Source organism: Microbacterium sp. H1-D42, assembly GCF_022637555.1.
GTDB lineage: Bacteria > Actinomycetota > Actinomycetes > Actinomycetales > Microbacteriaceae > Microbacterium.
In genome coordinates, this window is sequence record NZ_CP093342.1 from 2,151,152 (window position 1) to 2,266,104 (window position 114,953).

Below are 114,953 nucleotides of genomic sequence, written 5' to 3' on the forward strand. Positions count from 1 at the left end.
GCGCCGCGCGGAGTTCGCCGAGCGATACGGCGCCTGGGGCACGCTGGTCAGCGAGTTCATGCTGCAGCAGACGCCGGTGAACCGCGTGATCCCGCACCTGGAGGCGTGGCTCGATCGGTGGCCGACACCGGCGGCGATGGCCACAGCGACGCCTGCCGAGGTCGTGCATCAATGGGCGAACCTCGGCTATCCGCGCCGTGCGCTGTGGCTGCATCGTGCCGCCGTCGAGGTCGTCGCGAAGCACGGGGGCACCGTGCCGCGCGAGGTCGACTCGCTGCTCGCCCTCTCCGGAATCGGCGAGTACACCGCCAGGGCGGTGGCTGTGTTCCACTACGGCGACCGCCATCCGGTCGTCGACACCAACACCCGCAGGGTGATCGCCCGGCTCGTCGACGGGCGGGCGCAACCCGATCCGCCCGCGAAGCGGGATCTGGCACGCATGGCCGCCCTGCTGCCGGAAGAGGTCGAGGACTCCGCGCTGTTCAATGCCGCGATGATGGAACTCGGCGCGATGGTGTGCACCGCACGGGCGCCGAGATGCGGGCAGTGTCCACTGGCATCCTCCTGCGCCTGGCTTGCCGCCGGCAGTCCCGACACCGGCGACAGGCGCCGGCGCCAGACGCGGTACGAGGGATCGGATCGTCAGGCCCGCGGCGCGATGCTGCGGATGCTGCGCGAGGCACCACAGCATGCTCTGCCGGACGCGGATCTCACGGCCGCATGGGCGGATGCCGCGCAGCGCGACCGTGCGATCGACTCGCTCATCGCGGATGGCCTTGTCGAGGCCGCAGACGGGATGCTGCGACTGCCGGCGTGAGGTGTCATTCGGGATTGTTCCCGGTGTCATGGCCGAGCATGAAGGGCGTCGTCACGCCTTCGTACATCACGTGGGCGATCAGTCCTTCGGCGGCGTGCGGCAGGTTGTGGCAGTGGTCCATCCACACACCGGGATTGTCGGCGACGAACACCACCTCGTAGGTGTCGCCGTGTTCGACATTCAGGGAATCGACCCACCAGCTGCTGCCGGTGGCCTGCTCGCCATTGCGGGACAGCACCAGCATGTGGTGCCCGTGCAGGTGCATCGGATGCACCTCTCCACTGCCGTTGGTGATGGTCATGCGGACGACATCGCCCTCTTTCACCATGAACATCGGGATGTCGTCGCCGATCTTGCCGTTCACGGTCCACCAGAAGCCCGGCTTGCCGTCGATGAATCCCGGCATCCTGCCGATGTCGTAGCGATAGGACCGATCAGGCTGTTCGGGGTCGAAAGGCAGGTCCGTCGGCTCGCCGTATGAGAGCAGGTCGAGGATCTCGGTGGGCTGCGGCGCAGGGCCGGGGTCGGCTCCGAGCACGATCGAGGCGCCGGGCAGCTGCACGCTCACGCCGCCGGATGCCGGGATCTCGACCTCGACATCGACACGCGCACCCGCCGTCAGTGTGACCCGCTTCCCCTCGATGGGAGGAGGCTGGCTCAGTTCACCGCCATCGACTGCGCGCAGCACGAATGGAGCGCCCGACCAGACCGACAGCGGCACGTTGTCGGTGTTGGCCACCCGGACCCGCACCCGATCCCCCGGCTGCGCTGGGACGTGCATGACCCCTGGCTCGCCGCTCACCGTGCGGATCCCGTTCGGATAGGTGTGCACTGCGGCGACAACGTCGGTCACAGCCGTCTCTTCGGCCGGTGCGAGCACCAGCATCCCGAACAGTCCGCCGATGACCTGCTCGTGCGAGATCTGATGCGAGTGGTACCAGAAGGTGCCGGCCTGCTCGGCGACGAACCGGTAGACGAACGACTCGCCTGGTCCTACCGCGTCCTGTGTGACTCCTGCCACGCCGTCCATCGCCGCCGGCACGTCGACTCCGTGCCAGTGCAGCGTCACCCCGCCCGCGACGTCCTCATTGCGCAGCAGCACTTCGACGAGCTGGCCCTGCGTTGCGCGGATCGTCGGCCCTGGCGTGGCGCCGTTGAGGGTGTACCCCTCGAACGACGCACCGGATGCCAGCTGCACGGTCTCGTGCCGAGCGGTGAGTTCGACCTTCACGTCGGCTGCGCGATCAGCATCCGCCGTCAGATCGGCGACACTGACGCCCCCGCTCGCACCACCGTGGCCGGCGGCGTGTTCGGTGAGCGAGTACGCGCCAGGGCGCAGACTGCCCCACCACATCACCACCAGGAGCACCACGAGCGTCGCCGCGAGGCAGATCGCCAGGATCCGCACCGCGGCGACGAGCCGGGCGCGCGGCCCGGCCGTGGTCATATCAGCCCCGAACGCTTGCCGCGGTCGCCGTTCCGACGGCCGGCGCCGATGCGGCGCTGCGGCCGACCGTTCTGGCTGCGACCAGCGCCGTGCCGAACAGCAGCAGGGCGTTCAGCCCGTGCAGCAGTGCGAGGAAGGTCACGCTGTGCGACAGCATCCCCAATGTGATCTGCAGCGCCACCAGCACGACGACCGTGACGGCCAGCGGAACGGCCTTCGGCGTCTTGGCCAGGAACGCGACGACAAGCAGCGCGATCGCGACCAGCGGGATGACGTACATGCCGTTCATCCCGTGCACCATGATTCCGAGGAACTCCGGAATCGCCGGCGGTGCCGACAGGTCGATCGCCCCTCCGGCGAAGATGTATGCGCTCAGGCCGGCGGACGCCCACGCATGGGCGGCGGCCTGCACGGCGACGAGCGCGCAGATGATGTATGCGAGCACACGATAGGTAGTGATCATGACGACTCCCCAGTTCGATGATCGGCCGGTGTCCCCCCAGGCCGAATTCACTAGTGCCCCTCACTAGTGAACGGATCAAGTAAACTTCCATCGATGACTGCTGTCAAGAGCCAATCGCGTCGGAGCGCTCAGGCCGCCGGGTCGCGACGCAAGATCCTGCAGGCCGCCGCGTCGTCGTTCGTGGAGTTCGGCTACCACGGCGCGACGATGGGCGACATCGCCCGGAGGTCAGGATTCGCGGTGCAGACCGTGTCCTACTTCTTCGGCACGAAGCCCCGGCTGCTCGCCGAGCTGATCGAGACGACGGTCGTCCGCGAGCGAGACGTGGCCAACGCACACGTCCGCGAGCAGTGGGAGCACGCGATGGCGCACTCCGATGACGGACCGCTTCTGATCGATCGGTTCGTCGCACGCCGGCATCCGATCCGCGAAGCGGTCTCGCCCCTGCTCGAGGCAGCGCGCATCGGCGCGCTGACCGATGCGGAGGTGGACGAGGTGCACCGCAGCGTCGAGGAGCGACGCGCAAGCGAGTACGCGCATCTGAGCGCGAAGCTCGCCGAGCATGATGCTCTGCGAGAGGGCCTCACGCAGGACCGCGCGACCGACATCACGCTCTCGATCGCCGGACCTGAGCTCTACCTGGCGCTGGCCAACGGTCGGGCGTGGTCGGGCGAGGACATCAGGGAGTGGACTTCGAGCACGCTCAAGCAGCTGCTCGTGGCCTGACCTCAGTCCTGCTCGTCGGCTTCGTCGCGACGGTAAGGGTCAGCTTCGCCCGCGTGCGTGGCGGACGAGGCCAGTTTGGCCACCTCCGCGTCGCGCTCGCGTGCCTCGCGCAGCAGATCCGCGATGTGCCCGGCGTTCTCGGGAAGCGCATCCGGGATGAATTCCAGCGTCGGCACCAGTCGCACGTTCAGCTGGCTGCCGACCTCCTTGCGGAGCAGCCCGGTGGCCGAAGTGAGCGCGGCGCCGCTGGCAGCGCGCTCCTCGTCGGTGCCGAGGACTGTGTAGAACACCGAGGCATGCTGAAGATCGCCGGAGACGCGAACGTCGGTGATCGTCACGAAGCCCAGGCGCGGGTCACGCAGCCCCTTCTCCAGACGCTCGGCGAGGATGACGCGGATGCGATCCGCGAGTCGTGCCTGTCGTTCTCCAGCCATTTCCTTCTCCTCTGTGACAGATGAGGGGCGCCACGCGGGCGCCCCTCACCGTTCGATTCAGATCAGCCGCGAGGCTTCTCGACCATCTCTGTGGTCTCGATCTCATCACCGATCTGGATGTCGTTGTACTTGCCGAGGCCGATACCGGCCTCGAAGTCCGTGCGGACCTCGGTGACGTCATCCTTGAAGCGACGCAGCGACTCGATGGCCAGGCCATCGGCGAGCACGACGCCGTCGCGGATGACGCGCGCCTTGGCGTTGCGCGTGATCGTTCCCGATCGGACGATGACACCGGCGATGTTGCCGAACTTCGAGGAGCGGAACACCTCGCGGATCTCGGCGACACCCGACTGGACCTCTTCGAACTCCGGCTTGAGCATGCCCTTGAGGGAGTTCTCGATCTCGTCGATCGCCGAGTAGATCACGGAGTAGAACCGCACGTCGACACCCTCGCGGGCGGCAGCTTCACGGGCCTTCGTGTCAGGTCGCACGTTGAAGCCCACGATGATCGCGTTGTCGATCGTCGCCAGGTTCACGTCCGACTCGGTGATCGCACCGACGCCGCGGTGGATGATCCGCAGCTGCACGGTGTCGTCGACCTCGATCTTGAGCAGCGACTCCTCCAGCGCCTCGACGGCACCGGAGACGTCACCCTTGATGATGAGGTTGAGCGTCTCGACCTTGCCCTCTTCGAGAGCGCGGGTGAAGTCCTCGAGCGAGATGCGCTTGCGGGCCTTGGCCAGCAGAGCGTTGCGCTGGACGGCTTCACGCTTCTCGGCGATCTGGCGCGCCATGCGGTCCTCTTCGGTGACGATGAACACGTCGCCGGCACGGGGGACCGAGTTCAGACCCTGCACCTGCACCGGACGCGACGGTGCTGCCTCTTCGACAGCATCGCCGTTCTCGTCGAGCATGGCGCGGACGCGGCCGAAGGCCGTACCCGCCACGATCGAGTCGCCGACACGCAGCGTTCCCGACTGGATGAGAACCGTAGCGACCGAACCACGGCCCTTGTCGAGCTTCGCCTCGATGGCGACACCGCGAGCGGACTTGTTCGGGTTCGCCGTGAGGTCGAGGCCTGCATCGGCCGTCAGCAGGACTGCATCGAGCAGCTCCTGGATGCCGGTGCCGGCGCGAGCCGAGACGTCGATGAACATGACGTCTCCGCCGTACTCCTCGGCGACCAGACCGTACTCGGTGAGCTGCTGGCGCACCTTCGCCGGGTTCGCTTCGGGCTTGTCGACCTTGTTCACCGCGACCACGATCGGCACATCCGCGGCCTGGGCGTGGTTGAGCGCCTCGACCGTCTGCGGCATGATGCCGTCGTCGGCCGCGACCACCAGGATCGCCAGGTCGGTGACCTGCGCACCACGGGCACGCATGGCGGTGAACGCCTCGTGACCAGGGGTGTCGATGAACGTGATCGCCCGCTCGATCCCTTCGTGCTCGGTCCAGATCTGGTACGCACCGATGTGCTGGGTGATGCCGCCGGCCTCACCCTCGATGACATTGGTCTGGCGGATCGCGTCGAGCAGTCGGGTCTTACCGTGGTCGACGTGACCCATGACAGTGACGACGGGGGGACGGATCTCGAGGTCGTCCTCGCTCTCCGCCTCCAGCTCGGCCTCGAGGTCGAGACCGAAGCCCTCGAGGAGCTCCTTGTCCTCGTCCTCGGGCGAGACCATCTGGATCTTGTAGCCGAGCTCTTCACCGAGGACCTCGAAGGTCGCCTCGTCCAGCGACTCGGTGGCCGTGGCCATCTCGCCGAGGTTGAAGAGGATGGTGACGAGCGTGCCGGGCTGGACGGTGTAACCGTTCAGCGCCTCGAGCTTGTCAGCGAAGTCGGCGATGGATGCGCCGCGACGAAGGCGGATGATCTCGCCGTTGCCCTTGGAGACGTTGACTCCACCGACGATCGGCGCCGACCGCATCTCGAATTCCTGCCGCTTCGCCCGCCGCGACTTGCGCTGCTTGCTCTTGCCGCCGCCCTTGCCGAAGGCACCTGCGGTGCCACCGCCGGGTCCACGACCACGGCCGCCGCCACCGCCGGGGCGACCGGCGAAGCCGCCGCCACCACCGGGACGCGCGCCGGGACCGGCACCGGGAGCACCACCGGCGCCACCGGGACGACCGGGACCGCCTGGACGCTGCTGGAACGGAGCGCCGGGACGACCGCCCTGACCACCACGTGCACCTGCACCACCGGGACGACCCGGGCGCGGAGCGCCGACACGGGGCGAACCAGGACGCGGAGCCTGCGGACGCGGGATGTTGCCGGGCGTCGGGCGCTGGCCCATGCCCTGCTGGGACGCGAACGGGTTGTTACCTGGACGCGGACCGGCCGGGCGCTGGCCCATGCCCTGAGCAGAGCCGAACGGGTTGTTGCCGGGGCGCGGTGCGCCGGGCTTCGGTGCGCTTCCACCGGGCTTGGGCGCGTTGCCACCCGGCTTCGGGGCGTTGCCGCTGGGCGCAGGGGTGCTGTCAGCTGGCGTCTCGACGACCGGCGCCGGCGCAGCCTCTGCGACCGGTGCCGGAGCCTCGGGCTCGGTGGTCTTCTTGACCGGGCCGGGCTTGGGTCCGGGGGTCGGAGCCTTGGGAGCCGCAGCCTTGGCGCCGGGCTTGGCAGCCGGCTTGGCTTCGGTCTCCGTGGCGGGCTTGGCATCGGCCTTGTCCGCCGCCTTCGCCTGCGGGTCGGCCTCGATCGCCGCGCGCAGCTTGCGCGCGACGGGGGGCTCGACCGTCGAGGACGGGCTCTTCACGAACTCGCCGAGCTCCTTGAGCTTCGCGAGTGCGAACTTGCTGTCGACGCCGAGTTCAGCGGCGATCTCGTGCACACGTGGTTTGGCAGCCACAATTCTCCTGTCTGGGTCGGTCCACCCAGGCAGGGCAGACCACTAGTCGCGGACGGGTCTCATTTCGAGCCGTTCACTTTGTTTCCATAGCCGTTCAGCCTTTGTTTCGCGGACTGTGTCGTTCGATGATCTGCGCGTCATCCGCCTCGGGGAAACCGAGTGACGGGGAAACACGTAGTGCACGTGCGAATGCCCGGCGCCGCAGCGCGACCTCCAGACATTCGGATGTCGGATGCAGCCATGCGCCCCTCCCGGGCAGAACCGCTCGCTCGTCGAAGACGAGTTCACCATTCTGTACAGCCACCCTGATCAGGGCGGTTCGAGAGGCACGATCGCGGCAACCGACACACGTTCGTACAGGCTCCATCTTACACCTCACCCATGAACGCCCGAATCCGGCTCACCGGCATCCGAGCGGTCAGGCGTCGCCCATCACGCTGTCGGGCTGGATGTCGATCTTCGCTCCGGTGAGCTTCGCGGCGAGTCGGGCGTTCTGGCCTTCCTTGCCGATGGCCAGCGAGAGCTGATAGTCGGGCACCAGCGCGCGGACTGCCTTGGTGTTCGCATCCAGCACGAAGGCCGAGGTGACCTTGGCCGGCGAGAGCGCGTTGGCGACGAACGTCGCGAGATCCGGGTGGTGGTCGACGATATCGATCTTCTCCCCAGCCAGCTCCTCCGTGACGGCGCGGACGCGGCGTCCCATCTCGCCGATGCACGAGCCCTTCGCGTTGACCGAGGGGTCGTTCGCCTTGACCGCGATCTTCGTGCGATGGCCGGCTTCGCGCGCCAGCGAGACGATCTCGACGAGTCCGCCGGCGATCTCGGGCACCTCGAGTGCGAACAGCTTGCGGACCAGTCCTGGGTGGGTGCGCGAGACGGTGATCGCCGGTCCCTTCGCGCCCTTCGCGACGCCGGTGACGTACACGCGCAGACGACGGCCGTGGGTGTACTCCTCGCCGGGGACCTGCTCCTCAGGAGGGAGGATCGCCTCGACGCTGCCGAGGTCGACGTGGATCATCCGCGGGTTAGGGCCCTGCTGGATGATGCCGGCGACGATGTCGCCCTCCTTGCCGCGGAATTCGCCGAGCACCGCTTCGTCAGCGATGTCACGCAGCCGCTGGCCGATGACCTGCTTGGCAGCGTAGGCGGCGATGCGACCGAAGTCCTCTGGAGTGGTCTCCTCCTCGCCGATGATCGCGCCCTCTTCGTCGCGCACCGGCTGCAGGACGGCGACGTGGCCGTTCTTGCGGTCGAGCTCGACTCGTACGCCCTCGGGGATCGCGCCGTCTTCAGAGACGTGCTTGCCGTAGGCGGTCAGAATCGCCTGTTCGATGATCGACACGAGTTCATCGAAGGGGATCGCCTTCTCTTTCTCGATTCCGCGCAGCAGTGCGAGTTCGATGTCCATCAGCGGCCTCCCTATTAAGCTCTCCCCGCATGAGAACGCTCTGCGGGCATCAGAACAGGATAGCCGAAACGCGGCACTCCCTGGGCGCTGGACTGCCGTATGCCGCTGCCCGCATACTGGGCGACATGGAGGCTTTCGACACGATCGTCATCGGAGCAGGCATGGCCGGCATCACCTGCGCGCGCATGCTGGCGGATGCCGGGCGACGGGTTGTCGTGCTGGAAGCCCGCGATCGCGTCGGCGGACGGATGAGCACCGACCGCACACACGGGTTCCCTGTCGACCTCGGTGCCTCGTGGATCCACGGCGTCGAGAACTCTCCGCTGTGGGAGCTCGTGCAGGCACTGCGGATCCCGACGCTCGAGTACACGGTCGGCAGCTTTCAGGTCGGCGGCCGGCCCATGACGCACTTCGACGGCGACGGGCGGCGGATGGATGCTGCCGCGAGCGCACAGTGGATCGACGATGTCGAAGCCGTCGATCGGGCTCTGGTGGATGCCATCGCCGCGTCCTCCCCCGGTGAGACGTACCTCGACGTCACAGAGCGCGCACTGGACGCCTCCGGCCTGTCGCCCGAGCGCATCGACGAGATCCGGGAGTTCTTCCGTCACCGCGTCGAGGAGCAGTGCGGCGCGTGGATCGGCGACCTGGATGCACATGGACTCGATGAGGACGGCATCGAGGGCGATGAGGTGATCTTCCCGCACGGGTACGACGAGATCCCGGCAAGACTGGCAGCGGGTCTCGACATCCGCCTCGAGGCGGAGGTCACCGGGGTGTCCCGCGCTGCCGGCGGGGTGACCGTGTCGAGCACTCATGGTGCGTTCGCGGCAGCATCCGCCGTCATCACGGTGCCGCTCGGCGTGCTGAAGGCGGAGTCGATCACGTTCGAGCCGGCGCTGCCCGACGACGTCGCCGGTCCCATCGCACGGCTCGGCATGGGAGTGTTCAACAAGATCTTCCTGCAGTTCCCCGAGCGGTTCTGGCAGGACGACAGCTACGTGATCCGCGCACTCGGCGAGGCGGGCGAACGCTGGCACTCCTGGTACGACGTATCGGCGATCAGCGGCATCCCGACGCTGCTCACGTTCGCCGCAGGTCCGCTGGGGCGGCACCTGCAGGATCTGACCGATGACGAGATCGTGACGGACGTGCTGATGGCGCTTCGGGCGCTGTTCGGGGATGCTGTCGGCCAGCCGATCGCGCAGTGGGTGACCAGTTGGGGGCGGGATCCGTACTCCAACGGCTCGTACTCGCACCTGGCGACCGGTTCGTCGCATCACGATCACGATGCGCTGGCCGGCCCCGTCGACGGCGAGCTGCATTTTGCCGGCGAGGCGACGTGGGGTGACGAGCCCGCCACTGTCGGCGCCGCGTACTATTCGGGGCATCGGGCAGCCGAGCGCATCCTCGGCCACCCGGTCGATCTCACGGCGTTCGCCGCCGCCATCACCGCCCGCGAGCGCGCAGCGAAGAGCTGAGTCAGCTCAGCAGGTCGCGGATCCAGGTGCGGATCGTCTCGGCAGCTTCCGGATCGAGCACCGCGTCCGGCTCGTTGTAGCCAGAACCAGGTGCCGCAGCGCGTTCCTGCGGCGAGCGCAGATCCTGCTTGAGAACGTGGTTGGCGTTCGCCGGGAATGCGAAGGTCACCTCGGCCATTCCTGCGGCCGCAGCCTGCAGCGGGCCTCCGTCCAGATCCGCGTCGACCTGCGCGTCCTTGCGCCCGATCAGCACGAGGGCAGGGACCTGCACGTCCGGCAGCGCGACGGTGGCGTCCTCCGCCCAGAGCTCGCGCGCGAAAGGCAGGTTCGCCGGCGCCTCGAAACTGGACAGCACCATCCGCACCCCCTCCGGCAGGCGCGGGTCCGGTGACATCGCCTCTCCGGCGCTGTAGCGGGCGGCGGCCTGCTCCACGAGCGGGAAGAGCTCTGCGCCGTTCGGCACCAGGCCGAGCTGTGTGCGCAACTGCGTGAGCAGCACCGCGCCGATACTGCGGCCTGGAGGTGCGGCGAGCACGATGCCGGCGAACTCCGGCTTCTGCGCGCTCGTCGCGTAGTGCAGCACGTGCAGACACCCCTCACTGTTGCCGAGGCCGATGATGCGGGCGGCATCGACGTCCTGCCGCTCGGCGAGCACGTGCGTCGCGGTGACCAGCTCGTCGAGGTGGGACTGCATGCTCATCCTGCCGACCATCGCAGGCAGGTTCTCGGCGACGTGCGGACCCGAGGCGCGCTTGTCGTAGCGCAGCGAGGCGATGCCGTCGGCGGCGAACGCCTCGGCGAGCAGCGCGGCCGTGCCGTTGGCTCCTGGCAGCAGCGGGGAGGTCCAGTCGCGATCGGTCGGTCCGCTTCCGGCGACCATGACGACAGCGGGATGGGGACCTGCGCCCTCCGGACTGACGAACGTTCCGAACATGTCGATGCCGTCGACCTGCCAGCTCACCTCTGTGGAGTGCGTCACGCTCTCATGATGCCACCGGACGCCACGATGCGGCGGCCCGGGGGAACCAGTGAAGCCTTGGCGGGGCCTTCAGCGCGCCGAGGGCAATGTGTTGATCGCGCGGATCAGGCGGTGCAGCGCACCGACCTTGAACTGATTCAGCGCGAGTGACACGCGCGGCAGCTCGAGCCGGTCGTCATCGGCGCGCTCCGGGCTCAGTGGCTCAGTGCGCTCGATGGCTCCGCGAAGCAGCAGATCCCCGAATTGCTCGTTCAGCTCCGCGATCTCGGCATCCGTCGGCGCGTTCCGCAGCCGCAGGACGAGGCGGTCCCCCACCCAGCGCAGCGAGTCGTAGTTGTGCCAGAAACCGGTGATCTCGGCGACTGCCGCGTCGACCGAGTCGGTGATCAGCACGCGGTCCAGGTCGCCCGTCGAGATGAAGCCGCCTGCGGCCAGGTTCTCGTCGACGAAGCGCTCGAGCCCGCGCCAGAACGTTCCGCCCGGCTCATCGAGCAGCACGATCGGCACCGGCTCGGCCTTGCCCGTCTGCTGCAGGGTGAGCAGCTCGAACATCTCATCCATGGTGCCGAATCCACCTGGTAGGCAGATGAAGCCGAGCGACTCCTTGATCAGCATGAGCTTGCGCGTGAAGAAGTACTTCATCTGCACCAGGTGGGTGCCCTGGGCGATCACATCGCTCGGCTTCTCCTCGAAGGGCAGCCTGATCGACACGCCGATCGCCATCGCGCTTCCTGCCGCCTGCGCAGCCGCGCGCATGATGCCAGGCCCGGCACCGGTGACGACCATCCATCCGTCCGCGGCGAGCGCCGCTGATACGTCGCCTGCCTGCCCGTAGAGCGGATCGTCCTCCTGGGTGCGCGCCGAGCCGAAGACCGTCACCTTCGGAATCTGCGCGTAGGGACGGAACAGCCGGAACGCGTCACCCATCTCTGCGAGCGCCGCCGAGGCGATCTTCAGATCGAGTCGGTCGGTGTCCTCCTGACCGAGTCGGATGCTGCTCTGCAGCATCCGCTCCACCAGCGTCCGGTTCGAAACGATCCCGGCGTCATCGAGAATCGTCGCGATATCGGCAGCAAGATCGTCTGGGCGCGCATCGTCGGTCATGCATCCACCATGTCACGATTCTTCCGGCTCTCCGCCGTTGAGCTCGCCCGACCACGCATGCACCACTGTCCTCTCCAGCAGGTCGGCCGCAGCTGTCACGCCCCCGAGCGAGCGCAGCTGAGCCCCCACCCGCCCGGCAGCCTCCCTGATCGACGGGTCCGCGAGGACCCGATCGATCGCGGCCGCCACGCCCGCCGCCTTAGGAGTGCCGGTGCGCAGATTCACCCCGGCGCCGCTCCATGCCACCCTGGCCGCCACCTCCGGCTTGTCGAGATCGCCGCCGGCGACCACCAGCGGAATGCCCTGCCGCAGAGTTGCGACGGTGCTGCCCCATCCGCCGTTGGTCACGGCGAGGTCGACTCGAGGCAGCAGTTCGGCGAACGGCACGAAGCCGGCCACCCTCGCGTTCGAGGGCACGGGGAACGGCAGAGTGTCGCGTCCAGCGATGCCGGTCGTCGCGACGACCAGCACATCACGGTCCGCAAGTGCCTCGAGCGTCGGCCTGACGAGGTCCTCCGGGTCGATGTTCAGCGTGCCCTGCGTCACCAGCACGACGCGGCGCCCGTCGAGATCGGGCCACCAGTCCGGCAGGGGCATCGACGGAGGCACCGCCGACACCTCGCCGACGAACTGCAGGTGCGCTGGCCGATCGGCGCGGTCGTAGTCGAGCAACGGGGAGCCGCTCGCCATGACCAGCGTGGGTGAGAACACGATGCGCTCCATCGTGCGATGCGTCGCCTTCAGACCGACGTCCAGTTGAGCGGCGTCCAGCGCCTTCACCAGCGGTCGCGAGACGAGCGGTACGGCGCCGCGCAGCAGCGCGTCGCGGGCGCGCGTGATCGGGTTGGTGCCGGGGTGAAGTCCGAGTCCGCTCGGCGGTCCGCCAGGACCTGGAAGCATCAGCGGCAGCACGGCGAGGGTCGCCCATGGCATCCGCTTCGTCTGCGCGAAGAGCACGGCCCCGACGGATGTCTCGTCAGCGACAAGCAGGTCCCATGGCTCACGCTGCCATTCGGCGGCGAGGTCCAGAGTCTGCGCCGGAGCCGTCTGGATGAAGCAGTCGACCATGTTCACCAGCAGCTGCTGAGTGCCCTTCTTGCCGATCAGACGCGGAAACGTCGCAGCGAGATCGTTCTCGTCGAAGTCGGGCGCACGCTGCCACGACACCAGCTGCGCGCCGCTCGCCTCGACACGATCGCGGAAGCGGGAGCCGGTGTAGAACCGCACTTCGTGACCGCGGCGCACCAGCTCGCGCGCGACGGCGGCCATCGGGCCGACGTGCCCTGTGAAAGGCATCGCGGTGAGCAGGAATCGACTCATGCGCCGATTCTCCCGCCCGGATGCGCATCCGACCACCGTATAAACACCGAAGCGCAGGGATCGCCCGTGATGGACGAAACCAGCATGCGGCGGCTGCCGCGCGTGCCGGAAGATGACCACATCGCACCTCTGTGCGCATCGGGGAGGACAGCGGTCATGGTGCGAACACGGCGCAACCAGGGGAGCCGGCGCAAGGTGCGCGGCGAGCTCCTCAAGGGCTTCGGATATCTGGCCAACGCTCTTCTCGGGCCATCGAAGAGCAGATCTCGGGATGATTCAGACGCGTCCGACTCCTGGTCTGCTGACGACAGCGCAGTCGACGCATCGAGTCGGTCGAAGGCTGCGGCAGCCGGGGTGGCGGCAGGGGCGGCGTCCGGTGCGGTCACCGCCGGCATGTCGGTGCAGGACGAGCAGGACGCCGTGGATGCTGCCGGGACGGCGGAGGTTGCAGGCCTCTACACCCCAGCATCCGACACCCTGCCACCCAAGGCCACGGCTTCTGACATCTCGGCATCGGCGCGCACCGAACGTCCGCGCCAGCGACTGAGACGCCTGACCGCGCAGTCGACTGCGTCAGCGGGTCAGGCGCGCGACAGCATCCGACGCCGACATCGTCTCGCGGTCTCCGCTGGCACGGTCCCACAGCTCGACCTGCCCGTCGGCCGCACCGCGGCCGACGATGACGATCTTCGGCACGCCGACGAGTTCGGCGTCGCCGAACTTCACGCCGGGCGAGACCTTCACGCGGTCGTCGTAGAGCACGTCGAGGCGGGCGGCCTCGAGCTGGCTCGCGATGTCCTCTGCGACGTCGAACGCGACCTGGTCGCGTCCGGCTGCGACGACCTGCACGTCGAACGGTGCGACGGATGCCGGCCAGATGAGGCCCTTCTCGTCGTTGTTCAGCTCGGCGATGATCGCAAGGATGCGCGTGACGCCGATGCCGTACGAGCCCATCGTGACCGTGACGAGCTTGCCGTTCTGGTCGAGCACCTTCAGCCCCAGCGCCTCGGCGTACTTGCGGCCGAGCTGGAAGACGTGTCCGATCTCCATGCCCCGAGCGATCGTGACAGGACCCGAGCCGTCAGGAGCGGGGTCGCCGTCGCGCACGTTCGCGATCTCGATGATGCCGTCGCTGGCGAAGTCACGACCGGCGATGACGGTGTGGGCGTGCTTCTCATCGACGTTGGCGCCGGTGATCCAGCGGGTGCCATCGGCGACGCGAGGGTCGACGAGGTAGCGGATGCCAGTGGCCGACTCCTCGCCGAGCACGGCTCCGGTCGGCGACCAGGGTCCGATGTAGCCGCGCACCAGCAGGGGGTGCTTCTCGAAGTCCGCGTCTGTCGCGGGCTCGACCTCGGCGGGTGCGAAGGCGACCTCGGCGCGCTTCATGTCGACGTCGCGATCGCCGGGGATGCCGACGATGACGAGGTCGCGCGTGCCGTCCAGGTGGGTGAGCGCCAGCACGACGTTCTTCAGCGTGTCGGCGGCGGTGTACTCACCGTCGAGCACGGCGTTGGAGTGCGCGACGAGGGTGTCGATGGTGGGGGTATCCGGCGAGTCGAAGATCGTCGCCGCTGCGGCGTCGTCCCAGCCGACTGCGGCGGGTGCCGTGGTCGTGTAGGCCTCGACGTTGGCTGCGTAGCCGCCGTCGCTGCGCACGAAGGTGTCCTCGCCGACGGGAGTCGGGTGCAGGAACTCCTCGCTGCGCGAGCCGCCCATCGCACCGGCATCCGCCTGCACGATGACGTACTCCAGGCCGAGTCGCTGGAAGATGCGCTCGTAGGCATCGCGCTGCGCCATGTAGCTGGCGTCGAGCCCCTCGTCGGACGCGTCGAACGAGTACGCGTCCTTCATGGTGAACTCGCGGCCGCGCAGCAGGCCGGCGCGCGGACGCGCCTCATCGCGGTACTTGTCCTGGATCTGGTAGATCGTCAGCGGCAGGTCCTTGTACGACGAGTACAGGTCCTTCACCAGCAGCGTGAACGCCTCTTCGTGCGTGGGGGCGAGCAGGTAGTCGCCGCCCTTGCGGTCCTGCAGGCGGAACAGCAGGTCGCCGTATTCCTCCCAGCGACCGGTCGCCTCGTAGGCCTCGCGGGGCATCAGCGCGGGGAAGTGCACCTCCTGCGCACCAGCGGCGCCCATCTCCTCGCGCACGACCGTCTCGATCTTCGCCTTCACGCGCAGCCCGAGCGGCAGCCAGGCGAAGATGCCGGCGGCCTGCGGCCGGATGTACCCGGCGCGGATCAGCAGCTTGTGACTGGCGACCTCGGCACCTGCCGGGTCTTCGCGGAGCGTGCGGAGGAAGAAGTTCGTTAGACGAGTGACCACCCCTCGATTGTACTGATCGTGGCCACTCGCCTTCGTCGCGGTGTCAGTTCAGAGCGCGGGTGTCCTTCGGGATGGCGCCGTGCGCGTACAGGTCGGTCGCGAGATCCTGCACGCGGGTGAGTGCCACGCGCTGCACCATAGGCCCGTACGAGATGCGGCTGACGCCGAGCGCCTCGTATTCGGAGGCGGTCAGCGCACCGGGCAGCCCGATGACGCTCACCTTGTTCACGCCGATCCCATCGACCAGGGCGCGGGTGGCATCGGCGTCGAGGATGCCTGGGACGAAGACCGCGGTCGCGCCGGCGTCGAGATAGGCGCGGCCACGCGCAACAGCATCCGCAAGCTTGTCGGCGAGCGGCTTGTCTCCGCCGCGCACGATGGCATCCGTCCGCGCGTTCAGAGCGAACGCGACGCCCTCGGCCTCGCCGGCCTTCACGATCGCCTCCACCTGGGCGACGGACTCGGCGAACGGCTTCAGCCGGTCTTCGATGTTGGCGCCGACGATGCCGACGCCGATCGCGAGGCGCGTGGTCTCGCCGGCGTCGCCGTAGCCGTCGTCGAGGTCGGCGGAGACGGGCAGGTCGACGGATGCTGCGATGCGGCCGACCATGTCGAGCATGAGCTCGCGCGGGATCTGCCCGTCGGGGTAGCCGAACGTGGCGGCGATGGAGTGCCCTGCCGTCGCGAGCGCCTTCGTCTCGGGGAGGGCGGCGACGGCCTTGGCTGAGACGACGTCCCAGATATTGACGACCCGGAGGATCTCCGGCGCGTCGTACAGGGCGGTCAGCGTGCGTGCCTTCTCTGCATTCGTCATGCTGCCAACGCTACTGCGCCGGATACTGGCCGGGGCGGTCGTGCGTAATGTGGTGGCATGCCTCAGCGCCGATCGCACGTCGCCCCATCAGCCGCACAGAGTGAGCTGGCCGCAGCCCTCGCCGAGCTCCGTTCCGAGATCGAGGCGCCGACGGAGTTCTCCGCCGAGGCCCTGGCTGAGGCGAAGTCGGCCGTCGCCCCCGAACCGGACCTCGACCTGCGCGCCGTGCCATTCGTGACCCTCGACCCCGCGGGCTCGAAGGATCTGGATCAGGCGTTCCACCTCGAGCGCGCCGGCAGCGGGTTCCAGGTGCGGTACGCGATCGCCGATGTGCCGTCGTTCGTGGCCCCGGGTGGGGCGGTGGATGCCGAGGCTCGCCAGCGCGGACAGACGCTGTATCTGGCCGACGGCATGATTCCGCTGCATCCGAGGGTGCTTTCCGAAGATCGCGCTTCGCTGCTGGCCGACGTCGATCGCCCCGCGCTGGTGTGGACGTTCGCGCTGGATTCTGACGGCTCGGTCTCTGAGTTCCGTCTGGAGCGGGCGCTGATCCGCTCGCGTGCGCAGCTCGACTACGTGGCAGCGCAGGAGTCGTTGGAACGCGGTGACGAAGGCCCGCTCGCGCTGCTTCCCGAGGTGGGTGCTGCCCGTCAGGCACAGGAGATGCTGCGCGGTGGCGCCAGCCTGAACCTGCCGGACGAGGAGGTCGTGCAGCGGTCGGACGGCAGCTACGACATCGAGCGCCGCCAGCCTCTGCCGATCGAGGACTGGAATGCGCAGCTGTCGCTGATGACGGGCATGGCAGCGGCGCAGCTGATGCTCGACGCGAAGGTCGGCGTGCTGCGCACCATGCCGGCACCCGATGAGCAGGCGTTCGCGCGGTTCCGCCACCAGACTGAGGCGCTGGGGCGGCCGTGGCGCGAGGGGAAGTATGGGGAGTATCTGCGCGGCCTCGACCGCGCCGACCCACTGACACTTCCCGTGCTCGAGGCTTCGGCGTCGCTGTTCCGCGGCGCAGGGTACGTCGCCTTCGACGGGCAGGTGCCGTCCGTGACCGAGCAGGCCGCGATCGCGGCGCCGTATGCCCACGCCACCGCTCCCCTGCGCCGACTCGTCGACCGCTGGTCGCTGGCGATCTGCTTGGCGGCTTCGCGCGGCGAGCAGGCACCGGACTGGGCGCGCGCGTCGCTCTCAGAGCTGCCGGATCTCATGCAGGAGTCGGGTCAGCGGGCATCCCGACTGGACTCCGACACGATCAACCGCGTCGAGGCGGCGCTGCTGAGTCCGCTGGTGGGTCAGACGATCGAGGCGACCGTGATCGAGCTGCGCGGTGAGGAGCGGGCTGCGGTGCAGCTGGCGGAGCCGGCGGTGACGGCGACGGCTCGGGTTGCTGCCGGGACCAAGCCGGGAAGCACTGTCTCGCTGAAGCTCGTGCGCACTGACATCGCCAAGGGTGTGGTGGAGTTCGCGTGAGCGATTGGCACGGCGGACGTCTCTCTTCGTCGCAGGCGGCGTGGGTGCAGGCGCGGGTGCCAGGGGCGACCCTGGTGCGCGACATGTCGTGGGAGCTCATGGCGTCGACGGTGCTGCACGTGCACGGCGCCGAGAGCGACGTCGTGGTGAAGGCCGGGGATGCCGCGAATCATCACCTCGACCGTGAAATCGCCGCGCACGATGGGTGGACGAGCCCGCTGGTGCAGACCGGCCATGCCGCGCGACTGATCGATGCCGATGTGGCCGCGCGCGTGATGGTTCTCGAGTACCTGCCTGGCGTGCTGGTGCAGGGGACACCTGCGGAGGGGCATCCGAGCACTTACGCGCAAGCCGGCGCGCTGCTGCGGCGGCTGCACGCGCAGTCGTCGCGATCGGATGCCGACCACGAAGCCCGCGTGAACGCACGGGCGCTGCGCTGGCTCGACGGCGAACACCGGGTGGACGCTGACGTCGCGGCTCGTGCGCGGAGCATCCTCTCCACCGACCCGGCGCCCGCGGTGGATCTGGTGCCGACGCACGGCGACTGGCAGCCGCGCAACTGGCTGATCGATGCCGACGTCGTGCGCGTGATCGACTTCGGGCGCTTCGCCTTTCGCCCTGCTGCGACCGATGTGGTGCGCCTGGCTGCAGGGCAGTGGCGCAGCCGGCCCGATCTGGAGGCGGCGTTCTTCTCGGGGCACGGATCCGTCACGGGGTACGGCGCGGATCCACGCGATCCGGAACGGTGGCGGATGGATGCCCTGCGCGAAGCCGTTGGCACGGCTTGCTGGGCCTTCACGATCGGTGACGAGGCGTTCGAGGCGCAGGGACATCGGATGCTGACCGAGGCCCTCGGCGCGTTCTGAGGCGCTTCGCGCGTGAGCGTGTGCCTTGGGGCCCTCCGTCCGTGCCGGGGCTCGGGAGATCTGCACGATTTCGGCCGGAATGCTGGCCGTGCGGTCGGGAATGCTGGTGTTCTTCCAGCTCGATGCGGAGTACTGCCTGGTGGCGCCTTTCAGCTGAGCACGAAGAACTCCGGAAGCGCGGCGCGGAACTCCTCGAAATGGCTGTACCAGACGGAGTGCGCGGCACCGGGGATGTCACGGACATCCACACCGCGTGCGGCGAGACGTTCTGCCGTCTCGTCGGGGACGAAGCTGCTCGGTCGCGCTCTCACGAGGATGCTGCCAGGGGCAGGCTCATGCGCGACATCGTCGCCAGTTGAGATCGACGCGGCAGTCATCGGATCGAACCGCTCCGCTGCGCACGCCTCGTTCCTGGCATCCGTCTCGCTGTAGAACGGACGACTGGCCAGCAGCCATGCGGGGTCCGTGCGCTTGAGGCGGTCGGCTTCGTACCGCGCGGCGAGCGCTGCGTGGTCTTCGCCCCCTTCGAATGCGCAGGTCGTATCGACGAAGACCGCTCGTTCGATCGGCATCCGCTCGGCGACGGCGGCGAGCACCGTACCGCCGTAGGAATGCCCTATCGCCTGGATGCGCGCGCCAGGAGCGCGCGCGGCGAGCGTCTCGACGACGTCGTCGGCGACGGATGCCACGGTGCAGCGTTCATCGCGGGGCGACAACCCGTGCCCCGGCAGGTCGAGCGCGATCACGCGGAAGCCGTTGTCGGCCAGCAGCGGCGCGATGCGCCACCAGCTCTCTGCCGAGCCCATCATTCCGTGCAGCAGCAGGGCGACGCGATCGCCCGACCCGGTCTCGATCGCGTTCAGCAGCATCCAGTCAGTCAAGCAGATGCGTCGAAGGATGCCCCTGTGCCTCGGTCGTTATGCGAGCCGCAGGCGGGTCTCCCTCTCTCCCGGTCGTTGAGCGAGCCGCAGGCGAGTCGAAACGGGCTGAGTGAGCGCCAGCGAGCCGAAGTCCAAGAACCCCAAATCCCAGACATTACACCGACACTCACATGCTAATATCTCCATCAAAGCCTTGCCAGTGTCGTAACTCTGTTCTACACTGAAAGCATGTCCACCCCATACCTCGACCGCCTCTCACAGCAGAACGCGCTGCTGGATGAGTGGGTCGCGGTGCGGGAGGAGATCAACCGGGCAGAAGCCCGCGCCGCCGCGCTGTTGGCGCGGCGGGCTGTGCTGATGGAAGCGGACGCAGACGAGCAACCCGTGCATCGGGAGGCGATCTGGCGGTCGATGGTCGCGGAGTACTCCGCCGCAGGTCACATCGCCAAAGGCACCGCCGAACGCGCCTTCGGCGACGCGCAATGGCTGGCCACCGACCAGTTCGCTCTGCTGCGGGACTCGTTCGAAGCAGGCAGCATCACCGCCGCGCACGTGCGGGAGATCCTGCTCGCCGCCTCGCCCGTTCACGAGGCCATCGCCGCCGGCACCCTCACCCCCGACACCCTCGACCTCTACCAAACCGCGGCCGTCGTGTTCGCCGAGGTCGAGGCTCCCGCCCGGACGCGCGCGCACGCCCGCGAGGTCGCGGCGGCATTGGCCGGGCTGACGATTAACGAGAAGCACGAACGCGCAACCCACGAGCGCACCGTCACCGTGAAGTCCGTCGGCGACGGAATGGCCATCCTGCAGATCCTGCTCCCCGAACATCTCGCCGTGGCGATCCTGGACCGCCTCACCCAGATGGCCCGCCACCAGAAGCAGCACCCCGAAGACCGCGACCCCACCCTCCCCATCGACGAAGACGCCATCGACGAAATGCTCCACGGCAACCCCGAGTACCACGACCCCGACAACGAACCGGAAGCAGAACCGGCGCCGGCATCGGCGCCAGGGGCGAAGGTGATCTTCGGGACCAGCGACACCTTCACCCGCGACCCCTTCGACGAAGAAGAGGACGAGGTCTACTACAACGGCGAATACGTCCCACCAGACGAGAACCGCTTCCGAAACGACCCCAACGCGTACTGGGACTGGGTCGAACAGATGATCACCACCCCACCGGACATCATCCACATCCCCACCGACACCCGCACCATGGATCAGATCCGCGCCGACCTGCTCACCGACCTGCTCCTGTGCGCCGATCCCTCTCAGATCCACGGCACGGGTCTGGAGAACATCACCGCCACCATCCAAGTCACCATCGCCGCAACCACCCTCACCGACGCCGATGACCACCCCGCGCAGTTGGACGGACACGGGGAACTCCACCCCGACATCGCACGGCAACTCGCCGGCATGAACAACGGCTGGACTCGACTGTTCCTCGACCCCACCGGCATGGTCACCGAAACCGACACCTACACCCCCACCACCGGCATGAAACGCCACCTCCGCGCCCGCGACCAACACTGCCGCTTCCCCGGCTGCCGCATGCCCGTCCACCGCACCGAGATCGACCACACCCACGACCACGCCCTCGGCGGACCGACCTCCATCGACAACCTCGCCCACCTCTGCAAGACCCACCACGCCCTCAAGCACCCCGACATCTCAGACGAGCACCGCTGGACCGCAATGCAGTTGCCTAACTCCGACATCACCTGGACGGCCCCCAACGGACGCACCTACAGCGATGCTCCACCCCGACGCGTCATGTTCGTGCCATCCGGAGCCCCGACCCCTGCAGACCGCCACACCTGGCACACCCCGGCCACGGGACAACCACCGGAATCCGACGCACCCTTCTGAATGGTTGGATTGCGCAACCGACGCACCATTCTGAACGATCGGATACGCGGGGGCGCATCTGGTGAACGCGCGGTGCGGTCCGCGCAATCTCCCTAACTACGCCGGCCGCCGAGAGCGAGGGCGTCTTAGTCGAACGCGCCGCCGAGCAGAGGCCTCCCCGCTCAGGAAACCTGCATCGGCGATGTCTGCATGTCGACAGAGCCGAAGGGGAACGGATAGAAGAACGTTCCGGTGCCGTCCCAGTCGGTGAGAGGGATCAGCGCGAACCAGACCTGACTGATCACCACTGATGCGACGACGAGAATGACGATCGCGGCGGCAGCACGATCGACGATGCGGATCGCCGACGGAACATCGACCGCACGGCGCAGCACCCTCGTCAACGCCCAGAACACGATCACGGCGATCGCCGCGAGGATCAGCGGGCTCGGTCGCAGCGTGAGATTCACGCAGGTCGGCGCGACGTCAGTCGGATTGCCGGCGGCATCGATGAAACCGCCATCGCTGACACCACCAGGACAGAATCCCTTGCTCGCCGACATGAACGCTGCGTAGCCCAGCGCCGCGAGCACCCCGACGACCAGCAATCGACGGATGCGCGCCACGACCTCGAAACCCGGCAGCGCCGACGTCACCGTCGGCGCCCCCGTCGACGCGTCGACTTCAGCTGACTGCGACATGCTGACTCCCTGTCTGCGGACACCACGCGCCATGTATCACCGCGCGGACCGTCTCACCTTATCGGCAGAGCGTCAGTCGCGGCCGTAGCCCGTACACCCTCGCGGCCCCGGCGTCCCCAAGCTCTGCGAAATGGTCGCGGAAGTCGCAGGCCTCGCTCGTGCGTCCGCGAGCACCGGGGATCGTATTCCAGCCGGGTGGCAGCTCTGCCGCTGGGTCGCCAGTGAGCGGATAGACGTAGATGATGGTGCGCCCCGAGCCGAAGCGATACCGTGCTGCCATCGGTTGCCGGCAGGGTGAGCTCCGGCAGCGACTAGCCCGCGAGGTGGGCTGCGCCGCCGTCGTCGACCGGCACCGGCAGATCCACCGGCAAGTCAGTCAGCACGGGCAAGTCCGTCAGCACAGGCAAGTCCGTCAGCAAGTCCGGCCGCGCCGTTCCATGATCAGGCATCGGATGCCAGGGACGGGGCCGGCACGGCGGTCGTCGTCATCACCAGCAGCTGCGGATCGCTCAGGTCGAGCGACACGGTGATCGACGCGAACTCCCCGAGCGAGGTGACGTGCGTGCCGCCGCACAGGAACCCGACCCCACCCTCGGGCAGGTCGCACCGCCACGAACGGCGGTCGATGATCGACGGGCCTTCCGTGTCGATCCGGCTGGCAGCATCCGATGCCACCCACTCGGCCAGCTTCGCGTTGATCCGCGCTTCGCGGTCCGGGAGTGACGACGCGAAGCCCTCCGAGTCGAAGCCGGCCTTGCGCAGGCTCTTACCCAGCCGGTACTCGTCGACGCTGCCATCGGAGTGGATTCGGCTGGATTGGTTCGACCGGCCCTCGAAATCGGGATTGCCCAGTGGGTCCGTGCCGATCTCCTTGCGCCACAGGTCCGCGAGGGCGGCGTCCAGCGCGAGGGATGCCAGATGGCACGCCGTGTGGCCGCGACTCAGTGCGGCTCGGCGGTCAGCATCCACTTCCATCGCGACAACAGCACCAGCCGCGACCGAAGCGGGGATGTCGCCTGCGACGCGATGGCCGACCAGCCAGGTCCAGCCCTCGCCGCCACGCTTGACAGGGATGTCCGTGCCGACGGCGAGCGTGCCCTCGTCGCTGATCGCCGCCATCACCGCCTCGGCGATGTCGACCCGCGCATCCCCGACGCGCATGATCCCGGCATCCCCCGGCTGATCCGGCCAGGTGTGGTCCACCGGGTGGAAGGGTGTCGCATCGACGACGATCACCGACGCGTCGCGGTCGACGAGGAGCACCTCGCCCTCGCCGGTCGTGGATCCGTCGGGGAAGGAGACGTGCGTCGGCTGCATGACCAATACGCTACGCGACTGCGACGCAGTCGCAGCGCTCAGCCGGTGACGACCTGCGCGGTGCCGACGCTGGCGTCTGGCCCCATCTCGGCGGCGATGCGGTTCGCTTCTTCGATGAGCGTGGCGACGATGTCCTCCTCGGGCACGGTCTTGATGACCTCGCCCTTCACGAAGATCTGGCCCTTGCCGTTGCCGGAGGCCACACCGAGATCCGCCTCGCGCGCCTCACCAGGGCCGTTGACGACGCAGCCCATCACGGCCACGCGCAGCGGAACCGTCATGTCCTTCAGCCCCTCGGTGACAGCATCCGCCAGCGAGTAGACGTCGACCTGTGCGCGCCCGCACGACGGGCACGACACGATCTCGAGCTTGCGCTCGCGCAGGTTCAGCGACTGCAGGATCTGATGGCCGACCTTGACCTCCTCGGCCGGCGGCGCCGACAGCGAGACGCGGATGGTGTCGCCGATGCCCTCGCCGAGCAGGATGCCGAACGCCGTGGCGCTCTTGATCGTGCCCTGGAAGGCCGGCCCGGCCTCGGTCACGCCGAGGTGCAGGGGCCAGTCGCCACGTTCGGCGAGCTGCCGGTAGGCCTTCACCATGACGACGGGGTCGTTGTGCTTGACCGAGATCTTGAAGTCGTGGAAGTCGTGCTCCTCGAACAGCGACGCTTCCCAGACGGCGCTCTCCACGAGCGCCTCAGCCGTCGCCTTGCCGTACTTCTGCAGCAGGCGAGGATCGAGCGATCCGGCGTTCACACCGATGCGCAGCGACACACCCGCAGCCTTCGCCGCGGCGGCGATGGCGCCCACCTGGTCGTCGAACTTGCGGATGTTGCCCGGGTTGACGCGCACCGCACCGCAGCCGGCGTCGATGGCCTGGAAGACGTACTTCGGCTGGAAGTGGATGTCGGCGATCACCGGGATCTGGCTCTTCTGCGCGATGATGTGCAGCACATCCGCGTCATCCTGCGACGGCACGGCGACGCGCACGATCTCGCATCCGGATGCCGTGAGCTCGGCGATCTGCTGCAGCGTGCCGTTGATGTCGGTGGTCTTGGTCGTCGTCATCGACTGAACGCTCACCGGGGCGTTGCCACCGACGAGCACCTTGCCGACCCGGATCTGACGGGACTTGCGACGAGGGGCGAGGACTTCGGGGACGCGCGGCATCCCAAGATTCACTGCGGGCACTCCCCCACTTTACTTCGCAGGATGACCTGCAGGCTGGATGGGGCCCGTATCCCGCCGTCCTGCGGCGCGGTCACACGCCCGCGCACGGCGACGCGGATGTGATACTTTCAGCCCATGTCCGCGAACCTCACCTGGTGGCCCGCCTGTTAGGCGGTGCGTTCGCGAATCCAGAACCAGACCGCCTTCCGGGGCGGTCTTTCTTTTTCCCGCGCCGGATGCCCGAACTCAGGAGACACCGATGACCTCTGCTCTGCCCGAACGCATCCGGGGCCTCGCGTCCGATCCGAACGCGTCGTTCGTGCTGATCGCGCGCGACGGCGGCATCGAGCTGCTCGCGGGCGACGTCATCGACGTCGAGACGCTGGCGGAAATCCCTCTGGATGACCAGGGCGGGCTTCGCGAGGTGTTCGCGATGGTGCCGTACCGACAGGTGCGCGAGCGCGGATTCGTCGCGCAGGACGACGGCACTCCGCTGCGCTGTGTGCTCGTCGAAGAGCACGAGACGCTGGATGCTGCCGAACTGATGTCGGCGCTGCCGGCCGACCCGATCGCGCTGCGCGGCGGAGGGTTCGACATCTCCGATGAGGACTACGCCGAGATCGTCCAGCGTGTCATCGCCGAGGAGATCGGCCGCGGTGAGGGCGCGAACTTCGTCATCCGCCGCGACTACCGTGCGAGCTTCGAGTGCAACGACCGCATTGCGGCGCTCACCTGGTTCCGCGCGCTGCTCGAGCAGGAACGAGGGGCGTACTGGACGTTCGCTGTCATCACGCCCGGCGAGATCGCCGTCGGCGCCAGCCCTGAAGCGCACGTCGTCGCCCGAGAAGGCGTCGTCACTATGAACCCGATCTCAGGCACCTTCCGTCATCCGGCAGGCGGGGCGACCCGCGAGTCGCTGACCGAGTTCCTCTCCTCGACGAAGGAGACAGAGGAGCTGTTCATGGTCGTCGACGAAGAGCTGAAGATGATGAGCCAGGTGTGCTCGGACGGCGGGCGGATCACCGGCCCGCACCTGAAGGAGATGTCGCGCCTGACGCACACCGAGTACATGCTCCGAGGACGCAGCAGGCTCGACCCGCGTGACATCCTGCGCGAGACGATGTTCGCCCCGACCGTCACCGGGTCTCCGATGCAGAACGCCTGCGCCGTCATCCGGCGCCACGAGCGCACGCCGCGGGGCTACTACTCGGGCGTCGCAGCCCTGTTCACGCCCAATGACGAGGGCGGCCATGACCTCGACGCGCCGATTCTGATCCGCACGGTCTACGTCGAGGACGGCCATCTGCGCGTGCCGGTGGGCGCCACGCTGGTGCGCCATTCGGATCCGATCGGCGAGGTCAACGAGACCCACGGCAAGGCGGCCGGTGTGCTCGGCGCCATCGGCGCGATCGAGCGCGATCACGCCGCCGAGGCGCGCGACGACGACGCACCGACTGAGGGCCGGCTGGCCGACGACCCCGAGATCGCCGCTCTGCTGGCATCCCGCAACACCCGCCTCGCCGACTTCTGGATGCAGCCGCAGGACGTGCACGCCACAGAGCACTTCGCCGGGCGACGTGCGCTGGTCGTCGACGCCGAGGACCGCTTCACGACGATGCTCGCCCACCAGTTGCGCCACCTCGGTCTCGAGGTCGAGATCGCCGCGTGGGACGTCGTCACCGATGAGGCGGTGGATGCCGCAGATCTCGTCGTCTCCGGCCCCGGCCCCGGCGACCCCCGTGACGCCGCCTCGGCGCGCATCGCCCGCATGCAGCAGGTCGTCGCGCGCCGCCGTGCGAGCGGCGCGCCGCTGCTGGCCGTGTGCCTGAGCCATCAGATCCTCGCCGACAGTCTCGGCATCCAACTGGTGCCGCTGGATTCGCCGTATCAAGGAGTGCAGAAGACCGTTCCGGTGTTCGGGCAGGACGCTTCGGTCGGCTTCTACAACACGTTCACGGCGCGCGTCGCGCCCGGCACCACCCGCGTCGGCGATGCGGAGGTGTCATCGGATGCTGACAGTGGCGACGTCTACGCGCTGCGCGGCGAAGGCTTCGCCTCGGTCCAGGGGCACCTGGAGTCGATCCTGTCGCGTGACGGGATCGCCACACTGGAGCGTCTGGTGGCCCACGCGCTCGCGTGAGCCGTCGTCCGCTGCCTGAGGAGCACGGAGCGACCCCGCACCGAGGTCAGCGCAGCTGCGGCCACTCCTCGGCGGCGTACCCGCCGCCGAGCCCACCGGAACGGTCGAGTTCAGCAGTCACTGGAGCACCCGTCGACTGCCACCAGGAGCCCGTGGTGAGGACGATCCTGAGCGGCGTGTCGCCCTGCTGCGACATCCTGAGCGTGGCCCCATCAGGGCCGTGCGCGTCGATGTGTAGAGGAATGGTGTCTGATCGGGTGATCGTCCAGTCTGCCGCGGTGAGCACCGCCGCGAACGCGTCACGATCGATCACGAGATCGGGAGTCGCCTCATGTGAGAAGTCGATCAGCAGCCGATAGGACTGCCAGCCTCTGCCGTCGGCGTTCACCGACTCAGCCTCCGCCGCGTTCGCCTCCCAGCGTCCTGCCGCGGCGATCGCTCGGAGATCAGAGACTGTCTGCTGCACCGTGTCGTACCGCTGCTGCGCCTGGCTGACCTGGTCCGCTGCGCTCAGTTCGGCGACCTGCGCCGGCCGCTCGCCCGCGGCGTCCGTCTGAAGCTGGGCGATGCCGATGCCGATCGGCCCCGCGAGCAGCAGAAGTGCCGGGGTCGCCACGATGGACGCCCAGGCCACCGTCTCCCACCTGTGCCGGATGTGAGGCGCGGGTGCATGCGACACCAGAATCAGCGTCGCGACCCACGACCCGGCTCCGACGATGACCGAGCCCGCGAAGACCCCCGTCGCGAACATCTCCGACATCTGCGGCCATGCGAATCGCTGCAGCGGTGACGGGCGCACACTCGCGAAAGTGTCATCGGGCATCGCGACCGCCATCCCGACCCAGCTCCACCATTGCAGCACCAGCAGCCAGACGATGACACCGGGCGTCGCCGCCGTCACGCCTTGCCTTCGCAGCATGAGACGGGGCAGTGACCCAAGCAGCGCCGCAGCGGGAATCAGCAGGAGCGAGCTGACGACGACGAGGAACGGCAGCACTCCGCTGCCCGTGACGAGCGTGAACGCGCAGAAGCCGATCGGAAGCAGCCAGTTCATCCACGGCCAGATCACCCACGTCACCCGACGGAGGGCGGACGTCCGGTACCTGAGCGACGACGGATGCTGCTGCACGCGGTCACGCTATCGCCCAAGCCTGAGCGATCGGCGTCAGCCCCGAGGTCGAACACGAACGGCGCCATGTTCCGCGCCGCCGACCCGTTCATCAGCCTGCTCAGCTGAGCGGCGCGGCCAGGCGCGCTGCGAGCAGGCGCTGTTCCGCGAGGTTCGTCGTGAGCGCCTGCGCCCTGGCATCCGCCGCCTTCGCCTCGGTTCTCCTGCCGAGGCGAAGCAGCAGATGAGCGCGCACGGCGTGCCAGAGGTGGAAGTCCTCCAGCCTGTCGGCGAGTGCGTCCACTTCGGTGAGCGCGGCAGCCGGCCGTCCCCATTCGCCGAGCGCGACCGCGCGATTGAGGCGCACCACCGGTGACGCGTCGAAGACCAGCAGCATGTCGTAGAGCACGACGATCTGCGTCCAGTCGGTGTCGACCTCCGCTGCCCCTGGCCTTGGCCGCGCATCGGAGTGGCAGGCGGCGATGGCGGCGTGCAGCTGCCATCGCCCCGGCCTTCGCAGGGCTGCCGCGCGCTCGAGCGCTCGCTGTCCTGCCGCGATGAGCGCCTCATCCCAACGCGAACGATCCTGATCGGCCAGCAGCACGAGTTCACCGTCGACTGCGCGTGCGCGCTCCCGGCTCCGGTGGAAGGACAGCAGCGCCACCAGTCCGTGTGCTTCGGGCTCGTCAGACAGCGCCGTCGCGATCACCTGAGCAAGCCAGAGGGCGTCGTCGGCCACATCGCGATCGGCCGCCGCATCGCCACCGTCGATGAGGTGCGCTTCGCTGTACATCACCGAGACGACGGTGAGCACGATATCGAGACGCGATGATCGCTCGTCACCCTGCGGGACCCGCAGCGGAATGCCGCTCGCGGTGATCTTCCGCTTCGCACGGACGATGCGCTGGCCCACAGCCGTCGGCGTGCTCAGCGTCGCACGTGCGATCTGTGCGGTCGTCAGACCGCACACCGCACGCAGCGTCAGAGCCAGCTGCGCAGCGGCGGGAAGCGCGGGATGACAGCAGGCGAAAAGGGTCGGCAGTCGTTCATCCGTCTCGGCGGGCCCCTCGCCGTCGTGTTCGGTCAGACTCTCGCCGATCTGCGCCAGCTTCTCGCGGTACCGCTTCTTGCGTCGCAGCCGGTCCAGCGCGTTGCGGCGCGCCGCGGTCGTCAGCCATCCGCCGGGGTTGGGCGGCACACCGCTCCGGCGCCAGTGGATGAGCGCTTCCTCGACCGCTTCGGCGACGGCTTCTTCGGCCAGCTCGAAGCTGCCCAGCCGTGTGGTCAATGCCCCGACGATCCGTGCTGATTCGGCGCGCACCACGCTGCTGAGAACGCGGTCGGATGCCGCGTCGCCAGGCGCCGCGGCATCCGACCTGTTCATCGTCTGATCGGGATCACTGCTCGAACTGGCTGTAGTCCGTGACCGCAGGACGGATCTCGACAGAGGTGCCCTCGAGTTCGAGCATCGGCCAGGACCTGGCCAGCGCGATCGCCGCGTCCAGGTCGGCCACGTCGATCAGCGTGAATCCGCCGACGGCCTCGCGGGCCTCGGTGAACGGGCCGTCCACGACGACCGGCCCCTGTGCTCCGTGCCGAACGGTGGTGGCCGTCTCGACCGGCTGCAACTCAGCGCCGCTGTCCACGATGGCGGCCTCGTTGTCTTGGAACCACTGGTAGACCCGGCCGTACAGCTCCTCACCGACCTCGGGTGAGAGTGCCGCGTCGTTCGTGGGGGTGGAGGTGAACATGATGACGTATTTCACGGCAGTAGTCCTTTCGTCAAGTGAACCGTGTCACCTTCACCACGAACGGACAAGGGCGAATTCGACACCTCGACGAAGACTCCGAGAAGTCTTCGTCACCCTCCGAGGATGTTCATCGGCTTGAAGATGTCGGCGAGCAGCAGCAGCGCCCCCATGCCGATCAGCAGCACCGCGACTATCACCGTGAGGGGCACGAGTTTCGTGGCATCCACCGGCTTCGGCTGCGGGCGTCCCGTGAGCTTCGCCCACAGGCGTTTGAGTCCGTCCCAGAGCGCGACGACGACGTGCCCGCCATCCAGCGGCAGCAACGGCACCAGGTTGAAGACGAACAGGGCGATGTTCAGAGCAGCGAGCAAGTTCATCAGCACGACGAGCCGGTTCAGCACCGGAGCATCCGTCGCGGCGACCTCACCGGCGATGCGGCCGACGCCGACCACGCTGAGCGGGCCGTTCGGGTCACGCTCCTGATCAGTGAACAACGAGACGCCGACGTCCCAGAGCTTCGCAGGCAGGTTGACGATCAGCGAGGCGACCGCGCCGGTCTGCTGCATCGCGAGGTCGGTGCCGGTGCCGATCGGCTGTCGCACGTACTCGATCTGCGAGGTGACTCCGGCGTAGCCGACGGTGTGCGTGACGGGGTCGCCGTTCGCATCGAGGACCGGCCGGCCGCTGGCATCCACCTCACCACGTTCCGCCGGTTCCGGCGTCAGCTGCAGCGGCACCTCGGCGCCGTCGCGCTCGACGACGACGTCCAGGGTCTTTCCCGGCGAGGCCTGGATGACAGCGGAGGCATCCGCGAAGGTCTCCATCGGCTTGCCGTCAATGGATACGATCACGTCGCCAGGCTCGAAGCCGGCTTCTGCTGCGGGGGACGCAGCGTCGTCCGCAGTGCACTCCTGCTGTGTGGAACCAGCCGGGATCATGCACTCGCTGACCGCGCTCACGGTGGTGCTCGCCTGCTGCACTCCGACCCCTGAGGCCATCAGAGTGAAGATGAGGATCGCCAGCAGCAGATTCATGAACGGCCCGCCGAGCATGACGATGACGCGCTTCCACACCGGCAGCTTGTAGAACACCCGCTCCTCAGCGCCTTCGGCGATCGTCTCGTCGTTGGCGGAGCGCGCGTCCTGCACGAGCGAGGCGAACATCCCCTTGGCGGGCCCCGTCTTCGATGAGGGCGGATACATGCCCGACATCGAGATGAAGCCGCCGAGCGGCAGCGCCTTGACGCCGTACTCGGTTTCGCCGATGCGCTTGGACCACACGCGGGGCCCGAATCCGATCATGTACTGCCCGACGCGCACGCCGAACAGCTTCGCGGGCACCAGATGGCCCACCTCGTGCAATCCGATCGACACGCCGAGTCCGACGAGCATGAACAGGATGCCGCCCACATACAGCAGAATCTCCACCCGACCACGGTAGTGCCACGGGTGAGGAATCTGCTGTGGCGGACCGCCGCGTCCACCCCGCCGTGCGTGAGATCATGGGAGCGATATGACCACCACATCGCTGCCCCCTGTGCTCCGTCCCGCTGACCCACCCCGTCGCGCGCTGACCGAGCTGGCCGACCGCTTCGCCCGTGACGTCCGCGGTGACCTCGCTGACGTCCACCTCAGCGGCATCACCCTCGCCACCGCCGACCTTCGTGCCGGCGAGGCGTTCGTCGCCATCCAGGGCGTCAACCGACATGGCGCGGAGTTCGCGCAGACCGCCGCGGATCAGGGCGCCGTCGCCGTGATCACCGATGCTGCCGGGGCCGACATCGCGGCATCCGCCGGCCTGCCGATCGTCATCGTCGATGACCCGCGCGCGATCCTCGGCGATCTCAGCGCCTGGGTATACGGCACGGGGGCATCCGACCCGCTGCCGACGCTGTTCGGCACCACCGGCACCAACGGCAAGACCAGCGTCTCGCACCTGCTGCAGGGCATCTTCGATCAGCTCGGCGTCGTCTCTGGCCTGTCGTCGACGGCAGAGCGGCACATCGCAGGCCAGGTGATCGTGTCTCGGCTGACCACGCCGGAGGCATCCGAGATGCACGCGCTGCTCGCCCTCATGCGCGAGCGCGGCGTCGAGGCCGTCGCCGTCGAGGTCAGCGCGCAGGCGCTCTCGCGGCACCGCGTCGACGGCATCTTCTTCGACGTGGCCGGATTCACGAACCTCTCGCACGACCACCTCGACGACTACGCAGACATGGCGGAGTACTTCGAGGCGAAGCTGCCGCTGTTCACGCCGGAGCGGGCGCGCCGCGGGGTCATCAGCCTCGACTCGCCATTCGGTGCCGATGTGGTCCTGCGCTCTGGCATCCCCGTGGTCACCGTCGGCACGCCGGCGATCGCCGCCGATGCGGATGCTGCCGCGCAGGCCGACTGGGTCGTCACGATCGATGACGAACGTCAGAACGGCACCGTTTTCACGCTGACCGGTCCGGAGGGCCGCTCACTGACGACCGTCGTGCCGGTGATCGGACCGCACATGGCCGCCAACGCCGGACTCGCGATCGTGATGCTGCTGGAGGGCGGCTACGACTGGGACCGCATCGTGTCGGCCCTGGAGCGGGACGGACAGATCCTCGCCCACCTCCCGGGGCGCACCCAGTTCGTCTCGGGCGAGTCGGGCCCCGCGGTGTACGTCGACTTCGGGCACACCCCTGACGCCTTCGAGAAGACCCTCGCCGCCGTCCGCCGCGTCACACCGGGCAAGGTGCTGATGCTGTTCGGCGCTGACGGCGACCGTGACGCCACGAAGCGTCTCGACATGGGCCGCGCGGCCGTCCTTGGCAGCGACATCCTGGTGGTCACCGACCACCACCCTCGCTTCGAGGACCCGGCGTCGATCCGCGCGACGCTCATCGAGGGCGCACGCGCCGCCCGTCACGACGCCGAGATCCACGAGTTCTCACCGCCCGAGGACGCGATCACCGCCGCCGTCGGGATGGTGGGCGACGGGGATGCCATCCTCTGGGCGGGCCCAGGACACCAGGACTACCGCGACATCCGCGGCGTCCGCACGCCGTACTCGGCGCGCGAGCTCGCCAGGCGGGCTCTGCAGGCCGCCGGGTGGGCCGTGCCCGACTCGGCATGGCCGGTCCCCTACACCGACTGAGCGCCGCTGTGGTCTGACCTAGACCGCCGCGATGAGGGCATCCGCCTTCTCGCGCGCCCAACGCTCGGCCTCGGCGAGGGTCTCGATCGTCAGATCGTCCGGCGCATCGTGGGCGTCGATGACGCGCGCGATGGTGTCGACGATGCCGAGGAAGCTCAGGCGGCCGTCGTGGAAGGCATGCACGGCCTGCTCGTTGGCTGCGTTGTAGACCGCGGGGAAGGTCTTGCCGGCGCGCCCGACGGACTTCGCCAGCGCCACAGCCGGGAACGCCTCATCGTCGAGCGGCTCGAAGGTCCAGCTGGTCGCCTGGCGCCAGTCCAGTGGGCGGCCGACGCCGCCGACACGGTGCGGCCAGTCAAGGCCGAGTGAGATCGGCAGCCGCATGTCGGGCGGTGAGGCCTGGGCGATGGTGGATCCGTCGACGAACTCGACCATGGAGTGCACGATCGACTGCGGGTGCACGACCACCTCGATGTCGTCGTACGTGACGTCGAACAGCAGGTGCGCCTCGATCACCTCGAGTCCCTTGTTGACCAGGGTCGCCGAGTTCGTGGTGACCATCCGCCCCATGTCCCAGGTCGGGTGCGCCAGCGCCTGCGCGGGGGTGACGTCAGTGAGCTGGTCGCGGGTGCGTCCCCGGAACGGGCCTCCGGATGCCGTCACGACGAGGCGGCGCACCTCACCGGAGGTCCCAGCGCGCAGCGCCTGAGCGAGAGCGGAGTGCTCCGAGTCGACCGGCACGATCTGATCCTCGGCCGCCGCCGAGCGGACCAGTTCGCCGCCGACGATCAGCGATTCCTTGTTCGCCAGCGCAAGGGTGCGTCCCGCTTTCAGGGTCGCGAGCGTGGCACCGAGCCCGATGGAGCCCGTGATGGCGTTGAGCACGACATCGGCCTCCACATCGCGCACGAGCTGTTCGGCCTCGGATGCCCCGAGCGCAGTGTGCTCGACGCGGAACTCCGCCGCCTGCTCGGCGAGCATCTCGGCGTTGGTACCGGCGGCGATGCCGACCAGTTCGAAGCGGCGCGGATTGGCACGGATCACATCCAGCGCCTGGGTGCCGATGGAGCCGGTGGAGCCGAGGACGATGATACGACGCATGCCCCCAGCCTAGGCCGAGGGCATGCGTCGTTCGATGCGTGATTCGCTTACTGCGCGGCCGGTGCGTGCTGGGTGGCGAGGATGTCGATCACGAAGACGAGGGTCTTGCCGCCCAGGTCGTGCGCCTCGGGGTCCTCGCCGTAGCCGAGGGCCGGCGGGATGACGACGAGCACCTGCGAGCCGACCTTCTGACCGGCGAGTGCCTGCACGAAGCCGGGCACGTAGGTGTTGCCTGGGATCGAGATGGGCGCGCCCTTCGACCACGAGGAGTCGAAGCTCTCGCCCGTCTCCCAGTCGACGCCGTAGTAGTGCAGCAGTGTGGTGTCGCCGTCCGCGACCTCGGCGCCGTCGCCCTGCTTCAGCACCGAGACCTTGAGGTCCTTGGGTGCATCGCCCTTGGGGATGGTGATGTCCGGCTCGCCGTCCTCGGCGAGCTTGACCGTGGGCATCCCCTCGACGGCGTCCTGCTTCTTGCCCCACGCGGCGGTCGGGACGGTGTCGAGCACGTCCACGACGTAGATCTCGCTGGGGGCGCCGTTCTGCGACGGGAATGCGACCGCGAGTCGCGAGCCGACGGTCGCGCAGCCGATCACCTGGGACAGTGTCGGGTTGCTGAGGACGTTCTGCGGGAGCATCTCGGCGTCTCCGTAGCCGGCGTCGCCGATCCGCTCGCCGTTGGTCGAGTCGAAGGCGCTGAGCGCGTACGAGACGAACTCGCCCTCCTTGATCTTGTCGCCGTCTCCCTCGGAGACAACGGTGCGCTGCAGTTCGGTGACATCCTGCTTGAGCTCGAAGGTCGCCTTCGAGGGTGTGCCGAACTCGCCCTCGATCTTCACGCCGTCCGATACGGCGCCCGGTGCTGCCGCCTGCTCGCAGACGTCTCCGCTGGCGGTGGGGCTATCGGTCGGGGATGCCTCGGGTTCGCTGGCGCAGCCGGCCAGCAGCAGGGCCGAGACGGCGACGGTGGACAGAATGGCGAAGGGGCGCAGGCGCACGATGAGACCTCGAAGATCGTGGACGGGAGGACTTCATCCTGCCGCATCAGGCTTTGTCGATGCTGAATGCCGTTCGGTGTCGCCATGCCGGGGTGAGCATGAGTCGCTGGGTAAGATCTTCTGGTGAGTCCCGAGCATTCAGCGCAGTCCCCGGAAGCGGAGTCCCCAGAGGACGACCAGCCCGAAGCGGAGCAGTCGCATTCGCCCCGGCACGCCGGATTCAAGTACGCGATGGGGCGAATGGTCGCCCGTCCGCTCGCACGACTGATCTACCGCCCGCGGATCGAGGGGCGCGACAACGTGCCCCGCAAGGGCGCCGTGATCCTCGCCAGCAATCACCTGTCGTTCATCGATTCGATGGCGATCCCGGTGGCGGCCCCACGCCCGGTGCACTTCCTGGCGAAGGCCAGCTACTTCGAGGGCACCGGCTTCAAGGGTGCGCTGTCGCGCGAGTTCTTCTCGTCCGTGGGCGCGATCCCGGTCCGCCGTGGCGCCGGGCAAGCGGCATTGGATGCCCTTGACCAGCAGCGCCAGCTCTTGGACGAGGGCCTGGCGGTGGCGCTGTACCCCGAGGGCACCCGCTCGACGGACGGCCGTCTGTACAAGGGCCGCACCGGCGTCGCATTCCTCGCTCTGCAGACCGGAGCGCCCGTCGTGCCGGTGGGGCTGATCGGAACCGACCGGGTGATGCCCGTCGGCGCGAGGATGCCATCGCTGAAGGAGCGCGTGACCGTCAGATTCGGCGAGCCGCTTGACCTGTCCAGGCACGGCGCCGCGAACAGCGGCAAGGCCAGACGACAGGCGACGGACGAGATCATGGCGGCGATCCATGCTCTCAGTGGCCAGGAGCTCGCGGGCGTCTACAACGAGCCGCCGGCAGCGAACCCGATCGAGAAGCTGAAGCAGGCGCTGCCGCACGAGCGGCGGTGACAGTTCGAGCGGCGGTGACAGTTCGAGCGACGGTGACAGTTCGAGCGACGCGGGACCCTAGCCGGCGGTGACCTCGGCCTCGTGACGCACCGGGAAGTTCACCGAGTTCGCGATGAAGCACCACTCGTGCGCCTGATGATGCGCGTTCTCGGCCGCCCCGATCATGGAGGCGTTGGCCACCGTGACCTGCGGACGCAGCATCACCTCGACGAACGCTCCCCCGCCGCGGCCGTCCTCGCGCATCAGGCCGGTGGCCACATCTCGGTACGAGGTGACGACGACCCCCGCCTGCACGCAGGCATGCAGGTATGACAGCAGGTGGCACTCCGAGAGGGCGGCGACGAGCAGATCCTCTGGATTCCAGCGGCTGCTGTCACCGCGGAACGGCTTGTCGGCCGAAGCCAGCAGATCCGTCTTGCCCTCGACCGCGATGGTCACGTCCCGCGCATAGTCACGGTATCCGGATGTGCCTGACCCCCGATTGCCGGTCCAGGTGGTGGTGAGTTCGTAGTGGTGCTCTCCCAGTGGTGGCATGCCGCCAGTCTGGCACGGTGCGCCCGTTAGGCTGGTGTGGTGCTGGAGACCCTGACTGTCCGTGATGCTGTCGAACTCGCCGTTGTTGAGCGCAGCGGCTTCGTGGAGTCCCGCCACGCGGGCGCCGCGGTCGTGCTCTCACCCGAAGGCGAGGTCATCGCCGTCCACGGCGACGCGGATGCCCTGATACTGCCCCGTTCGAGCCTGAAGCCGCTGCAGGCCATCGCCTCGGTCACGGCGGGCGCCGCCCTCGAGGGCGAGCAGCTCGCCCTCGGCACAGCGAGCCACACCGGCACAGACCGTCATGTCGAGGTGGTGCGCGAGGTGCTCACCGCAGGCAACCTGACCGAAGACGATCTGGCCTGCCCTGTGGCCTGGCCGTCTGACGCCAATGCCCGGCGGGACATGATCCGCGATCACGCCGAGCAGTCCCGCATCCGGATGAACTGCTCCGGCAAGCACGCCCTGATGCTGCGCGCCTGCGTCGCCACGGGCTGGGCGACCGAGGGTTACCTCGACCCCGCCCATCCGCTGCAGGTGCACATCCGCGAGGTGGTCGAGCGTCTTGCCGGAGAGAAGGTCGCGCACACCTCGATCGACGGCTGCGGCGCGCCAGTGCACGCCATCACGCTCACCGGACTCGGACGAGCGGTCCACCGGATCGGCTCGGCCTCGGAGCGCTCCCCCTTCGCCCTGCACCGCGTCGCCGGCACCCTGGTGCGCGCCGTGCGCGAGAACCCGTGGACGATCGCAGGGCCGGGTGAGGCCGACACCATCGCCATCGAGACCCTCGGCGTGTTCGCCAAGGGCGGCGCCGAAGGCGTGATGGTGATGGTCGCCCCGAACGGCGCGACGGTCGCGCTGAAGATGCTCGACGGCAGCGGACGCGCAGCGACGCTGGTCGCGGCGCATCTGCTGGCGCGCGCGGGTGCGCTGTCGGATGCTGATGTCGCAGCGCTCACGGCCGCGCTGCCTCTCGCCGTGCTCGGCGGCGGCGAGCCGGTCGGCTCGATCCGACTCGGGGCCGGGATCTGACGCTCAGCCGAGCAGCACGCGCCTCGGCATCCGCCCCGCCACGACCGCCCACGCGCGGTCGGCATGGAGCCGGGCGAACGGAGGCAGGTCGCGCACGCCAGCCAGCTGGCGCAGCTCGGGCGAGTGCTCAGCGGCGACGACCAGCTCACCGCCGGTGCGCACATTCTGCAGCAGTGACCACCTGGCACGCCACTCCTCCGGATCGCCGACGATGATGGTGGGTGCGCCGTGATCCGACGGATCCTGAAGTGAGCCGTCCGTCTCAGCGAGGGTGCGCACGCGGTGCGTGGGATGCCCGGACGCCAGAACCGTGCAGGTCGCCTCGACCGCTCCGGTGACGACACCCGAGACCCTCTGTGTCGCGCGCCACGCAGGGGGTTCGGGCGCAGCTGCCCCGTGGCTGACATCGAGGTCGGACGGAACGCAGAACTGCACCTCGCGACCTGCCATCCAGGCGCGGCCGACCGGCCGAGTCCGTTCGAATGCAGCGGGTTCGCCGCCAGCCGCGATGTGCTCCACCTTGCTCGACATGCGCAGCAGCGCCCGGTGCGGCACCGCATCGATCAACCGGCCGACGGGACCTGAGACCCGCGACAGCGCGATGACAGCACCCTCGGGACGCCGCACGATCCGCTCCCAGCGGCTGAGGAACAGCTGCGCGTAGTCGGGCGGATAGGCCGCGGCCAGCACGTCGAGATCGTCACACAACACGACGCCTGTGCGCGCGGAGCCGCCGGCTGCGAGCTCCGCCACCACATCCCAGGCACCCTCCGGGTCCGCTGGCACCACGACGGCATCCGGCAGCTGAGCTGCCAGCATCCTCAGCGTCGTGCTCTTGCCCGCCCCTGGTCCACCGACGATCGCCAGACCGTCGCCTCGCTCGAGGGTGACCCAGGGCTGACGCTGACGCACCGGCTCGTCGGCAAGGCCGAGCACCGCTGCGACGTGACCGAGCGCTGATTCTGGAAGCTCCAAGAGCGTCGGCAGCGGCGGCAGCCAGGGGCTGGCGGGAGCGATGTGGCCGCCCCACGCCGCGGCTGTGGCTCGCAGGTCGGTCGTATCGGTGAGCGCGATGCGCGCGAGGTGAGCCTCACTGTCCCGCGGCCGTCTCACGAAAGCGAGTCCGCGCGACTCGACACCCCCTGGCAGTTCGGCGGCAGCATCCGATCCGATGACGAACCGACTGTCAGCGGCCTCGGCGACGCGCAGACTGATCCGCAGCGGACAGTTGGCCGCCAGCGCATCACGGATGACCCCGCTCGCCCGCTGGGTGCCGAGCATGAGGTGCATGCCCAGCGCGCGCCCGCGCGCCGCGACGTCGGTGAACACGGCCCCGAGGTCCGGATGCTCCTGCAGCAGGGCGGCGAACTCATCGACGACGATGACGAGTCGCGCGAGCGAGGGACATTCGCGCACATCCCGCACCCCGGCTTCGGCGAGCGCGGTCTCGCGCCGCCGCAGCTCGGCGGTCAGGCTGCCCACACCGCGGCGTGCGCCATCGGCATCCAGGTCCGTGACGACGGCGACCACGTGCGGCAGCACGCGCAGCGGGTCGAAGGCGGTGCCGCCCTTGAAGTCGATCAGGACGAACGCGACCTCGTCGGGCGGATGCACTGCCGCGATGCCGGCGACCCAGCTGGTCAGCAGCTCGCTCTTGCCGGTGCCTGTCATCCCGGTGACGATCGCGTGGGGCCCGTCCTCCACAAGATCCAGCGCGAGGTCGCCACGCTCCCCTCGCCCGAGGGACGCACGCAGTCCCACCCGATCGGCCGGTGCAAGCTCATCGAGCATGATCCGGTCGGGCACCGATGACTCGTCAGCGGACTTGTCTGCGATGCCCGCGCCGATGGTCTGCGTCTGCTGCGCCGAGAGCGCCTCCACCGAGAGCTCCGCGCTCCCCTGCGGTCTGCGGGCCTTCGCCGCAGCCGGATTCGTGAAGTCCAGCACCGTCGTGATGCCATCGGGCGGCTCCTCGCCAGGCTTGCGGATGCAGATGACAGCATCCGCCTGCTCACCCTCCCCCACACGCAGCCGGAAGTCGGCGCGGCGCCGCCCGGCATGGGGGAAGCTCTCCAGACCCCAGGAGGAGACCCCGTCCCCGCTCAGGGCGAGCTGCGCCGGCCCGAAGCGCAGGCACAACTGAGCCACCAGTGCCCGCACAACAGCGACCGCAACCGGCTCGGGCGCGCGCACGCAGACGCCCCCACCGATGGCGACGCTGACCGGGGCGTCATCGAGGTGCTCCGCCTGCGCGCGGAAGGCGCGCGAGCGATCATCGTCGCCGCCGGTCGCCCGCACCCGACTGCGCGTCGTCCCGCGCCCGATCACGATCGGCGTGTCGCCGTCGATGCCAGCGTGGCCGCGCAGCGGCGGTTCGAGAAGGCACCCAGCGGCGTCCGGCTCTCGGCGCCAGGCATCCGTGTGCTCTTCCAGATGGAGCCGCTCCAGCTCCGCGTCCGCGCGCTGCCAGGCGGCATCCGCCTCTGCCTTCGCGCGGCGGTGCTCCTTGCCGCGCGATCGCAGGCCGTCAAAGAACGACGCGATCAGCATGAGTGGCCCGAGGGCGGCGAAGCACAAGGCGAACAGCGAGCCGGTCACCAGCCAGAGCACGACGCCGGCGATCACCGGCACGATCGCGGCGAGCAACGGCAGGGGCGGTCGCCGCACTGGTGCTGGTCCGGAGGGCAGAACGATGGTGGTGGCATCCATGCGCCTATTCGAGCGCATCGCAGGGACGAGAATCGGCCTGTCCACAGGCCGCGGCGATTATTCGGCGATCTCGTCTTCTGTGGAGGACGAACCCTCGACGGCCTCGGTGGTGAGACTCACGCGCAGCACGATCATGGTGACGTTGTCCCGTCCGCCGTTCTCGAGCGCGGCATCCACCATCGCATCCACGGCGGCAGCGGGGTCGTCGTTCTCGCGCAGGAAGTGCAGGATGCCGTAGTCGGTGAGCTCCTTGGTCAGTCCGTCCGAGCAGATGATCAGACGGTCCTGATCGCGAAGATCGACCGTCACGTAGTCCGGCGGCACGAGTTCACTGGCGCCGACGGCCCTGGTGATGACGTTGCTGTACGGATGTCCGTCTGCCTCTTCCGGGCTGATCTTGCCCGAGGCGATGAGCTCCTGGACGACGGAATGATCGGTCGTCACCTGCACGAGGCTGTTGTCGCGCTCGAGGTACACCCGCGAATCGCCGATGTTCAGCACGATCCACTGCCACACGCCCGACTCGTCGCGTTCCAGGTAGGCGCCGGTGAGTGTCGTGCCCGTTCCCTCGTCGGTGGACTCGGAGTGGGAGTGGATGTCGTCGACGGCGTTGTGCAGCGCCAGCTCGAGCGCCTCGGACGACACTGCGCCGGTGTCGACCATCTCCTCGAGGCGTGCGACCGTGCTCTGGCTGGCGATCTCGCCGCCGGCGTGCCCGCCCATGCCGTCGGCGACGACGAACAGCGGGAACTTCGCGAGGTACGCATCCTGGTTGTTCTCGCGGCGTCGACCGCGGTCGGTGATACCCGCCCACGAGATCTGCAGCTCGTCGCTGACGCGGTGCGTCTGCGTTGTCGTCTCAGGCACGAGTGGTCTCCGTCAGGCGGGCGGGCGGCGCGATCGCCGCAGGGTATTCATCCATCGTAGTAGCGCGCGCCCTCACATCTGCGAGGCGGGGTCCTCTGGCAGTGGGAAGAATTCGCTGATCGCGTCGAGATCGTGGGTGCTCGGCGTCCAGGCATCGGCCGCAGCGGCGTTCGCCGCCACCTGCTCCGGCGTCGTCGCCCCGGCGATCACGCTGGAGACCCCTGGCTGCGCGAGCAGCCACCCAAAGGTCGCCTGCAGCATGGTGATGCCGCGGTCATCGCAGAACCCCTGGTAGGCCTCCAAGGCGTCCCAGGGCGCCTCCGACCAGATGTGCCGGCGGGTGGCCATGATGCGACTGCCGTCCGGTCCACCGTCGCGCGTGAACTTGCCGGTGAGCAGGCCGTTCTTCAGCGGGAAGTACGGGAAGAAACCGAGATCGTAGCGGTTCACCGCCGGGAGCACCTCGCGCTCGGATGCCCGTGCCAGCAGCGAGTAGTGATTCTGCGCCGAGATGAATCGTCCGGTCGATCGGGCCCGCGCCGTGAACTCGGCCTCAGCGATCTGCCATCCGTCGAAGTTCGAGTGCCCGTAATAGCGGATCTTGCCCTCGGTCACGAGCTCATCGAGCGCATCGATCGTCTCGGCGATCGGAGTCTGCGGGTCAGGCAGGTGCAGCTGATACAGATCGATCCAGTCGGTCCGCAGCCGCCGAAGTGACTGCTCCACCGCCAGGCGCACGTAGCGGCGCGATCCGCGGCCACCGGGGAAGTCATATCCCATGTCGCGTTCATGCCCGAATTTCGTCGCCAGCACCACCTGGTCGCGACGCCCTTCGAGGACCTCGCCCATCAGCTCCTCGCTGCGGCCGGCTTCAGCACCGTACATGTCAGCGGTGTCGAAGAACACGACGCCATTCGCCAGGGCCGCGTCGATCACCGCGCGCGTGCCCTCCAGCGACTCCGTGATGGTGCCCGATCGACCGAAGTTGTTGCAGCCGAGACCGGCGGACGAGACCACGAGGCCGGAAGCACCGACGCGGCGCTGCGAAGTTGACATGTCTCCACACTATCGGGGCCTGGGGTACCGACGACGAGACGCCCCCGACTTGGTCGAGGGCGTCTCAGAGAACCTCAGCTCACGCGGGAGGCTGGTTCGGGTTCTCGGGGTCAGCCGACGGAGCCTCTGGCGCGGCAGGCGGAGCGGCCGGCGGAGCAGGCGGAGCGGCCGGCGGCGCCGTCGGCGGTGCCGGCGGAGTCGCGGGCGGCGGCACCGGAGCACCGGGCACCGGAGGCACCGGAGCGCCGGGTGCGGGAACGCCGGGAGCCGGAGGCACCGGAGCACCGTAGCCAGGCTGAGCAGGAGCACCATAACCAGGCTGAGCAGGAGCACCATAACCGGGCTGAGCGGGAGCACCGTAGCCGGGCTGAGCTGGTGCGCCGTAGCCGGGCTGGGCGGGAGGCTGGTAGCCCTGCGGAGCGGGCGGAGCGTACCCCTGCGGGGCTGCGCCGTAGCCGGGTGCCTGCGAGGCAACGCTCTGCGATGGCTGCACGGGAACACCGTCCCAGACCGTGCGGTCCGCGAGGAAGCCGTTCGCGCTCCACGGAGCAGGAGCGATCATCGGGTTCCAGCGCGACCTGTCGAACGCCAGGATGCCGAGCCAGACCGGCGAGAGCAGCACGTACAGGATCACCCAGGCTGCTTCCTTCTGCAGCTTCAGCCCGACCCGCCATGCGGCCATGGCCGACAGTGCGAGGATCGCAAGCGGCAGGATCCAGCCGACCACGGGGATCCACGAGAGCAAGAGGCTCGCGCCGATGGAGTACAGCACCAGCCATGGGCTCATGTCGCCGAGCTTGAAGAGCACCATCGAGCTGTAGACGGGCACCCAGGCGCGCCATTTGCCCTGCACGCCGGCCTTCTCGAACACCTTCATCAGGAACAGCGAGAGCACCACATACATGATGGGTCCCACTATCAGCAGTAGCACGCCCACCAATGCGAGCATGGCGACCATCGCCGCGTAACCGGAGTCGTCGTAACCCATCAGTCGTTCACTTCCCTTGTTCAACGGGAAGCCCGCTCGCTCCCCAGTGCGACCAGCGTCGCACCGGCCATGCTAGCGGGGCGTCAACGCGCGGGGCAATCACTTCACCGGCACGGCGGCATCGCGCATCCGACGTTCATTCGTCGACGACGAGCTCCAGAACCCATGGTTCCAGCGCGGGACGCAGCCGGATGCCCTGTTCGGACGCCCAGCCGACGAGTCCGGCCGCAGATCGTGCCCTCGGGCGTGTCTCGGCCAGCGCACGCACCAGTTCGCCCTTGGCCTTCTTGTTGAAGTGGTTGAGCGCGCGCCCGGTGTCGGTGACCACGCGCACGTACGCGGAGGGTGTGGATGCCGGGATCGGCCCCAATGCGACGTACGCCTCACTGCGCAGGTCCAGCACGAAGCGCTCGTCCGCCAGGGCGAGCCCTGTCGCGTCCGCCCAGTGTCGCCGCAGCGGCGGGATGCCGGGAAGCGCCGTGCCGGCCGCGAGACGATAGGCAGGAATCGCATCCAGCGCCCCGATCGGACCGAACGGCGCGGAATGGATCAGCACGTGCTGCCCCAGCCAGCGGCGCGCAGAGGCGTCGAGGCGCTGCGCATCCAGAGCGTCGAACAGCACGCCGGTGTAGCGGTCGACCGCCGGCATGGTCGGCGCGGTGCGCAGCATCCGATTGTGCTGGATGTCACCCGCCTGTCGATCGCTCAGCTTGAGAACCCGCTGAGCCTCGACACGATCCTCTGCAAGCGCGATCAGCGCATCGAGGACGGCCTCGCGCCGCGCGAGCAACGCGGGCAGCGCAAGCGCGCCAAGCCGCAGCGCGGCGCCGGTACCGCCCTCGCGCTTGGTCTCGGACGGCGGCAGAAGGATCTTCATGCTCTCTCCACACGTTGCAGGTGCACAGACGAAAACGTCCGCCTCAGCCCTCTGCAGGGCCGAGGCGGACGCCTCATGTGAATGCTGTCAGGCGATCAGTGCGGCGTTGCCTGCCACGATCGTCAGGGAGTCGCCCTCCATCGAGAGGAACCCGTCCTGCGCGTTGGCAAGCACCTTGGTGCCGTCGGACTGCGTGATGCGGACCTGGCCCTCGGCGAGGATCGCCAGCACCGGCTCGTGACCGGTCATGAAGCCGATCTCGCCCTCGACGGTCTTGGCGACGACGAGCGAAGCCTCTCCCGTCCAGACCTCCGCATCGGCGGAGACGAGGCTGACGTGCAGAGCCATGATCAGCCGTTCTCCTTCTGGATCTTCGCCCACTGCTCTTCGACGTCCGAGATCCCACCGACGTTGAAGAAGGCCTGCTCGGCGACGTGGTCGAAGTCACCGCGAGTGATCGCATCGAACGACTCGATGGTCTCCTTCAGCGGGACGGTCGAACCCTCGACACCGGTGAACTTCTTCGCCATGTAGGTGTTCTGCGAGAGGAACTGCTGGATGCGACGTGCACGCGACACGACGATCTTGTCCTCTTCGGAGAGCTCGTCGACACCGAGGATCGCGATGATCTCCTGCAGCTCCTTGTTCTTCTGCAGGATCTGCTTGACCGTCGTGGCGACGCGGTAGTGGTCCTCGCCCAAGTAGCGGGGGTCCATGATGCGCGACGTCGAGGTCAGCGGGTCGATGGCAGGGTACAGACCCTTAGACGCGATCTCACGCGAGAGCTCGGTGGTCGCATCGAGGTGCGCGAACGTGGTCGCCGGAGCCGGGTCGGTGTAGTCATCGGCCGGCACGTAGATCGCCTGCAGCGAGGTGATCGAGTGACCACGCGTCGAGGTGATGCGCTCCTGGAGCACACCCATCTCGTCGGCGAGGTTCGGCTGGTAGCCCACGGCCGAGGGCATGCGGCCCAGCAGCGTGGAGACCTCGGAACCGGCCTGCGTGAAGCGGAAGATGTTGTCGATGAACAACAGCACGTCCTGCTTCTGCACGTCACGGAAGTACTCCGCCATGGTCAGTGCCGACAGGGCGACGCGCAGACGCGTTCCCGGCGGCTCGTCCATCTGGCCGAAGACGAGGGCGGTCTTGTCGAAGACACCCGCCTCTTCCATCTCGTGGATGAGGTCGTTGCCCTCACGGGTGCGCTCACCGACACCGGCGAACACCGACACACCACCGTGATCCTGCGCGACACGCTGGATCATCTCCTGGATCAGAACGGTCTTGCCGACACCGGCGCCACCGAACAGACCGATCTTTCCACCCAGCACGTACGGCGTGAGAAGGTCGATCGACTTGATGCCGGTCTCAAACATCTGGGTCTTGGACTCCAGCTGGTCGAAGTTCGGCGCCTTGCGGTGGATCGGCCAGCGCTCGGTGACCTCGATGGTCTCGCCGGGCTCGAGGTTGAGCACCTCGCCGATCACGTTGAAGACCTTGCCCTTGGTGACGTCGCCGACCGGAACCGAGATGGCCTCGCCGGTGTCGCGCACCTCCTGGCCACGGACGATGCCGTCGGTGGGCTTCAATGCGATGGCGCGCACGAGGTCGTCGCCGAGGTGCTGAGCGACCTCGAGCGTGATCTCGGTGGACTCCTCGCCGATCGTGATCGTGGTCTTCAGCGCGTTGTAGATTTCGGGGATCGAGTCGTGCGGGAACTCGATGTCCACAACCGGACCGTTGACGCGTGCGACGCGCCCGACGACCGCGGTCGCGGGCTGGTCAGCCGTAGCGGTGGGGGTCATTTCTTCGTCTCTTTCCTGAGGGTCTGTCAGCTGGATGCGAGAGCGTCGGCGCCACCGACGATCTCGGCGATCTGCTGGGTGATCTCGGCCTGGCGCGCGTTGTTGCGCAGGCGGGTGTAGTCGGTGATCAGCTTGTCGGCGTTGTCGCTGGCCGACTTCATCGCCTTCTGCGTCGCCGCCTGCTTGGCCGCGGACGACTGCAGCAGCGCGTTGAAGACGCGACTCTGGATGTACACCGGCAGGATCGCATCCAGCACGGTCTCGGCGTCCGGTTCGAACTCGTACAGCGGGTAGACGGTGCTGCCCGCCTCCGAGTCGTCGGACTCCGTGATCTCCAGCGGCAGCAGACGCACGTTCTCGGGCGACTGCATCATCATGCTGACGAAACGGTTGTACACGAGGGTGATCTCGTCGACGCCGCCGGCTTCTCCCCCGCGGGAGAACGCGTCCAGCAGCGTCTGCGAGATCTCCTCTGCAGTGTGGAATGACGGAGTGTCGGTGTCACCGGTCCACTCGGCCGCGGACTCGATCCGCCGGAACTGGAAGTACCCGACGGCCTTGCGGCCGACCAGGTAGAACACCGGTTCCTTGCCCTGCTCGCGCAGCAGCTCCGCCACCTCGAGACCCTCACGGAGGATCTGCGAGTTGAAGGCACCTGCCAGTCCGCGGTCCGACGAGAAGATGACCACCGCGGAGCGGCGGATGTTCTCGGGCTCGCGGGTGAGCGGGTGATCGACGTTCGAATGCGTCGCGACGGCTGAGACAGCCCTCGTCACGGCCCGCGCGAAGGGACTGGACGCCTTGACACGTGCCATTGCCTTCTGAATGCGCGAAGCCGCGATGAGTTCCATCGCCTTCGTGATCTTCTTGGTCGTCTGAGCAGAAGAGATCTTCTGCTTGTAGACCCTGAGTTGAGCGCCCATGAATCAGTACCTCACGCGATTACGCGCGACGACCCTTGACGATCTTCTCCTGGTTGACGTCCTCCGCCTGAGCGGCAGCGTGTTCCTCGTGACCGGGGGCGCCGATAGCGTGCCCCTTGCCACCCTGGAACTCCAGGATGAAGGCATCCGTCTGCTTCTCGAGCTCTGCCACCGTGGCATCGTCGAGGACGTTGGTCTCACGCAAGGTGTCGAGGATGCCGGTGTTGCGACGCAGGTAGTCGAGCAGGTCGCGCTCGAAGCGCAGCACGTCCTCGATCTCGATCGTGTCGAGCTTGCCGTTCGTTCCGGCCCAGATCGAGACGACCTGCTCCTCGACGGGGTACGGCGAGTACTGCGGCTGCTTGAGCAGCTCAGTCAGACGCGCGCCACGGGCGAGCTGACGACGCGAAGCCGCGTCGAGGTCGGAGGCGAACATCGCGAAGGCCTCAAGCGAGCGGTACTGCGCCAGCTCGAGCTTCAGCGTTCCGGAGACCTTCTTGATCGACTTGACCTGGGCGTCACCGCCGACTCGAGAGACCGAGATACCCACGTCGACAGCAGGACGCTGGTTGGCGTTGAACAGGTCGGACTGCAGGAAGATCTGGCCGTCGGTGATCGAGATCACGTTGGTCGGGATGTACGCCGAGACATCATTGGCCTTGGTCTCGATGATGGGAAGACCCGTCATGGACCCTGCTCCGAGCTCGTCGGACAGCTTCGCGCAGCGCTCGAGCAGACGCGAGTGCAGGTAGAACACGTCGCCCGGGTAGGCTTCACGGCCCGGCGGGCGGCGCAGCAGCAGAGAGACGGCGCGGTAGGCCTCAGCCTGCTTCGACAGGTCATCGAAGATGATCAGCACGTGCTTGCCGCCGTACATCCAGTGCTGGCCGATGGCGGAGCCTGTGTAAGGGGCCAGGTACTTGAAGCCCGCGGGGTCCGAAGCGGGAGCGGCCACGATCGTGGTGTACTCCAGCGCACCGGCCTCTTCCAGCGCGCCCTTGACGGAGGCGATGGTCGAGCCCTTCTGGCCGACGGCGACGTAGATGCAGCGGACCTGCTTGTTGACGTCGCCGGACTCCCAGTTGGCCTTCTGGTTGATGATCGTGTCGATCGCGATGGCCGTCTTGCCGGTCTGGCGGTCGCCGATGATCAGCTGACGCTGGCCGCGGCCGACCGGGATCATCGCGTCGATGGCCTTCATGCCGGTCTGCATCGGTTCGTGCACCGACTTGCGCTGCATGACGCCCGGCGCCTGCAGCTCGAGCGCGCGCACACCCTCGGACGCGATCGCGCCGAGGCCGTCGATCGGGTTGCCGAGTGTGTCGACCACACGGCCGAGGTAGCCGTCGCCGACCGGAACCGAGAGGACCTCGCCGGTGCGGGTGACTTCCTGACCCGCTTCGATGCCGGCGAATTCGCCGAGAACGACCACGCCGATCTGGTGCTCGTCGAGGCTCAGGGCCAGGCCCTTGGTGCCATCAGCGAACGTGACGAGCTCGTTGGCCATGACGCCCGGCAGCCCCTCGACGTGCGCGATGCCATCGGCAGCGTCGATGACGGTGCCGACCTCGGTCGCCGCGGCGCCGGTGGGCTCGTACGCGTCGGCGAAGTTCTTCAGCGCGTCACGGATGACGTCGGGGCTGATCGATAGTTCTGCCATTGTCTTCCCTTTGTGTGTCTGGGTGTGCGCGGTTCCCCGCGTCGAGTAGTTCAGCTCGCGAGCTTCTGGCGAAGGTCTGCGAGTCGGGCGGAGATACTGCCGTCGATGACGTCATCGGCGACCTGCACGCGCAGTCCTCCGACGACCGTGGGGTCGATCACCTGGTTGATGGAGATCTCGCCCCCATAGCGACGTGCCAGCGCATCACGGAGACGGGTCTCCTGCGCGACGGCGATCGGTGCGGCGGTGTAGACCGTCGCGACCGTGCGGCCGCCCTGTGCGGAGACGATGCGAATCGCACGGGAAAGCTGCTGACGGATGCGGCGCTCGCGCGACTGGCGCACCAGCGAGGAGGCGATCAGCACGGTGGCGGGTGCCGCCGACGTGCCGAGCAGCTTCTCGACCAGGACGCCCTTTGCTGCGGCGTCTCCGAGACGGCTGCCGAGGGCGAGCTCCAACTCGGGGTTGGCAGCGACGATGCGCGAGAAACTGAACAGCTCCCCCGCGATGTCGTCCTTCGCCGATGCGATCGCGGTCGCGCGGATCGCGAGCTCTTCGACACCGTCGACGAGATCGGATGCCGACGACCAGCGCTCTGCCACGACAGCAGTCAGCAGCGTGCGCACCGGTGCCGAAGCACCGGCGAACACAGCGGCGACCAGCGCGGTCCGCGCCTGAGCGGGAGCTGCGGGATCAGCGAGCGCGCCGCTCAGCTGGGCCGAGTCCCCGATGGCGCGGGCGGCTGCGAACAGCTCGGCCGCGCTGTCGAGGGTCAGGCCCGACGCTGCGGCAAGCGCGTCCGTCGATGCCGCGAGTGCCTGAGTGGTCGCGCTGCCCATTACTTCGCCTTCTCGAGGTCGGCCAGGAAGCGGTCCACGACGGCCGTCGCACGGCTGTCATCGGAGAGGGTCTCTCCAACGACGTTGCCTGCGAGGTCGATCGCGAGCGTGCCGACCTCACTGCGGAGGGACACGAAGGCGGCCTGACGCTCGGCTTCGATCTGCGTGTGCGCGGCAGTGGTGATGCGGGTCGCCTCAGCGGCCGCAGCATCCTTCGCCTCGGTCACGATCTTCTTGCCGTCCTCACGGGCGGCCTCACGGATCTCGCCGGCTTCGGTGCGAGCCTCGGCGAGCTGGCGGGTGTACTCCTCCAGCGCCTCCTCGGCCTGCTTCTGCGCCTCATCAGCCTTGGCGATGTTGCCCTCGATGGCGGCGGAGCGCTCGTCGAGCATCGCGACCAGGCGCGGCAGGGCGACCTTCCACACCACGATGAGGATGATGAGGAACCACAGACCCGACCAGATGATGTCGTACCACGCGGGAATCAGCGGGTTAGGCGCTTCCTCCGCGGCGAGGTTCGTGACAAGAGCGTTCAGCATCCTGTCTCCTTCAGAGCTCGGTGCGGATTACGGGAAGGGGATGAATCCGACGGCGATGCCGACGAATGCAAGCGCCTCGGTGAAGGCGATACCGATCCACATGAGGACCTGCAGGCGGCCGGCGAGCTCGGGCTGACGGGCGACACCCTCGATCGTCTTTCCGACGACGATGCCCACACCGATTGCCGGACCGATCGCTGCCAGGCCGTAGCCGACAGATGCGAGGTGTCCGTTGATGTCAGCGAGAACCGTAGTTGCGTCCACGGGTTGTTTCCTTTCGGTTTTGGTCAGCTGGTGGGCTGACCCGTTCAGTGCTCTTCTGCGACCGCGAGCTGGATGTAGATCGCGGTGAGGACGGTGAAGACGTAGGCCTGCAGGACGACGACCAGGATCTCGAAGATCGTGAACGCGCCTCCGAAGGCGAGGGTTCCGACACCGAGGAGGGCCCAGCCGCCGCCTGCGGTGAAGAAGAAGAACTGGGTGGCCGCGAAGCACAGCACCAGGATCATGTGTCCGACGACCAGGTTCATCATCAGACGAAGGGTGAGCGTCACCGGGCGGATGATGAAGGTGGAGATGAACTCCAGCGGGGTCACGATGATGTAGACCGGCCACGGCACGCCTGCCGGGAAGAGCGAGTTCTTCCAGAAGCCGAGCGGGCTCTTCTTCATTCCGGCGTAGATGAATGTCACGTAGCTGATGATCGCGAGCGTCAGCGGCACGGCGATGATCGCGGTGCCAGGCATGTTCAGGAACGGGATGATGCCCGTGACGTTCATGAACAGGATCATGAAGAACATCGTCGCCAGGATCGGCAGGAAGCGATCGCCGTCCTTGCGGCCGAGCAGGTCGTGGGCGATGCCGCCTCGGACGAATCCGAGGCCCATCTCGACCAGGCTCTGGAAGCGGCCGGGAACGACGCGCATGCGGCGGGTGCCGAGCCAGAGGATGAGCACCACGGCGATCACAGACAGGAGCTGAATCAGGTGGATGCGGTTCACATCGATGATCCCGAAGACCTTGAAGAGAGTCTCAGGGAAGAACTCATCCATCGACGGGCCGTGGAATTCACCGTCTCCGGCAAACGGACGAGGGATCATGGTCGCAGCGAGATTCAACAGCGCGGGCTCCAGCTTCGGGTCACCGGTCTGAACCGGGGCGACGAGGGACGGTGTGCAACAGCGCAAGCGCTCGCGGGACGAGCGGCGGGCACCCGTAAAACACTACCAGACTCAGTTCCCCTCTGAAGCCGCGGGCGGGGTGCCGCCGGCCGTATCGGGGGTCTCATCCTCAGGATTCACGGTCGGCAGGGTGATGTCACTGACGTTCGGCAGGCGCATCCGCGTGAGCACCACGACATCGACGATGAGTGACATGGCCACGCCTGCGACGATCGACAGGAAGAACACCAGCGGCACGATCCACGGCTGGCCGCTGAGCACGATCATCACCACGAGGAAGATCCCGAGCTTGAGCAGCCATCCGCCCAACACGATGGCGAAGAACAGCTGCACGTAAATCGGGTCGCCGAACCAGCGGTTCGCGAACAGGATGCTGCCCGCAGTGATGCCGAGGAACACGACGGCCAGCAGCACACCGAGCAGGCCGCTCCACAGACCGTTCATGCCGGCGACGGCATACCCGATCCCGCCGGCGACGAGCGCGAGCACCAGGGCGGATACCCCTGACCACGCCAGGGTGCGGCGCAGGATCGGATTGCTGGAGACGGGGCTCGGGGTCATCGGGGCTCCAAAGTGTCTGAGGAAGTCGGGGTCGGCGCGGCACCGGCGTCAGGTGCATGGCGCCGAGCGGGCGGAAGGAGGGTGACGACGAGGCAGGCCGCGATGCCGACGACGCCGAAGGCGATCGCGCCCAAGTACCCGCCGGGCCAGTCCTCGCGTGAGGCGATGTACATCAGCAGCACGGTGAGCGAGATCACCGCCGTCCAGGCGTAGAAGATCAGCACGGCGTCGCGGTCGCGGTGACCCAGATCCAGCATGCGGTGGTGCAGGTGCTTGCGGTCGGGCGAGAATGGCGACTTGCCTGCGCGCATGCGTCGGAAGACGGCCAGCCCGAAATCGAGCAGCGGCAGCATCACGATCACCAGCGGCAGCACGATCGGGATGAATGCACCGAGCAGCTGCGAACGGCCGAACTGCTCGGGGTCGAAGGCGTTGACGTCGCCCTGTCCTGTCAGCGCGATTGCTGAGGTGGCCATCAGCAGCCCCAGCACCAGTGCGCCGGAGTCGCCCATGAACAGCTTCGCCGGGCTCCAGTTCAGGGGCAGGAAGCCCAGGCAGGCGCCGATCAGCACCGCGGCGAGGAACGTGGCGAGGTTGAAGTATGTCGTGGCTCCGGAGTCGCGGGTGAGGATGTAGGAGTACACGAAGAAGATGCCGTTGGCGATGAGGCAGACGCCGGCGACCAGTCCGTCGAGACCGTCGATGAAGTTGACGGCGTTCATCACGACGACGATGGCGAACATGGTCACCAGGATGCTCACCCAGCTTGAGACGAGGATCATGTCCCCCACCGGCAGCGACAGGATCTGCAGGCCGCCACCGACCGTGATGATTCCCGCGGCGAGGAACTGCGCGGCCAGTTTGATCATCCAGTCGAGGTCGATCAGATCGTCGATGACGCCGATCACGGCGATCAGCAGGGCGGCGCCGAGGATCGACCACAGTGTCTGCGGCGGCACCCACATGCGCTCGAAGAACGGATTGGCCGACGAGACGAGGATGGCCGAGGCGATGCCGATGAACATCGCGACACCGCCCAGCCGCGGCGTCGGGGTCTTGTGCACGTCCCGTTCACGGATGCCGGGGTAGAGCTTGAACTTCAAGCTCAGCCGCCAGACCGCCCATGACAGCGCGAAGGTGATCGACGCCGTCAGGATGATCGTGAACAGATACTGCTTCACTCTTCGTCGACCGCGCCTTCATCGACGGCGCTCTCGCCGACCGCGCCTTCGCCGTCGGCGGCAGGTTCCGGCGTGCCATCACCGGGCTGCTCGGCGGGCTCGAGCAGGTCGCCGAGCACCTCTTCCAGCTGCTCCCTGGTGACTGCGCCCGCTCGCAGGATGCGCACGAGCGGCGTCTCGTCGGCTGCAGTGCCGACGAGCGATGTCGCGTCGACGATCGTCGAGGGCACCCCGTTCTCGCTGTAGCCCTGTTCAAGGTAGACGGCGACGCTGTCCCCGAGCATCTCCTCGGCATCTGAGGCGATGATGGCGGCATCGCGGCCCGTGAGGTTGGCGCTGGAGACCGCCAGTGGCCCCGTCTCGGCCAGCAGCTCGAGGGCGATGCGCTGGTTCGGCATCCGCACGGCGACGGTGCCGAGCGTCTCGCCGAGATCCCAGGTCAGCGAGGGCTGAGCGGGCAGGACGATGGTCAGTCCGCCTGGCCAGAAGGCGTCCACCAGCTTCTGCACGGCCGCCGGCACCTCTTCGACGAGTGCGGCGAGCATGTCCTGGCCTGCCACGAGCACGGGCGGCGGCATGTCGCGCCCACGCCCCTTCGCATCGAGCAGTCGCTGCACAGCGGTCGGCGAGAACGCATCGGCAGCGAGACCGTAGACGGTGTCGGTGGGCAGCACGACCAGCTCGCCTCGGGCGATGGCCTGGCGCGCGTGGCGCATGCCGGCGAGGACCTGGGAGTCGTCGCGGCAATCGAAGACAGTTGACATGGCGTGCCTATTCTACGGTGGTCGTCGCTGAGTTCCCCCGACGACTGCTCAGTCGCGCAGCGCCGTGGTGGCGCGATCGCGGCGGGTCAGATCCTGATGCGTGGATGCCGCGCGCCAGCCATCGCCGGAGAGGATGCTGCGGATGGCCTCCCCCTGCAGCTCGCCGTGCTCGAGCACGAGCAGTCCGCCGTCGTGCAGCAGCTCCCGTGCCCGACCGCTGATCACGCGCACGACATCCAGACCGTCGGCACCGCCGTACAGGGCCTGAGCCGGGTCATGCAGCCGCACCTCAGGGTCGCGCGGGATGGCGTCGTCCGGCACATAGGGCGGGTTGGAGATGACGACGTCGACCGTGCCGCGCAGATCGTCGAAGGCCGTCGCCAGATCGCCATGGATCAGAGTGAGGTTCTCCACTCCGGCGACATTGCGTGCCGCCCAGGCGTGGGCCTCTGGTGAGCGCTCCACAGCGAAGACGCGGGCGTGCGGCACCTCCGTGGCCATGGCCAGCGCGATGGCGCCGCTCCCTGTACCGAGGTCGACGGCGATGGGGGCCGGTGCGGCGTTCTCGAGCAGAGCGTCGATCGCGAACTGCACCACGGTCTCGGTCTCGGGTCGAGGGACGAATACCCCGGGTCCCACGGCCAGCTCGAGGTGCCGGAATGCGGCAGTGCCGGTGAGATGCTGCAGCGGCTCGCGGGCAGCGCGGCGCAGGACCAAGGCGTCCAGCTCGGCAGCATCCGATTCGGAGATCTCGTCGCCACGCAGCGCAGCGGCCTGCACTGCTCCCCTGCCCGCCCCCAGCACGTGTCCCAGCAGCAGCTCGGCATCCACCGACGGGTCAGGCACTCCCGCCTCGGTCAGCTGCTGAGTGACGGCGCGCAGGCGCGCGGAGAGGGTCTCGGGCATCCTCTCAGCGTATTCCTTGCGGCCCGTCGGTCACATTCGGGCATATTGCGACATCGTCAAACCTGCGCGACGTAGGCTGAGCACGCTCCAGCCGACGAAGAAAGGCCCGACATGACCGGCATCCACACCGACATCACCAGCACCTTCGGCAACACGCCGCTGGTCCGCCTGAACCGCCTCACCGAGGGCCTCGACGCGACCGTGCTGGTCAAGCTTGAGTCGTTCAACCCGGCCTCGAGCGTGAAGGACCGCATCGGCATCGCCATCGTCGACGCCGCCGAGGCTTCAGGCGAGCTGAAGCCGGGCGGCACGATCGTCGAGGCCACCAGCGGCAACACGGGCATCGCGCTGGCGATGGTCGGCGCTGCGCGCGGCTACAAGGTCGTCCTCACGATGCCCGCCTCGATGTCGAAGGAGCGCCGCGTGCTGCTGAAGGCATTCGGCGCCGAACTCGTGCTCACCGACCCCACCAAGGGCATGAGCGGAGCCATCGAAGCTCTCCAGGAAGTCATCGAGAACACCCCGGGCGCGGTCTGGGCTCGGCAGTTCGAGAACGCGGCCAACCCGCAGATCCACCGCGAGACCACCGCGCAGGAGATCCTGCGCGACACCGACGGCGCTGTCGATGTGTTCATCGCCGGTGTCGGCACCGGCGGCACTGTCACGGGCACCGGCCAGGCACTCAAGGCCGCCAAGCCGGACGTCAAGGTGATCGCCGTGGAGCCGAAGGACTCTCCCTTGCTCTCCGAGGGCCGCGTGGGCCCTGCCAAGATCCAGGGAATCGGACCGAACTTCGTGCCGGCTGTGCTCGACCGCGACGTGATCGACGAGATCATCACGGCCGAGTTCGATGAGTCACTCGCCACGGCACGCGACCTCGCCGCCAAGGAGGGTCTGCTGGTCGGAATCTCCAGCGGCGCGGCCGTCGCCCAGGCGCTGAAGGTCGCGGCGCGCCCCGAGAGCGCAGGCAAGACGATCGTGGTGATCGCCCCTGATACCGGCGAGCGCTACATCTCCACCGCACTGTTCGAGGATCTGCGCGAAGAGCCGCAGAACTGAGTCGGTGTGAGCTTCATCTCCCGAGTCCGTGAGGACATCGCAGCCGCGCGCCACCGAGATCCGGCAGCGCGCACCAACTTCGAGGTGGCACTGCTCTACCCCGGGCTGCACGCGATCTGGGCGCACCGACTGTGGCACGCGCTCTGGCGACGCGGCCTGCGGTTTCCCGCCCGCCTCGGCTCGCAGCTGACGCGCTGGCTCACCGGGATCGAGATCCACCCCGCGGCGCGGATCGGGAGACGATTCTTCATCGACCATGGAATGGGCGTCGTGATCGGCGAGACGGCCGAGATCGGCGACGACGTGATGCTGTACCACGGCGTCACGCTGGGTGGCAGGGCGCCCTCCCACGGCAAGCGGCACCCGACGCTGGAAGACGGCGTCGCGGTGGGCACCGGAGCGAAGATCCTCGGCCCGATCCGGGTCGGCGCACGCAGCGTGGTGGGGGCGAACGCGGTGGTGACGAAGGATGCCCCGCCCGACAGCGTGCTGGTGGGTGTGCCTGCGAAGCCTCGGCCGCGGGGCGCGGATGAGAGCACTCGCGCCCTGCTGGCGGCACCGGACTACGTGATTTAGACACAGAGCACTCAAGAGCACTCAATCGTGTGGGGCGATCGTCTGGGACGATCGCCCCACTGTTTGGATGATCCGTACGAGTCACGGCGCCATCCGGCGCCCTGCTTTGGCCTCTTCCGCCAGTACCTCAGCCAGACCCGCCCGCAGCCAATAGCCTGCGTCGCAGTCGAGCAAGGAGGCTCCCCATGGCGACAGAACCGCCAGTCAATCCCCAGGTCCCCCATCCCCCAGCAGTTCTGCGCTCCCCACACAATCCCCGGTTCCTCCGCGGACGTTGGCTGGCGACTGCAGCGGCCGCCGCAGTCGTCGCGACGATCGCGATCATCGCCCCGACCGGCGCCGCAGCCCCAGCATCCGCCGCTCAGGAGCAGGCAGCGCAGGCTCAGACCGCCGCGACCGCAGACGCCTGGTGGGAGCCGCCGAACCGGCCCTCCCCCGACGCCGAGCTCAACGCCACCGGCGCGCCGTTCACCGGCACCGTCGACGGCGAGGTGCGCGGCCTGGTCGACGCACACACCCACCTCAACTCGAACGAGGGCTTCGGCGGACGCATGATCTGCGGCGCGCCGTTCTCTCCGAACGGCATCGCCGCCGCCCTGCAGGACTGCCCCGAGCACTACCCCGACGGCGCTGGGGCGCTGTTCGAGAAGCTCACCAACACCGCCGACACCGACGGCCTGCACGACCCGGTCGGCTGGCCGACCTTCGCGGACTGGCCGGACGTCGCCTCGATGAGCCACCAGCAGTCCTACTACGCCTGGGTCGAGCGCGCGTGGCGCGGCGGACAGCGTGTGCTGGTGAACGACCTGGTCACGAACGGAGTGATCTGCTCTCTGCCGGTGATCATGCCGAAGGACCGCAGCTGTGACGAGATGTCGGCCATCCGCCTCGAAGCGCAGAAGGTGCGCGAGATGGAGGCGTACATCGACGACATCTACGGCGGAGCAGGCAAGGGCTTCTTCCGCATCGTCACCACACCGGCGCAGGCTCGCGAGGTGATCGAGTCCGGCCGGCTGGCCGTCGTGCTCGGTGTCGAGATGTCGGAGCCGTTCGGATGCAAGATGATCCTCGACGTCGCCCAGTGCGACCGCGCCGACATCGACGCCGGACTCGCCGAATTCCAAGACCTCGGCGTGAGCAGCATGTTCCTGTGCCACAAGTTCGACAACGCGCTGTGCGGCGTGCGGTTCGACTCCGGCACGCAGGGCACCATCATCAACGTCGGGCAGTTCTACTCCACCGGCACCTTCTGGTCGACGGAGCAGTGCACCGGTGCGATGCACGACAATCCGATCGGCAACGCCACAGTCCCCGAGATCGAAGAAGTGCTGCCGCCTGGTGTGGAGGTTCCGCAGTACAGCGCCGGGAAGAACTGCAACACGCGCGGTCTCACGTCGCTGGGCGAGTACACGCTGAAGGCCATGATGGCGCGCAACATGATGATCGAACTCGACCACATGAGCGTCAAGTCCGCATCACGCAGCTTCGACCTGATCGAAGCCGCCGGCTACCCCGGAGTGCTCTCCAGCCACAGCTGGATGGATGAGCGCATGGTCGACCGGCTGTACCGCCTCGGCGGATTCAAGTCCGGCTACCCGCACGACGCCGCCGGCTTCGTCTCGGAATGGCAGCGGGATGCCACCGCCCGCAACGCAGCCGGTGGCGGCTACGGCTTCGGGCTGGACTTCAACGGCGTCGGCAGCCACCCCGGTGGCGGCACCGCAGCGGTCCCGGTCAGCTATCCGTTCACCAGCGCAGACGGCAGCACCGTCATGGAACGCCAGGTGACCGGCCAGCGCACGTTCGACATCAACACAGATGGCTTCGTGCACTCCGGCCTGCTGCCGGACTACGTGGAGCAGCTGCGGATCAACGGCGGTGGCGACGCGATCGTCGACGACCTGATGCGTGGCGCCGAGGCGTACCTCGGCACCTGGTCGGCGACCACCGCGTACGGATCGCAGATCAACCTCGCGACCGGAAGGCCTGCGACCGCGAGCACGTCGGAATGGAATCCGTTCACCAGCTACAAGCCGAGTCGTGCCGTGGACGGCTCCGACTCGACGCGCTGGGCGGCGCGCGACTGGGACGGCAACCCGCAGTGGCTGCAGGTCGACCTCGGCGAGAGCGTCCCGGTGGAGCGGGTGACCGTCAACTGGGAGCGCGCGGCCGCGAAGGCGTGGAACGTGCAGCTTTCCGATGACGGCGCGAACTGGCGCACAGTGTGGTCGACGACCACCGGCGACGGCGGCCTGGACACGGCGACGTTCGAGCCGAGTTCGGCCAGATACGTGCGGGTGACCGGCACGCAGCGCACGACGAACTGGGGCTACTCGATCTGGGAGCTCGGCGTCTACGCCGGGTAGTCGAGACCGGATAGCCAGAAAAGGCGGGGTGGATGCTGACCAGCATCCACCCCGCCTCTCTTGTGGTTCGGAGTCAGTCCTCGCCGCCGAGGGCGGCCAGCTGAGCCTCCTCGTCGGCATGAATCGCCGATTCGATGATCGGGTCGAGCGCGCCGTCCATCACCTGGTCGAGGTTGTACGCCTTGTAGCCGGTGCGGTGGTCTGCGATGCGGTTCTCGGGGAAGTTGTAGGTGCGGATGCGCTCGGAGCGGTCCATCCCGCGGATCTGCGAGCGTCGGGCGTCGGAGGCCGCCGCGGCGAGCTCCTCCTGCTGCCTTGCCAGCAGGCGAGCACGCAGCACGCGCATGCCCGCTTCGCGGTTCTGCAGCTGCGACTTCTCGTTCTGCATCGACACGACGATGCCGGTGGGCACGTGCGTGATGCGCACAGCGGAGTCGGTCGTGTTCACCGACTGGCCTCCTGGGCCTGACGAGCGGTACACGTCGATCTTCAGATCGTTCGGATCGATCTGGATCTCTTCGGGCTCGTCGACCTCGGGGAACACCAGCACGCCGGTGGTCGAGGTGTGGATGCGCCCCTGTGACTCGGTGGCGGGCACGCGCTGCACGCGGTGCACGCCACCTTCGTACTTCAGGTGCGCCCAGACGCCCTGGGAGGGGTCGGCCGACGATCCCTTGATCGCGACCTGGACGTCCTTGTAGCCGCCGAGATCGGACTCGTTGCGCTCGAGGAGCTCGGTCTTCCAACCGCGATGAGCCGCGTACTGGATGTACATCCGCAGCAGGTCGGCGGCGAACAGCGCCGACTCGGCGCCGCCCTCCCCCGCTTTGATCTCCATGATCACGTCGCGCGCATCGTCGGGGTCGCGCGGGATGAGCAGCCTGCGCAGCTTCTCCTGCGCCACGCGCAGTCCCTCTTCGAGGGCCGGCACCTCCTCGGCGAAGGCGTCGTCCTCGCGGGCGAGCTCGCGCGCCGCCGCGAGGTCGTCGGATGCCGTGTTCCACGCCTCATGCGCAGCGACGATCCGATTCAGCTCGGCGTAGCGGCGGTTGACGCGCTTGGCACGCGCGGCGTCGGCGTGCACCGCCGAGTCGGAGAGCTCCTCCTGCACCCGGCGGTGCTCGTCGATCAGTGCTTGGACGGATTCGAACACGCGACTGCTCCGCTCAGAGTCGGATCAGCGGATGCTGTTCTCGTGCGCGTGCGATGAGCCGGTCGACGTGGGTGCCGGCATCGACTTCTGCATCTGGAAGAGGAACTCGGCATTCGAGCCGGTCTCCTTCAGCTTGCCGAGCACGACCTCCAGCGCCTGCTGCGGGTCGAGGCCAGCGAGGGCGCGACGCAGCTTCCAGGTGATCTTGACCTCGTCGGGCGAGAGCAGCATCTCCTCGCGGCGGGTGCTCGACGCGTTGACGTCGACGGCCGGGAAGATCCGCTTGTCGGCCAGCGCGCGCGACAGGCGCAGCTCGCTGTTGCCGGTGCCCTTGAACTCCTCGAAGATGACCTCGTCCATCTTGGATCCGGTCTCGACGAGCGCAGTGGCGAGAATGGTCAGCGATCCGCCGTTCTCGATGTTGCGCGCTGCGCCGAAGAAGCGCTTCGGCGGGTACAGCGCCGAAGCGTCGACACCGCCGGTCAGCACACGACCCGACGCGGGCGCCGAGATGTTGTACGCGCGGCCCAGACGGGTGATCGAGTCCAGCAGCACGACCACGTCGCGGCCGAGCTCGACGAGGCGCTTGGCGCGCTCGATGGCCAGCTCCGCGACGGTCGTGTGGTCTTCGGCCGGACGGTCGAACGTCGACGCGATGACCTCGCCCTTGACAGTGCGCTGCATGTCGGTGACCTCTTCAGGCCGCTCGTCCACAAGCACGACCATCAGGTGCACCTCGGGGTTGTTCTGCGCGATCGCGTTCGCGATCTGCTGCAGGACGATGGTCTTGCCGGCCTTGGGCGGCGCGACGATCAGGCCGCGCTGGCCCTTTCCGATGGGGGCGACCAGGTCGATGATGCGCTGAGTCAGCTTCTCGGGCGCGGTCTCGAGGCGCAGGCGCTCCTGCGGGTAGAGCGGCGTGAGGTTGCCGAACTCGACGCGGTTCGCTGCGTCGTCGGTCGACAGGCCGTTGACCGAGTCGACCTTCACCAGGGCGTTGTACTTCTGGCGGCCCTGCTGCTCGCCCTCGCGCGGCTGCTTGATGGCGCCGACGACCGCGTCGCCCTTGCGCAGGTTGTACTTCTTGACCTGGCCGAGGGAGACGTAGACATCGCTGGGCCCTGCGAGATAGCCGGTGGTGCGCACGAACGCGTAGTTGTCGAGGATGTCGAGGATGCCAGCGACCGGGATGAGGACGTCGTCCTCGCCGATCTCGGTCTCGAACTCGTCTGCGGTGGTGTTGCCACCGCCACGACGCTTGTTGCGCTGACGAGTGCGACCAGAGGAGTGCTCGTCGTCGGAGCCGTCGCCCTGGCTGTCATTCCTGCTGCCGCCGTTCTGGCTGCCCTGGTTGCTCTGGCCGCCCTGGCTGCTCGCGCCGCGACCGCGGCTGCGGCTGCGGTTGCGTCCGCGGCCACGACCGCCGCCATCGCCGTCGGCCGAGTCGCCGTCGGAGGACGAGCCGTCGCCCCCCGTGCTGTCGTTGCCGGACGCGTCATCGTTCTTGGAGTCGCGGTCGTTCTTGGAGTCGCGGTCGTTCTTGGAGCCGGCGTTCCTGCCGCCGTTGCGCGACGCGCCGTCGACCTGTGAGCCGTCCTGCTCAGCGGAGGCCGAGCCGGAGGTCGCGGCGTCCGTGTCGGTCGCCGACGCGGTGTCTGCGTCGTTGTTCTCGGCGGACTTCGCTCCGCGGCGGCCACGCGCCGGGCGCTTGGCCGGCTCGGCCGAGGCCTCATCAGAGGATCCCTGCGCTGCGGGCGTCTCGTCAGCGCCGGTCGAGCCCTGCTCGGCGGCGGCCTCTTCGGCCGGTGCGCTGGTCGCTGCCTTTGCCCGTGACGCACGCTTGCGTGCCGGCTTGGCCGGAGCGTCGGCGTCAGCAGCATCCGATGACTTCGGCACATCGGCTGCACTGGAGCCGGCGTCTGTGGCGGTGCCGTTGTCGGCGCTGGGCAGGTCGAGCGTGTCGGCCTCCACCTTCTTCGCCCGGCTGCGCCGCGGCGCCTTCGCCTTCGGCTTCTCCTCGGCGGGAGCTTCGGAAGCCGCCTGATCGGCCGGCTGTGCGGCCACAGGGGCTTCCGTCACGGCAGTTGCGGCTGCAGCTGATGCCGTCGTCGCTCGACGCGGCGCGCGCTTGCGGGCCGGAGCAGCCGCAGGGGCAGCAGCATCAGGGACAGCCGTCTGGGTGGCCGGGGTTTCGTTCTGGGTCTCGGAGAATGTCTCCACGAGTACTCCCTCATATGTCGTGGGAAAAAACAGAGCAATCCAATGAGTGCACGGCGAATGCCGAGCGCATCACACGCGCCGACGCAGAGCGTCTGCCAGCCAGTATCGGGATGATTCCGGGGGTCGCGTGCGGATTTCGCAGAAGTGCGATGGGGGCGAGATTCACGAAGTTACGTGGAGCCCTCCGCTCGATCCCTTACTGTACCACCCCGCACGTCGACGGCGAGCATGTGTGCGTCCCAGGGTGTGTCGGTCATGGCATCCGCGACATCGACTGCCGCCTGCCGCGCGCCGGGCCCGTCCGCCAGCACCAGCACGCTGGGGCCGGCTCCGGACACCACGGCGGCGAATCCCGCCGCCCGCAGCGCCTGAACCAGGCGAAGTGTCTCCGGCATGGCCGGCCCACGGTAGTCCTGATGAAGCCGGTCCGCCGTGGCATCCAGCAGCAGTTCCGGGCTCTGCGTCAGGGCAGCGACGAGCAGCGCCGAGCGCGAGACGTTGAACACGGCGTCCTCGCGAGAGACCTGCGGCGGCTGCAGCGAACGGGCAAGCGATGTCGACATCGTGAATCCGGGCACGAAGACCACCGGGGCCACACCACGGTGCACGAGCAGTTTCTTGTGCTGCGGACCCCGCTCGCCGGTCCAGGCGATCGTCAGCCCGCCGAACAGAGCCGGCGCGACGTTGTCCGGGTGCCCCTCCAGCTCGGTCGCGAGTCGCAGCAGGGCGTCGTCGTCGAGGTCGACATCACCGGCGAGCAGTCCCTTGGCGATGAGGATGCCCGCTGTGACAGCCGCCCCTGATGACCCGAGCCCGCGGCCATGCGGCACGCCGTTCTCGGCGACGATGCGCAGACCGGGCATCTCGCGCCCCGCATCCGCGTAGGCATGCGCGATCGCCCGCACGACCAGATTTCCTGCGTCGCGAGGGATCTCCTCGGCGCCGGAACCCGAGACGTCGATCTCGAGGCGGTCATCGTCGAACGCCGAGACGGTGAGCGTGTCGTAGATGCTCAGCGCGAGCCCGAGCGTGTCGAAACCAGGGCCGAGGTTCGCGCTCGTGGCTGGAACCGTCACGGTGACGGTGCGCACGGCGCCGTCGACCACGGGCGTAGCCGTGACGACGGGCTCCATGTCGGCCGGGACGACAGTGACGCCCACCGTCACTCCCCCTCGACGCGCAGCACCGAGACCACGCGCTCGACGACGTCGCTCGCGGTGAGGCGCTCTACCGCCGCGCTGAGAGCGCTGTCAGCCGCACGGTGTGTGCCGATGATGAGCCGTGCGGTCGTGCCTTCGGTGCCGTCCTCAGCCGGGATCCCGCTCTGCACGAGCGTCGCCACCGAGACGTCGCCCTCGCTGAGCAGCCCTGCGATGGTCGCCAGCACGCCCGCCTCGTCAGAGACCTCGAGCGTGATCTGGTAGCGGGTCATCACGTGACCGATCGAGACGACGGGCAGGTTGGCCCTGGTGGACTCGCCGACACCGGTGCCGCCGGCGATGTGACGGCGGGCGGCGGAGACGACGTCACCGAGCACGGCGGACGCGGTCTGCACGCCGCCGGCGCCGGCGCCGTAGAACATCAGCGAGCCGGCCGCCTCAGCCTCGACGAAAACGGCGTTGTTCGCGCCGTGCACCGAGGCCAGCGGGTGCGAGCGGGGAACCAGAGCGGGGTAGACCCGCACCGAGATCGAGTCGGAGCCCGCGCTCGTGAGCCGCTCGCAGACGGCGAGCAGCTTGATGACGAATCCGGCGTCACGCGCCTCCTCGATCATCGCCGCTGTGATCGAGGAGATGCCCTCGCGGTGCACGGCCTCCAGCGGGACGGCGGTGTGGAAGGCCAGGGATGCCAGGATCGCGGCCTTCTGCGCGGCGTCGTAGCCTTCGACATCGGCGGTCGGGTCCGCCTCTGCGTAGCCGAGTCGCTGAGCGTCGGCGAGCACGTCGGCGAAGTCAGCCCCTTCGGTGTCCATCCGATCGAGGATGTAGTTCGTGGTGCCGTTGACGATGCCCATGATGCGCACCACGCGGTCGCCGGCGAGCGAATCCCGCAGCGGGCGGATGATCGGGATGGCGCCGGCGGCGGCGGCCTCGTAGTACACCGAGGCGCCCACGCGGTCGGCCGCTTCGTAGACCTCGGGACCGTGGGTCGCGAGCAGCGCCTTGTTGGCTGTGACCACGTCGGCCCCTGAGCCGAGACCGAGCAGGATGTGCGAGCGGGCAGGCTCGATGCCGCCCATCAGCTCGATGACGATGTCGGCGCCGGTGATCAGCGTCTCGGCATCCGTCGTGAAGAGCTCGCGGGGCAGCTCCACCTCGCGCACCGCGTCCACGTCGCGCACGGCGATGCCGGCGAGCTCGAGGCGCGCGCCGGCGCGGTCGGCGAGCTCGTCACCGTGTCGCAGCATCAGGGATGCCACCTGCGATCCCACGGCTCCGGCACCAAGCAGCGCCACACGAAGTCGTCGGTAGTCAGTCATCTGCGCTCCTCAGCACGTCGGGGTCTCGGTTCAGGTTCGTCGGACGCGCACGCCCGGATGCGTGTGTCACGGCGCGATGCCCGCGTCGCGGGTCAGCAGATCGCTCAGGCTCTCGCCGTGCACGATCACGCGCGCCGCACCGTCGCGGACTGCGACGATCGGCGGGCGCGGCACATGGTTGTAGTTGCTCGACAGCGGCGCGCAATAGGCGCCAGTCGCGGCGACGGCGAGCAGGTCGCCCGGAGCGACGTCGCCTGGCAGGTACTCGTGGTCGACGACGATGTCGCCGGACTCACAGTGCCTGCCGACGACTCGCACCAGCTGCGGACCAGCCGTGCTGACGCGGGAGGCGATCCGCGCCGAGTACTGCGCGCCGTAGAGCGCGGGGCGCGCATTGTCGCTCATCCCGCCGTCGACGCTCACGTAACGTCGACTGCCGCTGCCGAGCGCGACGTCCTTGGTCGTGCCGACTTCGTACAGTGTCACGCCGGCGTTGCCGACGATCGCGCGGCCGGGCTCGAACGAGAGGGCGGGGATGCTTATTCCGCGTCGACGGCACGCTTCGGCGACCGCGGAGACGATCCCTTCAGCCAGCTCGGCGATGGGCACCGGGTCGTCGACCCTGGTGTAGGCGATTCCGAAGCCGCCGCCGAGGTTCAGCTGCGGCACGTCTCCCCCGGCCAGCAGATCCTTGTGCAGATCGAGCACGCGCGCGGCGGATTCGCGGAAGCCGGCGACACCGAAGATCTGCGAGCCGATGTGACAGTGCAGGCCTGCGAACACCAGGCCCGGCAGCTCGCGGATGCGGGCGACGGCGGCGGCAGCCTGCGTGAGCGGGAATCCGAACTTCTGGTCCTCGTGTGCGGTGGCGAGGAAGTCGTGCGTCTCGGCGTGGACGCCGCTGTTGACGCGCAGCATGACGCGCTGCTCGGCACCGGTGCGAGCGACGATCTGTGCGAGCCGCTCGATCTCGATCTCACTGTCGATGATGATCGTGCCGACCCCGACGGCGACTGCGCGCTCGAGTTCATTCACGGACTTGTTGTTGCCGTGGAAGCCCAGTCGCGCAGCATCCGCTCCCGCCAGCAGGGCCACTTCGAGCTCGCCTCCGGTGCAGACGTCGACGTTCAGCTCCTCGTCCAGCATCCACCGCACGATCGTCGTGTTCAGCAGCGCCTTGCCTGCGTAGTAGACGCGAGCAGTCGTGCCGTGCTTCGCGGCCGCCGTGTCGAATGCGTCACGAAGGGTGGTCGCGCGTCGCCGCACTTCGCCCTCGTCAAGCACCTGCAGCGGCGTGCCGTGGATGCGCACAAGCTCCCCTGCGGACATGCCGGCGATGATGAGCTCGCCGTCGGCGGAGCGCTGCGCTGACGCCGGCCAGACCGATCGCACCAGATCGTTGGCGTCGTCGGGTACGGCGAGCCAATCGGGCGCGGGCGAGGAGGCAGCGGAATGCACAGGGCCAGCAGAATGCACAGAGCACCAATCATGTAGTGGGTCTTCGGGCGGATGACGCACGGCGAGGATGCCCACGATTCTAAGGCACACACGTGCCCAGCCCTGCCCGGAAGTCCTGCCGAGCGGGAGCAGCCGTGCTCAGGCCCGAGGCAGCAGGGCGCGGAAGCCAGAGAGCAGGATCGCCGGGATCAGCAGGGCGGCGGCGAGCCACTGCGAGACGGCCATCCACCCAGCGGCGACAGCCGCGACGCCGCCATCCTGCTGCTCGGTGAGCACGAAGACGATCCCGGAGATGGCATAGGCGAGTGCCGCGGTGATGAATGCGGTCCAGGTCGCGATCTCGACTGTTGTCGCACCGTTGTTCCTCATGGCCGCCATCGTAACCACCGTCGTCGTCGCGTGATCGCGCCGCATCGTCCGGTTAGGGTGATGAGGATGGGCAGTTCGCCGAGCAGCGAGACTCGTGCCGCCGACGTCAGCTGGGCGGCACGGACCTCGTCTGCCCTGATCCGCTGGATGCTGCGTCGACGTCTCGTGCGCGCTGCGCTGCTGTACAGCGGCCGACGCGGCCCGATGCTCGCCGACGCCGTCACCTACCGCGCGCTGTTCAGCGTGTTCGCCGGCGTGCTTCTCGGCTTCTCCGTCGCGGGACTCTGGCTCTCGCAGGACGATGCGGCGTGGGAGGCGATCGTCGGGGCGGTGGATGCCGCCGTGCCTGGCCTGCTCACGACGGGTGATCAAGCAGGGATCGTCGACCCCGACAGCATCCGCGCACCTGCGGGCCTCTCCATCGCCGGCGTGATCTCGCTGGTGGGTCTGATCGGCTCAGCGCTGGGTGCGATCGGAGCGATGCGGACGGCGATCCGCACGATCGCCGGCACAGTCTCGACGGACATCGCGTGGTACTTCATCGTGCTGCGCAATCTGCTTCTCGCGCTGCTGATCGGCGGCGGCTTCGCCGCTGCCGCAGCGCTGACCTTCTCAGGCGAGCTGGTCGTGCGCGTCACCGCGGATGCCCTCGGCCTGCCGTCAGGGGCGGGAGCCGTGTTCTGGACGACACGGGTGCTTTCGCTGCTGGTCGTCCTGATCCTGAACGCCGTCATCGTGGCGGCCGCGTTCCGCATCCTCTCGGGTCTGCGCGTCTCCGCTCGGGTGCTGTGGAGCGGTGCGCTGCTCGGCGCCGTGTCGCTGCTGGTGCTGCAGGAGCTCTCCGGACTGTTCGTCGGCGGTGCGAGCGCGAACCCGCTGCTCGCGTCGTTCGCGTCGCTGCTCGCGCTGCTGCTGTGGTTGAACCTGTCGACTCAGGTGATCCTGCTCGCATGCGCGTTCATGGCGGTCTCGGCCCGCGAGGAGCACGACAGGGTGACGGCCAGGTTCGGGGCGGAGACGCTCGCCGAGGCGGCCCTGGACCGAGCCGAGCAGGATGTGCGCATCGCAACGGCGGCGCTCCGCACAGCTCAGCAATCCGTCGCCGAGCAGCACGACGGCAGCGAGAGTTCCGTTCGCTGACTGTACTGCTCGCTGAGTGCCCTGCTCGCCGCGGTCAGCGGGGGCAGGTGCCCGGATCGAGCAGCGACTCGTCTGTCGCGATGCGACCGTCCACCGAGATGTCGGCGACGACACGCGATCCGTCGACGCGCAGGCCGGTGAGGGTCATGCCGGCGGGCAGCTGGTCGGCGATGCACACGCGGTGTGTCCCTGCGAGCGCCTCTCCGGTGCTGCCGAACAGCGCAGCGAGACGCTGGATGTCGACCTCGTTGCCCGCGACGGCGACCGAGACAGGGGTCAGCAGCAGATCGCCTTCGTCGGCACCGGCTGTCACAGTCAGCGCGAGCGGGATCTCGCGGCCGAGCACTGGGATGCCGCCGTGCACGGTGACATCCGGCTCGTCCAGCGTGACCTCAGTGATTGGAAGGTCGGAGCCCTCCAGCAGCGCGGCGAACTGCGATTGATCGATCGACACGGTCCCCTCTGCTGATCCGAGCGCGCCGCCGCGCAGTGGCACCCCCGTGGCGGTCACCTCGGCGGCGCCGGTGATGCCCTCGATCGTCACGTCGTCTGATGACAGGCGCAGCTCGTCGAGCGAACCAGCGAGCAGCTGTGGCAGCAGCATGCCCGTCGCCTCGACGTCGAGCTGCTGATCAGCAGGAAGGCCGAGCTCGTCGATCACCAGGCTGCGCACCGTGCTTGGCACGACGCTGCGGGCGATGAGCTCTGCCGCCACCGCGAGCACGGCGAGCAGCACGACGACGATCAGCACGATCCACGGCCACCGCGCCCGCTTGCGCGGAGCAGCAGTGGGCATCGCCTCGGTCGTCATGTCACATCCGCTCCGGCGCCGACACGCCGAGCAGCCCGAGTCCGTTGCGCAGTACCTGGCCGGTGGCGTCGTTCAGCCAGAGGCGGGTGCGATGCACGGTCTCGAGCGGGTCGTCGCCCTTCGGAATGACCCGGCAGCTGTCGTACCAGCGGTGGTAGAGACCCGCCAGCTCTTCCAGGTAGCGGGCGATGCGGTGCGGCTCGCGAACCTCGGCTGCGAATCCGACGATGCGGGGGAACTCCTGCAGCGCGCCGAGCAGCGCGCTCTCGGTCTCGTGCGTGAGCAGCTCAGGAGCGAACTCCGAGCGATCGACGCCGGAGTCAGCCGCGTTGCGCGCAACGTTGTGTGTGCGCGCATGTGCGTACTGCACGTAGAACACCGGGTTGTCGTTGGTGCGCTTCTGCAGCAGCTCGGGGTCGAGGTCGAGAGGCGAATCGGCCGGAGAGCGCTCCAGCGAGTACCGCAGAGCATCGGTGCCAAGCCAGTCGAGCAGATCGTCCATCTCGATGATGTTGCCGGCACGCTTGCTGAGGCGCGCACCGTTGATCGAGACCATCTGCCCGATCAGTACCTGGATGTTCTTCGCGGGGTCCTCACCGGCCGCACCTGCGACCGCCTTGAGCCTGTTGACGTAGCCGTGGTGGTCGGCACCGAGCAGGTAGATCTTGTTCTGGAAGCCCCGGTCGCCCTTGTTCAGGTAGTACGCGGCATCGGCGGCGAAGTACGTGTACTCGCCGTTGGAGCGCCGGATCACGCGATCCTTGTCGTCGGTGAAGTCCGTGGTGCGCACCCACACCGCGCCGTCTTCGTCGAACACATGTCCCTGTGCGCGCAGGCGGTCCACCGCCTGATCCACCAGGCTCGGTGACCCCCCGGTGCCAGCGGCATGCAGGGTGCGCTCCGAGAACCACACGTCGAACGGCACGTTGAACCGCTCGAGTGACGCCTTGATCTCGGAGAGCTGATACTCGTAGGCCTGGTCGCGGGCGATGACGAGCTGCTCGTCGTGCGGCAGGTCGAGGAGTCCTGGGTGTGCCGCGAGCACGCGGGTGGCGAGGTCCGTGATGTACTCACCGGGGTACCCGCCCTCCGGAGTCGGTTCGCCCTTGATCGCGGCGAGCACCGACTGGCCGAAGCGCTCCATCTGCGCGCCGGCGTCGTTGATGTAGTACTCGCGCGCGGCCGTCGCTCCGCTGGCGAGCAGCAGGCGCACGATCGAGTCGCCCAGCGCCGCCCAGCGCGTGTGCGCGATGTGCAGCGGGCCGGTCGGGTTCGCCGAGACGAATTCGACGTTGACGGACACGCCCGCCTGGGAGTCGTTGGTGCCGTAGGCATCGGCCGCATCGACGATCGTCTTCGCGAGCGCTCCGGCCGCGGCGGCCTCAAGACGGATGTTGATGAAGCCGGGGCCGGCGACGTCGACACTGGCAATGCCATCGACATGCTGGAGGTCATCCGCGATCTGCTGCGCGAGCTCACGCGGATTCGTGCCGAATGGCTTCGCCAGCCGCATGGCGATGTTGGTCGCCCAGTCGCCGTGGTCGCGGTTGCGGGGGCGCTCGAGCACGATGTCGGATGCTGTCAGAGCCGGCGCTTCATCGGGACGTCGCTCGGCCGCGATGGGGACGAGGACGGACAGGACGGCAGCGGAAAGGGAATCTGGGCTCATAGCCGCTCCAGTCTACGGCCCACAGCCGCGGACCACGTGTCAGCGGAAGGCCGCCAGAGTCTCGGTCAGTCGCGCCAGGATCACGTCGTCCGCGGCACCACCCGCGGCGCGCACCGCCAGCATCGCCGCACCGACGGCCCCGTCGCTGACCGGACGCAGCTCCAGACCATCGGCGGCGGTCCCCAGCCGCGCGAGGAAGGCATCGCGCACGGGTCCGGTGCGCGCCACGACGCTGCCGCCGATCACCAGCGGGCCAGGGCCGGTGAGCACCGCTGACAGCGTGTCGGCCAGGTGCTCGCCTGCTTCCGTGAGGATGCCAAGCGCGACAGCATCCGAATCCTCGAATGCGAGCGGGGCGAGACCGGCCAACTCGATCGGCGGGTGGCCGTACAGCAGCCCGACGAGCTGCTCGAGTTCCTCACTGCGCCCGAACTGCCTCACGTCGGTGCGCTGCAGCCCGTAGCGGGCGAGCACGCCGTCGGTCAGCGTCGTTCGCGGACCCGTGTGGTCGAGGTCCTGCACGGCCGCACGCGCGATGGCATGGCCGATCCAGAATCCGCTGCCGCGGTCGCCGACCAGCCAGCCGAGCCCATCCCCTGTGCCGTCGATGATCCCGTTCTGCACCCTGACGACGCACGCACCAGTTCCGGAGACGAGTGCGTACCCGAACGTGTCCGCTGCGCCGCTGAAGTAGGTCGCGAGCAGGTCGGCCTCGAACACCAGGGCCCCATCGAATCCCTGCGTGACCAGCCGATCGCGCAGCCAGCCATGATCGCCGGTGGCCCGCATCCCCGCCATCGCGGCGACCACGACAGAGGCTTCGGAGAGGGAGCGGCCGGAGTGCGCAAGGGCCTGCGCGATGGCATCCAGCACTCCATCGGCGGCGCGTTCCGGGCCTGCGGAGATCGGATTGCCGCGGCCGCCGACGCCGTAGCCGAGGCACCGCCCATGCCGGTCCGTGACCAGCGCGCGGGTAGACGTTCCCCCGGCGTCGAGACCGATGAGGAGCGGTTCGTGATTCATTTGTGATCTCGTCCTGTTTGACGTTTTCGTCGCGTGAGAATAGTTTTCATTTCAACAGACATCTCAGGTCGACGACGGCCGGAGTCACTTCAGGGAAGAAGTTGGAGGCAATGGTGCCACGGACCACAGGCAACGGCAACGGCGGAGGTCTGACGATCGCACGTCGGATCGCAGCGGGTCGCCGCGCAATGCCGACGGCGATGAGCAAGATCGCCGATGTCGTGTCCGAGCACCCGGCCGCTCCAGTCGAACTCACCATCACCGAGCTGGCCGAGCGCGCCGGAACCTCACCTGCCACGGTCACCAGGTTCTGCCGAGCACTGGGCTTCGACGGCTACACGCAGTTCCGCGTCGGCGTCGCCAGCGAGATCGGCCGCGGCGACGCGGACGAGAGCTGGCAGGCGGACATCGGCCAGGAGTTCGGCGCCGAGGACGAAGCCGGAAAGGTGCTGCAGACCCTCGTCGCCCTGCACGTCGAGAACCTCGAGACCACGGCCGCCCATCTCGACCTGGACGTCGTGCTGCGCGTCGCCGACGCGATCGCCGCCAGCCGGCACGTCGACATCTACGGCGTCGGCGGCAGCGGGGTCATCGCCCGCGAGTTCCAGGCCCGCATGTACCGCATCGGCGTCAACGCCCATGCCTGGTCCGACGTGCACGAGGGCCTCACCAGCGCGGTCATGCAGAACAGCGAATCTGTCGCGATCGGCATCTCGAGCACCGGGCGCACCGAAGAGACCGTGCAGATGCTGTCGCAGGCGCGCGCCGCCGGCGCCTTCACCGTCGCCATCACCCACGACACCGACTCCTGGCTCGCCGGCCTCGCCGACGTCTCACTCGCCACCGCCGAGCCCACCCCGTACCTGCGCCCTGACGACCTGTCGGTGAAGCACTCACAGTTGCTCGTGCTGGATCTGCTCTACCTGCTGGTCGCCCAGCAGACCTTCGGCGTCGCCACGACGCACCTCGCCGCAAGCGCGATGGCCGTCTCCGGTCACCGACGCTCGGCCCGAGCCGCCCGTACACCAGCCCTGCAAGAGGAGAGCCGATGAGCGCCACACCAACCGATCTGCTGCGCGAGGCGACGACCCGCCTCGAGCGCCTTGCCGCCGATGCCGAATCCGGTGCGCTGGATGCGGCGATCACCATCCTGGTCGACGCCCTCGACCGGGGCGGCGTACTGCATGCCTTCGGCACCGGCCACTCCGAGGCGTTCGCCATGGAGATCGCCGGGCGCGCTGGTGGGCTCATCCCCACCAGCAAGTTCAGTCTGCGCGACATCGTGCTACACGGTGACCGCGACATCTCGGTCCTCGAGGGCGAGCCGCCGCTGGAGCGTCAGCCCTGGGTGGTGGAAGAGCTCATGGCGACCGTGCCGGTTCACGAGCACGATGTGTTCCTCATCGCCTCGAACTCCGGTGTCAACGGCTCGATCGTCGGCACCGCTCTCTGGGCGAAGGAGCGCGGTCACCGCGTCATCGCCGTCACGAGCCTTGATCACACCGCACGGGTCGAGCCCAAGCACCCCAGCGGCAAGCGCCTCAGCGAGGTCGCCGACGTCGTCATCGACAATCTCGCCCCCTACGGCGATGCCACGCTCGAGGTCGCCGACGGCATCGGCGCCGGCGCGATCTCGTCGATCACCGCAGCGTTCATCGCGCAGCTGCTGACGCTCGGCGTCGCGCGCACGATCGCCGCACGCGGTGAGACGCCCCCGATGTACATCTCCGCCAACATTCCCGGCGGCGATGAGCACAACTCCGTCCTTGAGGACCGCTACGCGGGCCACATCCGGCGGGGAGCCTGATCGGATCTCCGGTCGGCCCGAACCCACACCGATCACATCACAACGGAAGGTAAAGAGATGGAACTCAACGAAGCATCCATCAGCCGTCGCAACCTGCTGCGCGGCGCGGCTGCCGCAGCAGTGCTGCTGCCGTTCGGCGCGACCCTCGCGTCCTGCGCAGCGCCCGGCGGCGGAGGCGGCGACAAGAAGCCCGAGGGCGATGTCACCGCTGACAACCCGTTCGGCGTCGCAGCCAACTCGAAGGTCGACGCTGTCGTCTTCGACGGTGGCTACGGCATCGACTACGTGCAGAACGCGGCGAAGATCATGGAGGGCAACAAGGCTCTCGACGGCGTGACCATCAAGGTCTCGGCGTCCACCAAGATCGCGCAGGAACTGCAGCCCCGCTTCGTCGGTGGCAACCCGCCGGACCTCATCGACAACTCGGGTGCCAACTCGATCGGCTGGAACACGATCCTCGACCAGCTCGAGGACCTCAGCTCGGTGCTCGAGTCGAACAACCTCGAGGGCAAGAAGATCGCGGACACGCTGTTCGACGGTGTGAAGGCTCCCGGCACGTTCGGCGACAAGTTCGCGGCCATCAACTACGTGTTCACCACGTACGCGCTGTGGTACTCGGGCAGCCTGTTCAAGGACAACGGCTGGGAGGCTCCCAAGACGTGGGAGGACCTCGAGAAGCTCGGCGCTGCCGCCAAGGAGAAGGGCAAGTACCTCTTCCTGTGGGGCAAGGAGGCGGCGACCTACTACCAGACGTTCGTCATCGACTCCGCCGTCATCCAGTCGGGCGACGACGTGCGTCTGCCGCTCGAGAACCTGGAGGAGGGCTGCTGGTCGCACCCCACCCTGCAGGCCATCCTCACCAAGTTCCACGCCATGATCCAGGCCGGCTACGTCAAGCCCGGTGGCGGTGGCACGCAGTTCACCCAGGCCCAGGCTCAGTGGAGCCTCGACCAGGAGGCGCTGCTCTACCCGTCTGGTTCGTGGATCGAGAACGAGATGAAGAAGACCACGAAGGATGGCTTCGAGATGATGGGCGTCCGCGAGACGCCCCTCGACGGCAACGCCACCACCCCAGCCGGGTACATGCGCGCTGAGGCCGGTGAGCCGTTCATCGTGCCGACGAACTCGAAGAACCCGGCCGGTGGCAAGGAGCTTCTGCGCACGATGCTCTCCGCCGACGCAGCCGCGTCGTTCTCGAAGAGCAAGCTCGCGCCGACCGTCGTCAAGGGCACCGTTCCCGCTGACGGCTTCGGCTCGACCGCGCTCGTCTCGCAGGTCGAGATGATCGATGCCGCAGGTGCCGGCATGTTCACGATCAAGTCGACCAACCTGTACGGCATGAACTCCGACCAGCTGCCCATCTGGAACTCGTTCCTGGATGGCAAGATGACGGTCGCCGAGATCACCAAGCAGCTGCAGGCGCTGGTCGACAAGATCCGCAACGACAGCTCCATTGAGAAGATCGAGATCAAGTGACCTCTTCGACCACTACTGGTGGTCCCGAGCTGCAGACCGCTGCGGTGACTGCAGCACGCACGGGGCGACGCAAGTCGCCCCGTGCGGGGGTCCCGCGCAAACTCACGTTCGACTACGTGTCGTTCCTGCTCGTCTTCCTCGGGCTTCCACTGGCGATCTTCCTGATCTTCGTGATCTCGCCGTTCGTTCAGGCTGTCTACTACTCGATGACGAACTGGACCGGCTTCTCGCCGAACATGGACTTCATCGGCGTGCAGAACTTCGTGAAGCTGTTCCAGGACACGACGTTCCTGCAGGCGATGGGCAACAACATCCTGCTCGCGATCGTCGTGCCGCTGGTCACCCTCACCATCGCGATGATCTTCGCGAGCATGATCACTGTCGGCGGCCCGAGCCACGGCCAGGTCCGCGGGCTCAAGGGCTCCAGCTTCTACCGGGTGGTGTCGTTCTTCCCGTACGTCATCCCCGCGATCGTCATCGCGATCCTGTGGAACATGATCTACACCCCGAGCGGCCTGCTGAACGGCGTGCTCGAGCTGTTCGGCCTCGACATGAACGAGTACGCATGGCTGGGTGATGAGCGCACCGCCATGGGTGCGACGATCTTCGTCATCGTGTGGAGCATGGTCGGCTTCTACATGGTGCTGTTCGTCGCCGCGATCAAGGGCATCCCCTCGGAGACGCTCGAGGCCGCTCGCATCGACGGCGCCGGACGGTTCCGGACGCTGACGTCGATCCTGCTTCCGCAGATCCGCGACAACGTGCAGACCGCGTACATCTATCTCGGCATCCTCGCACTCGACGCGTTCGTGTACATGGCTGGTCTGAACGCGACCGGTGGCCCCGGCAACAGCACGCTGGTGATGAGCCAGTACCTGTTCCGCACCGCATTCGAGAAGGGCCAATTCGGTCTCGCAAGTGCCATGGGTGTCGTCCTCGCCGTGATGACCCTGCTGTTCGCCGCAATCGTCATCGGCGTGTTCCGCCTGATCGGCGGCAAGGATGAAGGGGGACGCTCATGAGCACCGAAACGCGCGCAGCGGTCACCATCGACCGCAAGTCACGGGCGAAGACGCCCCGTACCCGCACCACGAAGGAGACCGCGGGCGACAAGTGGGTCGGAGGCGTTTCACACGTCGTTCTCGCGATCTGGTCGATCATCGTCATTCTGCCGATGGTGTGGACATTCGTCGGCTCGTTCAAGACCACCAAAGAGATCTTCGCCTCTCCGTTCGGCCTACCCGCGAACTGGAGCTTCGAGAACTACGTCAACGCCTGGGTGAAGAACAGCTTCGGCCAGATGTTCCTCAACACCATCATCGTCGTGGGCGGCTCGCTCGTGCTGGTGATGATCCTCGGCGCGATGTGCGCGTACGTGCTGGCTCGGTTCTCCCTGCCCGGCAGCAGGGTGATCTACTACCTGATGCTCGCAGGACTGACCTTCCCGGTGTTCCTCGCCATCGTGCCGCTGTTCTTCATCCTGCAGGGCATGGGGCTGTTGAACACGCTGCCCGGTCTGATCCTCACCTACGTGGGCTTCGCTCTGCCGTTCACGGTGTTCTTCCTGTTCTCGTTCTTCAAATCGCTGCCGTACGAGATCCAGGAAGCCGCCTACGTGGATGGCGCCAGCGAGTGGCGCACGTTCTTCACGGTGATGCTGCCGATGGCGAAGCCCGGCATGGCCGCGATCGCGATCATGAACTTCCTCGGTCTGTGGAACCAGTTCCTGCTGCCGATCTCGCTGAACACGAACCAGGACAACTACGTGCTGTCGCAGGGTATGGCGAGCTTCGCTTCGGCGGCCGGCTACCAGGTGGACTTCGGTGCGCTGTTCGCGGCAGTGATCATCACGATCGTGCCCGTGCTGATCGTGTACGTCCTGTTCCAGCGTCAGCTGCAGGGCTCCGTGTCCCAGGGCACGTCCAAGTAGCATCCGATGCACAGCAGATCGCCCCTGCCCGCCTCGGCGCGGCAGGGGCGATCTGCTTCTCACCCCGTGTCTCGCATACGGTGATCGGTCCGGAATTCGTCAGATGCCATTGTTCACCTACACTCACCCCATGACCCTGCACCCGCCGACCCGACGGCGCCGCCTGGCGGTCGTGATCATCGGCGTGGTCACCATCGCGCTCGCGGCCATCCTCGGTGTGACGCGCCCCTGGATGCCGCCTGCTGAGACCGCGCCGATCGCCGCCGCCGCCGACGGTCTCTCCCCCGCGCCGCTTGCTCTGCCGGAGCATCCGAAGGTGCTGGTGTTCGGCGACTCATGGACCTACGGTTCCGCGGCCACGGTGCCGACGCGGGGATACGCGTATCTGCTCGCCGATCTGATCGACGGCGAGACCATCGTCAGGGGCGTGCCGGGCAGCGGATACCAGCGGCCGGGCAGCATCGGACCGGTGTACGGCGAGCGCGTCAAGGCTTTGGATGCCCGAATCTTGCCGGACCTGATCATCATCCAAGGGTCGATCAACGACCGCCGCGAGGATCCGGCCGGGTACGCGGGCGCGGTGGGAGCCGTGTGGGATGCCATGGTCGCGAAGTTCCCTGACGTGCCGATCGCGATCCTCGGCCCCGCACCGCACGAGCTGCCTGTCGGCGCATCCACGGCGCGGATCGACCGCGACCTCGCCACCCTCGCCGCCGCTCGGAACTGGTGGTACATCTCCCCCGTGCAGGAGAAGTGGATCACCGATGAGAACTATCTCGACGTGATCGATGTCGGCCCTGGACGCAAGCATCCTTCGAACGCCGGGCATGAGTATCTTGCGCAGAAACTGGCTGAGGCGCTCGACCGGCTCGGATCAGCGCCGGTGACCGCGGCTGACGGCTCGACGACGCAGCCGGCGAAGTAGAAACCAGACGACGCCGGGACGAGAAAAGACCGCCCGAAAGCGGTCTTCTCGTGTGTGCCCCCGACAGGAGTCGAACCTGCGACCTACGGTACCGGAAACCGGCGCTCTATCCACTGAGCTACGGAGGCGTACCGGTCGAGCCTATCATTTGCGAGCACCGCTCCTGTGCAGCACGGGGCGCTCCGAACGGCGTCAGATCACGCGATCTGCAGCGTCGTGATGCAGGTCGGCGCCGCGGCGCCGCGGGTGGTGATCTCGATGCTGCCGCTCTTGCCGTCTGCGGCGGTGACCAGCACTGACGCATCGACGTCGCGCGGCAGCCAGTAGCCGATGAATCCGTTGTCGTAGGTGGTCGCCTGCTCGTCGACGTACACCTCACCGGTGGCCGCGTCCGTGATGGTGATGGCGATCGCGGCATCCTGCATCTCGCCGACGCACGAGTTCGGCGCGTGGAACGTGCAGTCGTGCGTCTGGGAGGCGTACGGCGCGAACGCGACGTACACCTGATCCTCTGGCATCGGCATCACGAGGTCGTCGCCAGAGGCGTCGACGAGTACAAGCTCGTCGGGGCGGATGCTGGCCTGCAGCCCGTCAGGACGGTCGGCGAGTGCGGTGGTGTCGAGCTGCTCGATGACCTCACGGGCATCGAGGCCCGCCAGCGCCGCGACAGTGCCCTCGGCGCCCTGGCTCTGCGCGGCGTCCGGCGCGGCGGGGACCTCGGCGGTCGAGCATCCGGTGATCAGCAGGGTGAGGGCGAAGACGCCCGCGGCCACGGCCGCGATACGGGTGCGCATGCCGTCACGCTATCCAGACGACCTATGCGTGCCCTCAACGGCTATGGAGCGGCGGAACAGTCCCGCGATCAGCCCACTGAGATCGCCGTGGCGACGACCGCCAGCAGAGGCAGTGTCCCCTGCATCGCCGCGGCCCGCAGCATCCGACGATCCGACAGCACCAGCACGAGCGCCGCCGCGAGCATCATGCCGACGCCGGTGAGCACGAGAGTCACGCCCGCCGTATGCTGCCCCACCGCCACCAGCACGATCCCGATGATCACAGCGACAGCCAGGAACAGGTTGTAGAAGCCCTGGTTGAAGGCCAGCTGACGCATGGTCAGCGCATCGGCCTCACTGCGCACGCCGAAGATCCTCCTCGTCTGCGGCGCTGTCCAGCGCAGCGACTCCAGCACGAAGATGAACACGTGGAAGGCGGCGGCGAGCGCTGCGAGGACGAGACCGACGAAGAGCATGTGATGATTCTGCTCCCTGCGGACCGGATACCGCCGCAGCGAGGGCTAGATTCTCATCATGAGCCCGGCCACACGCCTGCACCGCCTTCTGCTGATCCCGGTCCTCGCAGCACTGTCGATCGCGCTCACGGGCTGCCTCGCCGCGATGATCGCCGACGCGTCCGAGGACGCGCCGCACCCCGCATCCACCGCTGACGGCAATTGGTCGGAGCTCGCCCCCTGCGACCTCGAGGGCACGGCGCCCTGGATCCTCGTCGAGGACTTCCCCACCGAGGTCGTCGACGCGACGGGTCTCGTCCCTGAGTGCGGCGACATCTGGACTGATGCCGGCCGCCCGGTGTTCGCCAGCATCGTGCTGGACCGCGTCAGCACCGCGCAGATCGACAGCATCCGATCAGCGCTCGTTGCTGCCGACTACGACCTTCTCGTCGACGATTTCGACCCGACAGCGCCGTCCGGCGATGAGTACTACGGCGCGCTCGACTTCTACCTCGACGGCGTCTCGGAGGGTGATTTCACGCGGGTCGCGCTCGAGATCTATCCTTCGCCGTCCACCGACGACGCCTGGATGATGTTCTTCGATTTCGAATCACCGTCGGTGCGGGCGCTCGAGGGCTGACCCCCTACTCGCACCGGTCTCCCCCTCAGACCAGCCGCCACTTCAGACCAAGAAGATCGGCAGCAGACCCGGGTTGTGCGCGTGCACAAGCACAGCGAACACCACAGCGTCGAAGAGCAGGTGCACAGTGACTACGTAGGCGAGTGAGTGCGTGCGCAGGAAGATCCTTCCCTGCAGCAGCGCGAACGGGATCGTGAGCAGCGGACCCCAGGCTCGGTACCCCAGCTCCCACAGGAACGACACGAACACGACGGCCTGCAGCACGTTCGCCGCGGGAACGGGCATGTGGCGCAGCAGCAGCGTGAACACCGTGCAGATGAAGAACAGCTCATCCCAGATGCCAACAGCGCCGACACCGACGAACAGTCGGGCGATGAGGTCGGGCGAATCGACGACGGGCCAGTTCTGGTACACGCCGCTGGTGATGAAATAGAACGGCAGGATCAGCCAGCCCAGCACCAGGACGACCACCAGCCAGACCCACTGCCACCGCGCCCACGGCTGCCGAGTGCGCCACGGGAACGCGATCGCGCGATCGCGGTACACGAAGCGCGAGATCAGGTAGGGCACGAGCACCGCTCCGCCGAGTGCGAGCGTGAAGCGCAGCATGGCCAGGTTGTCGAGCTGCGCCTCTAGCGAGATGGCGTGCACGATCAGCATCCCGACGCCGATCAGCGACAGGTCGCGCGTCAGGGATGGCAGCCGGCGCTCGCCGATCGCCCAATCCGGGCGGTGGCCGGCGAAGATCGTCACGGTTCGCGGTGCGCCGCGCTCGACCAGAGCAGCCGTCCCGATGCCCGCGGCCAGCAGCAGCCACCCGATCCAGGTCCAGCCGAACACGAAGAACGCGGGAGCGGCGGCGCAGACGAGCGCCGCCGGGAGGATGCTGCGCCAGGCCGCCGCAGTCACGCCCGGGGAATCCGTCGGTAGGTGAGATCGCGGATCTCTCGCCCCTTCGCGATGCCCTTGCGCTCGAACGCCGTCATCACTCGCCCGTCGAAGCGCTCCGCCCACTCCCCCTCGAATGCCCGCTCGAACTCGGGAGCCTCGTCGAGCACTTCGCGCATCTGCAGCGCGTAGTCCTCCCAGTCGGTCGCCAGCCGCAGCATCCCACCGTCGGCGAGCGCACGCGCCGCAGTCTCTGGGAAGCCGGGGCGAATCAGACGCCGCTTGGTGTGGCGCTTCTTGTGCCACGGATCCGAGAAGAAGATCCAGACCTCGGATGCTGATGCCTCGGGCAGATAGGTGGAGAGCACCTCAGGGGCGTTCGCCTCGACGAGCCGCAGGTTGCGCACCCCGGCACCTGCGGCGTCGAGCATGGTGCGCGCAAGCCCCGCACGGAAGACCTCGACCGCGAGGAAGTCGTCATCGGGGCGCGATGACGCCGCCGAGATGATCGCGTGCCCCTGCCCCGAGCCGATCTCGACGATCAGCGGCGCCGTGCGACCGTATGCGGAGGCCACGTCGAGCCTGGCATCGGGATGCACGGATGTGAAGGCGACATCACGCGGCACATCGAGCAGGTAGAAGGGCGCCTGCTCGGCGAAAGCCCGCTCCTGCGCCTCGGACATGCGGCCGCTGCGGCGCACGAACGAGACCGGCTCATCGCGGAAGGTGCGGGGTTCTGGCATCCCTCCAGGGTACCGGGGTGAATGCACCGGCTCAGCGGCCGCAGAGCCTCCCCCGCGACGTCCGCTCATCGACCGGCCGCTTCGGCACTGGAGGGATCGGCGTTCGAGGGATCAGTCACGAAGTCGATGAGCTCCTCGACCCGCCCCAGCAGCGCCGGCTCCAGATCGCGGAAGGTCGTGACACGAGCCAGGATGCGCTGCCACGCGTGCGCGATGTCGGTCTGGTCCTCGGCCGGCCAGCCGAAGGCCTGGCAGATGCCCGTCTTCCAGTCGGTGCCGCGCGGGATCTGCGGCCACGCGCGGATGCCCATCGCCGCAGGCGTGACGCACTGCCACACATCGATGTAGGGGTGTCCGACGATCTTCAGGTTTGCGCCGTGCGGGCCGCGCATGATCTGGTCGACGATCCGCGTCTCTTTGGAGCCTGCGACGAGGTGGTCGACGAGTACGCCGTATCGGCGGGTCGCGGTGGGCGGCGCCTCGGCCAGCAGCTCATCGAGCTTGTCGATGCCCTGCAGGTACTCCACGACGACGCCCTCGACGCGCAGGTCTGCGCCCCAGACCTTCTCCACGAGCTCGGCATCGTGGCGACCCTCCACGAGGATGCGGCTGGGCAGCGCGGTGCGAGCTCGGTCGTCGGCGGCGACGAAGGACCCGGATGCCGTGCGCCGGGTGCCGTTCTGCTGCCTGGCCTCCACCACCAGGCGCACTGGCCTGCCCTCGATCAGGAATCCGGCGCCGAGCGGAAAGCTGCGCCGTCTGCCCTTCCAGTCCTCCAGCTCGACCAGGCCAGCCTCGACGCGCGTGATCGCGCCGCAGTAGCCGTCGTCGGCGACTTCCACGACGAGGTCCTTCACCGCGGCGACGTCGGCGGCCTTCACCCGGTCGCGGTCACGCCACCCCTCTGCGAGCACGTCGGCGCTGTATCTGTCGTCCATGCCATCCAGCGTATGTGTCTGCGCTGACGGCGAACGCCGAACAGCCCGCGGATGCTGTCGCGTGTCGGCGCGAATGCATAGACTCGTCGCATGGGGGCGCGGCTGCCGGTCGGAGGGAACACGATGCGAACACGGTGGCTGACGTCTGCCGCACTGGTGCTGGCCGCGACGATCGGTGTCTTCACCGCATCCGCGGCTGCTGCGACCGACCCGGTCACGCTCGACGCGGGCTATGTCACCGACGTGGTCGGTGCGCTCTCCCCCGCGCAGGAGGATGCCGCCGAAGCCCGCCTTCAGGAGCTCAGCGACAACTCGTCTGCGGATCTGTTCGTCGTGCTCGTCGACGAGTTCACCTCGCCGTCGGACCGCATCGAGTGGGCTGACACTGTCGCTGCGCAGAACAACCTCGGCCCAGAGCAGTACCTGCTCGCGATCGCGACCGAGCAGCGCGCGTACTACATCTCGGCTGCCACGGGCGGCCCGCTCACCAACAGTCAGCTGGATGCCATCGAGGAGAAGATCCAGCCTCTGCTCGCCCAGAACGACTGGAGTGGAGCGATCGCACTGGCCGCCGATGAGGTCCAGGGCGACGGCGGCGCCGGAATGATGCGGATCCTGCTGGTGCTCCTCGCGATCGCCGTCGTGGTGCTCATCATCTGGCTCCTCGTGCGGTCGGTGCGCAAGCGCCGCCGCGAGGCGGCCATCCGCGCCCGCGGCGCGATGCCTGAGAAGCCAGACCCGAACAACCCGTTCTCCACGCTCACCGACGAGCAGGTGCAGACCCAGGCCGGCTCTGCACTGGTGCAGGCCGATGACGCGATCACCTCCAGCCGTGAGGAGCTCGGGTTCGCGATCGCCCAGTTCGGCGACCAGGCGACCGAGGAGTTCACTCAGGTCATCGAGTCCGCTCAGGCCAAGATGTCCGAGGCGTTCGGCCTCAAACAGAAGCTCGACGACGAGATCGAGGACACGATCCACGATCGACGCGCTTGGAACATCCGCATCATCCAGCTCTGCGACGAGATCGATGATCTGCTCGACGCCAACACCGAGGCATTCGACGCGCTGCGCGCGCTGCAGCAGAACGCCCCGCAGGAACTCGAGCGCGTGCGTGCCGAACGCGCAGCCCTCGATTCTGTGCTCGCCGGCGCCGCGCCCGCGCTGGAAGCGCTGCGTGCTGAGTACGACGCCGACGCGCTGAGCACGGTGGCCGACAACCCGGAGCAGGCGCAGGAGCGTGCCGCGCTGGCCGATCGCGCGATCGACGCCGCCGCGAAGTCCATCGCCGAGGGCGAGACCGGACCTGCCGCATTCGGCATCCGCACCGCCGAGCAGTCCGTCGCACAGGCGATGCAGCTCGCGCAGGCGATCGCCACGCTCGGCGACGAACTGAAGAACATCGAGTCCCAGGCGCGTGCGCTCATCGCCGAGCTGCAGACCGACATCGCGACAGCAGGCACACTGCCCGATGCCGGCGGGGCGCTGGCATCCGCCGCCGCCACCACGGCGCAGCAGCTGCAGCAGGCGCAGACCGACCTCACGGGGGCAGGACGCAGCCCGCAGCGCGCGCTCGAGGCACTGACGGCCGCGAACGCGCAGATCGATGCCGCCATCGCCCAGGGGCACGAAGCCGTCGCGCAGGCGCAGCGGCAGAAGAACCTGCTCGCGCAGACCCTGACGCAGGCGAATTCCGAAGTGCGCTCGGCGCGCTCGTTCATCGAGACGCGTCGCGGAACCATCGGCTCGACCGCGCGCACCCGTCTCTCACAGGCCGAGTCCGCTCTGAACGAGGCGATCGGCCTGCAGGCGACCGATGAGAAGGATGCGCTCGCCGCCGCGAGCCGCTCTCTCGAGCTCGCCCGCCAGGCGTCGTACTACGCGCGCAGCGATGCGGACAGCTACTCCAGGCAGGCGTCCTCGGACGACTGGGGCAGCGGCCCGTTCGGCGGCGGATCCAGCGGTGGCTCCGGGATCACCGGCGACATCATCGGCGGCATCATCGGCGGATTGATCGCCGGCGGTGGATCGTCCCGAGGCTCTTCCGGCGGCGGCTGGCGCTCCAGCGGCGGCGGCGGATTCCGCAGTTCCGGCTTCGGTGGCGGCCGTTCAGGCGGCGGCCGCAGCGGCCGCTCCGGAGGTGGTCGTTTCTGACCTGTTCCGACACCATCCACACCGACACGACCATGCGACATGCACTGTCCCTCTGAAAGGAACAACCTATGACCAAGCAGTCCATCTTCGGGCGCATCTCGACTCTCGTCCGCGCGAACATCAACTCGCTCCTCGACTCCGCCGAGGACCCGCAGAAGATGATCGACCAGCTCGTGCGCGATTACACCAACAACATCGCCGAGGCCGAGTCGGCGATCGCCGAGACGATCGGCAACCTGCGTCTTCTCGAGCGCGACCACCAGGAGGACGTGCAGTCCGCAAAGGACTGGGGCAACAAGGCGATCGCCGCCAGCCGCAAGGCTGATGAGCTGCGTGGCTCCGGCCACACGGCCGACGCCGACAAGTTCGACAACCTCGCCAAGATCGCCCTGCAGCGCCAGATCAGCGCTGAGAGCGAGGCCCGGTCCGCCGAACCGCAGATCGCCACCCAGACCGAGATCGTCGACAAGCTGAAGTCCGGCCTCAACGGCATGAAGGACAAGCTCGGTGAGCTGAAGACCAAGCGCAGCGAACTGCTCGCCCGCGCCAAGGTCGCCGAGGCGCAGACCAAGGTGCAGGATGCCATCGGCTCGATCAACGTGCTCGACCCGACCAGCGAGCTGGGCCGCTTCGAGGACAAGATCCGCCGACAGGAGGCGCTTGCCCAGGGCAAGGCCGAGATCGCCGCTTCGTCGCTCGACGCTCAGTTCGAGAGCCTCGAGGACCTCGGTGAGCTCACCGAGGTCGAAGCACGGCTCGCCGCGCTGAAGGCCGGCGGCAAGCCGCAGGCGGCCCTCGAATCCGAGTGATCCCGAGGGGTGGGCGCTGTACCGCACCCACCCCTCCTCTCTCCACACGGAGAACCACATGACCCGATTTCTGATAGCCCCGCAATGGCAGGGCTCCCCCTCAGCCCGCGCGATGCTGCTCGTCGACGGCGCCGCCGCCATCTCCGGCGACCTGCCCCGCCGCGACACCACCATCCTGGATGTGCCACTGGAGGCCGGCGAGGCACTCGGCACTGGAGTGCACCGCCTCAGTTCTCTGCTGCGCGTGCGCGAACTGCTGCGCGAGGGCATGGCCGCTGCCGATGACACCGCGGTCGTGATCGGCGGCGACTGCAGCGTGAGCGCTTTCGCCCTGTCGGCGCTCGACACCTCTGACCTCGCAGTGCTGTGGTGCGACGCCCACGGCGATCTGCACCACCCAGGGTCTTCGCCGTCAGGCGCGTTCTCCGGCATGGCTCTGCGCGCGATCCTCGGCGAGGGCGAGCCGCAGCTCGCGCTGTCACCCGGCGTCGCGCGTGAGCGGGTGATCGTGCTCGCTGCGCGCAACATCGATCCCGCCGAAGAGGACGAACTCGCGCGGCTGACCACTTTCACCTCCGCCGACATCGAGAATGCGGATGCGATCGCGGCAGCCGTCTCGGCGACCGGCGCCGCACGCGTCTGGGTGCACATCGATGTCGATGTGCTCGATCCCGCCGAGTTCACCGGCGTCTCGGATGCCGCACCGTTCGGAGTCACCACCGCCGCGCTAGTCGCGGTGATCAAGAGGGTGCGCGAGCGCGTGCCGCTGGCCGGGGCGACGATCGCCGGTTTCGCGCCGCGCGATCCAGAAGATGCGGTGCACGACATGGGCGCGATCCTGCGCCTGATCGGCGCCGTGGCATGAGCAGCGCAGGCGCATGAGCGAAGACTGGCGGCCCGAGGCCGAGCGCATCCTGCAGCGCGGACGACGGTTCGACCGACGCATACCGGCGGTCCTGCTGCGATCGCCGATCAGCCGTCTCGGCTACTGGTGGGGCACCTCCGTCGGCTGGCTGTGGGGGTCGCTGTGGAGCACAGGACCTGTGGAACGTCACCACGGACTGTGGGTCTTCCGCGGACTGCCCAAGTGGGCTTTCATGCGCGGCGGCGTCTGCGTCGGCGGATGCTTCCTGACCGGGGACGCTGCGCCGTCAGAGGCGGTGCTGCGGCACGAGGCCGTGCACAAGCAGCAGTGGCTGCGATACGGCTTCCTGATGCCCGTGCTTTACCTGTTCGCAGGGCGCAACCCGCTGCGCAATCGCTTCGAGATCGAAGCGGGACTGGAGGACGGCGGCTACGTGCGCCGCCAGCGGTCTCAGCGGACGGGCAGCCCGTAGCGCTCTGGCGCGTGGATCGCCGCGAGGTCCATTCCGTGGCGCTCGGTGAGATGCTCGACGATATCTGCCGTGCTGAGGAAGTCTCCCAGCAGCGTGACCTCTGTGCGCATGGTCGCCTCGGACTCGTCGCACAGCATCTCGTCCGCCCAGGCCACCGCAGCGCGAGTCAGTGCCTCACCCGTCGCGCAGCGACGGCCGCTGCCCATGGCGCCGGCACGCCGCGATCGCGGCAGCCACGTGACGGTCATCCTCGGCGGCGCGGTGACGACGCTGACGTCCTCGGACTCCGGCACTTCGATGAACACGCGGCCGACCGCACACAGCGGAAGCGTCGCCAGTACGACCTCGAGCTCGGCGAGCGAGTTCTCATCGGCGGTGAGCAGGTGCTGCACCTGCGGACGACGGGATGCGCGGCGTGCGGCTCTGGTGCCGGCGACAGTCGTAGCGGTGCTCATGATGAGTCGAGTCTACACCTTACAAAGGCTTGCCTTACCTTCCTTGGAAGGTCACTCGACCAGTGCAGCGCGCAGCGCGTCGAGCTCTCTACCCGAAAGACCCGCATCTCGAAGGTACTCAGCGGCCGATCCGTACCGCTCATCGATCTCGGTCAGCAGTTCGGCCATCACCGGCGCCGGCGACTCGGTCGCGAGCTGGATCGCGTGCCGCGCATCCGGCAGATGTGCCCGGAAGTACTCGATCACGGCACGGTTGCGTGCTGCCGGCAGCTGCGACGCGGTGAGTGCGTAGTCTGCGACGACAGCATCCCGATCCGCGCCGACGGCGCTCAGCGCCAGGGCCACAGTGACTCCGGTGCGATCCTTGCCCACCGTGCAGTGCACGAGCGTGGACTCTCCGGCAGCGATCACCCGCACGGCCTCCGCGAGCCGATCGGACGCGTCGTAGACGAGGTGGCGGTACATCCCGGCGAGGTCCATGTCCTCGTCGAAGAACGACGCGGCCGAGCCGAGGAACAGCGGGATCCGAACCGTCGACACATCGGTCAGTGCGGACGGCTCGGCTGTGACCTCACTGTCATCTCGCAGGTCGACGACGCGGTCCACCCTCTCGCGCAGCAGCATCTCTCCCTCCGGCGTCAGGCGAGCGAGCTGTCCGGAGCGCAGCAGCCGCCCGCCGCGCACACGGTCCGCTCCCACGGGAATGCCGCCGACGTCTCGCAGGTTGGCGACACCGGGGATGCTGATGACCGTCATCGATGGAACCGGGATCGACGCGAGTGAATCATGCATCCAGCCTAAGCGAGAGCAGCACCCAGAGAGACGGCCAGCGAAATGCAAACAGCCAATCACTTCTCAGCTATACATGCTGTTCTGCTAAATGTTACGCCGATTGCTCTGGCATTCTGATCCCGCATTTCCCGCCGGCCCCCGTCCGATAGGAGAATATCGCCGTGGTACACGACACCGATGAGTTCCGCTACCTCCCTGCCCAGGCGGGGACGCTCGGCACGGCCGTTCCCGCAGCAAAGCGCGTGACGCACACGCTGCCCGACGGCCGCGAGTTGAGCGCACTGCGGTTCGGCGACTCCGGCCCTCAGGTGACACTCCTGCACGGTGCCGGCCTCAACGCCCACACCTGGGACACAGTGTCGCTGCTTCTCGGGCATCCGACACTGGCGATCGACCTCGCCGGCCACGGCGATTCCACGTGGCGCGAGGATCTCGTATACTCCCCCAGCGCCCTCGCAGCCGACATCGCCCACGCCATGCGGGAGTGGACCTCGCAGCCGCAGGTGCTCATCGGCCATTCGCTGGGAGGACTCACCGCCGCGGTGATCGCTGCCCAGCATCCCGAACTCGTCAGCGAACTCGTGATCGTCGACGTGGCGCCAGGGCTCGACACGGACGCCGCCCCCGCCGTGCTGCGCGACTTCTACCAGGTCACTGACTTCGACTCCCGCGAGGCCGCCGTCCAGCGCGCCGAGGCCTTCGGCTTCGGCGGGACCCGAGAGGACACCGAGCGCGGGGTCTTCTTCAACACCAGGGTCCGCGCCGACGGCAGGGTGGAGTGGAAGCACCACTTCGCACAGATCATCGGACACGCCTTCGACGCGCTGAACACCGCCAATCGGGCATCCGACACCGACCCGTGGGCCGACCTCGCTGCCGTCACCGCGCCCGTCACCCTCGTGCGCGGCACCCACGGCTTCCTGCAGGACGCCGACGTCGCAGAGTTCTCCCGCAGGCTGCCTGCGGCATCCGTCGTCACCGTCGACGCCGGCCACAACGTTCAGGAGACAGCGCCGGGCACCATAGCCACCCTCGCCTCCGACGCCCTGAATCGAGCGCACCGCTGACCCGAGCGGCGCGACACAGCATCCCGAGAGGACTGACCTTGCATTCCTTCACCACCGCACGTCGATCGGCCCGCCTGGCCGCGATCGCCCTGCTCGCGGCCGGCGCCCTCGTGCTGACCGCCTGCGCCGGAAGCTCGCCCGAGCCGACGCCCACCGCGACCGGCAAGTCCGACCCCGATGCCACCCTCACTGTCGGCCTGGTGCTCGAGCCGACCAACCTCGACATCCGGCACACCAGCGGAGCCGCGCTCGAGCAGATCCTCGTCGACAACATCTACGAAGGCCTGGTGACCCGCACCCAGGACAACGAGATCACCGACCGTCTCGCCAGCGCGCACGAGATCTCGCCCGATGGGCTCACGTACACCTTCACGCTGAACGAGGGCATCACCTTCCACGACGGCGCCGCACTCACCTCCGCCGATGTGGTCGCCTCCTACCAGACGGTCAAGTCGGATGCCACTGTGCAGGGCAACGCGGAGTTCGCCGGAGTGACCGCGATCACCGCGCCCGACCCGACGACCGTCGTGATCACCCTCGCGCAGCCCGAGCAGAACTTCCTGTTCACGCTCACAGGCCCTGCCGGGCTGGTGTTCAAGAAGGGCGACACGACTGATCTGAAGACCGCAGAGAACGGCACCGGCCCATTCGTGCTGAAGCGCTGGGCCAAGGGCAGCGCCATCACCTTCGACCGGTTCGGCGAGTACTGGGGTGACGCGGCCACCGTCGGTGAAGTCGTCTTCCAGTACATTCCCGATTTCACCGCTGGGGTGAACGCCGCGCTCGATGGATCGGTCGATGTGCTGACGGCCGTCGACCCGAACCTCGTATCGCAGCTGGAGGACAGCGGCGAGTTCCGCATCACCACCGGTCGCACCACCGACAAGGCGACCCTGGCATTCAACAACGCGAAGGCTCCGCTGAACGATGTGAAGGTGCGCGAGGCGCTGCGCCTTGCCATCGATCATGAAGCGCTGGTCGAAGCCGTCGGCGCCGGCCAGACCCAGTTCGGGCCCATCCCCGAGCTCGACCCTGGATACGAGGACCTCTCCGACCTGGTGCCGTACGACCCGGCCAAGGCGAAGGCCCTGTTGAAGGAAGCGGGCCACGAGAAGCTCGACCTCACGCTGACGATTCCGTCTTTCTACGGCACGACCGTGGCTCAGGTGCTGATCTCGGACTTCGCCAAGGTGGGCGTCTCTCTGGAGGTCAATCGCGTGGAGTTCGCCACCTGGCTCGAGGACGTGTACACGAACCACGACTACGAGCTGAGCTTCGTGCTGCACGTCGAGCCGCGTGACTTCGGTAACTGGGCGAACCCGGACTACTACTTCAACTACGACAACGCCGAGGTGCAGAAGCTGTACGCGCAGTCGCAGGCCGAGATCGACCCCGACAAGTCGGCCGACCTGTTGGCCAAGGCCGCCCGAATCGTGTCTGAGGATCACGCGGCGGACTGGCTGTACACCGGCGAGACGCTGACCGCGCTGATCCCAGGCGTCTCCGGCTTCCCCGAGGACTCGATCAACTCCCGCATCAACCTCGCGGGCGTCACCAAGACCGCAGACTGACCGGTGCTCCGCTACGCGCTCACACGAGGAGCCCTGTTGATCGCAGGGCTCCTCGTGTCGAGCGTGGTCATCTTCCTGACACTGCGCGTGCTGCCGGGAGATGTGGCACAGCTGATCGCCGGCACGCAGGCGAGCCCCGAGACCGTCGAGGCGCTGCGTGAGTCGCTGGGGCTGAACCAGCCCCTGATCGTGCAGTACCTGGGGTGGATCGGCGGTGTGTTCCGCGGCGACCTCGGCACCTCTCAGCTCAGCGGTACCTCCGTCAGCGCCGAACTGTTGGAGAAGTCCAGAGTCACTGTGCCGCTGGGGCTGATTGCGATGACCATCGCGCTGCTGATCGCCGTGCCGTTCGGGATCATCTCCGCCCTGCTGCGCGGCCGCGCAGGAGGCACGGCGATGAGCGTCGGCGCACAGGCGATAGCTGCAGTGCCGGTGATCTGGGCGGGCATGATCCTGGTGGTCGTGTTCGCGCACTGGCTGGGGTGGCTGCCGGCGCAGGGATTTCCCCGCAGCGGTTGGGCGATTCCGGCGAAGGCGTTCGAATCGCTGCTGCTTCCGGCCCTGACGATCGGCCTGGTCGAGGGGGCGATGCTCATGCGTTTCGTGCGCAGCGCCACCCTGCAGGCCGCTGGCGAGGACTTCGTCCGCACCGCGGCCGCCAAGGGCCTGACCCGGCGACAGGCCCTTGTGCAACACGGCATCCCGGCGGTAGGCCTGTCGATCGTCACCGTGCTCGGTCTGCAGGTGGCGGGCATCATCGTCGGCTCGGTCGTGATCGAGCAGCTGTTCACCCTGCCCGGAATCGGGCGGATGCTGGTGGCCGACGTCGGCACGCGCGATCTCATCAAGGTGCAGAGCGAACTGCTCGTGCTCACCGGTTTCGTGCTCGTGATCGGCTTTGTCGTCGACCTGGTGCACCACGCCATCGACCCGCGTCAGAGGGAGGCCGCATGATGCCCCGCTGGCTGCGCGCGCTGCTGTCGTCCGCGACAGGATGGTTCGGCGTCTCGGTCGTGCTGCTGATCGCCGTCACAGCGCTGGTCTCGCTGTTCTGGACTCCGTTCGATCCGATGCTCTCCAATGTGCGCGATCGCTGGGAGCCGCCAGGCTGGCCGCATCTGCTCGGTACCGACGGCACGGGACGCGACATCCTCAGCCTGCTCATGGCCGGCGCCCGCACCACGGTGTTCGTCGCGGTCGGGGCTGGCGTCATCGCCACGATCGTCGGTGTGCTGCTGGCCGCCCTCGCTGCGCTGACAGCGCGGTGGATGCGCGAGACGGTCGCCGTGCTCGTCGACATCCTGATCGCCTTCCCCGTGCTGATTATCGCCATGATGATCTCCGCCGTCTGGGGCGGATCGCTGTGGGTGGTGGTGTTCTCGGTCGGCATCGGGTTCGGTGTCAGCATCGCCCGCGTCACGCGCCCCGAGCTGCGCCGCGTGCAGAAGAGCGACTTCGTGCTGGCGGCCAAGGCGAGCGGCCTGACGACAGCGCAGAACCTGCTGCGGCATCTGCTGCCCAACGTCGCCCCGGTGTTCATCGTGCAGCTCTCCTGGTCGATGGCAGTCGCCGTTCTCGCCGAGGCGGGCCTGTCGTATCTGGGCTTCGGTGCGTCACTGGCCGAGGCATCCTGGGGCACGCTGCTCGCCGACCTGCAGCGCTACATCGGCGTGCATCCGCTCACAGTGGTGTGGCCGGGCCTGGCGATCACGATCACCGTGCTCGGACTCAACCTGCTCGGCGACGCGCTGCGCGAAGCCACGGACCCGACGCTGTCACGCCGCGCAGCGCAGGTGCAAGCCGGGCTCGCCGGTGAAGGGTCGGTGGTGGCGTGACTCTGCAGGTGAACGACCTGGTCGTCGAGATCGGCGGGCGACGCGTGCTGGACGGCATCTCGTTCGAGGTCGCCGACGGCCAGCGCCTCGGACTGATCGGCGAGTCCGGTTCGGGCAAGTCCCTGACGGCGCTCGCGGTGCTGGGGCTGCTGCCGGAGGGCGCGAGCGCGCACGGCAGCATCCGATGGAACGGCACCGAACTGCTGGGGATGCCCGACCGCAGACTCGCCGAGCTGCGCGGCGACGAGATCGGCATGGTCTTCCAAGAGCCGCGCACCGCGCTGAACCCGATCCGCACTGTCGGACGCCAGATCGCCGAGGCGGTGCGCATCCACGAGCGCATCGGACGCCGCGAAGCCCGTGAACGGGCGATCGCCGAGGCCGCGCGGGTGCACCTGCCGGAACCGGAGTCGATCATCGATCGCTACCCCCATCAGCTGTCAGGGGGGCAGCGCCAGCGCGTCGCGATCGCCATGGCGCTCGCATGCCGCCCGAAACTGCTCATCGCCGACGAGCCGACCACCGCGCTGGATGTGACGATCCAGGCGGAGGTCCTGCAATTGATGCTCTCGCTGGTCTCCGAGCAGGGCATGTCGCTGGTGTTCATCACGCACGACCTCGCCGTGCTCTCACAAGTCGCCACCCACGGCGTCGTGCTCGACGAGGGCCATGTGGTGGAGACGGCACCGATCGAGACGCTGCTGACCACGCCGTCGTCACCCGTGACGCAGGCATTGCTGCGTGATGCCACGGCCACCCTGTGGCGGCCGGAAGGCGGTGCATCATGAGTCTGATCCGTGCCGAAGGGCTCAGTCGCAGCTTTCCGATCCCGAAGCGGCACCTGTTCGAAACCGGCCGCTCCAACGTGGCCCTGCATCCCACCGATCTCGAGATCGCCGATGGCGAGTCGCTCGGGCTGATCGGCGAGTCCGGATCAGGCAAGTCGACGCTGGTCAGGCTGCTGCTCGGTCTCGATCAGCCCACTGCAGGCCGGGTCGTCGTGGATGGACGCGAAGTGGATGCTGACGCGCGCGCCCGCTCGCTGCACTGGCTGCGGAGGCAGACCGGGCTGGTGTTCCAGGACCCGTACGCGTCGCTCGATCCGCGCATGAGCGCAGGGCAGATCATCGCTGAGCCGCTGTGGGCGCTGGACGTTCCAGGCGACCACCGTGCCCGCGTGCGCGAAGTGCTCGTGCAGGTGGGCTTGGAGGCCGATATGGCCGAGCGCCATCCCCACGAGTTCTCCGGCGGACAGCGACAGCGCATCGCCATCGCCCGCGCGATCGCCCACCGGCCGCGCATCCTCGTCGGCGACGAGCCGATGTCGGCGCTGGATGTGACCGTGCGGGCGCAGGTGCTGACGCTGTTCGAGAAGCTGCGCGCCGAAGAGGGCCTGACGCTCATCCTCGTGTCGCACGACATCGGGCTCGTGCAGAACCTCAGCGACACGGTCGCGGTGATGAAGGACGGCCGGATCGTCGAGCACGGCACGACGCATGCCGTGCTGCAGCGCCCCCAGCAGGACTACACCAAGGCGCTGCTCGCGGCGATCCCGGTCATCGATCGCGGCACGCGGCAGGAGTGAACCCACCGTCCGCGTCGCGGAGAGGCTCTCAGGACAGGTGCTCGGGGCGCGCTCCCAGCCCGATGAACCGTCCGGTGACGTGAATCAGCCAAGGAAACCGTCGGATCGTGCGCAGCAGAGGCGGCATGGGCGCATCGGGCCCGGTCTCGCGCAGCAGCGGCCCCTGTGCGCGACGCTGGATCACCTGGGTCAGCACGACCGGCCAGGCACGTCGGCGCTGCACCCTGCGCAGGTCGCGGACACCTGGGTCGCGCCGGGCGAGCACCGGCGCGAGGATGCGCGCGGTGGCCACGGCGTCTTGCACGGCGAGATTGATCCCCACTCCCCCTGCGGGCGACATCGGATGCGCCGAATCGCCGATGCACAGCATCCCGGCGGTGTGCCAGCGGACAAGCCGCTCGAGCCGCACGCGCAGCAGGTGGATGTCGGCGGTCCGCAGCCCCTCGCGGTCCATCGACTCGGCGAGGTGCGGTGAAATCCGACGCAGGCGCCGGCGCAGATGCGCGAGGTCGGACGTCGATCCCGACCAGGAACCGGCGGGGATGACATGGGCGATCTGGAAGAACCCCTCCCGCTCGATGGTGATGATCATGCCCGCACCGGCCTGGATGAACGGGAACCTCTGCCCCGCCGTCCTCGGCAGGCGAAACCAGAGCACATCCATCGCAGCAGCCATGCCCTTGAGCTGCATCCCCGCGAGTGAACGCACCACGGAATCGCGCCCGGATGCGTCGATGACGAGCCGTCCGGTGACAGTGACCCCGCCGTCGGGCCCTGTGCCGACCACTCCGACGATGCGACCCCCTTCGCGCAGGACGCTCTCGACGCGCGTCGAACGCAGCAGCCGGAAGCCGGGGTACCTGGCCGCCGCATCAGCCAGGATGTCGAGGAAGTCCCATTGCGGCATGAAGCACATCACCTTTCGGCGAGTGGGCAGCCGTGAGAAGTCGGCGAGCGGCACCTCGACACCGTGCCAGCTCAGCCCGATCCGCGCCATGTCCGAGTGCGGGCGAGCCAGCAGCTCATCCAGCAGGCCCAGCTCACCGAGCAGCTCCTGAGTCGCCGGATGGATGGTATCGCCGCGGAAGTCCCGCAGGAAGTCGGTGTGCTTCTCGATGACGGTCACGTCGCGCCCTTGTCGTGCCAGCAGCAGGCCGAGCATCAGCCCTGCCGGCCCACCGCCGACGACGACCGCCTCGGTCCGGATGAGCGTGTTCATGGCACCAGGATGCCCGGCGCGATGCGATCATGCGATGGTGGTCAATAGCCGAAGGGGCCGACCCGCGAGTGCCGGCCTTGCACGCCAGAGCCTGATCGACGCCGCCCGCCGCCATCTGGAGGCTGGCGACCTCGCAGAGGTGTCGTCCCGCGCGCTGGCAGACGAAGCGGGTGTGAGCCACACGCTGGTCAATTATCACTTCGGTTCGCGTGATGGCCTTGTGGCGGCCGTGATCGGCGCGTGGGTCGCACCGCACGACGTGGTCGCGCTGGCAAGGGACGAGAGCGGCCGGATCGACCTCAGACGCCTCGCCCAGGGAATCCTTGCCGCGTGGGAGGACCCGCGGATCGGCCCGAGACTGCGCGAGGCCGCCGGCAGTTACGCCGCCGGCGACCGCGCCTCCGATACGGTCGGCGCCTATATCGACAGCGCCGTGATCAAGCCGCTGATCGAAGAATTCGGGCTGGCCCGGGGCCGGCGTCTGCTCACCGTCATCGTCGGGTTCCTGTTCGGGCGCTATGTGCTCCGCATCGCGCCACTGGCAGCGCTGAACCGTGATGAGGCGGCAGCGCATCTGATGTCACTGCTGCGCTGATCCCGCTCTGGCAGGGCGTTCGCCGCCCTGCCGGAGTGCCTTCTGCATGAGGTGAACGCCCAGCGGCATGCCGAACTTCTCGCCCACGTCCGTCAGGTGCCCCGCATCGGTGAATCCCGCCTTGTGGTGCAGCGCGATCGAAGCCTCGGCTCCGCGGTCGGCGATCACGGCGATCACCTGACGCAGACCCGCGCGTCGGCACGCGTCGAGGAACTCGGCGAGCAGTGCCCACCCGATGCCCCGGCCTGCGGCTGTCGGCGAGAGGTAGATCGAGTTCTCGATGGTGAACCGGTACGCCGCCTTGGGTGACCACGGCTGGCCGAGGGCGTACCCCAGCACCTCGCCATCAGCGGATGCCGCGACGAGGAACGGGATGCCGGCGGATTCGATACGCGTCCGCTTCTCGGCCCACGTCTCGCCGGTGGACTCCACCTCGTCGTAGGTTGCGGTCGAGGTGCGCACGTAGTGGTTGTAGATCTCCCGGATGGCAGGCATGTCAGCATCCGACACCGGCCGGATCGTCAGCGCGCTCACGCTTCACCGCCCACGCGCCAGTCGATTGGCTCGGCGCCCGCCTGCTCCAGCACGGCGTTCGCCCGCGAGAACGGACGAGAGCCGAAGAAGCCGCGACTGGCCGACAGCGGCGATGGATGCGCAGACTCGATCACAGGGGTAGCACCGAGCATCGGCCGCAGGCCCGCGGCATCCCTCCCCCACAGAACCGCCACCAGCGGCCGCTGCCGATCGACGAGGGTGCGGATCGCGAGCTCGGTGACCTGCTCCCAGCCCCAACCGCGGTGGGATGCCGCGGCCCCCGGCCGCACGGTGAGCACCCTGTTCAGCAGCAGCACGCCCTGATCGCTCCACGCCGTCAGATCGCCGTGCGGGGCGGGCGGGATGCCGAGGTCACTCGCGCGCTCCTTGTAGATGTTGCCGAGGCTGCGGGGCAGCGGGCGCACGTCGCGGTCCACGGCGAACGAGAGGCCGATCGGATGCCCTGGTGTAGGGTACGGGTCCTGGCCGGTGATCAGCACTCGCACGTCGGCGAGGGGCCGCTGGAACGCTCGCAGCACATTGGCGCCGGTTGGCAGGTAGCCGTGGCCGGCGGCCTGCTCGGCGCGCAGCCGCTCGCCCAGCTCGGAGATCAGAGGCTGCACCGGCGCCAGGGCCTGCGCCCAACCGCGATCGATGAGGCCTTCGTCAGCCAGTTCGGCGAGGCTGTGCGGCATCAGTCGACGTCAGTGCGCACGTGCAGCGGACCACGCGCCAGCAGGTGCTGCGCGGACTGGGCGACCGGGCGCATCGTGATCAGGTCGAGGTTGACGCGGCGGGGCGCGTTCAGCGCGTAGGCGATGACATCGGCGACATCCTCGGCCAGCAACGGCTCCTCGACTCCGGCGTACACGGCCTCGGCCGCGACGCTGTCTCCGCCCAGCCGGTTCAGGGTGAACTCCTCGGTGTGCACCATGCCAGGGGCCACCTCCACCACCCGGATCGGCTCGCCGTTGAGCTCCTGCCGCAGCACCTTCACGAGCATCGTCTCGGCGGCCTTCGCAGCGTTGTAGCCGGCTCCGCCGGGATAGGGAGTCTGCGCCGCGGTCGAAGTGACGAACACGGTGTCGGCATGTCCGTCTGCTGCCGCGGCCTTGCGCAGCAGCGGCAGGATGCCGGCGACCAGCCGCTGCGTGGACAGCACGTTCGCGTCGAACATCCACTGCCAGTCCGAGACCGAGCCGCCCTCGACGCTGTCGGTCCCACGGGCGCCGCCCGCGACCTGCACGAGCGCGTGCACGGGGCCGGTGCGCTCCAATTCGCGCACGAGCGCGTCGACAGCATCCGAGTCCGTCAGGTCGCACGCGATCGCCGAGGCGCCGGTCTCGGCGGCGAGCGCGGCCAGCCGCTGCTCGCGTCGTGCGACGCCGACGACATCCCAGCCCTGTGCGCGCAGCGCGCGCACAGTCGCCTCCCCGATTCCGGTACTCGCTCCGGTCACCACGGCACGTCTGTTCACCATGCATCCACCGTACGGCTTTTCGCGGCGAATGCCGGTCGCGGAAGTGTTACGTAACATTTCCCGTCGCTTGTTGACGGATGCGCCGATCCGTACTCTCGGTGCAAGGCATCCCGCCGCATGACGCATACCCGCACACCCTGACTCCCGGGAGAACTCCATGTCCGCAGCTGAGAACTGGCGCTTCGAGACCAAGCAGATCCACTCGGGCGCAGCGCCCGACCCGGTCACCAAGTCGCGTGCCACGCCGATCTACCAGACCACCTCCTACGTGTTCGACAACGCCGACCACGCAGCGAATCTGTTCGCGCTGGCCGAGTTCGGCAACATCTACACCCGCATCCAGAACCCGACGCAGGACGTGCTCGAGCAGCGCCTCGCAGCCCTCGAGGGGGGCACCGGCGCCCTCGTGCTCTCCAGCGGCCAGGCCGCATCGACGTTCGCGATCCTCAACATCGCTGAGGCGGGCGACCACTTCGTCGCGTCCAGCTCGATCTACGGCGGCACCTACAACCTCTTCAAGTACACGCTCGCGAAGCTCGGAGTCGAGGTCACGTTCGTCGAGAACCAGGACGACGCCGACGAGTGGCGTGCGGCCATCCGCCCGACCACGAAGCTGCTCTTCGCCGAGACCATCGGCAACCCGAAGATCAACGTGCTCGACATCCGCACGATCGCCGACATCGCGCACGAGAACAACGTGCCGCTGATCGTCGACAACACGATCGCCACGCCGTACCTGATCCGCCCGTTCGAGCACGGTGCCGACATCGTCATCCACTCTGTGACCAAGTTCCTCGGCGGTCATGGCACCACGATCGGCGGCGCGATCGTCGACGGCGGCACCTTCAAGTGGTCCGAGCACGTCGACAAGTTCCCCGGACTGACGGAGCCTGACCCGTCCTACCACGGCGCCAGCTACACCACGGCGGTCGGCGACGGCCTGGCCTACATCATCAAGGCCCGCGTGCAACTGCTGCGCGACCTCGGCTCGGCGATCGCGCCGCAGAGCGCCTGGAACCTCATCCAGGGCGTCGAGACGCTGTCGCTGCGCATCGAGCGCCACGTGCAGAACGCTCAGGAGATCGCCGAGTGGCTTGAGAACCACGACGACGTCGCCTCAGTGAACTACTCGGGTCTGCCCTCGTCGCCGTGGTACGCCAAGGCCAACCAGTACGCCCCCAAGGGTGTCGGCGCGGTTCTCTCGTTCGAACTGAAGGGCGGCGTCGGCGCCGGTCGCGAGTTCGTCAACAGCCTGTCGCTGTTCAGCCACCTCGCCAACATCGGCGATGTACGCTCGCTGGTCATCCACCCGGCATCCACCACCCACTCGCAGCTCTCGCCCGAGCAGCAGCTCACCGCCGGCGTCACGCCGGGCCTGGTGCGCCTCTCGGTCGGTCTCGAGAACGTCGCCGACCTCAAGGCCGACCTCGACCAGGCCCTCGCAGCCGCGCGTCAGGTCACCGAGGCCGCCCGCGCCTGACCCTCACCGGTCAGCAGAGACGACGCCCCTGGACTGTAAAGTCCAGGGGCATCGTGCGTGCCAACACTCATCTCATGGCGCACAGGCGACAGGTGCATCGAAGGAAAGCGCACCGCTCCCACCCAGAAGCGTCACCTTCTGCGCCTTGGTGCGGACCAGATCGGTGATCGTCGCAACCGGCATGCACTCGGCCGACGAGAGGTAGAGCGGACCGGGTGCCGTCTTCTGCAGGGATGCCGCGGCGAGCGCATCCGGGAATGCTCCGCCGAAAGCGATGTAGGCATGCGGGGCCGTTCCTGGCGCTGCCAGGCGCGATACAGCGATGGACGTCGCGTATCGGTCGATTCCGGAGACTCGGTCGACGGCGATGCCCTTGCCGAACGAAGAAGCGACTCCCGTTGACACAGCGCCGGCGCCACCGAGGACAGTGACGCGTTTCGTGCCGAGCCGCTTGAGCGCCGCGAGTGTAGCGGCATCGGCCTTGCGCGATTTGCCGTCCACGAGCAGGACCGGCGCCGAAAGCGTCTGTGCCGCGGGAACAGCTGAAAGCGCATCTGGAAAGTCCCGTCCGGTCGCGATGAGCACCCGCTGGCCGGCGCCGCCACCATATGCCGACGCGATGACGGCCCGCGACGTCGCATAGCGGTCCGCTCCGCCGATGCGAGTCACCGACGGGCCCAGCGCTCGCAGTTGCGAAAGCACGCCGTTCGAGACGACACCCGTGCCGCCGACGACGACGACCTTGGCCGGACGCAGCCGGAGCAGCTCGGCCTTCGTCGCTGCGGGCAGCGCCGTCGCGCCGGTGAGCAGCAGCGAAGAGCCGGTCTTCGCGACCACGGGTCCCGCCGACAGCGCATCGGCGAAAGAGGTTCCCGAGGCGATGTAGACCGTTCGTGGACCGGTTTTCGGGAACGCCGCGCGTGAGATCGCGGCCGCCGTCGCGTATCGGTCGGCGCCGGCAGCTCTGGTCACGGTGGCGTCGACAATCGCTCGATAGCAGAAGTACTGGCTCATCGGGATCCCACCGGCCACCGTGGCGGTCTCGACGAGACAGACCCTGCGCCCCGCGACCGATGGCGGAACGAGCAGTGCCCCACCAGGCGCAGCGGTGGCGAGCACGCCATGCGTCAGATCCACGCTCTCCGTCCACAGCGGCGGCTGCCCCAGAACGAGCCGGTCGACGACCTTCGCATCTGCGGGCGCCCACGACGCGGGTGTCAGCGACACCTTACTGCCGACTGCCAGGGTGTCCCCCGTCGGTGCCACCAGATCCTGGGTTACGTACGCGGCGGTGACAGTCGCTGTCACGCACGACTGCGGAACGCTCAAGCCGCTGTCGTCTCGGAAGGTGGCGCACACGGTGTATCTGCCGGGTGGCGCAGGGTCGATGACGGCTGTCATCCCCCGCAGGCCAACGACGCCCGGGTGCTGGGCGACAAGCGCGTCGGACGGCTCGGCCGTTGCCGGCATCCCGTAGAAGCCCGGCACTGGCCGTGCGCTGCCGGGAACCTCAGCGGGCCCCTGCCAGTCGACCTCGATCTCAGCGCTGACCCCGGTGCGATCCCAGCTGTCCGCTGCCCATCCATCGATGTACAGTCCGGACCTGCCTGAGTGGGCTCCGACGGACGTGAGGCCGCCCTTGATACTCCTGATCGGAACCGTGGCCTTGCTGCAGCCGAGGCTGGTCCAGCTGGCGGCGGTCGGCGACGGGTGCCCGGGCGCCGCCTTCGCGCACACCGTGTAAGTGCCCGGCTTCGATACGTCTGCGGTGGTCCAGAATCCGTGATGCACCGTGTTGCCGAACCTCGGATCCTTGTCCCGATGGTCATTCACGCCGTTCGTGAACGACTGCGTCGACAGGAGAGGCTGCTCGAAGGAGGTCGCCACCGGTCGACCGTCGGGTCCAGTGACCGTCACACGCACGAGGTTGTTGTTGGTGTAGATGTCGCGCAGGTCCTTGGACCATCCGTAGATGTCGAGCCGCGGTCCCTCGTCGAACAACACTGCCACCTTCTCGATCCGTCCGCTCATCACGGAGGCGGCGGCCGCCGGGGGCGATGTCGCGACCGCTGCGGGGATCAGCAACCCGACTAGCGCAAGGACGAGAGCAAATCGGCGCATCCTTGCGCCCCCTTTCAACGGGACAATTCCTGACTTGATCGCAACAGTACATCCACGGCGCTGATCGGCCGCACGCGTAACCTGCAAGCGCACCACTGCCGGGCACGCGAGAATAGAGCCATGGACTGGCAGACGACCTCTGAGGACACGGTGCCGTCGGCGCCGGTGACCGAGGCCGACGTGCGTCTGCTGCGCGCCCGCCCACCCGCCACCGGCGCGTGGCGCGACGGCGACCCGGCCGGAGACCGGCGCTTCACGTTCCTCGGCGACTTCCGCACCGAGAACGGCGCGCACCTGCCGAACACCCGCCTCGCGTGGGAGTCCTGGGGCGAGCTGAACGAGACCCGCGACAACGCGATCCTCATCCTGCATGCGCTCACCGGTGACAGTCACGTGCGGGGGGACGCCGGCGCCGGGCATCCGACCGCCGGCTGGTGGCAGGACATCGTCGGACCTGGTGCGGCGATCGACACCGATCGCTGGTTCGTGATCGCGCCGAACATGCTGGGTGGATGCCAGGGATCGACCGGCCCCGCGAGCATCGCCCCCGATGGACGCGAGTGGGCCTCGCGCTTCCCCTATCTGACGATCCGCGACCAGGTGACCGCGCAGATCGCGCTGGCCGATCACCTCGGCATCGACCGCTGGGCGGCCGTGATCGGCGGCTCGATGGGAGGCATGCACGCTCTGGAGTGGGCGGTCATGCAACCGGAGCGCGTCGAGCGCCTTGCGGTGCTCTCCTCTCCCCCCGTCACCACCGCCGACCAACTGGCGCTGAACTTCGTGCAGCTGGAGACCGTCCGCATGGACCCGCGCTTCGCGGGCGGCGAGTACTACGACGCCGGCCTCGGCGAGGGTCCTCATCGCGGGCTCGCTCTTGCCCGCCGCATGGCGCTGCTGAACTACCGCAGCCCGATCGAGCTGAACCAGCGGTTCCAGCGCTCATGGCAGTCCGGAGTGTCTCCGCTCGGTCGCGGCGGCCGCTTCGCGGTCGAGTCCTACCTCGACTTCCATGGCAACAAGTTCACCCGCCGCTTCGACGCGAACAGCTACCTCACCGTCGTCGAGGCCATGAACTCGCACGACATCGGTCGCGACCGCGGCGGCGTCGAGCAGGCCCTGCACACCGTCACCGCGAAGACGCTCGTGCTCGGCATCGACACCGACAGGCTTTTCCCCGTCGACGGGCAGCAGCGCATCGCGCGCAGCATCCCGAACCTGATCGACGATGAGGCGATCGTGCTGACGAGCGACTTCGGTCACGACGGCTTCCTGATCGAGACCGATCCGGTCGCCGAGAACCTCGAACGACTGTTGGCGTCCTGACGCGGTGCAAGCCTGCGAGACGCCGCGAGATCGGATGCTGATCAGCGGCGCTCGTACACCCAGGGCAATGCGTCCATCGTGAGCCTGTGCCGCGAGCCGGCAGCGCCGCCCGCATCCGGGTAGTCCTCGTCCCCTGCCCACACCGCTCGCATGCCGGTCTCGGTAGGCAGCATCCGCGTCTCGAACGAGGCCACATCAGCGATCTGGGCGAAGGCATCGTCGACGCTGCGGTAATCGAGCAGCCCTTGCAGGGTCACCCAGGTCGGTGGGAACAGGGTGAGCGAGCCGGCGGCGTGCGCCGTGAACGCCGACTGCGGCGTCATCCATTCCGCCGCGTCGATCTCCCCGGCATTGGCGTGCACCACATCGCCCTGCTCCCTGGCAAGGAAGAACCAGGTGCGGAACTTCGCCGGTGCCTCCGGTGGCGGCACCCAGAGTGACAGCGGCACGAGTGAATGCACCCGGATGCAGGCTTCTTCGGACGTCTCGCGCACGGCGGCGCGCAGCGCAGCATCCGACTCCGTCTCGACGCCGACGCGGTCGGCGGGGTCGACTCGGCCACCGGGGAACACCCAGGCGCCGGCGAAGGAGCCGGAAGGCGGACGGCGCAGCATCAGCGTCTCGAGCCCCGCTGCGCCGTCGCGCAGGACGACGGCGGTGCCGGCGACGCGGATGCCCTGTTCTCGGGTGGACTGCGCGGGGTTGCTCACCCCGTCACTCTATGCCGCGATGGTCTCGAGAGCGGGAGCGCTGCGCTCCTCGACGCGGTAGGACGCCAGCGCGATGATCAGTCCCGCCGCGGCCAGAGCAGCGCCGACCCAGGCCGGTGCGGTGAAGCCCCAGCCGAGCGCGATCACAGTCCCGCCGAGGAACGCGCCGAGGCTGTTGCCGACATTCAGCGCCGAGTGGTTCAGGGCTGCCGCGATCGATTGATTGTCGCCCGAGACATCCATCAGCCGCGTCTGGATCGTGGGGCTGAGCACCGACGACACGGCGCCGACCACCAGCACGAGTGCCATGAGACTGATGATCCAGAACGACAGCGCCGCAAGAACGACGAAGACGACCGCCATCGCGCCGAGGCCCCACAGCAGTGTTCGACGCAGGTCGATGTCTGCCAGGTGCCCGCCGACGAGGTTGCCCGCCGTCATGCCGATGCCCATCAGCACGAGCACGATCGGCACGACCCACTCCGGCGACCCCGCGACCCCCGTGACGAGAGGTGCGATGTAGCTGTACACGGCGAAGAATCCGCCGAAGCCGATGGCGCCGACACCGAGCGTGAACCAGACCTGCCTGACGCGGAACACACCGAGCTCTTCGCGCATCGTGCGACCAGGCGAGCCGGGGTGCGGCGGCACGAACAGGGCGATGCAGAGCGTGCCCACCGCGAAGACCAGCGTCACGACCGCGAACGCGGCGCGCCATCCCCACTGCTGACCGAGGAACGTGCCCAATGGCACGCCGATGACATTGGCGAGGGTGAGACCGGTGAGGATGAACGCGACGCCCTTCGCGCGGTTGCCTGGACCCATCACGTCCGCCGCGACCAGCGCGCCGATCCCGAAATAGGCGCCGTGCGGCAGCCCGGCGAGGAACCGCGAAGCCGCCACCAGCTCGAACGTCGGCAGCACCACGGTGAGCGCGTTGAACGCCGTCAGGGCGATGGCGAGCACGATCATCACGCGATGCCGCGGGAAGCGCGCGGCGTACCCGGCGATCGTCGGAGCCCCGATGACCACGCCCAGTGCGTACAGCGAGATCAGCCAGCCGGTGCGGCTGAGGGCATCCTCCGGGCTCGCGGCCCACATGGCGGGCAGCAGGTCGGCGGCGATGTCGGGCAACAGGCCCATGACGACGAACTCGGTCATGCCGATTCCGAAGCTGCCGATGGCGAGAGAGAGGAGCGCCCTCTTCGCCGCACCCCTCGAAGATTTCGAGGGAGTCACCCGACCATGTTACCGGGCGTCGTCCGCGTCGATCGCCGCCTCGAGGCGCTCGAGCTTGGCATCCAGCTCCCCTGCGTAGCCGGGCCGGATATCGGCCTTCAGCACGAGCGACACCCGCGAGCCGAACGGCGCCACGGCCTCCGTCGCCGCCTTCACGACCGCCATCACGGTGTCCCAGTCCGGACCCTCGATCTCGGTGAACATGCTGGTGGTGCGGTGCGGCAGGCCGGATGCGCGCACCACTCGGACGGCTGCGGCGACCGCGTCGTGCACCGAGCCGTCCTCGCGGCCGGTTCCGGATGGGGCGACAGAGAATGCGACGAGCATGATTCCTCCTGGTTTGGGGTGGGTCAGTGGGGACGTGCTGCCGACGCCGGTACCCGGACGACGGCGCGGATCGCGTGCACGAGCAGCACGATCAACAGCAGATTTCGCGCGGTGATCAGCACCACCGGCAGCAGGTGGGCGTGCAGCAGTCCGTCGTAGGTGAGCGGGTACACCGCGAGGGTCAGAGCGCACAGCATCAGCACCATCGCCGCCGCTGCGTGCGCGCGGGCGCGGTCGAACACGATCCACAGGATCACCGGCGCGATCAGCCAGGTCTGGAACTGCGGCGACCCCACCTTGTTCGACACGATCAGCGCTGCGACGAACGCCATCGACAGCGGCGGCAGCAGTCGATGCCACGCGGCCCCGGCCTGCGCACGCCACACCCCGAGCACGAGGATGCCTGCGACCATGGCGACCATGAGCGGCGTCAGCCAGATCGATACGAGATCGGCTCCGGGCGCACGGATCTGAAAGGTGAGGATCTCGATGCTGTAGTCGATGACCGCGGTGCCGCTGGCTGCCATCCACAGGAACGGCGTCGCAGCGACGGCCTCGATCTGCAGGCCGCGACCGCCCTGCGTGGTGAGGAAGCCGAACAGCTCGCGATCAGCTCCGAGCAGGAAGAACACCGCGATCAGTCCTGCACTCACCGACGCCGCGATCAGTGCCACGCGGGGTGAGCGCCGCCCGGCGGCTATCGCTGCGAGCACGATCGCGCCCGGCCAGATCTTCACCCATGCGCCGAGGGTGAGCAGCACAGTGCCGGCGACAGGGCGTCGCGCGAGCCACAGCCCGCCGACGATCGCGAGCGGCACGGTGACGGCATCGATGCGATAGAGCGCGATCGGACCGAGCAGTACCAGCGCGCCGATCCAGAACCAGCCCGCGAGCCGCCGGCGGCGCACCTGCCCTCGGCCCACGAGCACAGCGAAGGCGAGCAGGTCGCCGATGGTGATCAGCACCGCCCAGCCGATCAGATACGCGTTGTCCGCCCCCAGAGCGGGCGTCAGCGGTGCCGCGAGCAGCTGGGTGAGCAGCATCGGCACGAGCGCCAGCTGCGGGTACACCCACGCGGCGGTGATGCCCATCACGCCACCGCCGCTGAGTGCTGCGGCCGACCAGGGCTCGTACACCAGTACAACGTCGCCCATCGGGTGATTAGGCAGCACCCAGCCGAGCCACGTCACCAGCGCGTGCGCGACGATGAAGGCGGCCCACAGGGCGAGCGTCCGCGGTCTCATCCGACGCACTCTGCGTTCACGAGAGGAGTTCTCCGATGGCGCGGGGCAGCGCCTCGGCGACGTCGAGGGCGACGATCGGATGCCCGATGCCGCCGTCCGCGGTTCCGGATGCCAGTGCCGCGGCGTATCCGTGCAGCCACGCTGCGGCGGCTGCGGCCTCCGAGTGCGGGCGGTCCGGGTTCGTCGCCAGCATCGTGCCGAGGATGCCGGCGAGCACGTCCCCTGTTCCCGCGGTGGCGAGCCAGTGCGGGGCGCCCGACACGACGATCGGCGTCACGCGCGGAGCCGCGACCACGCTGCGCGCGCCCTTCAGCAGCACGGTCGCGCCCACGTGCTCTGCGGTCTCCACGACCGCCGCGACCCGCGTCTGCTCCGCCGAGAGGTCTACGACCTCCAGCCCGAGCAGCTGTCGAAGGCGCGCCAGCTCCCCCGCGTGCGGAGTCAGCACCAGTGGAGCAACCGCACCCTCGGCGAGGTCGAGCGCACCGGCATCCACCACCACCGGAGCGGTGCCGCCCAGAATCCGCACCAGCACCGCCTGCTCGTGGCCACTGCGATGCGCAGCATCCGACCCCGAGCCGATCACCCATGCCCCCGCGCGCATGTCGCCGATGTCGGCACCTGCGACGGTCTCGGGGCGCCGAGCGAGCACGGCGCCGACCGCGTCGCCGAGGTAGCGCACATAACCGGCGCCACTGCGCCAGGCGGCCTCGACGCCGAGGACTGCCGCGCCGGGATACTCTGCGGATCCCGTGCGCAGCGCGACCACGCCTCGCGAATACTTGTCGTCGTCCGCCGTCGGCACGGACAGCAGATCGATCGTGTCGGCTCTGGTCCACTCCCGCAGCATGACTCCACGCTAGCGCGCCCCACGCTCGTCGCCCGCGATAGCGTCGTGGGGTGAGTCTGCTCTTCTCCCCGCTGCACCTGCGTGCGCGCACCTTCCGCAACCGGCTGTGGGTGTCGCCGATGTGCATGTACAGCGCCGTCCGTGGCATGCCGCAGAGCTGGCATCGCAGTCATCTGCCGCAGTTCGCCTCAGGGGGCGCGGGACTGATCCTCGCCGAGGCGACGGCGGTCGTCCCCGAGGGGCGCATCTCACCGCGCGACACCGGGCTTTGGACCGATGAGCAGCGCGATGCCTGGGCGCCGATCGTCGAAGATGTGCATGACCGGGGTGCTCTGATCGGGGTTCAGCTCGCGCACGCAGGACGCAAGGCGTCGACGTGGTGGCCGTGGGCAGAAGCGCAGGGATCGGTCCCTGCCGCCCAGGGCGGCTGGACGACGACCGCACCGTCCGCGATCGCGTTCGAGGGGTTCGCTGCGCCGACCGCGCTGGACACCGCGGGGATCGCGGGCGTCGTCGCCGGTTTCGCTGACGCCACCAGGCGCGCGGTGGATGCCGGATTCGATGTGCTCGAAGTGCATGGCGCCCACGGGTATCTGCTGCACCAGTTCCTCTCGCCGCTGTCGAACCAGCGGGGCGATGAGTACGGCGGCTCTCTGCCGAACCGGGCCAGACTGCTGCTGCAGGTGCTGTGCGCAGTGCGGTCGGCGGCGGGCGAGGACATTCCGGTGTTCCTGCGGATCTCGGCGACGGACCACGCCGAGGGCGGTTTCACGCCCGAGGAGGCGGCGCAGGTCGGGCTGTGGGCGATCGAGGCGGGGGCTGACCTCGTCGATGTCTCCAGTGGCGGGCTCGTCGCCCACCAGCGCATCGACGTGCACCCTGGATATCAGGTGCCGCTCGCCGCCGCGGTGCGCGCCGGCGGCCGGGTGCGCACCGGTGCCGTCGGGATGATCACATCGGCGGCCCAGGCCGAGGAAGTACTCGCCTCAGGAGCAGCGGATGCTGTCTTCGCCGGTCGGGAATGGCTGCGCGACCCGCACTTCGCGCTGCGCGCGGCGCACGAACTGGGCGCGGCTGTCGACTGGCCGCCGCAGTACCTGCGGGCCCGCTGGCGCGGATGACCGACTGACCGCGGGGCCGGTCCCGGCATCCGACGTTCTCACGATCGGATGCCGGGAGCGGATCACCGTCCGGGATATCCGCGGCGCGTGGCGTCCTGCACTTCGCCGACGAGCTCTTCGAGGATGTCCTCGAGGAACAGCACGGCGGTGGTCTCACCGCTGTGGTCGCGCACCTTCGCCAGGTGACGTCCTGCGCGCCGCATCGCGGCGAGCGCGTCCTCGAGGTCGGTCTCCTCGTGCACCGGCACCATGTGGTGCACGCGCTTGGCCGGCAGCGGCTGATCGACGGTGGCTGTCGCCTCCGCGCCCTCTGATGCCCGCAGGACATCCTTCAGGTGCACGTAGCCGATCGGGTTCTGCTCTGCGTCCACGATCACGTAGCGCGAGAACCCGTAGCGGGCGACCGCCTTCTCGACGTCGTCCGGGGTGGCGGTCTGGGGCAGCGTGATCAGCTCGGCAAGGGGAACGGCGATGTCGCGCGCCTTCTTGTCGGTGAACTCCACGGCCGCGGCGACCGCTCCGGAGGCATCCGAGAGCACGCCCTCGCGACGCGAGCGATCCACGATCGTCGCGACCTCCTCGATCGTGAACGTCGACGCCGCCTCGTTCTTCGGCTCGACGCCGAACAGCCGCAGCACGCCGTTGGCGATGCCGTTCAGCGCCCAGATGATGTGCCGGAACACGCGCGAGACCCACACCAGCGGCGGCGCCAGCAGCAGCACCGCACGATCGGGGATCGAGAACGCGAGGTTCTTCGGCACCATCTCGCCGAACACGACGTGCAGGAACGACACCAGGGCGAGCGTGATGACGAACGAGGTGACCGAGACGATCGATTCGTCCCAGCCCATCGCGTGCAGCGGGATCTCGAGCAGGTGGTGGATCGCCGGCTCCGAGACATTCAGGATCAGCAGCGAGCAGATCGTGATGCCCAGCTGCGATGTGGCCAGCATGAGCGTGGCGTGCTCCATCGCATACAGGGCGGTCTTCGCAGCGCGGGAGCCGCGGTCGGCCAGCGGCTCGATCTGCGAGCGCCGGGCTGAGATGACGGCGAACTCGCCGCCGACGAAGAAGGCGTTGCCGGCCAGCAGGATGACCAGCCAGACCAGTCCCATCCAATCGCTCACCGGTCAGCCTCCGTCTCATCTGAGGCAGGATCGGCGGTGTACCGCACACGGTCGACGCGTCGACCGTCCATCCGCACCACGCTGAGGGTTCCGTGCTCGACTCGCACCACGTCGCCGAGGGCAGGCACCCGCTCGAGCTGGCTCATCATGTAGCCGCCGACGGTGTCGTAGACCTCGCCCTCCGGGACCTGGATGCCAGTGCGCGTCAGCAGTTCGTCAGGGCGTAGCTCACCGGGGAAGGTGATGGAGTCGACGCGGTGGACGATCCCCGCGCGGGAGCGGTCGTGCTCGTCGGAGACCTCGCCCACGATCTCCTCGACGAGGTCCTCGAGGGTCACGATTCCAGCGGTGCCGCCGTACTCGTCGACGACGATCGCCATCTGATAGCCCTTCGAGCGCAGCTCGGCGACCAGCACGTCCAGGTGCACGGTCTCAGGCACGCGCAGCGGCTCGGTGCTGAGTGCTCCGACCGGAACATCAGCGCGCTTCTCACGCGGTACGGAGACGGCGGCCTTCACGTGCACGACACCGGAGATGTCGTCGAGGTCGTCGTCGTAGACAGGGAACCGGCTGTGGCCAGTGCGACGGGCGAGCTGGATGACGTCGTCGGCAGAGTCTCCGATGCTGATCGAGTGCATGCTCGGACGCGGCGTCATGATGTCGTCGGCCGTGAGCCGCGCGAAGGTGAGGCTGCGGTCCAGCAGCGTCGCAGTGTCCTTCTCGAGCACACCCTGACTCGCCGAGCGGCGCACCAGCGAGGACAGCTCCTCTGCGCTGCGCGATCCCGACAGCTCCTCCTTGGGCTCGACGCCCATCGCGCGAAGCACGCCGTTGGCACTGCCGTTGAGCAGCAGGACCGCGGGCTTGAACACTGCGGTGAACGCCGTCTGGAACGGCATGACGACCTTCGCGGTCGCCCTCGGCAGCGCGAGGGCGAAGTTCTTCGGCACGAGCTCGCCGATGATCATCGACAGCAGCGTGGCGATCGTCATGGCGATGGTCACCGAGACGGGGACGGCGACGGCGTCCGGCACTCCCCAGCCCTCCATCAGCGGCGCGAGCAGCTTGGTGATCGCCGGCTCCATCGTGTAACCGGTCAGCAGCGTCGTGAGCGTGATGCCCAGCTGCGCGGAAGAGAGGTGGGTGGAGGTGATCTTCAGAGCGCGGATCGTCATGCCGAGGCGGGTCTCCCCGCGGGCCTGGCGTGCTTCGAGCTCGGCGCGGTCGAGATTGACCAGTGCGAACTCGCTGGCGACGAAGAGCCCCGTCCCCACGATGAGCAGAAGCCCCACGCCCAACATCAGGAATTCCATCAGCTGAAGTCCTCGACTTCGGCGAGGAGCGGGCAATGGGGCGATCTACTACAAGAAGGAGGGTCGTCCATGGTGCGCATGATCTTACAGAATTCTGCTGTGAGAAGCGCACTACCAGCTGACCGGCAGGGCCTTGCCCTCCTCGTAGCCGGCGGCCGACTGCAGGCCGACCAGCGCGCGCTCATGGAACTCGGGGACTGTCGCCGCTCCGGCATAGGTGAACGACGAGCGCACACCGGAGCTGATCATGTCGAGCAGGTCCTCGAGGCTCGGACGCAACGGGTCGAGATAGATCTTCGACGACGAGATGCCCTCGGCGAACAGCTCCTTGCGTGCGAGCTCGAATGCGTCGAGGCGCTCGAACCTGGCGTGTACCGCCTTAGTCGATGCCATCCCCCACGATTCCTTGAACATGCGGCCTTCTGCGTCGTGCTGCAGCTCGCCGGGCGCCTCGATTGTGCCCGCGAACCACGATCCGACCATCACGGACGCGGCACCGGCGGCGAGCGCAAGGGCGACGTCTCGCGGGTACCGCACTCCCCCGTCAGCCCAGACGTGCGCGCCGAGCGCCCGTGCCGCCTCGGCGGTCTCGAGCACGGCCGAGAACTGGGGGCGACCGACTGCGGTCATCATTCGCGTCGTGCACATCGCCCCTGGCCCGACGCCGACCTTGAGGATCGATGCTCCGGCGCCGACGAGATCGTGCACGCCTTCAGCGGTGACGATGTTCCCGGCGACCAGCGGGATGCCGAGACCGAGCTTCGCGACGGTGTCCAGCGCCCGCAGCATCCCGTCCTGGTGACCGTGTGCCGTGTCGATCACGAGCACATCGACGCCGGCGGATGCCAGGGCGCGGGCCATTCCAGCCACATCGCCGTTGATGCCGACGGCCGCCGCGACCGCGAGCCGGCCGTGTGCGTCGACGGCCGGCTGGTAGATCGTCGTCCGCAGGGCCGTACGGCGGCTCATGGTGCCGACCATGCGGCCCCGCTCGAGTACGAGGATCATCTCGGCATCCACTGCATCGATCACATCGAACGCCGCCCGCCCCTCCGCGATCTCCTCCGCATCCACGGCGTGCGCGCTTCCGCGCACCAGGTCGCCGAGAGCCGCGTCAGGCAGTGCCGTCGCCAGGCGCGTCGCTGGGAGGATGCCGAGGATCGCATCCTGTGTCAACGCGCCATCCGCCGGCCGATCCGCGACGACGACCCCGTGCCCCGAGGTCGGCGGCAGCAGCCGCAGAGCGTCGTCGACCGTCGCGCGCGGCGAGAGCACGAGAGGCGTGTCCCACCGCACCGGCTGGTCCTTGACCCAGTGGATGGCGGCGTCGAGCTCCTGCAGCGGCAGGTCCTGCGGCAGCACGCCAAGGCCTCCGCGCCGCGCCAGGGTCGCTGCCAGCCGCGGGCCGGTCACCGAGTTCATGTTCGACGCGACCAGCGGCAGAGTCGCCGGGGTGCCGTCGTTCGGGCTCAAGTCGACCTGCAGCCTGCTGCTCACTGCCGATCGACGCGGCACCAGGAACACGTCGGAGTAGGTCAGATCCACCGAGGGTCGCTCACCGGAGAACTTCATGCCTGTCACGGTACTCGCACGACCCGTTCAGGTGGTCGTTGCGCACGCGTCATGCGCCCGGATTGGCATTAGGCTTGAAGACTGTTACACAAGTGCGGCCCGATGTTCAGTCGTCGTCGAGTCGCATCCACGAATTCAGCGACGAAAGAGGGCGATAAAGCGTGTCGAACCAGGTGACCGGCGTCGGTGGCGACGGGGGGTTCGGAGCCAACTCGTGGCTCGTGGACGAGATGTACGAGCAGTTCAAGAAGGACCGCAACTCCGTCGACAAGGAGTGGTGGCCGGTCCTCGAGAACTACACGCCGGATGCCGCGACTCAGGCAGCCCCTGAGCAGAACGCGCACCCCGTCACCGCCCCCATCCCCGTGATCGGCACCCAGCCCGTCGCGCGCACGACCGCGAAGCCGGCTAAGCAGGCTCCGATCCCCGCCCAGGCGCCCAAGCCGCAGGCGAAGGAAGAGGCGCCGACCGAAGAGGAGACCATCACTCCCCTTCGCGGAATGCCCAAGACCCTCGCGGCCAACATGGATCAGTCGCTCACAGTCCCCACCGCGACGAGCGTGCGCACCATCCCCGCGAAGCTGATGATCGACAACCGCATCGTCATCAACAACCACATGTCGCGCACGCGCGGCGGCAAGGTGAGCTTCACGCATCTGATCGGCTGGGCTCTGATCCAGACGCTCAAGGAGTTCCCGAGCCAGAACGTGTTCTACACCGAAGTCGACGGCAAGCCGTCGGTCGTCGCACCCGCGCACGTCAACCTCGGCATCGCCGTCGACGTCCCCAAGCCGGACGGCACACGCGCCCTGCTGGTGCCGAGCATCAAGCGCGCCGACACGATGACCTTCGGCGAGTACCTCGCCGCGTATGAGGACATCATCGCCCGCGCCCGCGGCAACAAGCTCACGGCGGCCGACTTCGCCGGCACCACCGTCTCGCTGACCAACCCCGGTGGCATCGGCACCGTGCACTCCGTGCCGCGGCTGATGAAGGGCCAGGGCTGCATCATCGGCGCTGGCGCGCTGAACTACCCGGCCGAGTTCCAGGGAGCCAGCGAGCGCACCCTCACCGAGCTCGGCATCGGCAAGACGATCACCCTCACCAGCACCTACGACCACCGGGTCATCCAGGGCGCTGGCTCCGGCGAGTTCCTCAAGAAGGTGCACGAGCTGCTGATCGGCGAGCGCGGCTTCTACGACGACGTCTTCGCGGCGCTGCGCATCCCCTACCAGCCGATCCGCTGGAACGCCGACATCGCCGTCGACCTCGCCGAGCGCGTCGACAAGCAGTCCCGTGTGCAGGAGCTCATCAACTCCTACCGCGTGCGCGGCCACCTGATGGCTGACATCGACCCGCTGGAGTACGTGCAGCGCTCGCACCCCGACCTCGAGATCGAGAGCCACGGACTGACGTTCTGGGACCTCGATCGCGAGTTCGTCACCGGCGGCTTCGGCGGCAAGCGCGTGATGAAGCTGCGCGACATCCTCGGCGTGCTGCGCGACTCGTACTGCCGCACGCTCGGCATCGAGTACATGCACATCCAGGACCCCGAGCAGCGGCGCTGGTTCCAGGAGAAGGTCGAGATCAAGTACGTCAAGCCCGGCCACGACGAGCAGCTGCGTGTTCTTCGCAAACTCAACGAGGCGGAGGCGTTCGAGACCTTCCTGCAGACGAAGTTCGTCGGCCAGAAGCGCTTCTCACTCGAAGGCGGCGAATCACTGATCCCGCTGCTCGACGAGATCCTGCAGGGCGCCGCCACATCAGGGCTCGACGGCGCGGCCATCGGCATGGCGCACCGCGGCCGCCTGAACGTGCTCACCAACATCGCCGGCAAGACCTACGGCCAGGTGTTCCGCGAGTTCGAGGGGTCGCTCACCCCCGGTAACCAGCGCGGCTCCGGCGACGTGAAGTACCACCTCGGCACCGAGGGCACCTTCGTCGCCGATGAGGGCCAGGAGCTTCCGGTCTATCTGGCCGCCAACCCGTCTCACCTCGAGACGGTCGACGGCGTGCTCGAGGGCATCGTCCGTGCCAAGCAGGACCGCAAGCCGATCGGCACCTTCGCGTGGCTGCCGATCCTGGTGCACGGCGATGCGGCGTTCGCCGGCCAGGGTGTCGTCGTCGAGACGCTGCAGATGTCGCAGCTGCGCGGCTACCGCACCGGTGGCACCGTGCACGTCGTGGTGAACAACCAGGTGGGCTTCACCACGCTGCCGACCGACTCGCGCACCTCGGTGTACTCCACCGACGTCGCGAAGACCATCCAGGCACCGATCTTCCACGTGAACGGCGATGACCCCGAGGGAGTCATCCACGTCGCCAAGCTCGCGTTCGAGTACCGCGAGCGCTTCCACCGCGACGTCGTGATCGATCTGGTCTGCTACCGCCGTCGTGGTCACAACGAGGGCGATGACCCGTCGATGACCCAGCCGCTGATGACCGACCTGATCCAGGCGAAGCGCTCGGTGCGCAAGCTGTACACCGACGGCCTCGTCGGCCGCGGCGACATCACCGAAGAAGAGTACGATCAGGCCAAGGCCGACTTCCAGAACCGCCTGGAGATCGCCTTCGCCGAGACGCACGCGGCCGAGACCGGCGCGACTCCGATCGCCCCTGACCTGAACCCGGTCGACGACCACGTCGGCGCCCCTGAGGTCACCGGTGTGGCGCTGGAGGTCGTGCACCTCATCGGCGACGCACACGCCAACAAGCCGGACGGCTTCACGGTGCACTCGAAGCTGCAGCAGCAACTCGACAAGCGCGTCACCATGAGTCGCGAAGGCGGCATCGACTGGGGCTTCGGCGAGTTGCTCGCTTTCGGCTCACTGCTGGTCGAAGGCACTCCAGTGCGACTGGCAGGGCAGGACTCGCGTCGCGGCACCTTCGTGCAGCGGCACGCCGTGCTGCACGACCGCGCCAACGGCCAGGAATGGCTGCCGCTGGCGAACCTGTCCGACAGCCAGGGCCGGTTCTTCGTCTACGACTCGCTGCTCAGCGAGTACGCCGCGCTCGGGTTCGAGTACGGCTACTCGGTCGAGAACACCGAGGCTCTTGTGCTGTGGGAGGCGCAGTTCGGCGACTTCGCCAACACCGCGCAGGCCGTCATCGACGAGTACGTGTCCTCCGCTGAGCAGAAGTGGGGCCAGCAGTCCGGTGTCGTCCTGCTGCTGCCGCACGGCTACGAGGGCCAGGGACCTGACCACTCGTCGGCGCGCATCGAGCGTTTCCTGCAGCTGTGCGCACAGGACAACATGTATGTGGCGCGTCCGTCGACCCCGGCATCGTACTTCCACCTGCTGCGCCGTCAGGCGTACGAGCGTCCACGCAAGCCGCTGATCGTCTTCACGCCGAAGGCGATGCTGCGCCTGCGGGGTGCGACCAGTGCAGTCGAGGACTTCACGCAGGGTCGCTTCGAGCCGGTGATCGACGACCAGCGCGGCCTCGACCGCAACGCGGTCAAGCGCGTGCTCGTGCACTCCGGCAAGGTCCACTGGGATCTGCGCACCGAGCTGGACAAGAACCCGAACCCCGAGGTCGCCCTGGTGCGGTTGGAACAGCTGTACCCGACGCCGATCGACGAGCTCAAGGCGATCACGGACTCGTACCCGAACGCCGAGCTGGTGTGGGTGCAGGAAGAGCCCGAGAACCAGGGCGCCTGGCCGTTCCTGGCACTCGAGTTCGCCGAGGTGCCAGGGCCGCGTCAGTTCCGCGCCGTGGCGCGTCCTGCCGCCGCCTCGCCGGCGACCGGCTCCTCCAAGGTGCACGCCATCCAGCAGGTCGCCCTGCTCAAGACGGCGCTCACGCTGGACTGATCGCGCTCGCGGACGCACGCAGAGCAGAGAAGGCGGATGCCGTCGCTCCCCGACCGGGGAACGACGGCATCCGCTTTTTCAGTGCTGTCGTACTCAGTACCAGATGCCCAGCAGCGGTGCCGGATCCGAGCGGAAGGCATCGTCGATCGCGGAGATGACCTGTCCGTCGCCGTGGATGCGTCCCGCAGCGGCGAGCTGGGTAGCGCGCACTCCCCCGACGTAGATCGCCGACAGCTCGGCCACGCTCAGTCGCACATCGGCCGGGTCCTCACTCGCCTGCACATCCGCACGGCCATCGGAGCCGATGTGCACCCGCCAGGTGCCGTCTGCGAAGCCGAGTGGGTCCTCGACGCGGAGTACGACATCGAGAGGTGCG

The 114,953-nt window shown here is 68.2% G+C and carries 105 protein-coding genes and 1 tRNA gene (2 of these 106 running past the window's edge); 36 read left to right on the plus strand and 70 right to left on the minus strand.

From position 1 onward, the window contains the following. Positions 1 to 817, plus strand: the 3' portion of a protein-coding gene (locus MNR00_RS10315; protein WP_241925840.1) for an A/G-specific adenine glycosylase. It extends 83 nt beyond the left edge of the window; only the last 817 of its 900 coding nucleotides appear in the window; its start codon lies off the left edge, out of view; it ends in the stop codon at positions 815 to 817. Positions 818 to 821: 4 nt separating this feature from the next. Here MNR00_RS10315 and MNR00_RS10320 read toward each other — a convergent pair whose 3' ends face one another. Both MNR00_RS10320 and MNR00_RS10325 read right to left on the minus strand, forming a co-directional pair. Beyond that, positions 822 to 2,264 carry a multicopper oxidase family protein gene (locus tag MNR00_RS10320; protein WP_241925841.1) on the minus strand — a complete coding sequence of 481 codons (1,443 nt, stop codon included), beginning with the start codon at positions 2,262 to 2,264 and terminating at the stop codon, positions 822 to 824. Between the two features lies 1 nt (position 2,265). Continuing rightward, complete coding sequence (locus tag MNR00_RS10325; RefSeq protein WP_241925842.1) at positions 2,266 to 2,727, minus strand: hypothetical protein; 462 nt, start codon at positions 2,725 to 2,727, stop codon at positions 2,266 to 2,268. 93 nt (positions 2,728 to 2,820) lie between these two features. On the opposite strand from MNR00_RS10325, the gene MNR00_RS10330 reads away from it, so the two are divergent. Beyond that, complete coding sequence (locus tag MNR00_RS10330) at positions 2,821 to 3,453, plus strand: TetR/AcrR family transcriptional regulator (protein WP_241925843.1); 633 nt, start codon at positions 2,821 to 2,823, stop codon at positions 3,451 to 3,453. A 2-nt stretch (positions 3,454 to 3,455) separates the two neighbouring features. Here MNR00_RS10330 and rbfA read toward each other — a convergent pair whose 3' ends face one another. The 4 genes from rbfA to nusA all read right to left on the minus strand — a co-directional run bounded on the left by rbfA (position 3,456) and on the right by nusA (position 8,147). Then, on the minus strand, positions 3,456 to 3,887 hold the full coding sequence (rbfA, locus tag MNR00_RS10335) for a 30S ribosome-binding factor RbfA (protein WP_241925844.1): 432 nt from the start codon (positions 3,885 to 3,887) through the stop codon (positions 3,456 to 3,458). 62 nt (positions 3,888 to 3,949) lie between these two features. Next, entirely contained in the window at positions 3,950 to 6,739 is a 2,790-nt protein-coding gene (infB, locus tag MNR00_RS10340; protein ID WP_241925845.1) for a translation initiation factor IF-2, read from the minus strand. A gap of 94 nt (positions 6,740 to 6,833) precedes the next feature. Next, positions 6,834 to 7,106, minus strand: coding sequence for a YlxR family protein (locus MNR00_RS10345; protein WP_241925846.1), 273 nt, complete (start codon positions 7,104 to 7,106; stop codon positions 6,834 to 6,836). 51 nt (positions 7,107 to 7,157) lie between these two features. Continuing rightward, the gene (gene nusA / locus MNR00_RS10350) at positions 7,158 to 8,147 is read right to left on the minus strand and encodes a transcription termination factor NusA (RefSeq protein ID WP_241925847.1); all 990 of its coding nucleotides are present in this window, start codon (positions 8,145 to 8,147) and stop codon (positions 7,158 to 7,160) included. Between the two features lie 125 nt (positions 8,148 to 8,272). Here nusA and MNR00_RS10355 point away from each other — a divergent pair, with 125 nt between their 5' ends. Then, complete coding sequence (locus MNR00_RS10355) at positions 8,273 to 9,628, plus strand: FAD-dependent oxidoreductase (RefSeq protein ID WP_241925848.1); 1,356 nt, start codon at positions 8,273 to 8,275, stop codon at positions 9,626 to 9,628. A gap of 1 nt (position 9,629) precedes the next feature. Here the strand turns inward: MNR00_RS10355 and MNR00_RS10360 are convergent, their stop codons facing one another. The 5 genes from MNR00_RS10360 to MNR00_RS10380 all read right to left on the minus strand — a co-directional run bounded on the left by MNR00_RS10360 (position 9,630) and on the right by MNR00_RS10380 (position 16,173). After that, positions 9,630 to 10,607, minus strand: a complete 978-nt coding sequence (locus MNR00_RS10360; RefSeq protein ID WP_241925849.1) for an alpha/beta fold hydrolase — start codon at positions 10,605 to 10,607, stop codon at positions 9,630 to 9,632. A 69-nt stretch (positions 10,608 to 10,676) separates the two neighbouring features. Beyond that, the gene (locus MNR00_RS10365; protein ID WP_241925850.1) at positions 10,677 to 11,711 is read right to left on the minus strand and encodes a TIGR00730 family Rossman fold protein; all 1,035 of its coding nucleotides are present in this window, start codon (positions 11,709 to 11,711) and stop codon (positions 10,677 to 10,679) included. Between the two features lie 12 nt (positions 11,712 to 11,723). After that, a complete protein-coding gene (locus tag MNR00_RS10370; protein ID WP_241925851.1) occupies positions 11,724 to 13,031 on the minus strand; it encodes a nucleotide disphospho-sugar-binding domain-containing protein in 1,308 nt (435 codons plus the stop codon). A gap of 573 nt (positions 13,032 to 13,604) precedes the next feature. Beyond that, complete coding sequence (locus MNR00_RS10375; RefSeq protein WP_241925852.1) at positions 13,605 to 15,359, minus strand: proline--tRNA ligase; 1,755 nt, start codon at positions 15,357 to 15,359, stop codon at positions 13,605 to 13,607. A gap of 43 nt (positions 15,360 to 15,402) precedes the next feature. Then, positions 15,403 to 16,173: an isocitrate lyase/phosphoenolpyruvate mutase family protein gene (locus MNR00_RS10380; protein WP_241925853.1), complete on the minus strand. Its 771-nt coding sequence runs from the start codon at positions 16,171 to 16,173 to the stop codon at positions 15,403 to 15,405. A 57-nt stretch (positions 16,174 to 16,230) separates the two neighbouring features. On the opposite strand from MNR00_RS10380, the gene MNR00_RS10385 reads away from it, so the two are divergent. Further along, complete coding sequence (locus tag MNR00_RS10385; protein ID WP_241925854.1) at positions 16,231 to 17,646, plus strand: RNB domain-containing ribonuclease; 1,416 nt, start codon at positions 16,231 to 16,233, stop codon at positions 17,644 to 17,646. Beyond that, a complete protein-coding gene (locus MNR00_RS10390) occupies positions 17,643 to 18,512 on the plus strand; it encodes an aminoglycoside phosphotransferase family protein (protein ID WP_241925855.1) in 870 nt (289 codons plus the stop codon). The genes MNR00_RS10385 and MNR00_RS10390 overlap by 4 nt, the downstream gene beginning before the upstream one ends. Before the next feature lie 149 nt (positions 18,513 to 18,661). Here MNR00_RS10390 and MNR00_RS10395 read toward each other — a convergent pair whose 3' ends face one another. Then, positions 18,662 to 19,381, minus strand: a complete 720-nt coding sequence (locus MNR00_RS10395) for an alpha/beta hydrolase (protein ID WP_241925856.1) — start codon at positions 19,379 to 19,381, stop codon at positions 18,662 to 18,664. A 240-nt stretch (positions 19,382 to 19,621) separates the two neighbouring features. Between MNR00_RS10395 and MNR00_RS10400 the strand changes: the two genes are divergently transcribed. Next, complete coding sequence (locus tag MNR00_RS10400; protein WP_241925857.1) at positions 19,622 to 21,265, plus strand: HNH endonuclease signature motif containing protein; 1,644 nt, start codon at positions 19,622 to 19,624, stop codon at positions 21,263 to 21,265. Positions 21,266 to 21,426: 161 nt separating this feature from the next. Here the strand turns inward: MNR00_RS10400 and MNR00_RS10405 are convergent, their stop codons facing one another. The 3 genes from MNR00_RS10405 to ispG form a co-directional block, all read right to left on the minus strand. Next, a complete protein-coding gene (locus MNR00_RS10405) occupies positions 21,427 to 21,945 on the minus strand; it encodes a hypothetical protein (RefSeq protein ID WP_241925858.1) in 519 nt (172 codons plus the stop codon). A gap of 441 nt (positions 21,946 to 22,386) precedes the next feature. After that, the gene (locus tag MNR00_RS10410; RefSeq protein WP_241925859.1) at positions 22,387 to 23,262 is read right to left on the minus strand and encodes a hypothetical protein; all 876 of its coding nucleotides are present in this window, start codon (positions 23,260 to 23,262) and stop codon (positions 22,387 to 22,389) included. A 38-nt stretch (positions 23,263 to 23,300) separates the two neighbouring features. Continuing rightward, the gene (ispG, locus tag MNR00_RS10415) at positions 23,301 to 24,452 is read right to left on the minus strand and encodes a flavodoxin-dependent (E)-4-hydroxy-3-methylbut-2-enyl-diphosphate synthase (RefSeq protein WP_241925860.1); all 1,152 of its coding nucleotides are present in this window, start codon (positions 24,450 to 24,452) and stop codon (positions 23,301 to 23,303) included. Between the two features lie 238 nt (positions 24,453 to 24,690). Here ispG and MNR00_RS10420 point away from each other — a divergent pair, with 238 nt between their 5' ends. Further along, positions 24,691 to 26,571: a chorismate-binding protein gene (locus MNR00_RS10420; protein WP_241925861.1), complete on the plus strand. Its 1,881-nt coding sequence runs from the start codon at positions 24,691 to 24,693 to the stop codon at positions 26,569 to 26,571. Positions 26,572 to 26,617: 46 nt separating this feature from the next. Here the strand turns inward: MNR00_RS10420 and MNR00_RS10425 are convergent, their stop codons facing one another. From MNR00_RS10425 to MNR00_RS10440, 4 genes are all read right to left on the minus strand, one after another. Beyond that, complete coding sequence (locus tag MNR00_RS10425) at positions 26,618 to 27,700, minus strand: hypothetical protein (RefSeq protein WP_241925862.1); 1,083 nt, start codon at positions 27,698 to 27,700, stop codon at positions 26,618 to 26,620. A gap of 100 nt (positions 27,701 to 27,800) precedes the next feature. Further along, positions 27,801 to 29,063 (minus strand): DUF6596 domain-containing protein, encoded by a 1,263-nt coding sequence (locus MNR00_RS10430; protein ID WP_241925863.1) that lies wholly within the window; start codon positions 29,061 to 29,063, stop codon positions 27,801 to 27,803. A 13-nt stretch (positions 29,064 to 29,076) separates the two neighbouring features. Continuing rightward, positions 29,077 to 29,445, minus strand: coding sequence for a YciI family protein (locus MNR00_RS10435; protein WP_241925864.1), 369 nt, complete (start codon positions 29,443 to 29,445; stop codon positions 29,077 to 29,079). Between the two features lie 95 nt (positions 29,446 to 29,540). Beyond that, positions 29,541 to 30,857 (minus strand): site-2 protease family protein, encoded by a 1,317-nt coding sequence (locus MNR00_RS10440; protein WP_241925865.1) that lies wholly within the window; start codon positions 30,855 to 30,857, stop codon positions 29,541 to 29,543. Between the two features lie 85 nt (positions 30,858 to 30,942). On the opposite strand from MNR00_RS10440, the gene MNR00_RS10445 reads away from it, so the two are divergent. Further along, on the plus strand, positions 30,943 to 32,553 hold the full coding sequence (locus MNR00_RS10445; RefSeq protein ID WP_241925866.1) for a UDP-N-acetylmuramoyl-L-alanyl-D-glutamate--2,6-diaminopimelate ligase: 1,611 nt from the start codon (positions 30,943 to 30,945) through the stop codon (positions 32,551 to 32,553). 18 nt (positions 32,554 to 32,571) lie between these two features. Here the strand turns inward: MNR00_RS10445 and dxr are convergent, their stop codons facing one another. Together dxr and MNR00_RS10455 are read right to left on the minus strand one after the other, a co-directional pair. Beyond that, a complete protein-coding gene (gene dxr, locus MNR00_RS10450; protein ID WP_241925867.1) occupies positions 32,572 to 33,654 on the minus strand; it encodes a 1-deoxy-D-xylulose-5-phosphate reductoisomerase in 1,083 nt (360 codons plus the stop codon). 47 nt (positions 33,655 to 33,701) lie between these two features. After that, complete coding sequence (locus tag MNR00_RS10455; protein WP_241925868.1) at positions 33,702 to 34,649, minus strand: FKBP-type peptidyl-prolyl cis-trans isomerase; 948 nt, start codon at positions 34,647 to 34,649, stop codon at positions 33,702 to 33,704. A 231-nt stretch (positions 34,650 to 34,880) separates the two neighbouring features. Between MNR00_RS10455 and MNR00_RS10460 the strand changes: the two genes are divergently transcribed. Continuing rightward, a complete protein-coding gene (locus tag MNR00_RS10460) occupies positions 34,881 to 35,579 on the plus strand; it encodes a lysophospholipid acyltransferase family protein (protein WP_241928821.1) in 699 nt (232 codons plus the stop codon). 57 nt (positions 35,580 to 35,636) lie between these two features. Here MNR00_RS10460 and MNR00_RS10465 read toward each other — a convergent pair whose 3' ends face one another. Beyond that, entirely contained in the window at positions 35,637 to 36,113 is a 477-nt protein-coding gene (locus MNR00_RS10465) for an OsmC family protein (RefSeq protein WP_241925869.1), read from the minus strand. A 39-nt stretch (positions 36,114 to 36,152) separates the two neighbouring features. On the opposite strand from MNR00_RS10465, the gene MNR00_RS10470 reads away from it, so the two are divergent. Next, positions 36,153 to 37,148, plus strand: coding sequence for an asparaginase (locus MNR00_RS10470; RefSeq protein ID WP_241925870.1), 996 nt, complete (start codon positions 36,153 to 36,155; stop codon positions 37,146 to 37,148). Positions 37,149 to 37,151: 3 nt separating this feature from the next. Here the strand turns inward: MNR00_RS10470 and MNR00_RS10475 are convergent, their stop codons facing one another. From MNR00_RS10475 to prmC, 17 genes are all read right to left on the minus strand, one after another. Beyond that, the gene (locus MNR00_RS10475; RefSeq protein ID WP_241925871.1) at positions 37,152 to 39,857 is read right to left on the minus strand and encodes an FtsK/SpoIIIE domain-containing protein; all 2,706 of its coding nucleotides are present in this window, start codon (positions 39,855 to 39,857) and stop codon (positions 37,152 to 37,154) included. Between the two features lie 57 nt (positions 39,858 to 39,914). Continuing rightward, entirely contained in the window at positions 39,915 to 40,724 is an 810-nt protein-coding gene (locus MNR00_RS10480) for a protein phosphatase 2C domain-containing protein (RefSeq protein ID WP_241925872.1), read from the minus strand. Between the two features lie 72 nt (positions 40,725 to 40,796). Beyond that, entirely contained in the window at positions 40,797 to 41,780 is a 984-nt protein-coding gene (locus MNR00_RS10485; protein WP_241925873.1) for an aldo/keto reductase, read from the minus strand. Between the two features lie 79 nt (positions 41,781 to 41,859). Continuing rightward, positions 41,860 to 42,768 carry a DUF5684 domain-containing protein gene (locus MNR00_RS10490; protein WP_241925874.1) on the minus strand — a complete coding sequence of 303 codons (909 nt, stop codon included), beginning with the start codon at positions 42,766 to 42,768 and terminating at the stop codon, positions 41,860 to 41,862. Between the two features lie 136 nt (positions 42,769 to 42,904). After that, on the minus strand, positions 42,905 to 43,645 hold the full coding sequence (yaaA, locus tag MNR00_RS10495) for a peroxide stress protein YaaA (protein WP_241925875.1): 741 nt from the start codon (positions 43,643 to 43,645) through the stop codon (positions 42,905 to 42,907). Between the two features lie 87 nt (positions 43,646 to 43,732). After that, positions 43,733 to 43,993, minus strand: coding sequence for a F0F1 ATP synthase subunit epsilon (locus MNR00_RS10500; protein ID WP_241925876.1), 261 nt, complete (start codon positions 43,991 to 43,993; stop codon positions 43,733 to 43,735). Between the two features lie 2 nt (positions 43,994 to 43,995). After that, the gene (gene atpD, locus MNR00_RS10505) at positions 43,996 to 45,450 is read right to left on the minus strand and encodes a F0F1 ATP synthase subunit beta (RefSeq protein ID WP_241925877.1); all 1,455 of its coding nucleotides are present in this window, start codon (positions 45,448 to 45,450) and stop codon (positions 43,996 to 43,998) included. A gap of 26 nt (positions 45,451 to 45,476) precedes the next feature. After that, positions 45,477 to 46,373, minus strand: a complete 897-nt coding sequence (locus tag MNR00_RS10510; RefSeq protein WP_241925878.1) for a F0F1 ATP synthase subunit gamma — start codon at positions 46,371 to 46,373, stop codon at positions 45,477 to 45,479. Positions 46,374 to 46,392: 19 nt separating this feature from the next. Next, positions 46,393 to 48,033 (minus strand): F0F1 ATP synthase subunit alpha, encoded by a 1,641-nt coding sequence (gene atpA, locus MNR00_RS10515; protein ID WP_241925879.1) that lies wholly within the window; start codon positions 48,031 to 48,033, stop codon positions 46,393 to 46,395. A gap of 50 nt (positions 48,034 to 48,083) precedes the next feature. Next, positions 48,084 to 48,872: a F0F1 ATP synthase subunit delta gene (locus MNR00_RS10520; protein ID WP_241925880.1), complete on the minus strand. Its 789-nt coding sequence runs from the start codon at positions 48,870 to 48,872 to the stop codon at positions 48,084 to 48,086. After that, complete coding sequence (locus tag MNR00_RS10525) at positions 48,872 to 49,411, minus strand: F0F1 ATP synthase subunit B (RefSeq protein ID WP_241925881.1); 540 nt, start codon at positions 49,409 to 49,411, stop codon at positions 48,872 to 48,874. The genes MNR00_RS10520 and MNR00_RS10525 overlap by 1 nt, the downstream gene beginning before the upstream one ends. Positions 49,412 to 49,438: 27 nt before the next feature. Next, positions 49,439 to 49,675 carry an ATP synthase F0 subunit C gene (atpE, locus tag MNR00_RS10530; protein ID WP_042541851.1) on the minus strand — a complete coding sequence of 79 codons (237 nt, stop codon included), beginning with the start codon at positions 49,673 to 49,675 and terminating at the stop codon, positions 49,439 to 49,441. 44 nt (positions 49,676 to 49,719) lie between these two features. Further along, positions 49,720 to 50,463, minus strand: coding sequence for a F0F1 ATP synthase subunit A (gene atpB / locus MNR00_RS10535; RefSeq protein WP_241925882.1), 744 nt, complete (start codon positions 50,461 to 50,463; stop codon positions 49,720 to 49,722). Positions 50,464 to 50,643: 180 nt separating this feature from the next. Next, positions 50,644 to 51,153 carry a hypothetical protein gene (locus tag MNR00_RS10540; RefSeq protein WP_241925883.1) on the minus strand — a complete coding sequence of 170 codons (510 nt, stop codon included), beginning with the start codon at positions 51,151 to 51,153 and terminating at the stop codon, positions 50,644 to 50,646. Further along, on the minus strand, positions 51,150 to 52,334 hold the full coding sequence (locus MNR00_RS10545; RefSeq protein ID WP_241925884.1) for an MraY family glycosyltransferase: 1,185 nt from the start codon (positions 52,332 to 52,334) through the stop codon (positions 51,150 to 51,152). Before MNR00_RS10545 ends, MNR00_RS10540 begins: the two co-directional genes overlap by 4 nt. Next, positions 52,331 to 53,098: an L-threonylcarbamoyladenylate synthase gene (locus tag MNR00_RS10550; protein ID WP_241925885.1), complete on the minus strand. Its 768-nt coding sequence runs from the start codon at positions 53,096 to 53,098 to the stop codon at positions 52,331 to 52,333. Before MNR00_RS10550 ends, MNR00_RS10545 begins: the two co-directional genes overlap by 4 nt. Positions 53,099 to 53,146: 48 nt before the next feature. Then, positions 53,147 to 54,004, minus strand: a complete 858-nt coding sequence (prmC, locus tag MNR00_RS10555; RefSeq protein ID WP_241925886.1) for a peptide chain release factor N(5)-glutamine methyltransferase — start codon at positions 54,002 to 54,004, stop codon at positions 53,147 to 53,149. A 111-nt stretch (positions 54,005 to 54,115) separates the two neighbouring features. Between prmC and cysK the strand changes: the two genes are divergently transcribed. The 3 genes from cysK (at position 54,116) to MNR00_RS10570 (ending at position 58,005) form a co-directional block, all read left to right on the plus strand. Continuing rightward, positions 54,116 to 55,063: a cysteine synthase A gene (gene cysK, locus MNR00_RS10560; protein ID WP_241925887.1), complete on the plus strand. Its 948-nt coding sequence runs from the start codon at positions 54,116 to 54,118 to the stop codon at positions 55,061 to 55,063. 6 nt (positions 55,064 to 55,069) lie between these two features. Beyond that, the gene (gene epsC / locus MNR00_RS10565) at positions 55,070 to 55,639 is read left to right on the plus strand and encodes a serine O-acetyltransferase EpsC (protein WP_241925888.1); all 570 of its coding nucleotides are present in this window, start codon (positions 55,070 to 55,072) and stop codon (positions 55,637 to 55,639) included. A gap of 185 nt (positions 55,640 to 55,824) precedes the next feature. Continuing rightward, positions 55,825 to 58,005: a discoidin domain-containing protein gene (locus tag MNR00_RS10570; protein WP_241925889.1), complete on the plus strand. Its 2,181-nt coding sequence runs from the start codon at positions 55,825 to 55,827 to the stop codon at positions 58,003 to 58,005. A 73-nt stretch (positions 58,006 to 58,078) separates the two neighbouring features. On the opposite strand, the gene prfA is transcribed toward MNR00_RS10570, so the two are convergent. From prfA to MNR00_RS10600, 6 genes are all read right to left on the minus strand, one after another. Continuing rightward, the gene (gene prfA, locus MNR00_RS10575) at positions 58,079 to 59,158 is read right to left on the minus strand and encodes a peptide chain release factor 1 (RefSeq protein ID WP_241925890.1); all 1,080 of its coding nucleotides are present in this window, start codon (positions 59,156 to 59,158) and stop codon (positions 58,079 to 58,081) included. A 24-nt stretch (positions 59,159 to 59,182) separates the two neighbouring features. Beyond that, on the minus strand, positions 59,183 to 61,378 hold the full coding sequence (gene rho, locus MNR00_RS10580) for a transcription termination factor Rho (protein ID WP_241925891.1): 2,196 nt from the start codon (positions 61,376 to 61,378) through the stop codon (positions 59,183 to 59,185). Between the two features lie 170 nt (positions 61,379 to 61,548). Further along, a complete protein-coding gene (thrB, locus tag MNR00_RS10585) occupies positions 61,549 to 62,511 on the minus strand; it encodes a homoserine kinase (protein WP_241928822.1) in 963 nt (320 codons plus the stop codon). 29 nt (positions 62,512 to 62,540) lie between these two features. Next, complete coding sequence (locus MNR00_RS10590; protein WP_241925892.1) at positions 62,541 to 63,857, minus strand: homoserine dehydrogenase; 1,317 nt, start codon at positions 63,855 to 63,857, stop codon at positions 62,541 to 62,543. 66 nt (positions 63,858 to 63,923) lie between these two features. Continuing rightward, entirely contained in the window at positions 63,924 to 65,315 is a 1,392-nt protein-coding gene (gene lysA, locus MNR00_RS10595) for a diaminopimelate decarboxylase (RefSeq protein ID WP_241925893.1), read from the minus strand. Positions 65,316 to 65,453: 138 nt separating this feature from the next. Then, complete coding sequence (locus MNR00_RS10600) at positions 65,454 to 65,684, minus strand: hypothetical protein (RefSeq protein WP_241925894.1); 231 nt, start codon at positions 65,682 to 65,684, stop codon at positions 65,454 to 65,456. 66 nt (positions 65,685 to 65,750) lie between these two features. On the opposite strand from MNR00_RS10600, the gene MNR00_RS10605 reads away from it, so the two are divergent. Next, positions 65,751 to 66,824, plus strand: a complete 1,074-nt coding sequence (locus MNR00_RS10605; protein ID WP_241925895.1) for a YhjD/YihY/BrkB family envelope integrity protein — start codon at positions 65,751 to 65,753, stop codon at positions 66,822 to 66,824. 34 nt (positions 66,825 to 66,858) lie between these two features. On the opposite strand, the gene MNR00_RS10610 is transcribed toward MNR00_RS10605, so the two are convergent. From MNR00_RS10610 to MNR00_RS10620, 3 genes are read right to left on the minus strand one after another with little or no spacing between them, the layout of a single operon-like run. After that, positions 66,859 to 67,635 carry a DUF2993 domain-containing protein gene (locus tag MNR00_RS10610; RefSeq protein WP_241925896.1) on the minus strand — a complete coding sequence of 259 codons (777 nt, stop codon included), beginning with the start codon at positions 67,633 to 67,635 and terminating at the stop codon, positions 66,859 to 66,861. Between the two features lies 1 nt (position 67,636). After that, on the minus strand, positions 67,637 to 69,304 hold the full coding sequence (gene argS / locus MNR00_RS10615) for an arginine--tRNA ligase (protein WP_241925897.1): 1,668 nt from the start codon (positions 69,302 to 69,304) through the stop codon (positions 67,637 to 67,639). A 39-nt stretch (positions 69,305 to 69,343) separates the two neighbouring features. Beyond that, positions 69,344 to 70,327, minus strand: coding sequence for a BadF/BadG/BcrA/BcrD ATPase family protein (locus MNR00_RS10620; RefSeq protein ID WP_241925898.1), 984 nt, complete (start codon positions 70,325 to 70,327; stop codon positions 69,344 to 69,346). Positions 70,328 to 70,440: 113 nt separating this feature from the next. Between MNR00_RS10620 and MNR00_RS10625 the strand changes: the two genes are divergently transcribed. The 6 genes from MNR00_RS10625 (at position 70,441) to MNR00_RS10650 (ending at position 76,465) form a co-directional block, all read left to right on the plus strand. After that, positions 70,441 to 71,379, plus strand: coding sequence for a MurR/RpiR family transcriptional regulator (locus tag MNR00_RS10625; RefSeq protein WP_241925899.1), 939 nt, complete (start codon positions 70,441 to 70,443; stop codon positions 71,377 to 71,379). Then, on the plus strand, positions 71,376 to 72,134 hold the full coding sequence (locus MNR00_RS10630) for an SIS domain-containing protein (protein WP_241925900.1): 759 nt from the start codon (positions 71,376 to 71,378) through the stop codon (positions 72,132 to 72,134). The genes MNR00_RS10625 and MNR00_RS10630 overlap by 4 nt, the downstream gene beginning before the upstream one ends. Positions 72,135 to 72,191: 57 nt before the next feature. Then, on the plus strand, positions 72,192 to 73,610 hold the full coding sequence (gene ngcE, locus MNR00_RS10635; protein ID WP_241925901.1) for an N-acetylglucosamine/diacetylchitobiose ABC transporter substrate-binding protein: 1,419 nt from the start codon (positions 72,192 to 72,194) through the stop codon (positions 73,608 to 73,610). Between the two features lie 44 nt (positions 73,611 to 73,654). Then, positions 73,655 to 74,632, plus strand: coding sequence for a sugar ABC transporter permease (locus MNR00_RS10640; protein WP_241925902.1), 978 nt, complete (start codon positions 73,655 to 73,657; stop codon positions 74,630 to 74,632). Beyond that, the gene (locus tag MNR00_RS10645) at positions 74,629 to 75,540 is read left to right on the plus strand and encodes a carbohydrate ABC transporter permease (protein ID WP_241925903.1); all 912 of its coding nucleotides are present in this window, start codon (positions 74,629 to 74,631) and stop codon (positions 75,538 to 75,540) included. The genes MNR00_RS10640 and MNR00_RS10645 overlap by 4 nt, the downstream gene beginning before the upstream one ends. 130 nt (positions 75,541 to 75,670) lie before the next feature. Then, positions 75,671 to 76,465 carry an SGNH/GDSL hydrolase family protein gene (locus MNR00_RS10650; RefSeq protein ID WP_241925904.1) on the plus strand — a complete coding sequence of 265 codons (795 nt, stop codon included), beginning with the start codon at positions 75,671 to 75,673 and terminating at the stop codon, positions 76,463 to 76,465. Positions 76,466 to 76,520: 55 nt separating this feature from the next. On the opposite strand, the gene MNR00_RS10655 is transcribed toward MNR00_RS10650, so the two are convergent. The 3 genes from MNR00_RS10655 to MNR00_RS10665 form a co-directional block, all read right to left on the minus strand. Further along, positions 76,521 to 76,593: transfer RNA gene (locus MNR00_RS10655), tRNA-Arg, on the minus strand. Positions 76,594 to 76,662: 69 nt separating this feature from the next. After that, complete coding sequence (locus tag MNR00_RS10660) at positions 76,663 to 77,259, minus strand: CueP family metal-binding protein (protein ID WP_241925905.1); 597 nt, start codon at positions 77,257 to 77,259, stop codon at positions 76,663 to 76,665. Positions 77,260 to 77,327: 68 nt separating this feature from the next. Continuing rightward, on the minus strand, positions 77,328 to 77,714 hold the full coding sequence (locus MNR00_RS10665; RefSeq protein WP_241925906.1) for a DUF1304 domain-containing protein: 387 nt from the start codon (positions 77,712 to 77,714) through the stop codon (positions 77,328 to 77,330). A gap of 58 nt (positions 77,715 to 77,772) precedes the next feature. Between MNR00_RS10665 and MNR00_RS10670 the strand changes: the two genes are divergently transcribed. Continuing rightward, positions 77,773 to 78,333 (plus strand): hypothetical protein, encoded by a 561-nt coding sequence (locus MNR00_RS10670; protein WP_241925907.1) that lies wholly within the window; start codon positions 77,773 to 77,775, stop codon positions 78,331 to 78,333. A gap of 42 nt (positions 78,334 to 78,375) precedes the next feature. Here MNR00_RS10670 and MNR00_RS10675 read toward each other — a convergent pair whose 3' ends face one another. The 3 genes from MNR00_RS10675 to MNR00_RS10685 form a co-directional block, all read right to left on the minus strand. Continuing rightward, entirely contained in the window at positions 78,376 to 79,242 is an 867-nt protein-coding gene (locus MNR00_RS10675; RefSeq protein WP_241925908.1) for a CPBP family intramembrane glutamic endopeptidase, read from the minus strand. Further along, positions 79,239 to 79,964, minus strand: a complete 726-nt coding sequence (gene trmB / locus MNR00_RS10680) for a tRNA (guanosine(46)-N7)-methyltransferase TrmB (protein ID WP_241925909.1) — start codon at positions 79,962 to 79,964, stop codon at positions 79,239 to 79,241. Before trmB ends, MNR00_RS10675 begins: the two co-directional genes overlap by 4 nt. A 65-nt stretch (positions 79,965 to 80,029) precedes the next feature. Then, on the minus strand, positions 80,030 to 80,902 hold the full coding sequence (locus tag MNR00_RS10685; protein ID WP_241925910.1) for a DUF3097 domain-containing protein: 873 nt from the start codon (positions 80,900 to 80,902) through the stop codon (positions 80,030 to 80,032). 90 nt (positions 80,903 to 80,992) lie between these two features. On the opposite strand from MNR00_RS10685, the gene MNR00_RS10690 reads away from it, so the two are divergent. The 4 genes from MNR00_RS10690 (at position 80,993) to MNR00_RS10705 (ending at position 85,199) form a co-directional block, all read left to right on the plus strand. Further along, positions 80,993 to 83,053: a TPM domain-containing protein gene (locus MNR00_RS10690; RefSeq protein WP_241925911.1), complete on the plus strand. Its 2,061-nt coding sequence runs from the start codon at positions 80,993 to 80,995 to the stop codon at positions 83,051 to 83,053. 68 nt (positions 83,054 to 83,121) lie between these two features. After that, the gene (locus MNR00_RS10695) at positions 83,122 to 83,862 is read left to right on the plus strand and encodes a PspA/IM30 family protein (protein ID WP_241925912.1); all 741 of its coding nucleotides are present in this window, start codon (positions 83,122 to 83,124) and stop codon (positions 83,860 to 83,862) included. Between the two features lie 58 nt (positions 83,863 to 83,920). Next, positions 83,921 to 84,727: an arginase family protein gene (locus tag MNR00_RS10700; RefSeq protein ID WP_241925913.1), complete on the plus strand. Its 807-nt coding sequence runs from the start codon at positions 83,921 to 83,923 to the stop codon at positions 84,725 to 84,727. 13 nt (positions 84,728 to 84,740) lie between these two features. After that, on the plus strand, positions 84,741 to 85,199 hold the full coding sequence (locus tag MNR00_RS10705; protein WP_241925914.1) for a Fe-S oxidoreductase: 459 nt from the start codon (positions 84,741 to 84,743) through the stop codon (positions 85,197 to 85,199). Here MNR00_RS10705 and MNR00_RS10710 read toward each other — a convergent pair. Continuing rightward, positions 85,178 to 85,654 carry an SIP domain-containing protein gene (locus MNR00_RS10710; RefSeq protein WP_241925915.1) on the minus strand — a complete coding sequence of 159 codons (477 nt, stop codon included), beginning with the start codon at positions 85,652 to 85,654 and terminating at the stop codon, positions 85,178 to 85,180. The two genes, MNR00_RS10705 and MNR00_RS10710, sit on opposite strands and share 22 nt — an antisense overlap. Before the next feature lie 51 nt (positions 85,655 to 85,705). Continuing rightward, complete coding sequence (locus MNR00_RS10715; protein WP_241925916.1) at positions 85,706 to 86,446, minus strand: tyrosine-protein phosphatase; 741 nt, start codon at positions 86,444 to 86,446, stop codon at positions 85,706 to 85,708. Positions 86,447 to 86,607: 161 nt separating this feature from the next. Between MNR00_RS10715 and MNR00_RS10720 the strand changes: the two genes are divergently transcribed. From MNR00_RS10720 to MNR00_RS10745, 6 genes are read left to right on the plus strand one after another with little or no spacing between them, the layout of a single operon-like run. Further along, positions 86,608 to 87,513: an alpha/beta hydrolase gene (locus MNR00_RS10720; protein WP_241925917.1), complete on the plus strand. Its 906-nt coding sequence runs from the start codon at positions 86,608 to 86,610 to the stop codon at positions 87,511 to 87,513. A 38-nt stretch (positions 87,514 to 87,551) separates the two neighbouring features. Continuing rightward, entirely contained in the window at positions 87,552 to 89,084 is a 1,533-nt protein-coding gene (locus MNR00_RS10725) for an ABC transporter substrate-binding protein (protein ID WP_241925918.1), read from the plus strand. Between the two features lie 3 nt (positions 89,085 to 89,087). After that, the gene (locus tag MNR00_RS10730) at positions 89,088 to 90,038 is read left to right on the plus strand and encodes an ABC transporter permease (RefSeq protein ID WP_241925919.1); all 951 of its coding nucleotides are present in this window, start codon (positions 89,088 to 89,090) and stop codon (positions 90,036 to 90,038) included. After that, positions 90,038 to 90,919, plus strand: coding sequence for an ABC transporter permease (locus MNR00_RS10735; RefSeq protein WP_241928823.1), 882 nt, complete (start codon positions 90,038 to 90,040; stop codon positions 90,917 to 90,919). The genes MNR00_RS10730 and MNR00_RS10735 overlap by 1 nt, the downstream gene beginning before the upstream one ends. Beyond that, positions 90,916 to 91,707 carry an ABC transporter ATP-binding protein gene (locus tag MNR00_RS10740; protein ID WP_241925920.1) on the plus strand — a complete coding sequence of 264 codons (792 nt, stop codon included), beginning with the start codon at positions 90,916 to 90,918 and terminating at the stop codon, positions 91,705 to 91,707. Before MNR00_RS10735 ends, MNR00_RS10740 begins: the two co-directional genes overlap by 4 nt. Further along, on the plus strand, positions 91,704 to 92,504 hold the full coding sequence (locus MNR00_RS10745) for an ATP-binding cassette domain-containing protein (RefSeq protein WP_241925921.1): 801 nt from the start codon (positions 91,704 to 91,706) through the stop codon (positions 92,502 to 92,504). The genes MNR00_RS10740 and MNR00_RS10745 overlap by 4 nt, the downstream gene beginning before the upstream one ends. Positions 92,505 to 92,532: 28 nt before the next feature. Here MNR00_RS10745 and MNR00_RS10750 read toward each other — a convergent pair whose 3' ends face one another. After that, positions 92,533 to 93,723 (minus strand): FAD-dependent monooxygenase, encoded by a 1,191-nt coding sequence (locus MNR00_RS10750; protein ID WP_241925922.1) that lies wholly within the window; start codon positions 93,721 to 93,723, stop codon positions 92,533 to 92,535. 37 nt (positions 93,724 to 93,760) lie between these two features. On the opposite strand from MNR00_RS10750, the gene MNR00_RS10755 reads away from it, so the two are divergent. Then, positions 93,761 to 94,318, plus strand: a complete 558-nt coding sequence (locus MNR00_RS10755; RefSeq protein WP_241925923.1) for a TetR/AcrR family transcriptional regulator — start codon at positions 93,761 to 93,763, stop codon at positions 94,316 to 94,318. Here the strand turns inward: MNR00_RS10755 and MNR00_RS10760 are convergent. The 3 genes from MNR00_RS10760 to MNR00_RS10770 are packed head-to-tail and all read right to left on the minus strand — an operon-like array spanning position 94,304 to position 96,332. Further along, complete coding sequence (locus MNR00_RS10760) at positions 94,304 to 94,852, minus strand: GNAT family N-acetyltransferase (RefSeq protein WP_241925924.1); 549 nt, start codon at positions 94,850 to 94,852, stop codon at positions 94,304 to 94,306. The genes MNR00_RS10755 and MNR00_RS10760 overlap by 15 nt on opposite strands. Further along, positions 94,849 to 95,547 carry a uracil-DNA glycosylase gene (locus MNR00_RS10765; protein ID WP_241925925.1) on the minus strand — a complete coding sequence of 233 codons (699 nt, stop codon included), beginning with the start codon at positions 95,545 to 95,547 and terminating at the stop codon, positions 94,849 to 94,851. The genes MNR00_RS10760 and MNR00_RS10765 overlap by 4 nt, the downstream gene beginning before the upstream one ends. Beyond that, positions 95,547 to 96,332, minus strand: a complete 786-nt coding sequence (locus MNR00_RS10770) for an SDR family oxidoreductase (RefSeq protein WP_241925926.1) — start codon at positions 96,330 to 96,332, stop codon at positions 95,547 to 95,549. Before MNR00_RS10770 ends, MNR00_RS10765 begins: the two co-directional genes overlap by 1 nt. 157 nt (positions 96,333 to 96,489) lie before the next feature. Here MNR00_RS10770 and MNR00_RS10775 point away from each other — a divergent pair, with 157 nt between their 5' ends. Then, on the plus strand, positions 96,490 to 97,812 hold the full coding sequence (locus MNR00_RS10775) for a bifunctional o-acetylhomoserine/o-acetylserine sulfhydrylase (RefSeq protein WP_241925927.1): 1,323 nt from the start codon (positions 96,490 to 96,492) through the stop codon (positions 97,810 to 97,812). Between the two features lie 72 nt (positions 97,813 to 97,884). Here the strand turns inward: MNR00_RS10775 and MNR00_RS10780 are convergent, their stop codons facing one another. Next, a complete protein-coding gene (locus tag MNR00_RS10780; protein WP_241925928.1) occupies positions 97,885 to 99,933 on the minus strand; it encodes a cell wall-binding repeat-containing protein in 2,049 nt (682 codons plus the stop codon). A 120-nt stretch (positions 99,934 to 100,053) separates the two neighbouring features. Here MNR00_RS10780 and MNR00_RS10785 point away from each other — a divergent pair, with 120 nt between their 5' ends. Then, on the plus strand, positions 100,054 to 101,259 hold the full coding sequence (locus MNR00_RS10785) for a homoserine O-acetyltransferase (RefSeq protein WP_241925929.1): 1,206 nt from the start codon (positions 100,054 to 100,056) through the stop codon (positions 101,257 to 101,259). A 41-nt stretch (positions 101,260 to 101,300) separates the two neighbouring features. Here MNR00_RS10785 and MNR00_RS10790 read toward each other — a convergent pair whose 3' ends face one another. Genes MNR00_RS10790 through MNR00_RS10810 form a run of 5 tightly spaced genes read right to left on the minus strand, consistent with a single transcriptional unit; the run spans position 101,301 to position 105,629 of the window. Next, entirely contained in the window at positions 101,301 to 101,969 is a 669-nt protein-coding gene (locus MNR00_RS10790) for an NUDIX hydrolase (protein WP_241925930.1), read from the minus strand. Between the two features lie 9 nt (positions 101,970 to 101,978). Continuing rightward, positions 101,979 to 103,208, minus strand: a complete 1,230-nt coding sequence (locus MNR00_RS10795) for an MFS transporter (protein WP_347271910.1) — start codon at positions 103,206 to 103,208, stop codon at positions 101,979 to 101,981. A gap of 9 nt (positions 103,209 to 103,217) precedes the next feature. Next, positions 103,218 to 103,535, minus strand: coding sequence for a thiamine-binding protein (locus tag MNR00_RS10800; protein WP_241925932.1), 318 nt, complete (start codon positions 103,533 to 103,535; stop codon positions 103,218 to 103,220). A 23-nt stretch (positions 103,536 to 103,558) separates the two neighbouring features. Continuing rightward, a complete protein-coding gene (locus MNR00_RS10805; RefSeq protein ID WP_241925933.1) occupies positions 103,559 to 104,779 on the minus strand; it encodes a hypothetical protein in 1,221 nt (406 codons plus the stop codon). A 16-nt stretch (positions 104,780 to 104,795) separates the two neighbouring features. Next, positions 104,796 to 105,629 (minus strand): ADP/ATP-dependent (S)-NAD(P)H-hydrate dehydratase, encoded by an 834-nt coding sequence (locus MNR00_RS10810; protein WP_241925934.1) that lies wholly within the window; start codon positions 105,627 to 105,629, stop codon positions 104,796 to 104,798. 50 nt (positions 105,630 to 105,679) lie between these two features. Here MNR00_RS10810 and MNR00_RS10815 point away from each other — a divergent pair, with 50 nt between their 5' ends. Next, on the plus strand, positions 105,680 to 106,750 hold the full coding sequence (locus MNR00_RS10815) for an NADH:flavin oxidoreductase/NADH oxidase (RefSeq protein WP_241925935.1): 1,071 nt from the start codon (positions 105,680 to 105,682) through the stop codon (positions 106,748 to 106,750). 62 nt (positions 106,751 to 106,812) lie between these two features. On the opposite strand, the gene MNR00_RS10820 is transcribed toward MNR00_RS10815, so the two are convergent. The 3 genes from MNR00_RS10820 to MNR00_RS10830 form a co-directional block, all read right to left on the minus strand. Continuing rightward, positions 106,813 to 107,877: a hemolysin family protein gene (locus MNR00_RS10820; protein ID WP_241925936.1), complete on the minus strand. Its 1,065-nt coding sequence runs from the start codon at positions 107,875 to 107,877 to the stop codon at positions 106,813 to 106,815. Beyond that, on the minus strand, positions 107,874 to 109,190 hold the full coding sequence (locus MNR00_RS10825; protein ID WP_241925937.1) for a hemolysin family protein: 1,317 nt from the start codon (positions 109,188 to 109,190) through the stop codon (positions 107,874 to 107,876). The genes MNR00_RS10820 and MNR00_RS10825 overlap by 4 nt, the downstream gene beginning before the upstream one ends. A 111-nt stretch (positions 109,191 to 109,301) precedes the next feature. Then, a complete protein-coding gene (locus MNR00_RS10830; RefSeq protein WP_241925938.1) occupies positions 109,302 to 110,762 on the minus strand; it encodes a GuaB1 family IMP dehydrogenase-related protein in 1,461 nt (486 codons plus the stop codon). A 161-nt stretch (positions 110,763 to 110,923) separates the two neighbouring features. Between MNR00_RS10830 and MNR00_RS10835 the strand changes: the two genes are divergently transcribed. Then, positions 110,924 to 114,577, plus strand: coding sequence for a multifunctional oxoglutarate decarboxylase/oxoglutarate dehydrogenase thiamine pyrophosphate-binding subunit/dihydrolipoyllysine-residue succinyltransferase subunit (locus MNR00_RS10835; protein ID WP_241925939.1), 3,654 nt, complete (start codon positions 110,924 to 110,926; stop codon positions 114,575 to 114,577). A gap of 93 nt (positions 114,578 to 114,670) precedes the next feature. On the opposite strand, the gene MNR00_RS10840 is transcribed toward MNR00_RS10835, so the two are convergent. Then, positions 114,671 to 114,953: the final stretch of a GNAT family N-acetyltransferase gene (locus MNR00_RS10840; RefSeq protein WP_241925940.1), read on the minus strand. It continues 1,010 nt past the right edge of the window; 283 of the gene's 1,293 nt are visible here — the last part of the coding sequence; its start codon lies beyond the right edge, outside the window; it ends in the stop codon at positions 114,671 to 114,673.

Coding starts and splice junctions, on each gene's coding strand:
- MNR00_RS10780 (WP_241925928.1), bottom strand. CDS start 99,933: ATGCGCCGATTTGCTCTCGTCCTTGCGCTAGTCGGGTTGCTGATCCCC.
- MNR00_RS10510 (WP_241925878.1), bottom strand. CDS start 46,373: ATGGGCGCTCAACTCAGGGTCTACAAGCAGAAGATCTCTTCTGCTCAG.
- MNR00_RS10690 (WP_241925911.1), top strand. CDS start 80,993: ATGGGGGCGCGGCTGCCGGTCGGAGGGAACACGATGCGAACACGGTGG.
- MNR00_RS10650 (WP_241925904.1), top strand. CDS start 75,671: ATGACCCTGCACCCGCCGACCCGACGGCGCCGCCTGGCGGTCGTGATC.
- MNR00_RS10570 (WP_241925889.1), top strand. CDS start 55,825: ATGGCGACAGAACCGCCAGTCAATCCCCAGGTCCCCCATCCCCCAGCA.
- MNR00_RS10770 (WP_241925926.1), bottom strand. CDS start 96,332: ATGGTGAACAGACGTGCCGTGGTGACCGGAGCGAGTACCGGAATCGGG.
- MNR00_RS10805 (WP_241925933.1), bottom strand. CDS start 104,779: ATGAGACCGCGGACGCTCGCCCTGTGGGCCGCCTTCATCGTCGCGCAC.
- MNR00_RS10410 (WP_241925859.1), bottom strand. CDS start 23,262: ATGCAGCCGACGCACGTCTCCTTCCCCGACGGATCCACGACCGGCGAG.
- MNR00_RS10445 (WP_241925866.1), top strand. CDS start 30,943: ATGACCACCACATCGCTGCCCCCTGTGCTCCGTCCCGCTGACCCACCC.
- MNR00_RS10695 (WP_241925912.1), top strand. CDS start 83,122: ATGACCAAGCAGTCCATCTTCGGGCGCATCTCGACTCTCGTCCGCGCG.
- MNR00_RS10355 (WP_241925848.1), top strand. CDS start 8,273: ATGGAGGCTTTCGACACGATCGTCATCGGAGCAGGCATGGCCGGCATC.
- MNR00_RS10710 (WP_241925915.1), bottom strand. CDS start 85,654: ATGAGCACCGCTACGACTGTCGCCGGCACCAGAGCCGCACGCCGCGCA.
- atpB (WP_241925882.1), bottom strand. CDS start 50,463: ATGGATGAGTTCTTCCCTGAGACTCTCTTCAAGGTCTTCGGGATCATC.
- MNR00_RS10665 (WP_241925906.1), bottom strand. CDS start 77,714: ATGCTCTTCGTCGGTCTCGTCCTCGCAGCGCTCGCCGCCGCCTTCCAC.
- MNR00_RS10370 (WP_241925851.1), bottom strand. CDS start 13,031: ATGAGTCGATTCCTGCTCACCGCGATGCCTTTCACAGGGCACGTCGGC.
- MNR00_RS10345 (WP_241925846.1), bottom strand. CDS start 7,106: ATGGAGCCTGTACGAACGTGTGTCGGTTGCCGCGATCGTGCCTCTCGA.
- MNR00_RS10320 (WP_241925841.1), bottom strand. CDS start 2,264: ATGACCACGGCCGGGCCGCGCGCCCGGCTCGTCGCCGCGGTGCGGATC.
- MNR00_RS10420 (WP_241925861.1), top strand. CDS start 24,691: ATGACCTCTGCTCTGCCCGAACGCATCCGGGGCCTCGCGTCCGATCCG.
- MNR00_RS10670 (WP_241925907.1), top strand. CDS start 77,773: ATGAGCCCGGCCACACGCCTGCACCGCCTTCTGCTGATCCCGGTCCTC.
- MNR00_RS10405 (WP_241925858.1), bottom strand. CDS start 21,945: ATGTCGCAGTCAGCTGAAGTCGACGCGTCGACGGGGGCGCCGACGGTG.
- trmB (WP_241925909.1), bottom strand. CDS start 79,964: ATGCCAGAACCCCGCACCTTCCGCGATGAGCCGGTCTCGTTCGTGCGC.
- MNR00_RS10620 (WP_241925898.1), bottom strand. CDS start 70,327: ATGAATCACGAACCGCTCCTCATCGGTCTCGACGCCGGGGGAACGTCT.
- MNR00_RS10685 (WP_241925910.1), bottom strand. CDS start 80,902: ATGGACGACAGATACAGCGCCGACGTGCTCGCAGAGGGGTGGCGTGAC.
- MNR00_RS10430 (WP_241925863.1), bottom strand. CDS start 29,063: ATGAACAGGTCGGATGCCGCGGCGCCTGGCGACGCGGCATCCGACCGC.
- rbfA (WP_241925844.1), bottom strand. CDS start 3,887: ATGGCTGGAGAACGACAGGCACGACTCGCGGATCGCATCCGCGTCATC.
- nusA (WP_241925847.1), bottom strand. CDS start 8,147: ATGGACATCGAACTCGCACTGCTGCGCGGAATCGAGAAAGAGAAGGCG.
- MNR00_RS10500 (WP_241925876.1), bottom strand. CDS start 43,993: ATGGCTCTGCACGTCAGCCTCGTCTCCGCCGATGCGGAGGTCTGGACG.
- cysK (WP_241925887.1), top strand. CDS start 54,116: ATGACCGGCATCCACACCGACATCACCAGCACCTTCGGCAACACGCCG.
- MNR00_RS10380 (WP_241925853.1), bottom strand. CDS start 16,173: ATGACGAATGCAGAGAAGGCACGCACGCTGACCGCCCTGTACGACGCG.
- MNR00_RS10705 (WP_241925914.1), top strand. CDS start 84,741: ATGAGCGAAGACTGGCGGCCCGAGGCCGAGCGCATCCTGCAGCGCGGA.
- MNR00_RS10590 (WP_241925892.1), bottom strand. CDS start 63,857: ATGACTGACTACCGACGACTTCGTGTGGCGCTGCTTGGTGCCGGAGCC.
- MNR00_RS10765 (WP_241925925.1), bottom strand. CDS start 95,547: ATGCCGCACAGCCTCGCCGAACTGGCTGACGAAGGCCTCATCGATCGC.
- dxr (WP_241925867.1), bottom strand. CDS start 33,654: ATGCGTCGTATCATCGTCCTCGGCTCCACCGGCTCCATCGGCACCCAG.
- atpA (WP_241925879.1), bottom strand. CDS start 48,033: ATGGCAGAACTATCGATCAGCCCCGACGTCATCCGTGACGCGCTGAAG.
- MNR00_RS10715 (WP_241925916.1), bottom strand. CDS start 86,446: ATGCATGATTCACTCGCGTCGATCCCGGTTCCATCGATGACGGTCATC.
- MNR00_RS10775 (WP_241925927.1), top strand. CDS start 96,490: ATGTCCGCAGCTGAGAACTGGCGCTTCGAGACCAAGCAGATCCACTCG.
- MNR00_RS10825 (WP_241925937.1), bottom strand. CDS start 109,190: ATGGAATTCCTGATGTTGGGCGTGGGGCTTCTGCTCATCGTGGGGACG.
- ngcE (WP_241925901.1), top strand. CDS start 72,192: ATGGAACTCAACGAAGCATCCATCAGCCGTCGCAACCTGCTGCGCGGC.
- MNR00_RS10750 (WP_241925922.1), bottom strand. CDS start 93,723: ATGAACACGCTCATCCGGACCGAGGCGGTCGTCGTCGGCGGTGGGCCG.
- MNR00_RS10600 (WP_241925894.1), bottom strand. CDS start 65,684: ATGAGGAACAACGGTGCGACAACAGTCGAGATCGCGACCTGGACCGCA.
- MNR00_RS10395 (WP_241925856.1), bottom strand. CDS start 19,381: ATGCTGCTGAACGCGATCGAGACCGGGTCGGGCGATCGCGTCGCCCTG.
- MNR00_RS10550 (WP_241925885.1), bottom strand. CDS start 53,098: ATGTCAACTGTCTTCGATTGCCGCGACGACTCCCAGGTCCTCGCCGGC.
- MNR00_RS10490 (WP_241925874.1), bottom strand. CDS start 42,768: ATGGGTTACGACGACTCCGGTTACGCGGCGATGGTCGCCATGCTCGCA.
- atpD (WP_241925877.1), bottom strand. CDS start 45,450: ATGACCCCCACCGCTACGGCTGACCAGCCCGCGACCGCGGTCGTCGGG.
- MNR00_RS10800 (WP_241925932.1), bottom strand. CDS start 103,535: ATGCTCGTCGCATTCTCTGTCGCCCCATCCGGAACCGGCCGCGAGGAC.
- MNR00_RS10365 (WP_241925850.1), bottom strand. CDS start 11,711: ATGACCGACGATGCGCGCCCAGACGATCTTGCTGCCGATATCGCGACG.
- MNR00_RS10465 (WP_241925869.1), bottom strand. CDS start 36,113: ATGCCACCACTGGGAGAGCACCACTACGAACTCACCACCACCTGGACC.
- MNR00_RS10385 (WP_241925854.1), top strand. CDS start 16,231: ATGCCTCAGCGCCGATCGCACGTCGCCCCATCAGCCGCACAGAGTGAG.
- yaaA (WP_241925875.1), bottom strand. CDS start 43,645: ATGAAGATCCTTCTGCCGCCGTCCGAGACCAAGCGCGAGGGCGGTACC.
- MNR00_RS10630 (WP_241925900.1), top strand. CDS start 71,376: ATGAGCGCCACACCAACCGATCTGCTGCGCGAGGCGACGACCCGCCTC.
- MNR00_RS10520 (WP_241925880.1), bottom strand. CDS start 48,872: ATGGGCAGCGCGACCACTCAGGCACTCGCGGCATCGACGGACGCGCTT.
- argS (WP_241925897.1), bottom strand. CDS start 69,304: ATGAGCCCAGATTCCCTTTCCGCTGCCGTCCTGTCCGTCCTCGTCCCC.
- prmC (WP_241925886.1), bottom strand. CDS start 54,004: ATGCCCGAGACCCTCTCCGCGCGCCTGCGCGCCGTCACTCAGCAGCTG.
- MNR00_RS10810 (WP_241925934.1), bottom strand. CDS start 105,629: ATGCTGCGGGAGTGGACCAGAGCCGACACGATCGATCTGCTGTCCGTG.
- MNR00_RS10540 (WP_241925883.1), bottom strand. CDS start 51,153: ATGACCCCGAGCCCCGTCTCCAGCAATCCGATCCTGCGCCGCACCCTG.
- MNR00_RS10475 (WP_241925871.1), bottom strand. CDS start 39,857: ATGGATGCCACCACCATCGTTCTGCCCTCCGGACCAGCACCAGTGCGG.
- MNR00_RS10645 (WP_241925903.1), top strand. CDS start 74,629: ATGAGCACCGAAACGCGCGCAGCGGTCACCATCGACCGCAAGTCACGG.
- MNR00_RS10460 (WP_241928821.1), top strand. CDS start 34,881: ATGGGGCGAATGGTCGCCCGTCCGCTCGCACGACTGATCTACCGCCCG.
- MNR00_RS10700 (WP_241925913.1), top strand. CDS start 83,921: ATGACCCGATTTCTGATAGCCCCGCAATGGCAGGGCTCCCCCTCAGCC.
- MNR00_RS10325 (WP_241925842.1), bottom strand. CDS start 2,727: ATGATCACTACCTATCGTGTGCTCGCATACATCATCTGCGCGCTCGTC.
- MNR00_RS10745 (WP_241925921.1), top strand. CDS start 91,704: ATGAGTCTGATCCGTGCCGAAGGGCTCAGTCGCAGCTTTCCGATCCCG.
- thrB (WP_241928822.1), bottom strand. CDS start 62,511: ATGGAGCCCGTCGTCACGGCTACGCCCGTGGTCGACGGCGCCGTGCGC.
- MNR00_RS10485 (WP_241925873.1), bottom strand. CDS start 41,780: ATGTCAACTTCGCAGCGCCGCGTCGGTGCTTCCGGCCTCGTGGTCTCG.
- MNR00_RS10735 (WP_241928823.1), top strand. CDS start 90,038: ATGCCCCGCTGGCTGCGCGCGCTGCTGTCGTCCGCGACAGGATGGTTC.
- MNR00_RS10785 (WP_241925929.1), top strand. CDS start 100,054: ATGGACTGGCAGACGACCTCTGAGGACACGGTGCCGTCGGCGCCGGTG.
- MNR00_RS10400 (WP_241925857.1), top strand. CDS start 19,622: ATGTCCACCCCATACCTCGACCGCCTCTCACAGCAGAACGCGCTGCTG.
- MNR00_RS10830 (WP_241925938.1), bottom strand. CDS start 110,762: ATGAAGTTCTCCGGTGAGCGACCCTCGGTGGATCTGACCTACTCCGAC.
- MNR00_RS10610 (WP_241925896.1), bottom strand. CDS start 67,635: ATGACGACCGAGGCGATGCCCACTGCTGCTCCGCGCAAGCGGGCGCGG.
- MNR00_RS10330 (WP_241925843.1), top strand. CDS start 2,821: ATGACTGCTGTCAAGAGCCAATCGCGTCGGAGCGCTCAGGCCGCCGGG.
- MNR00_RS10605 (WP_241925895.1), top strand. CDS start 65,751: ATGGGCAGTTCGCCGAGCAGCGAGACTCGTGCCGCCGACGTCAGCTGG.
- MNR00_RS10660 (WP_241925905.1), bottom strand. CDS start 77,259: ATGCGCACCCGTATCGCGGCCGTGGCCGCGGGCGTCTTCGCCCTCACC.
- MNR00_RS10525 (WP_241925881.1), bottom strand. CDS start 49,411: ATGCTGAACGCTCTTGTCACGAACCTCGCCGCGGAGGAAGCGCCTAAC.